The 115,343-nt window shown below is 65.8% G+C and carries 95 protein-coding genes, 1 other RNA gene and 2 pseudogenes; 48 read left to right on the top strand and 50 right to left on the bottom strand.

Annotation, left to right across the window (positions count from 1 at the left end; translation table 11 throughout):
- Positions 1 to 25 precede the first annotated feature (25 nt).
- The 4 genes from AB4Y40_RS25925 to aroG all read left to right on the top strand — a co-directional run bounded on the left by AB4Y40_RS25925 (position 26) and on the right by aroG (position 8,520).
- Positions 26 to 4,501, top strand: coding sequence for a YhdP family protein (locus AB4Y40_RS25925; RefSeq protein ID WP_368690237.1), 4,476 nt, complete (start codon positions 26 to 28; stop codon positions 4,499 to 4,501).
- Positions 4,502 to 4,570: 69 nt separating this feature from the next.
- Complete coding sequence (locus tag AB4Y40_RS25920; RefSeq protein WP_368690371.1) at positions 4,571 to 5,404, top strand: carbon-nitrogen hydrolase family protein; 834 nt, start codon at positions 4,571 to 4,573, stop codon at positions 5,402 to 5,404.
- Between the two features lie 149 nt (positions 5,405 to 5,553).
- Positions 5,554 to 7,020: a metalloprotease TldD gene (tldD, locus tag AB4Y40_RS25915; RefSeq protein ID WP_368690236.1), complete on the top strand. Its 1,467-nt coding sequence runs from the start codon at positions 5,554 to 5,556 to the stop codon at positions 7,018 to 7,020.
- A gap of 426 nt (positions 7,021 to 7,446) precedes the next feature.
- Positions 7,447 to 8,520, top strand: a complete 1,074-nt coding sequence (aroG, locus tag AB4Y40_RS25910) for a 3-deoxy-7-phosphoheptulonate synthase AroG (protein ID WP_368690235.1) — start codon at positions 7,447 to 7,449, stop codon at positions 8,518 to 8,520.
- 57 nt (positions 8,521 to 8,577) lie between these two features.
- On the opposite strand, the gene AB4Y40_RS25905 is transcribed toward aroG, so the two are convergent.
- Complete coding sequence (locus tag AB4Y40_RS25905) at positions 8,578 to 9,513, bottom strand: glycosyltransferase family 2 protein (protein ID WP_368690234.1); 936 nt, start codon at positions 9,511 to 9,513, stop codon at positions 8,578 to 8,580.
- Between the two features lie 456 nt (positions 9,514 to 9,969).
- Between AB4Y40_RS25905 and AB4Y40_RS25900 the strand changes: the two genes are divergently transcribed.
- Positions 9,970 to 11,136: a glycosyltransferase gene (locus tag AB4Y40_RS25900; protein ID WP_368690233.1), complete on the top strand. Its 1,167-nt coding sequence runs from the start codon at positions 9,970 to 9,972 to the stop codon at positions 11,134 to 11,136.
- A 54-nt stretch (positions 11,137 to 11,190) separates the two neighbouring features.
- Here AB4Y40_RS25900 and AB4Y40_RS25895 read toward each other — a convergent pair whose 3' ends face one another.
- A complete protein-coding gene (locus tag AB4Y40_RS25895; RefSeq protein WP_368690232.1) occupies positions 11,191 to 12,438 on the bottom strand; it encodes an oligosaccharide flippase family protein in 1,248 nt (415 codons plus the stop codon).
- Between the two features lie 350 nt (positions 12,439 to 12,788).
- On the opposite strand from AB4Y40_RS25895, the gene AB4Y40_RS25890 reads away from it, so the two are divergent.
- Positions 12,789 to 14,096 (top strand): glycosyltransferase, encoded by a 1,308-nt coding sequence (locus tag AB4Y40_RS25890; protein ID WP_368690231.1) that lies wholly within the window; start codon positions 12,789 to 12,791, stop codon positions 14,094 to 14,096.
- Between the two features lie 63 nt (positions 14,097 to 14,159).
- Here AB4Y40_RS25890 and AB4Y40_RS25885 read toward each other — a convergent pair whose 3' ends face one another.
- Entirely contained in the window at positions 14,160 to 15,323 is a 1,164-nt protein-coding gene (locus AB4Y40_RS25885) for an acyltransferase family protein (RefSeq protein WP_368690230.1), read from the bottom strand.
- Between the two features lie 313 nt (positions 15,324 to 15,636).
- Here AB4Y40_RS25885 and AB4Y40_RS25880 point away from each other — a divergent pair, with 313 nt between their 5' ends.
- From AB4Y40_RS25880 to AB4Y40_RS25870, 3 genes are all read left to right on the top strand, one after another.
- Positions 15,637 to 17,034: a hypothetical protein gene (locus tag AB4Y40_RS25880; protein WP_368690229.1), complete on the top strand. Its 1,398-nt coding sequence runs from the start codon at positions 15,637 to 15,639 to the stop codon at positions 17,032 to 17,034.
- On the top strand, positions 17,031 to 18,260 hold the full coding sequence (locus tag AB4Y40_RS25875) for a glycosyltransferase (protein ID WP_368690228.1): 1,230 nt from the start codon (positions 17,031 to 17,033) through the stop codon (positions 18,258 to 18,260). Before AB4Y40_RS25880 ends, AB4Y40_RS25875 begins: the two co-directional genes overlap by 4 nt.
- A gap of 295 nt (positions 18,261 to 18,555) precedes the next feature.
- Positions 18,556 to 19,686, top strand: coding sequence for a polysaccharide biosynthesis/export family protein (locus AB4Y40_RS25870; protein ID WP_368690227.1), 1,131 nt, complete (start codon positions 18,556 to 18,558; stop codon positions 19,684 to 19,686).
- A gap of 90 nt (positions 19,687 to 19,776) precedes the next feature.
- Here AB4Y40_RS25870 and AB4Y40_RS25865 read toward each other — a convergent pair whose 3' ends face one another.
- Positions 19,777 to 20,487, bottom strand: coding sequence for a putative colanic acid biosynthesis acetyltransferase (locus AB4Y40_RS25865; protein ID WP_368690226.1), 711 nt, complete (start codon positions 20,485 to 20,487; stop codon positions 19,777 to 19,779).
- Between the two features lie 226 nt (positions 20,488 to 20,713).
- Between AB4Y40_RS25865 and AB4Y40_RS25860 the strand changes: the two genes are divergently transcribed.
- Positions 20,714 to 21,382 carry a hypothetical protein gene (locus tag AB4Y40_RS25860; RefSeq protein WP_368690225.1) on the top strand — a complete coding sequence of 223 codons (669 nt, stop codon included), beginning with the start codon at positions 20,714 to 20,716 and terminating at the stop codon, positions 21,380 to 21,382.
- Positions 21,383 to 21,440: 58 nt separating this feature from the next.
- On the opposite strand, the gene AB4Y40_RS25855 is transcribed toward AB4Y40_RS25860, so the two are convergent.
- The 7 genes from AB4Y40_RS25855 to AB4Y40_RS25825 form a co-directional block, all read right to left on the bottom strand.
- On the bottom strand, positions 21,441 to 22,835 hold the full coding sequence (locus AB4Y40_RS25855; protein ID WP_368690224.1) for a glycosyltransferase WbuB: 1,395 nt from the start codon (positions 22,833 to 22,835) through the stop codon (positions 21,441 to 21,443).
- A gap of 179 nt (positions 22,836 to 23,014) precedes the next feature.
- The gene (locus AB4Y40_RS25850; protein WP_368690223.1) at positions 23,015 to 23,974 is read right to left on the bottom strand and encodes a GDP-L-fucose synthase family protein; all 960 of its coding nucleotides are present in this window, start codon (positions 23,972 to 23,974) and stop codon (positions 23,015 to 23,017) included.
- A gap of 6 nt (positions 23,975 to 23,980) precedes the next feature.
- Positions 23,981 to 25,099: a GDP-mannose 4,6-dehydratase gene (gene gmd / locus AB4Y40_RS25845; RefSeq protein ID WP_069267834.1), complete on the bottom strand. Its 1,119-nt coding sequence runs from the start codon at positions 25,097 to 25,099 to the stop codon at positions 23,981 to 23,983.
- A gap of 89 nt (positions 25,100 to 25,188) precedes the next feature.
- A complete protein-coding gene (locus AB4Y40_RS25840; RefSeq protein WP_368690222.1) occupies positions 25,189 to 27,420 on the bottom strand; it encodes a polysaccharide biosynthesis tyrosine autokinase in 2,232 nt (743 codons plus the stop codon).
- Between the two features lie 74 nt (positions 27,421 to 27,494).
- Positions 27,495 to 28,886: an undecaprenyl-phosphate glucose phosphotransferase gene (locus tag AB4Y40_RS25835; RefSeq protein ID WP_368690221.1), complete on the bottom strand. Its 1,392-nt coding sequence runs from the start codon at positions 28,884 to 28,886 to the stop codon at positions 27,495 to 27,497.
- 42 nt (positions 28,887 to 28,928) lie between these two features.
- On the bottom strand, positions 28,929 to 30,446 hold the full coding sequence (locus AB4Y40_RS25830; RefSeq protein WP_368690370.1) for a mannose-1-phosphate guanylyltransferase/mannose-6-phosphate isomerase: 1,518 nt from the start codon (positions 30,444 to 30,446) through the stop codon (positions 28,929 to 28,931).
- A 108-nt stretch (positions 30,447 to 30,554) separates the two neighbouring features.
- A complete protein-coding gene (locus AB4Y40_RS25825) occupies positions 30,555 to 31,559 on the bottom strand; it encodes a GlxA family transcriptional regulator (RefSeq protein WP_028202002.1) in 1,005 nt (334 codons plus the stop codon).
- A 754-nt stretch (positions 31,560 to 32,313) separates the two neighbouring features.
- On the opposite strand from AB4Y40_RS25825, the gene AB4Y40_RS25820 reads away from it, so the two are divergent.
- From AB4Y40_RS25820 to AB4Y40_RS25810, 3 genes are all read left to right on the top strand, one after another.
- Positions 32,314 to 34,146 (top strand): hypothetical protein, encoded by a 1,833-nt coding sequence (locus tag AB4Y40_RS25820; protein ID WP_368690369.1) that lies wholly within the window; start codon positions 32,314 to 32,316, stop codon positions 34,144 to 34,146.
- A 190-nt stretch (positions 34,147 to 34,336) separates the two neighbouring features.
- Positions 34,337 to 34,789 carry a GDP-mannose mannosyl hydrolase gene (locus AB4Y40_RS25815; RefSeq protein WP_042262452.1) on the top strand — a complete coding sequence of 151 codons (453 nt, stop codon included), beginning with the start codon at positions 34,337 to 34,339 and terminating at the stop codon, positions 34,787 to 34,789.
- Positions 34,790 to 35,109: 320 nt separating this feature from the next.
- Positions 35,110 to 36,114, top strand: a complete 1,005-nt coding sequence (locus AB4Y40_RS25810) for a helix-turn-helix domain-containing protein (RefSeq protein ID WP_342919324.1) — start codon at positions 35,110 to 35,112, stop codon at positions 36,112 to 36,114.
- A 118-nt stretch (positions 36,115 to 36,232) separates the two neighbouring features.
- Here AB4Y40_RS25810 and hmpA read toward each other — a convergent pair whose 3' ends face one another.
- Both hmpA and AB4Y40_RS25800 read right to left on the bottom strand, forming a co-directional pair.
- Complete coding sequence (gene hmpA / locus AB4Y40_RS25805; RefSeq protein WP_368690220.1) at positions 36,233 to 37,435, bottom strand: NO-inducible flavohemoprotein; 1,203 nt, start codon at positions 37,433 to 37,435, stop codon at positions 36,233 to 36,235.
- Positions 37,436 to 37,699: 264 nt separating this feature from the next.
- Positions 37,700 to 38,281: a cob(I)yrinic acid a,c-diamide adenosyltransferase gene (locus AB4Y40_RS25800; RefSeq protein ID WP_368690219.1), complete on the bottom strand. Its 582-nt coding sequence runs from the start codon at positions 38,279 to 38,281 to the stop codon at positions 37,700 to 37,702.
- 192 nt (positions 38,282 to 38,473) lie between these two features.
- Here AB4Y40_RS25800 and AB4Y40_RS25795 point away from each other — a divergent pair, with 192 nt between their 5' ends.
- The 6 genes from AB4Y40_RS25795 (at position 38,474) to proC (ending at position 45,637) form a co-directional block, all read left to right on the top strand.
- The gene (locus AB4Y40_RS25795; protein ID WP_368690218.1) at positions 38,474 to 39,889 is read left to right on the top strand and encodes an FAD-binding oxidoreductase; all 1,416 of its coding nucleotides are present in this window, start codon (positions 38,474 to 38,476) and stop codon (positions 39,887 to 39,889) included.
- Positions 39,890 to 39,937: 48 nt separating this feature from the next.
- Positions 39,938 to 41,443, top strand: a complete 1,506-nt coding sequence (locus tag AB4Y40_RS25790; protein WP_028201996.1) for an FAD-linked oxidase C-terminal domain-containing protein — start codon at positions 39,938 to 39,940, stop codon at positions 41,441 to 41,443.
- A gap of 141 nt (positions 41,444 to 41,584) precedes the next feature.
- Positions 41,585 to 42,673 carry a glycolate oxidase subunit GlcE gene (gene glcE, locus AB4Y40_RS25785; protein ID WP_368690217.1) on the top strand — a complete coding sequence of 363 codons (1,089 nt, stop codon included), beginning with the start codon at positions 41,585 to 41,587 and terminating at the stop codon, positions 42,671 to 42,673.
- Positions 42,674 to 42,691: 18 nt separating this feature from the next.
- Positions 42,692 to 43,921 (top strand): glycolate oxidase subunit GlcF, encoded by a 1,230-nt coding sequence (gene glcF, locus AB4Y40_RS25780; protein WP_368690216.1) that lies wholly within the window; start codon positions 42,692 to 42,694, stop codon positions 43,919 to 43,921.
- A gap of 179 nt (positions 43,922 to 44,100) precedes the next feature.
- A complete protein-coding gene (locus AB4Y40_RS25775; protein ID WP_368690215.1) occupies positions 44,101 to 44,799 on the top strand; it encodes a YggS family pyridoxal phosphate-dependent enzyme in 699 nt (232 codons plus the stop codon).
- 22 nt (positions 44,800 to 44,821) lie between these two features.
- Positions 44,822 to 45,637 (top strand): pyrroline-5-carboxylate reductase, encoded by an 816-nt coding sequence (proC, locus tag AB4Y40_RS25770; RefSeq protein ID WP_342919331.1) that lies wholly within the window; start codon positions 44,822 to 44,824, stop codon positions 45,635 to 45,637.
- 72 nt (positions 45,638 to 45,709) lie between these two features.
- On the opposite strand, the gene ubiA is transcribed toward proC, so the two are convergent.
- The 6 genes from ubiA to recG form a co-directional block, all read right to left on the bottom strand.
- Positions 45,710 to 46,573, bottom strand: coding sequence for a 4-hydroxybenzoate octaprenyltransferase (ubiA, locus tag AB4Y40_RS25765; protein ID WP_368690214.1), 864 nt, complete (start codon positions 46,571 to 46,573; stop codon positions 45,710 to 45,712).
- A 159-nt stretch (positions 46,574 to 46,732) separates the two neighbouring features.
- Positions 46,733 to 47,221 (bottom strand): Dps family protein, encoded by a 489-nt coding sequence (locus AB4Y40_RS25760; protein ID WP_368690213.1) that lies wholly within the window; start codon positions 47,219 to 47,221, stop codon positions 46,733 to 46,735.
- 170 nt (positions 47,222 to 47,391) lie between these two features.
- Entirely contained in the window at positions 47,392 to 47,568 is a 177-nt protein-coding gene (locus AB4Y40_RS25755; RefSeq protein WP_368606757.1) for a hypothetical protein, read from the bottom strand.
- A gap of 88 nt (positions 47,569 to 47,656) precedes the next feature.
- Positions 47,657 to 49,096 (bottom strand): catalase, encoded by a 1,440-nt coding sequence (locus AB4Y40_RS25750; RefSeq protein ID WP_368690212.1) that lies wholly within the window; start codon positions 49,094 to 49,096, stop codon positions 47,657 to 47,659.
- Between the two features lie 397 nt (positions 49,097 to 49,493).
- Positions 49,494 to 50,453 (bottom strand): hydrogen peroxide-inducible genes activator, encoded by a 960-nt coding sequence (locus AB4Y40_RS25745; protein ID WP_069268466.1) that lies wholly within the window; start codon positions 50,451 to 50,453, stop codon positions 49,494 to 49,496.
- Positions 50,454 to 50,615: 162 nt separating this feature from the next.
- Positions 50,616 to 52,907 (bottom strand): ATP-dependent DNA helicase RecG, encoded by a 2,292-nt coding sequence (recG, locus tag AB4Y40_RS25740; protein WP_368690211.1) that lies wholly within the window; start codon positions 52,905 to 52,907, stop codon positions 50,616 to 50,618.
- 237 nt (positions 52,908 to 53,144) lie between these two features.
- On the opposite strand from recG, the gene queA reads away from it, so the two are divergent.
- From queA to secF, 5 genes are all read left to right on the top strand, one after another.
- Complete coding sequence (gene queA / locus AB4Y40_RS25735; RefSeq protein WP_368690210.1) at positions 53,145 to 54,218, top strand: tRNA preQ1(34) S-adenosylmethionine ribosyltransferase-isomerase QueA; 1,074 nt, start codon at positions 53,145 to 53,147, stop codon at positions 54,216 to 54,218.
- 197 nt (positions 54,219 to 54,415) lie between these two features.
- On the top strand, positions 54,416 to 55,615 hold the full coding sequence (gene tgt / locus AB4Y40_RS25730) for a tRNA guanosine(34) transglycosylase Tgt (RefSeq protein WP_368690209.1): 1,200 nt from the start codon (positions 54,416 to 54,418) through the stop codon (positions 55,613 to 55,615).
- Between the two features lie 248 nt (positions 55,616 to 55,863).
- Positions 55,864 to 56,193 (top strand): preprotein translocase subunit YajC, encoded by a 330-nt coding sequence (yajC, locus tag AB4Y40_RS25725; protein WP_042262488.1) that lies wholly within the window; start codon positions 55,864 to 55,866, stop codon positions 56,191 to 56,193.
- Between the two features lie 167 nt (positions 56,194 to 56,360).
- Entirely contained in the window at positions 56,361 to 58,418 is a 2,058-nt protein-coding gene (gene secD, locus AB4Y40_RS25720) for a protein translocase subunit SecD (protein ID WP_368690208.1), read from the top strand.
- Between the two features lie 15 nt (positions 58,419 to 58,433).
- Positions 58,434 to 59,384, top strand: coding sequence for a protein translocase subunit SecF (secF, locus tag AB4Y40_RS25715; RefSeq protein WP_069268461.1), 951 nt, complete (start codon positions 58,434 to 58,436; stop codon positions 59,382 to 59,384).
- An 87-nt stretch (positions 59,385 to 59,471) separates the two neighbouring features.
- On the opposite strand, the gene AB4Y40_RS25710 is transcribed toward secF, so the two are convergent.
- A complete protein-coding gene (locus AB4Y40_RS25710) occupies positions 59,472 to 60,041 on the bottom strand; it encodes a YceI family protein (RefSeq protein ID WP_368690368.1) in 570 nt (189 codons plus the stop codon).
- Positions 60,042 to 60,083: 42 nt separating this feature from the next.
- Positions 60,084 to 60,683, bottom strand: coding sequence for a YceI family protein (locus AB4Y40_RS25705; RefSeq protein WP_368690207.1), 600 nt, complete (start codon positions 60,681 to 60,683; stop codon positions 60,084 to 60,086).
- A gap of 408 nt (positions 60,684 to 61,091) precedes the next feature.
- Between AB4Y40_RS25705 and AB4Y40_RS25700 the strand changes: the two genes are divergently transcribed.
- The 7 genes and pseudogenes from AB4Y40_RS25700 to AB4Y40_RS25670 form a co-directional block, all read left to right on the top strand.
- The gene (locus AB4Y40_RS25700; protein WP_368690206.1) at positions 61,092 to 61,907 is read left to right on the top strand and encodes a paraquat-inducible protein A; all 816 of its coding nucleotides are present in this window, start codon (positions 61,092 to 61,094) and stop codon (positions 61,905 to 61,907) included.
- Positions 61,904 to 62,566 (top strand): paraquat-inducible protein A, encoded by a 663-nt coding sequence (locus AB4Y40_RS25695; protein WP_342919343.1) that lies wholly within the window; start codon positions 61,904 to 61,906, stop codon positions 62,564 to 62,566. Before AB4Y40_RS25700 ends, AB4Y40_RS25695 begins: the two co-directional genes overlap by 4 nt.
- Positions 62,559 to 64,172, top strand: coding sequence for an intermembrane transport protein PqiB (locus AB4Y40_RS25690; protein ID WP_368690205.1), 1,614 nt, complete (start codon positions 62,559 to 62,561; stop codon positions 64,170 to 64,172). The genes AB4Y40_RS25695 and AB4Y40_RS25690 overlap by 8 nt, the downstream gene beginning before the upstream one ends.
- Entirely contained in the window at positions 64,169 to 64,873 is a 705-nt protein-coding gene (locus AB4Y40_RS25685) for a membrane integrity-associated transporter subunit PqiC (RefSeq protein ID WP_368690204.1), read from the top strand. The genes AB4Y40_RS25690 and AB4Y40_RS25685 overlap by 4 nt, the downstream gene beginning before the upstream one ends.
- Positions 64,874 to 65,110: 237 nt before the next feature.
- Positions 65,111 to 66,427, top strand: coding sequence for a class I SAM-dependent RNA methyltransferase (locus AB4Y40_RS25680; protein ID WP_368690203.1), 1,317 nt, complete (start codon positions 65,111 to 65,113; stop codon positions 66,425 to 66,427).
- 187 nt (positions 66,428 to 66,614) lie between these two features.
- Positions 66,615 to 67,004, top strand: a complete 390-nt coding sequence (locus AB4Y40_RS25675) for a VOC family protein (RefSeq protein ID WP_342919346.1) — start codon at positions 66,615 to 66,617, stop codon at positions 67,002 to 67,004.
- A gap of 77 nt (positions 67,005 to 67,081) precedes the next feature.
- Positions 67,082 to 67,774, top strand: a pseudogene (locus tag AB4Y40_RS25670) (helix-turn-helix transcriptional regulator); the annotation flags it as partial.
- Between the two features lie 75 nt (positions 67,775 to 67,849).
- Here the strand turns inward: AB4Y40_RS25670 and AB4Y40_RS25665 are convergent.
- Genes AB4Y40_RS25665 through AB4Y40_RS25655 form a run of 3 tightly spaced genes read right to left on the bottom strand, consistent with a single transcriptional unit; the run spans position 67,850 to position 70,803 of the window.
- Complete coding sequence (locus AB4Y40_RS25665; RefSeq protein WP_342919347.1) at positions 67,850 to 69,304, bottom strand: NAD(P)(+) transhydrogenase (Re/Si-specific) subunit beta; 1,455 nt, start codon at positions 69,302 to 69,304, stop codon at positions 67,850 to 67,852.
- Positions 69,305 to 69,634, bottom strand: a complete 330-nt coding sequence (locus AB4Y40_RS25660) for an NAD(P) transhydrogenase subunit alpha (protein WP_028201972.1) — start codon at positions 69,632 to 69,634, stop codon at positions 69,305 to 69,307.
- Between the two features lie 17 nt (positions 69,635 to 69,651).
- Positions 69,652 to 70,803, bottom strand: a complete 1,152-nt coding sequence (locus tag AB4Y40_RS25655; protein ID WP_368690202.1) for a Re/Si-specific NAD(P)(+) transhydrogenase subunit alpha — start codon at positions 70,801 to 70,803, stop codon at positions 69,652 to 69,654.
- Between the two features lie 295 nt (positions 70,804 to 71,098).
- Between AB4Y40_RS25655 and AB4Y40_RS25650 the strand changes: the two genes are divergently transcribed.
- The 3 genes from AB4Y40_RS25650 to AB4Y40_RS25640 all read left to right on the top strand — a co-directional run bounded on the left by AB4Y40_RS25650 (position 71,099) and on the right by AB4Y40_RS25640 (position 74,657).
- Entirely contained in the window at positions 71,099 to 71,593 is a 495-nt protein-coding gene (locus AB4Y40_RS25650; RefSeq protein ID WP_368690201.1) for an NUDIX hydrolase, read from the top strand.
- 12 nt (positions 71,594 to 71,605) lie between these two features.
- A complete protein-coding gene (gene mnmA, locus AB4Y40_RS25645) occupies positions 71,606 to 72,802 on the top strand; it encodes a tRNA 2-thiouridine(34) synthase MnmA (protein ID WP_368690200.1) in 1,197 nt (398 codons plus the stop codon).
- Positions 72,803 to 73,049: 247 nt separating this feature from the next.
- Positions 73,050 to 74,657, top strand: coding sequence for an FMN-binding glutamate synthase family protein (locus AB4Y40_RS25640; RefSeq protein WP_368690199.1), 1,608 nt, complete (start codon positions 73,050 to 73,052; stop codon positions 74,655 to 74,657).
- Positions 74,658 to 74,753: 96 nt separating this feature from the next.
- On the opposite strand, the gene AB4Y40_RS25635 is transcribed toward AB4Y40_RS25640, so the two are convergent.
- Positions 74,754 to 75,365, bottom strand: a complete 612-nt coding sequence (locus tag AB4Y40_RS25635; protein ID WP_368690198.1) for a glutathione S-transferase family protein — start codon at positions 75,363 to 75,365, stop codon at positions 74,754 to 74,756.
- 271 nt (positions 75,366 to 75,636) lie between these two features.
- Here AB4Y40_RS25635 and AB4Y40_RS25630 point away from each other — a divergent pair, with 271 nt between their 5' ends.
- The 9 genes from AB4Y40_RS25630 (at position 75,637) to AB4Y40_RS25590 (ending at position 85,114) form a co-directional block, all read left to right on the top strand.
- On the top strand, positions 75,637 to 77,061 hold the full coding sequence (locus AB4Y40_RS25630) for an aminopeptidase P N-terminal domain-containing protein (protein WP_368690367.1): 1,425 nt from the start codon (positions 75,637 to 75,639) through the stop codon (positions 77,059 to 77,061).
- A gap of 52 nt (positions 77,062 to 77,113) precedes the next feature.
- Positions 77,114 to 78,412, top strand: coding sequence for a UbiH/UbiF/VisC/COQ6 family ubiquinone biosynthesis hydroxylase (locus AB4Y40_RS25625; protein WP_368690197.1), 1,299 nt, complete (start codon positions 77,114 to 77,116; stop codon positions 78,410 to 78,412).
- 191 nt (positions 78,413 to 78,603) lie between these two features.
- Complete coding sequence (gene dusB / locus AB4Y40_RS25620; protein ID WP_368690196.1) at positions 78,604 to 79,671, top strand: tRNA dihydrouridine synthase DusB; 1,068 nt, start codon at positions 78,604 to 78,606, stop codon at positions 79,669 to 79,671.
- The gene (locus tag AB4Y40_RS25615) at positions 79,668 to 79,901 is read left to right on the top strand and encodes a Fis family transcriptional regulator (RefSeq protein ID WP_028216158.1); all 234 of its coding nucleotides are present in this window, start codon (positions 79,668 to 79,670) and stop codon (positions 79,899 to 79,901) included. Before dusB ends, AB4Y40_RS25615 begins: the two co-directional genes overlap by 4 nt.
- A 70-nt stretch (positions 79,902 to 79,971) precedes the next feature.
- A complete protein-coding gene (purH, locus tag AB4Y40_RS25610; RefSeq protein WP_368690195.1) occupies positions 79,972 to 81,537 on the top strand; it encodes a bifunctional phosphoribosylaminoimidazolecarboxamide formyltransferase/IMP cyclohydrolase in 1,566 nt (521 codons plus the stop codon).
- A 189-nt stretch (positions 81,538 to 81,726) separates the two neighbouring features.
- A complete protein-coding gene (ruvC, locus tag AB4Y40_RS25605) occupies positions 81,727 to 82,269 on the top strand; it encodes a crossover junction endodeoxyribonuclease RuvC (protein WP_028201962.1) in 543 nt (180 codons plus the stop codon).
- Positions 82,270 to 82,376: 107 nt separating this feature from the next.
- Positions 82,377 to 82,958 (top strand): Holliday junction branch migration protein RuvA, encoded by a 582-nt coding sequence (gene ruvA / locus AB4Y40_RS25600; RefSeq protein ID WP_324148928.1) that lies wholly within the window; start codon positions 82,377 to 82,379, stop codon positions 82,956 to 82,958.
- Between the two features lie 97 nt (positions 82,959 to 83,055).
- Positions 83,056 to 84,132, top strand: coding sequence for a Holliday junction branch migration DNA helicase RuvB (gene ruvB, locus AB4Y40_RS25595; RefSeq protein WP_042262539.1), 1,077 nt, complete (start codon positions 83,056 to 83,058; stop codon positions 84,130 to 84,132).
- 37 nt (positions 84,133 to 84,169) lie between these two features.
- The gene (locus AB4Y40_RS25590) at positions 84,170 to 85,114 is read left to right on the top strand and encodes an oxygenase MpaB family protein (protein ID WP_368690194.1); all 945 of its coding nucleotides are present in this window, start codon (positions 84,170 to 84,172) and stop codon (positions 85,112 to 85,114) included.
- Between the two features lie 89 nt (positions 85,115 to 85,203).
- On the opposite strand, the gene AB4Y40_RS25585 is transcribed toward AB4Y40_RS25590, so the two are convergent.
- The 6 genes and pseudogenes from AB4Y40_RS25585 to AB4Y40_RS25560 all read right to left on the bottom strand — a co-directional run.
- The gene (locus AB4Y40_RS25585) at positions 85,204 to 86,355 is read right to left on the bottom strand and encodes a branched-chain amino acid ABC transporter substrate-binding protein (protein ID WP_368690193.1); all 1,152 of its coding nucleotides are present in this window, start codon (positions 86,353 to 86,355) and stop codon (positions 85,204 to 85,206) included.
- Between the two features lie 313 nt (positions 86,356 to 86,668).
- Positions 86,669 to 87,352 (bottom strand): histidine phosphatase family protein, encoded by a 684-nt coding sequence (locus tag AB4Y40_RS25580; RefSeq protein WP_368690192.1) that lies wholly within the window; start codon positions 87,350 to 87,352, stop codon positions 86,669 to 86,671.
- Positions 87,353 to 87,383: 31 nt separating this feature from the next.
- Positions 87,384 to 87,854: a D-aminoacyl-tRNA deacylase gene (gene dtd / locus AB4Y40_RS25575; RefSeq protein ID WP_201694296.1), complete on the bottom strand. Its 471-nt coding sequence runs from the start codon at positions 87,852 to 87,854 to the stop codon at positions 87,384 to 87,386.
- Positions 87,851 to 89,116 (bottom strand): tyrosine--tRNA ligase, encoded by a 1,266-nt coding sequence (tyrS, locus tag AB4Y40_RS25570; RefSeq protein WP_368690191.1) that lies wholly within the window; start codon positions 89,114 to 89,116, stop codon positions 87,851 to 87,853. Before tyrS ends, dtd begins: the two co-directional genes overlap by 4 nt.
- A 125-nt stretch (positions 89,117 to 89,241) precedes the next feature.
- Positions 89,242 to 89,553, bottom strand: a complete 312-nt coding sequence (locus AB4Y40_RS25565; RefSeq protein WP_368690366.1) for a HigA family addiction module antitoxin — start codon at positions 89,551 to 89,553, stop codon at positions 89,242 to 89,244.
- A 15-nt stretch (positions 89,554 to 89,568) separates the two neighbouring features.
- A pseudogene (locus AB4Y40_RS25560) lies at positions 89,569 to 89,844 on the bottom strand (type II toxin-antitoxin system RelE/ParE family toxin); the annotation flags it as partial.
- Positions 89,845 to 90,133: 289 nt separating this feature from the next.
- Here AB4Y40_RS25560 and AB4Y40_RS25555 point away from each other — a divergent pair.
- Positions 90,134 to 91,288: an anhydro-N-acetylmuramic acid kinase gene (locus AB4Y40_RS25555; protein ID WP_368690190.1), complete on the top strand. Its 1,155-nt coding sequence runs from the start codon at positions 90,134 to 90,136 to the stop codon at positions 91,286 to 91,288.
- 61 nt (positions 91,289 to 91,349) lie between these two features.
- Here AB4Y40_RS25555 and erpA read toward each other — a convergent pair whose 3' ends face one another.
- The 3 genes from erpA to rplM form a co-directional block, all read right to left on the bottom strand.
- Entirely contained in the window at positions 91,350 to 91,715 is a 366-nt protein-coding gene (erpA, locus tag AB4Y40_RS25550) for an iron-sulfur cluster insertion protein ErpA (protein ID WP_042262553.1), read from the bottom strand.
- 236 nt (positions 91,716 to 91,951) lie between these two features.
- On the bottom strand, positions 91,952 to 92,344 hold the full coding sequence (gene rpsI / locus AB4Y40_RS25545; protein WP_028209425.1) for a 30S ribosomal protein S9: 393 nt from the start codon (positions 92,342 to 92,344) through the stop codon (positions 91,952 to 91,954).
- A gap of 11 nt (positions 92,345 to 92,355) precedes the next feature.
- On the bottom strand, positions 92,356 to 92,784 hold the full coding sequence (rplM, locus tag AB4Y40_RS25540) for a 50S ribosomal protein L13 (protein WP_027795838.1): 429 nt from the start codon (positions 92,782 to 92,784) through the stop codon (positions 92,356 to 92,358).
- 650 nt (positions 92,785 to 93,434) lie between these two features.
- Between rplM and AB4Y40_RS25535 the strand changes: the two genes are divergently transcribed.
- Positions 93,435 to 93,857 (top strand): OsmC family protein, encoded by a 423-nt coding sequence (locus AB4Y40_RS25535; RefSeq protein ID WP_027795839.1) that lies wholly within the window; start codon positions 93,435 to 93,437, stop codon positions 93,855 to 93,857.
- A gap of 83 nt (positions 93,858 to 93,940) precedes the next feature.
- Here AB4Y40_RS25535 and rnpB read toward each other — a convergent pair.
- The 3 genes from rnpB to pyrC form a co-directional block, all read right to left on the bottom strand.
- An RNA gene (rnpB, locus tag AB4Y40_RS25530) (RNase P RNA component class A) lies at positions 93,941 to 94,351 on the bottom strand.
- A gap of 70 nt (positions 94,352 to 94,421) precedes the next feature.
- On the bottom strand, positions 94,422 to 95,270 hold the full coding sequence (locus AB4Y40_RS25525) for a DUF3025 domain-containing protein (RefSeq protein WP_368690365.1): 849 nt from the start codon (positions 95,268 to 95,270) through the stop codon (positions 94,422 to 94,424).
- Between the two features lie 98 nt (positions 95,271 to 95,368).
- Positions 95,369 to 96,424 (bottom strand): dihydroorotase, encoded by a 1,056-nt coding sequence (pyrC, locus tag AB4Y40_RS25520; RefSeq protein WP_368690189.1) that lies wholly within the window; start codon positions 96,422 to 96,424, stop codon positions 95,369 to 95,371.
- 364 nt (positions 96,425 to 96,788) lie between these two features.
- On the opposite strand from pyrC, the gene AB4Y40_RS25515 reads away from it, so the two are divergent.
- On the top strand, positions 96,789 to 97,697 hold the full coding sequence (locus tag AB4Y40_RS25515) for a class II glutamine amidotransferase (RefSeq protein WP_368690188.1): 909 nt from the start codon (positions 96,789 to 96,791) through the stop codon (positions 97,695 to 97,697).
- Between the two features lie 68 nt (positions 97,698 to 97,765).
- Here the strand turns inward: AB4Y40_RS25515 and AB4Y40_RS25510 are convergent, their stop codons facing one another.
- The 8 genes from AB4Y40_RS25510 to AB4Y40_RS25475 form a co-directional block, all read right to left on the bottom strand.
- Positions 97,766 to 98,491 carry an amino acid ABC transporter ATP-binding protein gene (locus tag AB4Y40_RS25510; protein ID WP_342919370.1) on the bottom strand — a complete coding sequence of 242 codons (726 nt, stop codon included), beginning with the start codon at positions 98,489 to 98,491 and terminating at the stop codon, positions 97,766 to 97,768.
- Positions 98,488 to 99,165 (bottom strand): glutamate/aspartate ABC transporter permease GltK, encoded by a 678-nt coding sequence (gene gltK, locus AB4Y40_RS25505; RefSeq protein ID WP_368690187.1) that lies wholly within the window; start codon positions 99,163 to 99,165, stop codon positions 98,488 to 98,490. Before gltK ends, AB4Y40_RS25510 begins: the two co-directional genes overlap by 4 nt.
- A complete protein-coding gene (locus AB4Y40_RS25500) occupies positions 99,165 to 99,905 on the bottom strand; it encodes an amino acid ABC transporter permease (protein ID WP_133182381.1) in 741 nt (246 codons plus the stop codon). The genes gltK and AB4Y40_RS25500 overlap by 1 nt, the downstream gene beginning before the upstream one ends.
- Before the next feature lie 89 nt (positions 99,906 to 99,994).
- Positions 99,995 to 100,888: a glutamate/aspartate ABC transporter substrate-binding protein gene (locus AB4Y40_RS25495; RefSeq protein WP_342919373.1), complete on the bottom strand. Its 894-nt coding sequence runs from the start codon at positions 100,886 to 100,888 to the stop codon at positions 99,995 to 99,997.
- A 246-nt stretch (positions 100,889 to 101,134) separates the two neighbouring features.
- Positions 101,135 to 102,421 carry a Glu/Leu/Phe/Val dehydrogenase gene (locus AB4Y40_RS25490; RefSeq protein WP_069268469.1) on the bottom strand — a complete coding sequence of 429 codons (1,287 nt, stop codon included), beginning with the start codon at positions 102,419 to 102,421 and terminating at the stop codon, positions 101,135 to 101,137.
- 200 nt (positions 102,422 to 102,621) lie between these two features.
- A complete protein-coding gene (locus tag AB4Y40_RS25485; protein WP_368690186.1) occupies positions 102,622 to 103,578 on the bottom strand; it encodes a LysR family transcriptional regulator in 957 nt (318 codons plus the stop codon).
- A 100-nt stretch (positions 103,579 to 103,678) separates the two neighbouring features.
- Positions 103,679 to 105,106, bottom strand: a complete 1,428-nt coding sequence (locus tag AB4Y40_RS25480) for a tetratricopeptide repeat protein (RefSeq protein ID WP_368690185.1) — start codon at positions 105,104 to 105,106, stop codon at positions 103,679 to 103,681.
- Complete coding sequence (locus tag AB4Y40_RS25475; RefSeq protein WP_368690184.1) at positions 105,106 to 105,480, bottom strand: tetratricopeptide repeat protein; 375 nt, start codon at positions 105,478 to 105,480, stop codon at positions 105,106 to 105,108. Before AB4Y40_RS25475 ends, AB4Y40_RS25480 begins: the two co-directional genes overlap by 1 nt.
- Positions 105,481 to 105,734: 254 nt before the next feature.
- On the opposite strand from AB4Y40_RS25475, the gene purB reads away from it, so the two are divergent.
- Complete coding sequence (gene purB, locus AB4Y40_RS25470; protein WP_368690183.1) at positions 105,735 to 107,123, top strand: adenylosuccinate lyase; 1,389 nt, start codon at positions 105,735 to 105,737, stop codon at positions 107,121 to 107,123.
- 96 nt (positions 107,124 to 107,219) lie between these two features.
- Here purB and AB4Y40_RS25465 read toward each other — a convergent pair whose 3' ends face one another.
- From AB4Y40_RS25465 to edd, 4 genes are all read right to left on the bottom strand, one after another.
- Complete coding sequence (locus AB4Y40_RS25465; protein WP_368690182.1) at positions 107,220 to 107,729, bottom strand: gluconokinase; 510 nt, start codon at positions 107,727 to 107,729, stop codon at positions 107,220 to 107,222.
- Between the two features lie 68 nt (positions 107,730 to 107,797).
- A complete protein-coding gene (locus AB4Y40_RS25460; RefSeq protein ID WP_368690181.1) occupies positions 107,798 to 109,159 on the bottom strand; it encodes a GntP family permease in 1,362 nt (453 codons plus the stop codon).
- A 298-nt stretch (positions 109,160 to 109,457) separates the two neighbouring features.
- Positions 109,458 to 110,099, bottom strand: a complete 642-nt coding sequence (eda, locus tag AB4Y40_RS25455) for a bifunctional 4-hydroxy-2-oxoglutarate aldolase/2-dehydro-3-deoxy-phosphogluconate aldolase (protein WP_368690180.1) — start codon at positions 110,097 to 110,099, stop codon at positions 109,458 to 109,460.
- Between the two features lie 2 nt (positions 110,100 to 110,101).
- Positions 110,102 to 112,015 (bottom strand): phosphogluconate dehydratase, encoded by a 1,914-nt coding sequence (edd, locus tag AB4Y40_RS25450; protein ID WP_368690179.1) that lies wholly within the window; start codon positions 112,013 to 112,015, stop codon positions 110,102 to 110,104.
- Positions 112,016 to 112,304: 289 nt separating this feature from the next.
- Between edd and AB4Y40_RS25445 the strand changes: the two genes are divergently transcribed.
- On the top strand, positions 112,305 to 113,162 hold the full coding sequence (locus tag AB4Y40_RS25445; RefSeq protein WP_368690178.1) for a MurR/RpiR family transcriptional regulator: 858 nt from the start codon (positions 112,305 to 112,307) through the stop codon (positions 113,160 to 113,162).
- Positions 113,163 to 113,262: 100 nt separating this feature from the next.
- Here the strand turns inward: AB4Y40_RS25445 and AB4Y40_RS25440 are convergent.
- Positions 113,263 to 115,343: YadA family autotransporter adhesin (locus AB4Y40_RS25440; RefSeq protein ID WP_368690177.1), on the bottom strand; the 2,081-nt coding region annotated here is incomplete at its 5' end.

The raw sequence follows: 115,343 nt of genomic DNA, 5'->3' as shown, positions 1-115,343 counted from the left end.
GCTACCATACCCCACCCGCCGCAGCATGTCCGAGCGAAACGATCACGCCGGCCTACCCCAATCTGGACATGCCAGCCAGGCTACCGAGCCAGGGGGTCCGCACCATCATCACCCGGTTCTGCGCCACACACTGCGCGTGCTGGCGATCATCGCGCTCGTCCTGTATTTCATCGTCTCGGTCCTGCTGCTCGGGCTGCGCTACGTCGTGCTGCCGTACGTGGACAACTTGCGTCCGCGCATCGAGCAGCTCGTCTCCTCGAAGATTCACGCCGAGTTCCGTATCGGCAAGCTCGCGCCGCACTGGTCGGGCTTCCAGCCCGGCATCGACGTCACTGATCTGACGATTCGCGACCGCCACGGCAACATCGCGCTCGACGTGCCGCACGCCACGGCCTCGGTGTCGTGGCGCTCGGTCGTGCTGCTCGAACCGCTGCTCTCGAGCATCGTGGTCGAGCAGCCCGACGTGCACATCGCGCGCGAGGACGACGGCACGCTCACCGTGGCGGGCGTGCCGGTGCCCACCGCACACACGGGCAACGCCACCTTCACGACGTGGCTCATGCGCCAGCAGGCCGTCGTGCTGCGCGGCGGCACGCTGCGCTGGCACGACGCCACGCGCGACGTGCCCGACCTTGCGCTCTCGCACATCCGCCTCGCGATTCTCAACGACGGCTACGATCACCGCGTCGCGCTCCAGGCGCCGGCCGAGGGCACCGTGCTGCACGGCCCGCTCGACTTCCGCGCGCACTTCACGCACGCGCGCTACGCGCAGGCCGGCAAGCCGATCAGCTGGACGGGCGACACCTATCTCTCGACCGGCCCCGTCGATCTGCCCACGCTCGCGCGCTACATCAACTTTCCGATCGCCACCTACGCGGGGCGCATCGACAACGCGATCTGGGCGCACTTCTCGAACGGGCGCATCCTTGAGGCGAGCGGCGCGCTGGAAGGCGCAAACGTTTCGTTGCGCACGCGGCCCACGCAGCCGCTGCTCGACATGCCGGTCGCGAGCTTCCACTGGAGCCTCGGCATCCAGCCCGGCGACTACGCGCTCAAGCTGCGCGACTTCCATGCCGAACTGGGCCAGCCGCCGCTCGACGACGGCACGCCGCTCACGCGCTCGCTCGCGCTCACGACGCTCGACGCGCGCTTTCGCCAGCCAACGCTCCAGCACGGTCAGCTCATGAGCGTGCGCGGCGACCGCATCGATCTCGGCATCCTCGCCGAGTTCATGCGCGCGCTGCCGTTGCCCGGTCGCGTGCAGGGCGCGCTCGTGCGCTTCGATCCGCGCGGGCTGGTGGCGAACTACGATCTCTCGCTCGAGCGCGCGAAGCCCGAGTCGGGCGAAGCGGCTGCCGAGCAGCGCTCCACCAGCGTCGAGCCGGTCACCCACTATCGCTTCAAGGGCGACCTGCAGGGCATCAGCATGAATGCACAGGAGCCGGGGCCGGGCCTCACGCCGCGCGGCCACCCGCGCGCGGGCCTGCCGGGGGTCGAGAACCTCTGGGGGCACATCGACGCCGATGAGTCGCACGGCAACATCGACCTCGACACGGACAACGTGGCCATCACGCTGCCCGGCGTGTTCGATAATCCGCGCCTCACGTTCGACCGGCTCTACGGCGCGGCCAAATGGACCGTGGCCGCCGAGCGCGAGCCCGGCAACCGGCTGAAGGCGTTCACCGTCGATGTCGCGAACCTGGGCATCGAGAACGCCGACGCGCGCGCGAAGATGACCGCGCACTACACCAACCCCGGCAAGGGACGCGGCGCGCTCGACCTGGTCGCGCATTTCGACGAGGCCAAGGTCAAGGCGATCCCGCGCTACCTGCCCACCGCCATCAGCGAGAAGACGCGCATCTATCTCGGCCACGGCCTGCAGGCGGGCCTGTCGAAGGGCGCGACGATCGAGATCCACGGCGACCTCACCAAATTCCCCTACTCGCGCGACCCCGACGCGGGCCAGTTCCGCATCGTCGCGCCGTTCACGGGCGGGCGCTTCGACCCGTCGCCGTTCCCGCCGCGCAAGATGCGCAACGGCGCGCCGAACGTCTGGCCGGCGTTCGACGGCATCGACGGCATGTTCAAGCTGCACGAGAACAAGCTGCGCTTCGACGTCGATCGCGGCCACTATCGTAACTTCGTGCTGCGCAACGTCAGCGGGCGCATCGAGGAACTGGGCGTCAAGGGTTCCGACATCGTGATCGAGGGGAGCGGGCGCGGGCCGCTCGCGGACCTGCTCGACTACGCGGACAACAGCTCGATCGGCTACATCTCGAAGCACGCCACCGCGAAGGTGCGCGCACAAGGGCAGTCCACGCTCGCGCTCAAGCTCACGATCCCGCGCCATCCGATGCCGAAGGTGCAGCTCGCGGGCGCCATCGGCTTCGAGAACAACACGCTCACCGCGAAGAACGTGCCGCCCGTCTCGAACCTCACCGGACAGGTGCGCTTCACGAACCACAGCGCCAATGTCGACCGGCTCACGGCGCGCTTTCTCGGCGGCGATCTGCGCGCCAGCGGCGGCATGCGCGACGACGGGCACTACAAGGTGGACGTGGCCGGCGACGTCGCGGTCGATGCGGCGCGCGGGCTGAACCTGCATGGCATCGCGGCGGCGGCGCTCGGACGCCTGTCGGGCGCGGCGCCCTATTCGCTTTCGGTGGCCGGCCAGCGCGGGCGTCTGCCCGACGTGAAGGCCAACGCCGATCTCACCGGCCTCGCGCTCGACCTGCCCGCGCCGTTCGGCAAGGCGGCCGGCACGCCGATGCCGCTGAACTTCGAATTGCAGCCGGGCACCGGCACGCCCGCCGAATCCGCCCTCGGCGCCGATGCCAAAGCCGACGGCGCCGCCTTCGAACACGCAGAACTCACGCTCGGGCCGCTTGCTGCGCGCTACGTGATGCACCGCCATCCGGGTCACGTACCGGAAGTGGTGCGCGGCGCGATCGGCATGAACCGCCCGGCCGATCTGCCCTCGGAAGGCGTGGCCGCCGCCGTCGACCTGCCCACCTTCGACGCCGACGCCTGGCGCGCCGTGGTGCAGCAGCTGCGTGGCACCGCAGCGGCCGAGGCCCAGGGCCCGACGTCTGCGAGCGCGGCGAGCGGCGCCCGGGCGGCGGCTCCCCCGCCGCGCACCGCCGCAGAAAGAGCGGCCGAGCGGATAGCTCAAAATCAAAACGCGGCTGCGGGCGCAGCCTCCGAAGCGGCCGTGGCCAACGCCGCGCCTGCCGCGCCGCAAAGCCCGGCATCGGCAACCGCGGCCACCACGGCGGCCGCGCCGAGCGCCGCCTCGTCACCGCTCGCGCCCAACGGCGCGGTCGGCCAGTTCCTGCCGTCGCGCTTCGCGGTCCACGTCGGCATGCTCACGCTGCTCAAGCGTCACTGGGAGAACGTCGTGCTCGGCGCGTCGCGCACCGGCGAGCGCGGCAACGAATGGCAGGCCAACGTCGCCTCCAACCAGGTCTCGGGCCACGTCTCGTGGAAGCCGGGCGCCGTGCCGGGCGCGCCCGGCACGCTCGAGGCGCGGCTCGCGCGTCTCACCGTGCCCGCCGCCACCGAAAACGACCTGCTCGGCCAGGCGATGTCGCAGCCCGCGCAGAACATGCCGTCGATCGACCTCGTCGTGAACCAGCTCATCGTGCGCGACCGCGATCTCGGCCGCCTCCAGGTGAACGCGCACAACTTCGACGACAACGGCGTGCCGGTCTGGCAGCTCGACCAGCTCGACATCAGCAACCCGGACGCGCACCTCACCGCCACGGAAAACTGGCGCGCAGTGGGCGACACGGCAGCCGGCGACGACTCGGCCGCCGCCGGCATGCACACGCCGCGCCGCACGGCGCTCGACTTCCATCTCGACATCAAGGACGCCGGTGCGCTGCTCCAGCGCGCCGGCCGGCCGCATGTGCTCAAGAACGGCTCGGGCACGCTCGCGGGCAACCTGGAATGGCAAGGCGGCCCCACGCGCATCGACTTCCCGTCGCTCAACGGCAACCTCACGCTCGACCTGCGGCACGGCCAGATCCTCAAGGTCGATCCGGGCATGGCGAGGCTGCTCGGCGTGCTGAGCCTGCAAAGCCTCGCGCGCTTCCTGACGACGGACTTCCGCGACATCATCGGCGAAGGCCTGCCCTTCACGAGCGCGACGGCCACCGCGCAGATCCAGAACGGCATTGGCAGCACCAACGATTTCAAGCTCGTCACCGCCCCGGGGCGCGCGACGATGACGGGCAGCGTCGACCTCGCGCACGAAACCCAGGACCTGCGCGTGCACGTGGTGCCGACGGTCAGCGCGGGCGCGGGCGTGGTCGCAGCGGCCATCATCAATCCGCTCTTCGGCCTTGGCGCGCTGATCGGCGACGTCGTGCTCTCGCAAACGCTCGAGCACGCGTTCGCGATGGACTTCGCGATCACGGGCCCGTGGGCCAAACCGCACGTCGAGCGGCTGCATGGCGATCAGGGTAAGATGGACGCGCAGACGCCGGCCGCAGTGCACTAGATTGCGCACCGATGCGCTGCGCCATGGGCACGCGGTATGCGCGCCATGCACCCCGAACCCATTCAAGATCTGCCGATGAGCGCTCCCTCCCTCGACCCGTTTCGCGTCGCCGCGCTGCAGATGGTCAGCACGCCCGATCGCGAGCGCAATCTCGCCGAAGCGGACCAGTTGATCGCCGAGGCTGCCGCCGCGGGCGCGCGCCTCGTGTTGCTGCCCGAATATTTCTGCTTCATGGGTCACAAGGACAGCGACAAGCTGGCGATCCGCGAGCCCCACGGCGACGGCCCCATCCAGCGTTTTCTCGCCGATGCGGCGAGGCGCCATGACGTGTGGGTGATCGGCGGCACCTTGCCGCTGAATGCGCCCGAAGAAACGCGCGTGCTCAATACCACGCTCGTGTTCGATCCGAGCGGCGAGGAACGCGCGCGCTACGACAAGATCCACCTCTTCAATTTCGAAAAAGGCGCCGAATCATTCGACGAAGCGCGCACGATCCGGCCCGGCGCCGAGGTGCGCACGTTCGAGGCGCCGTTTGGCCGTGTCGGCCTGTCGGTCTGCTACGATCTGCGCTTTCCCGAGCTGTACCGGCGCATGGGAGACTGCGCACTGATGGTCGTGCCTTCAGCGTTCACTTACACCACTGGCCGCGCCCACTGGCAGATCCTGCTGCGCGCCCGCGCGATCGAGAACCAGTGCTACGTGCTCGCCGCGGCGCAAGGCGGCACGCATGAGAACGGCCGCCGCACATGGGGCCACAGCATGCTGATCGACCCATGGGGCGAGATCGTCGACGTGCGCGACGAAGGCGCGGGCGTGGTGGCCGGCGACATCGACCTCGAGCGCATCGCCAGCGTGCGCGCGAGCCTTCCGGCGTGGCGGCATCGCGTGCTCGACTGCGCATAGCGCACGTAACGCATGCAACGCACGCGACGACTGGCCCCGCGAATGAACCCCATCGAATTCCACGCGAGTTCTCCGTTTAAGGCGCTTGATTTCGCAGCACCGCGCCCGAATCTTCATTGACAGACTTTATCGTTGATCCCACAGAGCGCATGAACATCATCGAACCCGGCATCCGCAATCTGGCGACCGCGAAGGACCTGCTCCTCACGCCCTACGGCCTCGACGAGGCAGTGCTCACGCGCACGCTCGGCGAGATCTTCACGCATCGCATCGACTACGCCGACCTCTACTTCCAGACCACGCGCAGCGAGGCCTGGAGCCTCGAGGAAGGCATCGTCAAGTCGGGCAGCTTCAGCATCGACCAGGGCGTCGGCGTGCGCGCCGTGTCCGGCGAGCGCACCGCTTTCGCCTACTCCGACGACCTTTCGCCCGAAGCGATCCGCCAGGCCGCCATGGCCACGCGCTCGATCGCCAAGGCCGGCGGCGGCAAGCAGAAGATCCAGGTGGCGAAGTCGCTCACGGGCATTGCGGGCCGCGATCTGTACCTGCCGTCCGACCCGTTGAGCTCGCTCGACGCCACCGAAAAGGTGAAGCTGCTCGAGCGCATCGAGGAGATGGCGCGCGGGCGCGATCCGCGCATCACGCAAGTCATGGCCGCGCTCGCGGGCGAGTATGACGTGGTGCTCGTTGCCCGCAGCGACGGCGCGCTCGCCGCCGATATCCGCCCGCTCGTGCGCGTGTCGGTCACGGTGATCGCCGAGCAGAACGGGCGCCGCGAGATCGGCAACGGCGGCGGCGGCGGCCGCTACGACTATGGCTATTTCACCGACGACATCCTGTCGAAATACGTGGACGACGCCGTGCACGCCGCGCTGGTGAACCTCGAAGCGCGCCCGGCACCCGCCGGCGCGATGACCGTCGTGCTCGGCCCGGGCTGGCCCGGCGTGCTGCTGCACGAGGCGATCGGCCACGGCCTCGAAGGCGACTTCAACCGCAAGGGCTCGTCGGCGTTCGCCGGGCGCATCGGCGAGCGGGTGGCCGCGAAGGGCGTGACCGTGGTCGACGACGGCACGCTGCCCAACCGCCGCGGCTCGCTCAATATCGACGACGAAGGCAACCCCACGCAGTGCACGACGCTGATCGAAGACGGCATTCTCAAGGGCTACATTCAGGATTCGCTCAACGCGCGTCTCATGAAGATGCCCGTGACGGGCAATGCGCGCCGCGAGTCGTACGCCGCACTGCCCATGCCGCGCATGACCAACACGTACATGCTCAACGGCGACAAGGACCCACAGGAAATCATCGGCTCGGTGAAGAACGGTCTGTATGCCGTGAACTTCGGCGGCGGCCAGGTGGACATCACGAACGGCAAGTTCGTGTTCTCCGCCTCCGAAGCCTACATGATCGAAAACGGCAAGATCACCTACCCCGTGAAGGGCGCGACGCTCATCGGCAGCGGCCCGGAATCGCTCAAGTACGTGAGCATGATCGGCAACGACATGCGCCTCGACTCGGGCGTGGGCGTGTGCGGCAAGGAGGGCCAGAGCGTGCCGGTGGGCGTGGGTCAGCCGACGCTGCGCATCGACCGCATGACGGTGGGCGGCACGGTTTGAGCACCGTTTTCCGCGCGGACTCCATGCACGGCGATGCGGGAATTCCGCATCACCGTGCGGATTTTCTGCGCATGAAGCATTTTTTGCGCAGATAGTCCGCTTTTTTACCGCACCCCGCTTGCCAGCCACGAGAAGGCCGGGTTATAAAGGCAATCACCCTTTCGACGTAACGAACGTTCAGACAAGACCGCCATGTTCGCCACGAAGTTTTATTTTTACTTCTTTTGGTATCTCAGACCGCTGGCGGATCGAGAGGGTTGATAGTACGCGCAGGACCCCGAACACACGAGAAACCGCCAGCCAAGCCTGGCGGTTTTTTTTCGCCCCGCAGTTTCGACAACAGTTACGAGCCGCACCTTCATCTAACCGAATTTGAAGCACCGTCCGAACGACGCACGCTACGCACAGGATCAGGAGAAAACGACCATGCCCCCGCACAACACCGACGATGTCCGCATTCGCGAACTCAAGGAACTCACGCCGCCCGCTCACCTGATCCGCGAATTCCCCTGCTCGGAAGCCGCCTCCACGCTGATCTTCGAATCGCGCCGCGCCATGCACCGCATCCTGCACGGCATGGACGACCGCCTGATCGTCATCGTCGGGCCGTGCTCGATTCACGATACGAAGGCCGCGGTCGACTACGCGAAGAAGCTCGTCGAAGAGCGCAAGCGCTTCAAGAACGAGCTCGAGATCGTGATGCGCGTGTACTTCGAGAAGCCGCGCACGACGGTGGGCTGGAAGGGCCTCATCAACGACCCGTACCTCGACAACAGCTTCAAGATCAACGACGGGCTGCGCACCGCGCGCGAGCTGCTCGTCTCGATCAACGAGCTGGGCCTGCCCGCCGGCACCGAATACCTCGACATGATCAGCCCGCAGTACATCGCCGACCTGATCTCGTGGGGCGCGATCGGTGCGCGCACAACGGAATCGCAGGTGCACCGCGAGCTGGCGTCGGGATTGTCGTGCCCGGTCGGCTTCAAGAACGGCACGGACGGCAACGTGAAGATCGCCGTAGACGCGATCAAGGCCGCCTCGCAGCCGCACCATTTCCTTTCGGTGACGAAGGGCGGCCACTCGGCCATCGTCTCGACCGCGGGCAACGAGGACTGCCATGTGATTCTGCGCGGCGGCAAGACGCCGAACTACGACGCGGATAGCGTGAACGCCGCATGCAGCGATATCGGCAAGGCGGGTCTCGCCGCGCGACTCATGATCGACGCGAGCCACGCAAACAGCTCGAAGAAGCACGAGAACCAGATTCCGGTGTGCGCCGACATCGGCCGCCAGGTGGCGGGGGGCGACGAGCGCATCGTCGGCGTGATGGTGGAGTCGCACCTCGTGGCGGGCCGCCAGGACCTGAAGGAAGGCTGCGAGCTGACCTATGGCCAGAGCATCACCGATGCGTGCATCGGCTGGGACGAAAGCGTGGGCGTGCTCGAAGGGCTCGCGCAAGCGGTCAAGCAGCGTCGCATTGCGCGCGGTTCGGGCAACTGAGCGCAGTCGGTCTTGACGCGCGCGGCGCGGTCAGCTGAAGCCGCGCCGCGCCTGAATTCACAGCCGCTCGGCGCGCTCGGGCCGCACCGCGCCGATGCATAGATCGGCAATCCCGATCACGTTGCCGATGAGCCTGCCGCGCCGGTCGAGATGCGCCTCGGGGCGCACCGACTTCACGCAGTTCATGCTGAGCGCGCGCAGGATGTTGCTGGTCGCCTCCTTGCGCGACATCACGCCCTTGTTGCACAGGTACATCGCGTTGACCACCTGCGAATAACCGAAACGCCGGCCCGATACGCGCCCGCCTCGCAGTCCGAGGTGGACCCCCAGCAGGTAGTCGCAGTACACGACTCCGCCACGGCGCGCGAGGCGCCGCGAGAAGTCCTTGTCCTCCAGCCAGCCGTACAGCACGAGACGCTCGTCGAAGCGCAGGTCGGCGATGGCCTGCGCGCGGCACGCCATGTTGCAGCCATACAGCTCCACGCAGGGCCGCAGCGGCGGACGCCGCATCACTTCGGCTTGCGCACCGTCCACGAGCGCAATGGCTTCTTCCCATGCGATCGGCTGCGTATTCGCGCCGTCGCGCAGCGTGCGGCCGGAAAAGCCCACGAGATTCGCATCGCGCTCGAACAGCTCCACGCACAGCTCGATCCAGTGACACTCGGGCGCGAAGTCGTCGTCGAGGAAAATCACGACGTCGATGTCCGGCGCAAGCGCGTCGAGCGCGCGATTGCGCTGCACGCTCGAACCCGCCGTGCCGATGATTTCGTTCACGCGCAGACCGTTGGCATCGTAAGGTCCGATGTCGTCTGCGCTGCTGCCAGAAAGGATGATCTGATCCGGCCGCACCGTTTGCCGCGCGAGCAGACGCACGACCCATGCGGTGGCGGTTGGCCGCCCCTTGGTCGCGATCACCGCCGCGACGCGCATGCGCGCCTTCGCGCCGTTCGGGGCCATGGAAGACGCGAGATCATCGGTAGCGAGCGTTGTCATCGGTTTCTCCGCATTCCGGTGGTCGTTTCGACTCGAATCGAGGTTAGCACGAGGCCCTCGCACCGCCAGTCGGGCCGGATTCAAGTTGTCCGAAACGATCTATTCAACGACTGATTCCAACTGTTTGTGAACGAGCGCGCATTCGCGGCGCAGTGCGCGCACTGCGCGGTTTCTGTGCGGTGGCCGTATTGGCCGCGTCCCGGCGAACCTTTTACCGCTTCTTTTTTCCGTTAATTAAATCCGCATTTATTGCACTTTCTGTGCGCATTTATTGATTACGCATCACCCATAGCGCAGCACCCCCCGGTAAATTCGTCCAATAGCAATTTTCGGATTCCTCTTTTGATAAGACTCGCCTACAACTGCTAAAAGAGATTCGCGCAAATATGACCGACTAACTCACCCAACCGGAAAGATCCTCTCAACATGACTGCGTCGACACGTCGGAGCCAGCCAGTGGAACACGAGATGCTCTCTTCCGGAACAACGGTTTGCGAAAGCGAATCCGGCGCGCGGCTGAAACGCCCGGTGGTCTTCTACGTGCAGCCATTGATCGCGCGCTATCGCATCGAAGTCATCGAGTCGCTCAACCGTCTTTTCTCCGTCAAGGTGTTCGCGTGCTCCGAGGGCGTGGAGGCCAACGGCTTTTCGCGCGAGAAGCCCGCGTGCGACGAATTCGTCGAAACGCATATCGCCAGTTTCGCGGGCCTGCCCTCGCGGCGTATCCGCATGCAAAGCCGTGTGCTGAGCCGCATCGTTTTCGAACGTCCCGATGCAGTCCTGATCTTTGCAGACGTCCGCTATCTGTCGCTGTGGCTCGCGCTTCTCGCCGGTCGCGTGATGCGTGTGCCCGTGCTGATTCACGGCCAGGGGCTCTACCGGCACCAGAGCGCGGGGCTCGTGCGCACCGTCTGCTACCGGCTCGCAGTCGCGCTCGCCATACGCTACGTCTGCTATACCGAGGCTTCGCGGCGCTCGCTCGCCGCCATCGGTTGCCCGCTCGCGAAGCTCGTCGTCGCGAACAACGCCCTCACGGTCTCGTGCGGCGTGGAGCCCGCCACCAAGACGGGCGCCGAGAGCGGCGTCCTCTTCATCGGCAGGCTGCGCGAAGGGTCGGAGATCGAACCGCTCATCGACGTGGTCGGCCAGCTTCACGCAGAAGGCAACGACATCACGCTCCACGTGATCGGCGACGGCGAGCACGGCGAGCGCCTGAAGCGCAAGTACAGCGATCGCAGCTACGTGGTCTGGTATGGCGCGGTGTTCGACGACGACGCCATCGCGACCATCAGCCGGCGCTGCCGCGTGGGTTGCTATCCGGGCTCGGCGGGCTTGAGCGTCGTGCACATGTTCGCATTGAGCCTGCCGCCCATCGTGCACGACCGGCTGCCGCTGCACATGGGCCCGGAGCCGGGCTACGTCGAGGACGGCCGCAGCGGCTTTTTCTTCGCGCGCGACGGCGGCACAGAAGCGCTGGCCACCACGTTGCGCCGCATCTGGTCCATGCCGCCCGACGAAATGCGCGCGGCCGCGGCCGCCGCGCACGCGGTGTACTGCCAGCTCAACACGCCTACGCTCGGACATCAGCTCGCCGAGATCGTCGAAGCGGCGCTGCGCGCCTGAATGCCCGCTTGAGTCTTCGCTGCAATCCCCGCTTGAATCCCATCGCGCTCCGGTTTATTTCTGCCGCGACACGCGATACAACATCCATGCCGCGCACGAAGACAGCCCGAAGGTCATCGACCATGCCACGCCCGTCACACCCCACATGTGCAACGAAGGCGGCACGGCCAGGACAAGCGCCACGACCTGGAGCAGCGACGCCACCGTGACGGCGCGCGCGTCGCCAACCGCGCGCAGATACGAGGCGAGCACCGAGTTCAGTGCGCTGATCGCCATGTTGATGACGAAGATGCGAAAGAGCGGCACGGCCGACAGCCACGCGGCGCCGAGCACGAGTGAAAAGAGCGGCTCGGCGGCGAAGCGCAGTACGATCACCACGCATGCCAGCCCCGCCACGGCGACCATGAGATAGAGCCGGAACAGCCGCGCGGCCGATTGCGGCCCGCCACGATGATGCGCGGCGAAGGTCGGAAACAGGTACTGCGAGAGGGCGAGCGCGGCGTCGGCGAGCAGCATTTGCGCGAGCTTCGAGGACATCTGCCAGGCGCCCAGTTGCGTCGGCCCGAGCAGCTTGCCGACCACCACCTTGTCGAACTGGTTGGTGATCAGAATGATCACGCTGCTCGCCCAGATCCAGCGGCTGAAGCCCACGTAATGGCCGATGCCCGACCAGCGCAGCCGGATCGGCGGACGCGGCGACAGCGCGATCCACGTGACGACGCTCTTGAAGGCCTCGCCGATCATCATGCCGAGCAGGAGCGAATACGGACCCGCCCCCGCGAGTGCGAGCCCGATGCCGAAGGCGCAGTCGAGACACGCGGACGAGATTTCGATCGCCGCAATATGCTGGAAGTGGCGCTCGCGCTGCGTGATGAAATACGCGGGCGAGGCGAGCCCGCGCAGGAGCGGCAGCAGCGCGGCGAGTTGCACGAGGCCGATCGCACCGCCCAGGTGGAACTGCGCGTCCATGAGCGGCGCGCTCGCGACGAGCAGCAGACCGATCAGCAGGCCCCGCGTGGCGAGCGTGGTCCAAACGGCGCCGGCTTCTGCGCGCGTCGGCGGCGACTGGCCCTGTATGACGGCTTGCGCGAGCCCGGTATCGGAGAGCGCTTCGGCGATCGCGACTGCGAGCAGCGCGACGCTCGCGAGACCGATTGCGGACGGCCCGAGAATGCGCCCGATCACGAGGAACTTGACGGCCACGAGGCCGCGCACGACGACCTGCTGCAGCAACACCCAGGTCGCCGCGCCGGGACCGAAGCCGGCCTTGATCGGTATGGCTGGCAGCCGCATCACGCGCAAAATGCCTCTCCTGTTGTCGATCTCTGAGTCGGAGCTTTCGCCCCTTTTCACAGTTCCCTTCAAGCATGTTTGGGAACGCGTTTTCATCACCCGTTCTGGACCTTACCGCGCAGCGGCATCCATGGCGCGCCATCTACCAGGTGGAATCAGACGGGGACGCTGCGCGGGGCAATTGCCCGTATAGCGGGCTTACATAGGCCTTCCACGCGGCGCCGATTCGTGAATTTTCAAGCGATCGGCATATCCCCAGGCTTTTTCGGCCACCCTGCCCCGCAATCTGGCGCATGCCGCTTGCGCACCACTGCTATTTTGTTCGTAATAATGCTCATCGGGCCTCCCGCATGGAAAACGTGTCGATCGCCAGATATCGCAATGCCGCTCCTAACAGCCAGGACTCCGCCGCACTGTGCGACGTCGAGGCCGACACGCTCGTGATGTCCGAGCCTCCAGGTGCGCGCGCATCGGCCGGCGGCGACTGGATCGCCATCATCGAGCCGAACTTCACGGGCCACCGCTGGCGCTACGTCGAGTGGATCGCCCAGGCGTGCGTGGAAGCCGGGCACCGCTGCCTCGTCGTCACCGATACCGGGTACGCGGACCATCCGCTCGCGCAGCGCATCGTGCGCGAAGCGCGGCCCGATCTGCACCTCGTGCTGCTCGACCTGCACACCGTTCCGCCCGGCCCGCATTTCGTCGCGAGTGTGTACATGCGCTTTCGCAACTTCTATGCGCGCGCGTTGCGTCAGGTGAGCAAAACGATGCACGTGCGGCTCGTCATCGCGCCCTACGCCGACTACTTCTTCTACACGCTCGCGGGGTTCGACTCGCCATTCGGCGAGACGCCGTGGATCGCGATCGTCATGGGCATGACGTTTCATCAGGCGCGCATCGGCTTGCGCACGCCGCGACGGCGCTTCGTCGATCTGGCCAAGTCGGCGCTGTTTCGCCGCGCCATGCGCTCGCGCGGGCTGCGCGAACTCTTCACGATCGACCCGACGCTGCCCGAGTGGTTCGCGACCACGAAGCCCCGGCGCGCAGCACCGCTCAGCTATCTGGCCGACCCGTTTCCCGAAATCGAAGGCATGGACCCCGTGTTCGCGCGCGACCAACTGAAGCTCGACGCGCATACGCACTATCTGCTCGTGTACGGCGCGATCGGCGAACGCAAGGGCATTCGCGAACTGATGCTCGCGCTCGAGCACAAGCCCGACGCACCGTGCCTCGTGATCGCGGGCCAGCAGGACGACGAAACGCGCGCGTTCATCGATGCCCACGCGCCGAAACTCGCGAGCGCGCCGGTGATCTTCAACCAGTTCATCTCCGACGAGATGGAGCGCGAACTCTTTTCCGCCTGCGACGCCGTGTGGCTCGGCTACAAGCAGCACTATGGCATGAGCGGCGTACTGGTGCAGGCGTACCGCTTCCGCAAGCCCGTGGTGGCCAGCGCCGATGGCCTGATCGGCTGGTATTGCCGCGACGGCGCGCTCGGCCCCCTGCTCGACGACCTCGAGCCCGCCACGATCGCGCACGCGCTCGATGTGCTCGCCGAGCGTTGGCGCGCGGGCGCGACGAACGCCGTTCAGCCCACGGGCGAACACCTCCTTTCGTGCAACACGCTCGAACAGTTCAAGCGCACGCTGCAGGCCGCGATGGCATGAGCGCTCGCGAAAGCGTCGTCAAATATTGAGCAACCCGAAAGAGCTCGATCTCGTCACACAGGGTCACGCAACGCCTTCGACCTTGTTGTCGGCGGCACCCGTGTTGGGACGCTCGGCAGGAACGGCTCCGCGCATGTCGGGGAACATCGCGTCGCGCAGGCGCAGGAACGGGAACTCGACGGCGCGCGTAGTGAGATAGCCCAGCACCGAAGCGATGAAGAACTGCGCGACGATCACGACGGGCCAGGCGGCAAGCGGCGGCACACCGAGCGCGCTTGCCTTATGGATCAGATAGTCGCCGGGCGCGAGCGCGAGCGAATGCCAGAGGTAGATCCCGTACGAGTAGACGCCCAGCCACGCGAGCCCGCGATACACCCACGTCGTGCGCAATCTGCCCGAATGTTCGAGCACGAGCATGATGAGCGCGCAAAAGCCGAGGGCCTGGATCGTGTAGCCGACGCTCTCGTCGAGTGCGACGTCGGGCGTGGCGAAGATGAGCCAGGCGAGCAGCAGCCCCACCACGCCGAACAGCCAGCGCTTCTTCGCGACGAGCATGCTCCAGAGTCCGGGCTTCATCCAGTAGACGGTCGCGAGGATGACGCCGATGAGCAGGCTGTCCATGCGGTACTGCGTGTAGTTGAACGCCCCGACGAGGTCGCCGTGCGATACCGCGATGCAACGCGCGCTCAGGACGACCACGCAGAGGCTGGCCATCACGGCGATCAGCGCATTCGCGCGCAGCCGCAAGTGCGCGAGCAGGATCAGGAGCGCGGGCAGGAACAGATAGAAGTGCTCTTCGACAGCGAGGCTCCACGTTTGCGCGATGGAGGTGCCGAAGTAATTCTGCATGTGCGTGAGGTTCTGCCAGAGGAACGTATCGGGGCGATGGCGGCCGGCGAGCAGGTGAAAGAAAATCAGCGCGTAGTACGCGGGCCAGATCTTGAAGATCCGCCGCACGATGAAGCGGCGCGCGCCGATGCGGCCTGTTTGCGAATATTGGCGCAGCAGCAGCCCGCCCACCAGGAAGCCGCTTAGTGTGAAGAATAAATTCACGCCTTCATGGCCGAAGCTTTTCAGCGGGTACTCGAGCACGTTCACCCAGGGATGGCCCGTGCGCACCGTGTGGAAGTGATAGCCCATCACGACGAAGATCGCGATGCCACGCACGAAGTCGAGCTCGACGGAACGTTCTTTCATCGGCGGTCCCACTCCGTGTAGCAGCTTCATGACCTTTCCCTCGCTACGTCCATGCCGGATTCTTACGCAAGGCAGACGATGAAAAACTTACTCCTGCCGGTCCCATCATGGACACAGGCGCCGTGCCGCGTGCGCCAAGTTCCCGCCCTTCTCGGCCAGGTGTGTGGGCGAAACCACACGCCGAATCAGAATTTTTTTCCTGCCGCCACAACCCTGCCGCTTCCCGCCACGCGCATGCGCAAGCCGCTTGCGGCGTTTTATATTGAGTCGAGCCAACGCGTGCGGCGCGCATGTATTTTGCGCAACGTATGCGACCCTATGCACCGCACCGGGAGAAACGCCGATGCGAAACAAACATGCTGCACTCTGGCTCTGGGTGTGCCTCGTGCCTCTCGCTTTCGACTACAAGGCACCGGACTCCCAGTTCGGCCACAGCGCGCAATGGCTGGCCGTGATTCCGGCCCTGGCAGGCGCGCTCATTCTCGCGATGATCGGCCCGCGCTTCGCGCGGCCGACGCGGCTGCGCTCGTTCGTGACGGGCGCGATCGTGGCGAGCCTCGTCGGCAGTCTCATTGCGCAAATGCTGCAGCACAACCCGGTCGGCCAGTACCTGCGCGTGATCCTGCCGTTCCTGCTGTTCGCGCTCGGCTACTGGGCCATGTGCCGCCCGTGGCACATCATTCGCGTTTTGCAGATGCAGCGCGCGCTCTATTACGCGATGGTGCTGGGCCTCGTGTTCACGTTCTTCTTCGGCTTGCTGGCCGTCGGCGGGCCGCTCGCCGACATTCGTTTTCGCATCGTCTCGCCGACCATGCTCGCGCTGCAGGCCATGCTGTTGAACCAGTTCATCGTCGCCCGCCGCTTTAACATGACGATGGTACTCGTGTTCCTCGCCACGCTCGTCGTCGAATTGCTGAGCGTCACGCGTAGCCTGCTGATTGCGACCGTTCTGCTCGCCATGTTCGCGGCGTGGCTCGCCTCGCCGTCGCTCAGCCATCTGATCAAATCGTTTTTCCGCACGGGCATCGCGCTTTCGTTCGTGGTCGCGCTGGGCGTGGGAACGGCGTGGCTCTTCCCGTCGATCACCGAACACTGGACGCAGCGCGTGACGGCCGCGCAGAACGCGGAGTCAGACCGCGATCCGACCACGGTCACGCGTATTGCGGAGATGCGCGACCAGTACGACCAGGTCACCGAATCGGTGGAATCGGTGCTGTTCGGCAAGGGTTATGGCCACCTCTACCGCTACTCGCCCATTTACTTCCAGTATGTGAACCAGACCTTCAGCAAGGACGATTACTTCAACACCAGCGACTGGGTGGCGGGCCACAACTTCTGGGTCTACCAGCTCTACGCCGAAGGGATTGTGTTCGGAGGCTGCATGCCGGTTGCGGTGATCGTCGCGCTCATCGTCGCGGGCCGCGCATTCAGACGCTGGCGCCGCATCGCGCCGCGTCACCCGATGCTCATGCCGCTCAGCATGGCGCTGCTCGTGCTCGCCGCGCTGCCGGGCGCGTCGATCGGCGGCAATCCGCTCGGCACGCGTTTCTCGGGCCTCGTGTACGGCCTCGCGCTCGGGCTGATCGTCGCGCTGTATTCGCAGCTTCATTACCGCATCGACCTGCAACGCAAGCGCCAGCGCCTGCACCCGTCCTACGGGCGCGAGCCCGCCTTCCGACCCACGGCGCCCGCGGCGGCGCCGGTGCCGCTCAACACGTATGCGACTCCGGAGCCCCGATGAAAATCCTGCACCTCGTTTCCACGGTCGACCCCCGTTCGGGCGGCCCGATTGAGGGCGTTCGCCAGAGCGGTCTCGCGATGACGGCGCTCGATCACCAGATCGAAGTGGCGTCGCTCGACCCGATCGACGCGCCTTACGTGCGCGAATTTCCGCTCCCGCTGCACGCACTAGGCCCAGGCCGCGGGCACTACGGATACTGCCCCGGCTACGTGTCGTGGCTGCGCGCGAACGCGACGCGCTTCGACGCGGCGATCGTGCACGGGCTCTGGCAATACCACGGCTTCGGCGCGTGGCGCGCGCTGCGCCATGCCCAGCTGCCGTATTACGTTTACACGCACGGCATGCTCGATCCGTGGTTCAAGGCCACCTATCCGGTCAAGCATCTGAAGAAGTGGGCGTACTGGCCGTGGGCCGATTTCCGCGTGCTGCGCGACGCCTCCGCCGTGATCTTCACGACCGACGAAGAACGCCTGCTCGCACGCGAATCGTTCTGGCTGTACCGCGCCAATGAGCGCGTCGTGCCGTTCGGCACCAATGCGCCCAACGAGGACCCGGACACGTTGCGCGAAGCCTTCCTGCAGGAGTCGCCGCATTTGCGCAACAAGCGCATTGTGCTGTTTCTCGGGCGTCTGCACCCGAAAAAAGGTTGCGACGTGCTGGTTCACGCGTTCGCCGACCATGCGCGCGAAACGCCGGATGCGCATCTGCTGATTGCGGGGCCCGACAAGGGCAACTGGCAACCCGCGCTGCAGGCGATCGCGCAGTCGCACGGCATTACGCACCGCATCAGCTGGCCGGGCATGCTGCAGGGCAACCTGAAGTGGGGCGCGTTTTTTGCTAGCGACGTGTTCGTGCTGCCGTCGCACCAGGAGAACTTCGGCGTTTCCGTGGCGGAGGCGCTGGCGTGCGGGCTGCCTGCACTGGTCTCGGACAAGGTGGGCGTCTGGCGCGAGATCGACGAGGACGGCGCGGGGTTCGTTGCGCCCGACACGGTCGCCGGCACGCAGCGCAACTTCGCCTCATGGCGGGCACTCGACGAGCGCGCGCGCGACGCGATGCGCGCTCAGGCGCGGCGCACGTTCGACGCGCGGTTTGCGATGGACGGCATGGTGCGCTCGCTGCTCGGCTTGTTGCAGGAACATCCTTTGCACGCCGGCGCGCGATTTCGCCGAGGGCGCCCGCTGAACGCCATGGCGCAGGGCGAGCCCGCGGAGCAGGCTGAATAAGCGAAGAAAGGCGGCATCCGATATCACATAGCGGAAATGGTAGGGATTGGCAGGGGTGACGAAGCAACGCAGCTGAAGCGTCATAACGAGTCGAACGATGAGCCCGCGTTGCACTTTCGTGGCGATGTGCGAATCCTGTTAGTAAGGGGGCAACACTATGTTAAACAGCAAACCTGATTGTTCGGGCGGCGCAGCCGTCGACGCAACCGCGACGCAGCCTGTGACGCAGCCCGCGCGCAATTTGCGCAGATTATCGGTGGGCCGCGCACGGGCGGCCCTGGCGGCGATGGCGACCATGGTGACGGCAGCGGCCCTGCTTGCGGGCTGTGGGCTCTCGCCTGGGATGCAGGCGCCGTCGAGCGTCACGCAGGCAAAGGCCGCGACCGGCGCCGCGCGCACGGGCAACGGGGATCAACCGCCACCGGGCGCGCTCATCGAGATCAACAACGAGCTGGTCGCGAAGGAAGCTGCGTCGAAACCGACGACTGTTCCGGCGAACGTCGAGACGCTGTTCGGTACGCCGAAGCCGTACGCGCTCGGGCCCGGCGACGTGCTCAGCATCGTCGTGTGGGATCACCCCGAGATGAACCTGCCGACGAACGGCGGCGGCGGCGGTGGCAACGGGCAGCAGGACCAGAGCGCGAGCCAGGTACAGTCGGGCTATACCGTCGACTCGTCGGGTGCGATCCAGGTGGCGTACGTGGGTCCGATCCACGTGGCGGGGCTCACCGAGATGCAAGCCCGCGACCTCGTGGCGAAGAAGCTCGCCTACTACCTGAACAAACCACAGGTCACGCTGCGCATCGAGTCGTACCGCAGCCGGCGCGTGTACGTGGACGGCGAAGTGCGCACGCCCGGGCTCATGGTGCTCAACGACATGACGATGTCGCTGCCCGAGGCGATCAACCGCGCGGGCGGCTTCACGGCGAACGGCGACCGCTCGCGGGTTAGCGTGACGCGCGGCGACAAGACAACCTTGGTGAACATTCCCGACATGATCAAGAAGGGCGTGAACCCGGACAAGATCCTGCTGCAGAACGGCGACCTCGTGCGCGTGTATTCGGCGAACGAAAGCCGCGTGTTCGTGCTGGGCGAAGTCGGTCACCCGGGGCCCTTGCCGTTCGATAACGGCCATCTCTCGCTGAACGACGCGCTTGGCAACGCAGGCGGCGTCAGCCAGGGTTCGGGCGACGCCTCGCAGGTCTACGTGGTGCGTGGGCAGAAGGAGGGACACCGTCAGGTCTTCCACCTCGACGCGTCGTCGCCGGAAGCCATGGCCACGGCCGACGAGTTCGAGTTGCAGCCGAACGACGTCGTGTTCGTCGATGCGTCGGCGCTCGTGAAGTGGAGCCGCGTCATCAACCTGATCCTGCCGAGTACGCAGGCGGCCGCGGCGGGCCGGGCGGTGGGTTACGGCGGGTACTAGCCGGTGGGGTTCGTATGAGTATGAGCAGGCCTGCGGGCCTGCTCATGCGTTGAATGAATCTGCCTGAAACGAGCCAGCTTCGCACCGCCCTTATGCCTGGGGCTCCTTGGGCGGCTGGCCTTCCTCGAAACGCCAGCGGATAAAGCGGCACGGATTGCCGCCATACACGCCGCCGGCTTCCAGCGAGCGATGCACGACCGAGAGCGGCGTGACGACTGCCGAGCGCCCGATCGTCACGCCCATCTGCACCACGCATTTGGACGAGACCCACGCGCCGTCCTCGATCACGATCGGCGCGACGTGCAGGTCCATGTTCGTGCGCATGTCGTGCGAGCCGGCGCTGAGAAACGCCCCCTGCGAAAGGCAGACGTTCGAGCCGATGCGGATGGGCGCCTGGTTGTAGATCCAGACGTCCACGCCGATCCAGCAGTTGTCGCCCATTTCCAGATTCCACGGCGCCTTCACGCGCATGGGATGGACGAGGCGGCAGCCCTGCCCGACCTTCGCGCCGAACAGGCGCAGCAGGCCCACACGCAGCGCGGAGAGCGGCAGCAAACGATTGTCGAGCACGCAGGCCTCGACCAGATACCACGCGGCCTGCACGAGCTTGCCCCGGCGCGCGACGAAGTTGCCTTTTCCAGCACGACTCAAATCGATCACGCGGATTTCCGCAGCGCGTGCGTCGTTTGCGGCTTGTGGCGGCACGACGCCTGCGGGCGGCGCTTCGCCCGCTCCCTCCCTGCGCCCAGCCGCGCCGACGTTCCCTTTGCGGGTCCCTAAACCTTCGACCGCTTCCGTCATGAACGCTCCTTGCCCATCCGGGTCGGTTCCTGTTGGCTTCCTGCGGTTGCAAGCCTGTCGGCCCGCATAACGGGACGCATCAAGCCACGCTGTCATTATCGGGCGGCCACCGCAGCGCCTTGCACGCGTGGCCGACACGGCAGGGGTTTTGGCGCAGCGGCGCGACGCGCGGTAGGCAACATGAAGGCTTGACGCCGCATCGTTCGCGGCGCGCGGGATCAATGCCATGTCCAGTTTTTCTCATCATCGATTTGCGCCTTATGTACTCGCCGCCGCGCTGCAGGCCGCGTGCGCCGCGTGGCCGTGCGCGGTGTTTGCGCAGAGCGCCACGTACGGCGCCGCCACCGGTGGCTCCCCCGCTGCCGCGAGTGACCAGAGTCGCCAAAGCAGCGGCCAGGGCGACACCCCCGCCAACGCCGTGCAGCGCCAGCAACAAGATGAACAGCGTCTGCTCGGCGGTCCGGGCACCTCGGACAACCCGTACAGCGTGACCCCGTACAGCAGCAACGGCGCGTCGCCAGACGACGCGCGAGACGCGCTCACGAACGAAAAGCACATGCATGTCGTGACGCCGGGGGATTACGCCGCGAGCGCGGTGAGCGCCAACGGTGGCAGGGGTGACAGGAGCAGCGCTTCGAGCGCAGGCGGCAGGGGCGCCGCGAATCACAGCAGGATCGGCGCGAACGGCATGTCGCGCGCCGGCAATGCGGTGGCGAGGAGCACCGGTGGGGGCGGGGGCGGAGGCGGCGGTGCGAAGGGAAGCCGCTCGACGGCCGGCTATGATTACGGCGCCAGCCAAACCTCGCCAACTGCGCAGGTCTACGGCAATCCGTATGGCAGCCCGTACGGGTCGCCGGACCAGTCCAACTCCGAACTCTACAAGTCGCCCTGGTAAGCTGCGCTAGCGGTCCGGGACAGCCCAAGGCCACCGTCGCGGCCCTGGGCGCTGCCACTCATACATCGGACTGCTCGACCTCGGGCAACGTCGATCCGCCTTTACCCGCCTGACGCGCAGATTGATTCTGACCCGCGGATTGACCCACGCCTTGCTGCGCCGAAGCAGCGCCACCTGCCGCGGTTTGCGGCTCGACCTGCGTCTGGCCCGCCGGCCCGGCAACCGCACCCGCTAGCCCGGCAAGCCTCGCTTCGAGCACGTCGAAGATCGCCTGCGGTGACAGCATGCGCTTCGCGTAGCGCCGCGCGGCACGGCCAAGCGCGGCGCGGCGCGCGGGGTCGCCGGCCAGATCGACGATCGCCGCAGCGAGCGCTGCGTCATCCTCGGGCGGCACCACGATTCCGTGGTTCGAGACCACGTCGAAGAGACTCGTGCCGGGCCGCGCCATGGCGACCACCGCACGGCCGCTCGCGAGCATGCCGGTGAGCTTAGAGGGCATCACGAGGTCGGCAGCGTCGGCGCGCTGCGGCAGCACGTGGATATCGGCCACGTTCAGCAGTTCGTTGAGCATCGAAGACGGCTGCAGCGGCAGCACGTGACAGTTCGAGAGCGGCTCGCAACGCGCGATCAGCTCGCGCCTGGCCGCGCCGTCACCGCAGAACACGAAGCTGATATCGGGCCGCGCGGCGAGCGCCGTTGCGACATCCGCGAGAATCTCGATGCCCTGCTTCGCCCCCATGTTCCCCGAGTAGAGCACGACAGTGTTGTCCTGCGGGATGCCCAGGCGCCGCCGGAACGCGCTCGGATACGGCAGCGGGAAGATTGCCTCGGTGTCGACCCAGTTCGGCAGGCACACAGCGCGGGAGGCATCGACGCCCTTGTCGATGGCGCGCTCGACCATGCGCGCCGAAATCGACGAGACGACGTCGAAACGCCGCAGCAGCCAGCGTTCGCCGGCAAGGGCCGCGCGCCCGAGACGCGACTCCTGGCCGCCGCGCAGCAGCCCAAGGTCGAATGCCGCATCGATTTCGAAGTCCTGAATATGGAGCCAGCTGCGCGCGCCGACGGCCCGCGCGAGCAGGAGCGCGCCGGGCGCGCAGAACAGCGTCGGCACGATCTGCATGACGGCCTCAGGCCGCCACGCCGCGAGCCGCGCGAGAAGCGGCAGCGACGAGAGCGCGAAGCTCGCCAGATGCACGATGCGCTTGAGCCCGCCCTGCTGGGTCGGCACCCACAGCGGCGCACGCCAGACGCCTACGCCGCGCAACGTTTCGCGTTGGTAACGCCCCGCGCGATAGCCTTCATGCACGCGCCATTGCGGGTAATAAGGCGGCGCGCAGATCACGCGCACCTCGTGGCCGTGCGCCGCGAGCAGCTCCGCCATTTCGGCTGTGTATTTGCCGACGCCTGTGACTTCGGGCGCGTAATTCAGTCCGTAAATCAGGATTCTCATTGCGTCGCTTCCGTCCCTGAACTGCTGTGTGCCGCCTTTAATCGTCTCGCGCGCCGAGCGAAAAAAAGCGGGCGTCGTGCATCCGGTCCGCGCACGACGCCCACCACCAACCAGACGCCTCTTCCCTTTCGTCCTGTTGAGCCGATCGTTTCGAACGCCATCGGTCCCGTCAGGCCACGTCAAACCCGCATGCCCGCCTCGTACGCCGGCGCGGCCTGGGTTTGCAGAAAATCGTCGTAGGTGCGGGCGAGCCCCTCCTGGAGGCCGATGTGCGCGTGCCAGCCCAGATCGCCCAGGCGCGACACGTCGAGCAGCTTGCGCGGCGTGCCGTCGGGCTTGGTCGAATCGAATACCAGTTCGCCTTCGAAGCCCACCACGTCGCACACGCGCTGCGCGAGGTCGCGAATCGACAGGTCCTCGCCGACGCCGACGTTGTACACGCCGTCGCCGGTCTCGTGCTCGAGCACAAAGATCGTCGCATCGGCGAGATCGTCGACGTGCAGGAACTCGCGGCGCGGCCTGCCCGAACCCCAGACGGTCAGCGTGCGCTGGCCTTTGCTGCGCGCCTCGTGCGCCTTGCGGATCAGCGCGGGCAGCACATGGCTGCTGCCGAGGTCGTAGTTGTCGTTGGGGCCGTACAGGTTGGTCGGCATGAGCGAGACGAAATGCGTGCCGTACTGTCGGTTGTAGGCTTCGCAGAGCTTCAGGCCCGCGATCTTCGCGATCGCGTAGGCCTCGTTGGTCGGCTCGAGCGGCGAGGTGAGCAGATAGGTTTCGCGGATCGGCTGCGGGCATTCACGCGGATAAATGCACGACGAGCCGAAGAACACGAGGCGCTGCACGCCCGCGTTGTAGGAGGCCCGGATCACGTTGGTCTCGATCGCCAGGTTGTCCCAGGCGAACTGTGCGGGTTGCGTCGAATTCGCGAGGATGCCGCCCACGCGCGCGGCCGCGAGCAGCACCGCGTCGATGTGCTCGCCCTCGAAGAAGGCGTCGACCGCGGCCTGATCGGTGAGGTCGAGCTCCGCGTGGGGACGCGTGACGAGATTATGGTAGCCGTGCGCCTGCAACGCGCGCACGAGCGCTGAGCCCACCATGCCGCGGTGGCCGGCAACGAAGATTCGGGAGGTCTTGTCCATGGCATCTCACTCGTGATGTTCGAGAGCCTTGAAGCCGGCCAGCGTGACGAGCGCGTCGCGCCGGGCGGCCTGATAGTCGGCTCGCACCATTTCCTTGACGAGCGCCTGGAACGAGGTGGCCGGCTTCCAGCCCAGCTTCTCCTGCGCCTTGGAGGCGTCGCCAAGCAGCGTCTCGACCTCGGCCGGGCGGAAGTAGCGCGGGTCGACACGCAGGATCACCTGACCCGCTTCGAGCCGCATCTCGCGCGAGTCCACGTGGTCGACGATGCCGACCTCATCGACACCGCTGCCCTCGAAACGCACCGTGATGCCCAGTTCCGCTGCCGCCGCGCGCACGAAGTCGCGCACGCTGTACTGCACACCGGTTGCGATCACAAAGTCTTCGGGCTGCTCCTGCTGGAGCATGCGCCACTGCATGTCGACGTAATCGCGCGCATGGCCCCAGTCGCGCATGGCCGAGAGGTTGCCGAGATACAACTCCTTCTGCAACCCGACCGCGATGCGGGCAATCGCACGCGTGATCTTGCGCGTCACGAAGGTCTCGCCGCGCTGCGGCGACTCGTGGTTGAAGAGAATGCCGTTGCACGCGTAGATGCCGTAGGCCTCGCGGTAGTTCACCGTGGTCCAGTACGCGAACAGTTTCGCGACCGCATACGGGCTGCGCGGGTAGAACGGCGTGGTTTCGCGTTGCGGCACTTCCTGCACGAGCCCGTACAGCTCGGACGTCGAAGCCTGATAGAAGCGCGTTTTCTTCGCGAGGCCGAGAATGCGGATCGCTTCCAGAATGCGCAGCGTGCCGAGGCCGTCCGCGTTCGCGGTGTACTCGGGCTCGTCGAACGACACGGCCACGTGGCTCTGCGCGGCGAGGTTGTAGACTTCGTCGGGCGAAATCTCCTGGACCACGCGCAACAGCGCCGTGGTGTCGGTCATTTCGCCGTGATGCAGGTGGATGCCCGGCTCCGAGTCGTGTGCATCGCGATACAGGTGATCGATGCGGTCCGTGTTGAAGAGCGATGAACGGCGCTTGATGCCATGCACCTCATAGCCTTTGTTCAAAAGCAGTTCTGCCAGATACGAACCGTCCTGACCGGTGATGCCGGTAATCAAAGCAACTTTACGAGCCATTGCCATCGTTCTCTCCTCGCGTGCGCGAAATGGGATTCGGTGGTTTTCATCATCGACGGGCGGCCCGAAAACCGGCCGTCAACCTGTTGCTACCCTGCAATGCTTTCGTAACCGTAGTAACCGCCGCGATACCCGCCGCCGATGAACGCGCCGGTCTTCGGCACGTCGGTGAGCAGCACGCCACGCAGATTCACGCCGCCAATGCGCAGGCGCTTGACCGTTTCCTCGAGCTCCGAAATCGGGTGGCAGCCGTGGCGGATCGCGAGCAGCGTCGTGCCTGCGTAGCGTCCGATCACGGTGGAGTCGGTCACCGCGAGCACCGGCGGCGTATCGACGATCACGAGGTCGTACCGCGCCCCCAGTTCTTCGAGCAGCGACTCGAAGCGCGGGCTCATCAGCAGCTCGGACGGATGCGAATGCAGCGAGCCCTTGGCCAGCACGTCGAGTCCAGGCAGCACCTCGTGCTGGATCGCCTGGTCCAGATCGGCGCCGAGCAGCACGTCGGAGAGACCCGGCTGGTGCTTGATGCCGAAGTGCGAGTGCACATCGCCGCGCCGCATGTCGCCGTCGACGATCAGCACGCGCTTGTTCACCGAGGCGACCAGCGCGGAGAGATTGACCGACAGGAACGATTTGCCGATGTCGGGCCGCGAGCCCGTGAGCATCACGATGTTGTTGCGCGCGTCGTTGAGCGTGAGCTGCAGCGAGGTGCGCAGGCTGCGCACGCCTTCCACTGCGACGTCCTGCGGATTCTGCTGCGCGAGCACGTGCAGTCCGCGCCGGCGCGACGACACGTGATGCTGCAGACGCAGCTGCTGCGGGCTGCGCGGCACCACGGCGAAGACCGGCACGCCGAGCGCGGCTTCGAGCTCGTCCGGACGCTCCACACCGCCGTACAGCGACTTGCGCACGAACGCGACGAGCACGCCCAGCACGAGCCCCGCGCCGATCGCGAGCGCGATCACGAGCAGCTTCTTCGGACGCACGGGATCATCCGGCGCTTCGGCGAAATCGACCACGCGCACGTCGCCCACCTGGCCCGCACGCGCCACGCGCAGTTGCTGCGCGCTGTTCAGCAGGCTCGTGTACAGCTCCGTGCTCACATGCACGTCACGCAACAGGCGCACGGCCGACTGCTCCGTGTCCGGCAGTTGCGCCACGTTACGCGTGAGCTGCGACTGCGCCGCTTGCAGCGTGCCGATCTGTGCGTCGAGCGCCTGAACGGCCGGGTGATGCTCGGTGAAACGCTGCGCGAGTTCCGCGCGTTGCTGCCGCAGGTCTTCGAGACGGATCTTGTTGTCGCTCACCTGCTGGAGCAGCAGCCGGCTTTCTTCGCCGAGATCGACGGTGCCGTGTTCGTTACGGAACTTGTTGTACTTCTGCTCGGCCGCGTCGACCTGCGAGCGCAGTTGCGGCAGCTGGTCGTCGAGGAACGCGAGCATGTGTTCCGCTTCCGCCGAACGGCTTGCGATGTCCTGCTTGATGAACTCGTGCGCCACGTTGTTGAGGATTGCGGCCGTCGTCTTGCTGTTGTGGCCTTCGAGGCTCGCGCGGATCACGCCGGACTGCAGCCCGACTTCCTGGATCTGCAGCGAATTCTCCAGCCGGTCGACGGTGGTGAGCGTCGAGGCGCGCGTGAGCAGGAAAGGCGTTCCCGGCGGCCCGCTCAAACTGTCGACGTGCAGCGCGATCGGCCCGACCGACGTGTTGGCGCTCACGTCCTCGCCGACGCGGCCCTGCAGGAGCGGAATGCCGTCGGGGTCGCGCAGCGTGAAGGTGCCGGGCTCGTCGCCGGCGACGATCGTGAAGTCGCGCTCGTACATCGCTTCGGGCGTATCGAAGCGCGACACCTTGATGTCGCCGCCGCCCCAAGCGTAGCCGGACGGCCGCAGGAACCCGGGCAGGTGCTGCGCCCAGGGCGCGCTCAGGATGCCCGAGAGCATGCCGCCGATCACGGGCATTTCGCGCGGCCGCGCCGAAATGTCGAGGTGCAGCTTGCGCACCGTTTCCTCGGTCACGTTGCGCGACTTCAGCATTTCGATCACGCCGTTCGCGGTCGACTTCTCGTCGAACATGCCCGTGAGCGGCGGCAGGCTGCTGTCCTTCTTGCTGGCGTCGCCCTTGTCGACGAGGTGGAACAGCACGTCGGCCCGATAGGTCGGCGTCGCGAGGAACGCATAGGCCGCGCCCAGCAGCGTGACGGCAAGCGTCACGATCGCAATGGCGCGCCAGTTCGCCACCATCGTCTGCAGGTAGTCGCCAAGGTATCGCTCGTCGGCGCCTGCTGCGCCATAGTAAGCGCCGTCATAATTCATCGCCATCTTGCTTCTCCCGAAACCTGGTGTTGCTTGCTGGTGATGCTTGCTCGAATGCTTGCTCGAATGCGCCGCAGCGCTCAATACGCGTTGCGTCCAACCAGACCGTGAATGATCGTGGCCGCGATGATGCGCATGTCGAGCCAGAACGACCAATGGCCGAGGTAATACAGATCGTGCGCTACGCGCATTTCCATCTTTTCGAGGCGATCGGTCTCGCCGCGAAATCCGTTGACCTGCGCCCACCCGGTAATGCCGGGCTTGATGCGATAGCGGTGGATGTAGCCCTTCACCACGCTCTGATAAAGATCGTCGTGCTCGAGCGCATGCGGGCGGGGTCCGACCACCGACATGTCGCCGCGCAGCACGTTGTAGAACTGCGGCAATTCATCGAGGCTCGTGCGGCGCAGGAACGCGCCGAGACGCGTCACGCGCGGGTCGTGGCGCGTCGCCTGGCTCACCGTGCCGGGCGCCTCCTTGTGCTCGCGCATCGTGCGGAACTTGTAGATCGTGAACACGCGGCCGTCTGCGCCCTTGCGGCGCTGCCTGAACAGCACCGGCCCCGGCGAGGAAACCTTCACCGCAATCGCAATGCCGATGAGCAGCGGCATGAGGCTCACGAGCGCGAGCGTTGCGAACACGCGGTCGAACAGCGCCTTCTTGAGTTGCGCGCTCGCGGGCAGCGGCGAGGCGACCAGGTTGATCGCGGGTACGCCGAGCAGCTCGATCACCGTACTGGTGTCGAACAGGGCCAGCGAGCGCACGTCCGGGATGAAGCGGATGTTCACGAGGTCGTTGCGAAACTCGCTCACGAGCCGCACCACGGTGCGTTCCTCGGCAAGCGAAAGCGCGAGCCACAACTCGTGCACGTCGTGTTCGCGGATGTGCTGCGCGAACGACTCGATCGTGTCGCACACCGGCGCGTCTTTCTCGGACACGGGCCGTGCCGATTGCGGCATGGTGTTGTAGAGCGCGCTCGCGCGAAAACCGGAGCCTGGCTCCGCATCGATGCGCCGCACAATCTCGTCGCACTGCGAAGCGGAACCCGCGATGGCGACCTGATGGAGATTCATGCCCGCGCGCCGCATATGCGACAGTACGCCGTGCGCGAAGATGCGCCAGGTAATGAGCAAGCCGCCCGCAACGGCCGTCCAGTAGGCGAACCACAGGCGCGAGACGACATCGACGTGATGCATCGTCGAATACATCGAGATCAGCGCGCAACCCTGCACCACGAGCCAGGCAAGCGACACCTGGCCCGCAAGCAGCGCCTTGGAGCGACCGCGCCACGACTGGTAAAGCTCGAACGCCGGAAAGATCACGAGCGCGAAGGCCGCCGAGAGCAGCACGAAGGCTTCGTTCACGCCGCGCGGCACGATATCTTCGAAGCGGATCTCCGAAGCCACGCTGGCGCCGATCATTACGGCAGATACGTCGAGCACTCTCGCCATCAGATTTTGTAGCTCGCGCATGCTTTCTCCCTTTTTTTCTCCCTGCAAGCCGTGCCGCTGCCCTCAACCGCAGCGGCCGTACGTATCGTCGAGACGGACGATGTCGTCCTCTCCCAGATACGCTCCCGACTGCACCTCGATGATTTCGAGCGGCACCTTGCCCGGGTTTTCCAGCCGGTGGCGCACACCGAGCGGAATGTAAGTGGACTCGTTTTCCGTCATAAGAAAGGATTCCTCACCACGAGTGACGAGTGCAGTGCCGCGCACAACCGTCCAGTGCTCGGCGCGATGATGATGCAGTTGCAGCGAGAGCCGCGCGCCCGGCGTGACGACGATGCGCTTGACCTGGAAGCGCTCGCCCGAATCGATCGAATCGTAGAAGCCCCACGGACGCTGCACCTTGCGATGCGAATCCGCCTCGGGTGCGCGTTCCGCCTTGATGCGCGCAACGAGCCCCTTCACGTCCTGCACTTTCGAGCGGTCGGCGACGAGCACCGCATCGGCGGTTTCGACCACCACGAGGTTCGAGGTACCCACGCAAGCCACGAGCCTGCCGTCGGAATGCGCGTAGGTCGCCACCGCGCCTTCGAACACCACACGCCCGCGTCCGACGTTGCCGTCTTCGTCCTTTTCCATCGCGGCCCACACGGCGTCCCACGAGCCGAGGTCGGACCAGCCCGCGTCGAGCGCGACCACCACGCCCTCGGGCGTCCAGCCGTTGCTGCCCGATAGCCGCTCCATGACCGCGTAATCGATCGAGTCGGACGGGGCGCGCTTGAAGGCGTCCGCCGCCGGCCGGAACACGGGGCCGTCTTGCTGGCCATCGACGAACGCGGCAAGGCACGCTGCATGCATGTCGGGCTGCAATGCGCGCAGCGAATCGAGCCAGACGCTCGCACGCATCACGAAGATGCCGCTGTTCCACCAGTAGCCGCCCTGCGCGACGTACTGCGTCGCGAGTTCGGGCGCGGGCTTTTCGACGAAGCCGTCGATGCGGTGCGCGCCGTCGGCAATCGCTTCGCCAACGCGGATGTAACCAAACCCCGTTTCAGGCGAACGCGGCGGCACTCCCAGCGTGACGATCGCGCCGCGCTGCGCATGGCGCGCTGCGCATTCGAGCGCGCGTTGCAGGGCGTCCAGGTCGGTGATCGCATGGTCCGACGGCATCACGATGAGAATCGCGTCGTCGCCGTTCGCGCACGCAAGCGCCGCGCCGAGCGTGAGCGCCGGCGCCGTGTCGCGCCGCGCCGGCTCGACCACGAGCCGCGCGTCCATGCCGCACGCACGCAACTGATCGACGATCACGAAGCGGTGTTCTTCACCACATACGACGATTGGCGAACTCGCGACCTCCCACTCTGACGAAAAGCCGTCGAGGCGGTGCACGGTGGCCTGCAGCAGCGTATCGCTGCCCACCACACCAATTAGCTGCTTAGGGAATTGTTCGCGCGACATCGGCCACAAACGCGTACCGGAACCGCCAGCCAGCACCACAGGCACGATGCGCGTGCAAGGCGTAGCGCCTTCGCGCGCTGTACCTGGCTCGCTTTCCGCACGGGGCTGACTTTGTCCTTCATGAATCGATGACCTTTCATTCATCTTCGGACTCCTTCATATCGGGCAGGATCACCTCGGCTCGCCAATAGCGACCCCCGTTTGTAACGAAGTGCGACCGTTGTTACCGCGGCGTTACGAGACAGCTACGCCGGCCTCGCGGCGGCTTTGCTCGCGGTATTCGGTGGGCGAAATCATCATGCGCTTGCGAAAGATCTTGGCGAGGCGATCGCCATTGCCCATGCCGGTGCGGCGCGCGATCTTGTCGACCGGCAATTCCGAATCGGTGAGCAGGCTGCAGGTAATCGCGAGCCGCGCATGCAGTAAGTAATCAGATGGCGTGATACCCATCTCCAGCTTGAAGCGGCGCAGAAAGTTACGCTCGCTCATCGCGGCGACCTGTGCTGCGTCCGCTATCGAAATGGCCCGCTGACAGTTTTCCTGCAGCCAGCGCGCCGCTGCACGCACTTTGTCAGCCGGCGCACTGCCAAGCGCATCGCCGAGGAACGGCAGCAGGTTGCCGCCCGAATCGGGCATGAGCCGCTCGGTCACAGCGCGCGCAACATCCACGCCCAGGTCCCGCTTGACGAGCGTGAGCGCGCTCTTCATCGACTCGAGCCGGTCCCCGGCGTCGCCGCCCGCTTCCTCGCGTCCCGTTTGCATCGCATACGAGCCGAACTCGTGCTGCGTGCGCTGGCCGCACAGACTCGCTGCTTCGAGCAGTGAACGGCCTTCACCAATCGGACGAATGGTGCCGGTATTTGCGTGCACGCGGCGCAGCCACGCGACGAGACGCTCGTCGTTGGCGGCCGCGAAGGCGCCCTTTCCACCCGCCACGAACAGCGCGTCGAAACCGACGTAGTGGCGCGCATCGAGTCCATCTGTCCAGACCCGTACCGACGAGGAGCACGTCACGTTGCCGCCATCGGCCGAAAGGATGCTTACATCGTAAGGTGAACTGCGAGCGGTGTCCGTCGAGAGTTCGTTCGCTACATGAAACACTTCAGCCACAATACCGGCGCCGAGGAGCGAACAACCATCGAACAGCAGAATTGCGATATGACGCACCTCTCGACTGATGCCCGCGGTCACTAGATGCGGGCGGCTGAACGACGGCAAATCCAGACTTGCGTACGCCATGCTTTTCCCCTAAACAATCCCCCGTATCAAGCGAAAAGTCCCGGTAATAGCATTTCGATAGCATTCCATGTGCAGTGCATCATAGGCAGAGAAAAATTCCGCCAACGACGACTGACCGAAACTGGCGAGACATTGGCGCATTTAGTCCGGTCGAGGACCGATTAGAAGGTATGGCGCCAAGCTAAATGACAAAAAAGCAAACCGCGTGAAAGGCAATTGGTTCGATTACATCGAATCGGCAAAAGTGCCGGATAACCGTTACAGACAGGTATATTCGCCTTTGTTACTACCAAATCGTTTGACGCCTTCCGATCGATGCGTGCGCATGGGATGGAAGCGAAACGGCCAATTAGAAACGGCAAGTCGATTCGTCTGATTAAATGATGTTTAAGAAGCTTTGCGCTCCGATTTCGAGCATGCGAGGGGCATTTTAAACCCGTTAAATCCTGTTTGCGCCGCACAATAAAAAAATTCACAAAAAGCCGCTTTATATGATCGGGCTCCGCGAGCACTGCACAACTCGCGCGCGGCGCTTCCAGGAGAAATTGCGCGAAAAGCCTGGAGGCTGGCGTCAAATGACTGGCTCGAACAACTAGGCTTACCCTTTCATGCTGTGAGGAACCTGCCAATGACATTGCGCCCAGCCCTTGCATCTGTACTTGTAAACCCTCCTCCCGCGCGCGGCTCACGCGCTTTTTCATGGGTGCCGGCCGCAACGCTCGCGCTGGGCGTCCTCGGCGTGTTGCTCCCGGTGATGAGTTGCCGCGCCGCCGACGCGCCCGTTTGCAGGAGCGCCGCCGGGCGCGCGGCGACAGACGCAGGCGACGACGCCATCTCCGCCGATACGCCCGGCAGCGACGGGACACGCCTGTTTCCCCGCGGCAAGAGCGTGCGGATCGACGTGACCACGCGCGCGACGCGCGACGACAAGGTGCAATGGCAGATCACGGATACCTGGAGCCGTCCGCAGGCAAGCGGCAACTTCACGGTGGCAGCCGGCCCGCGCGTCACGTCGCTCACCTGCACGCTGCCGCAGGCGGGCTACTTCGCGTTTTCGGCGTCGCTGGCTTCGCAGCCGTCTACGGGTTTGCCCCAGCGCGGCACCCGGCCGGCCGGCATCACCACGTTCGGCGTGCTGCCCGATATGGGTACAGCACTTCCCGCACCCACCTTCGCGCGCCAGGACCTGCACCGCTTCGGTGGACAAGGCTCAGCATATATCGCGCCCGGGCAGCACTGCTGCGGCGGCGACGGCCTGCGTCCGCTTTACACCGACCTCGGTCTGGTGTGGGCCAACGACAAGCGGGGCTGGTACGTCATGGAGCCCAAAGGTCCGAATACGTTCGACGCTGCCGCCTCCCAGCTCGAGCTCCAGTTCAAGCCCGGCGACATCATGCGCTTGATCACGCTCGACGGCTTTCCCGGGTGGGCGAGTGCGAACGGCGAGGAGACCCACAGCTACGTGCCTTCGTCATTGGGCCAGTTGCGCGAATACATGTCGCGTGTAGGCGCGGAGTCCGCACGCATCCGTGCGCGCGTGTTCCCGCACCAGGCGCACAACTACTATCAGGTCACGTGGGAGCCAGACAAGGACGGCGGGCTGCCGTGGAAAGACACCGACGCGCATTTCGTCGATCTCTACAAGACCGTCTACGAGGGCATCCATGCCACCGACCCGTCGGCGATCGTGATGGGTCCGACCTATGCAGGCGTGCAGGGCAACACGGAGTGGCTCAAGAAGTTCGCACCGCTTGGCATTGCTAAGTATCTCGATGGCGTGACGATCCACGGCTACTACGATTTCGGTACCAGCCCTTCGCATCCGCCGGAGCGTCTGTACGGCGCACCCGAAAAAGGCACGCTTTCGCTGCCCGAAGCCATGCGCGAGCTGCGCACGACGATGCGCGACGTGCTCAAACCGGGCGCCCCGCTCTTCGTGACCGAAACAGGTATTAGTTACGACATCGGTACGAATTACGCAGCCAACTATCCCGACGCACAAACGCTCTACGCGCAGGGCGCGGTCGTCGCGCGCGCACATCTGATCCTGCTCGGCGAAGGCGCGGACACCACGTTCGTCTTCTATGGCGCGGACATGCCGGAGACGACGCCGGGCTACGGCGTGTTCTTCGAACTCGAGCATCCGAAGGGCATGTACGGCGCGTCGAACATCAGCCCGAAGCCGGCCGCGCTCGCGGTCGCGACCATGACGCGGCTGATCGACGGTACGTATACACTCGGGCCGCTGCGCGGCACGCCCGCGGGCGTCTACGCTTACGCGTTCGCGCGTCCGGGCGGCGGCAAGGTGATCACGGCGTTGTGGAGCCATGACAACGCGCGCTGGAGCGCGAAGACCGGGTTCGACGCGACGCGCGCGACGAACTACACGCTTCAGGTGGACGCGCGCGGGCGCTCGGGCAAGGTGAGCGTGTTCGACATGATGGGCAACCCGACCACCATGACTTACAACGACGGCATGCTCCCGCTGCGTCTGACCGAATCACCTGTGTATGTCGTGTCGGACAACGCCGAGGTCGCCAGATCGAACGCTGTCACGCCCGCGGGCTACGTCGCGCCGAAGCCTTGAGCGCAAGCGCCTGGGCTCGCATCTTGGCCCACGATAGCGAGACTTAGGCGGCTCTGGACAGTGCAACGCGATTTTGAGCCGCCTAGACTGCTGATGAACGCGACGCCTGATTGTCATGCGCCGCGCGCGCAACGGCTGCGCTTGAGACAATCATATCGACACGACCGCCACCCCACGGATCCGCTCGTCCATGCTGTCGCCTACCGAATTCCTCGAGGTTGTGCGGCTCGCACCGCTTGTCGGGATCGACCTCATCGTCGCCGATGCCGACGGCCGCGTGCTTGTGGGCGAGCGACGCAATCGCCCGGCGCGCGGCAAGTGGTTCGTGCCAGGCGGACGCATCCACAAGGACGAATGGCTCGACGCGGCGTTCACGCGCATCGTCGAAACCGAGCTCGGCATTGCGGGCATGCAGCGCTCGGCCGCGCGCTTCGTCGGCGTCTACGAGCATCACTATCCGGACAACTTCGCGGCGGAAAACGGCATCGGCACACATTACGTTGTGCTTGCGTATGCGTTCATGCTGGACAGCACCGTGCCTGTCGGGCGCTTCGATCAGCACAGCCAGTACGCGTGGCTGTGGCCTGAGGAGCTGCTCATGCGCGAGGACGTGCACAAGAATTCGAAACAATATTTCTGCTGAAAACGCCCCAGCGACAGACACACGCGCGTCGTGGATTGACCGCGCGACGTTCGTGAAGCACGCGTGGGGCGCGTGTGCGCGCCCGTAAGACGCGGGATCAACGCCCGATCAACGCCGAGCCGCCTTGCCCAGCATACCGAGCCATTCTGCCAACTTCTCGCCATTTTCAGACTGCGGCGTGCGCCAGCACCCCACCGGCCTATCATGAATCCCGAGAGCGTGATGTGACCGCATGTAACAGCCCCACACAGCCGGATCAGGGCACGCGGCGCAAAAACGCAACGTACTCCTGCGAATCCTTTCTGCGCGAGGAACCGGCCATGTACATCGATAGGGTGGTCTGCCGGCAAGCCGCTTTCCAGCCGCGCGGCGCTCATTTGAAGTTCGGACACGTGGCCAAACGCATAGGCATCCTGGTTTTCGAGGGCTTCCCGCTCGGGGATGTGACCTTGCTCGCCGATGTGTTCCGTCTCGCGAACGATGCCTGCGCCGACACGCTTCCTGCTTATTCCATCGTCATGCTTTCCGAGCCTGGCGGCAACGTGGCCAGCGGCTGCGGCCTGCGGATATGGTCCGAGAGCCTGCATGGCCCGCTGCGCAGCGGCTTCGACACACTATTCATCGCCGGCGGCCCCGGTGCGATGGAGGCGCGCGACAACGCGCGGCTCATCACGCGGCTGCAGATGCTCGCACCGAAAGTGCGCATCATTCGCGCACTCGGCGAGGGACGCGCCGTACTCGCCGCCGCCGATGTGCCCTTCCTGCGCACGGGCGGCAATACGGCAAACTCGGCGCAGCGGCTACGCCGGGCGCTGGAAGCGCGCAACGCCGGCGCTTCGGTCGTGACGCCTTCCGAGGCGCTCGTCGCCGCGCTCAAGGTGGTCAAGCGTAATCACGGCGTGGCCCTGGCGCAGCGCGTATCCGAGGACTCGATGCCGGGCTCGTGGGAGCGGCTCGGCCCCATGCTCGACGATGGCGAGTCGGACAGCGCGAACGGCAAGATCAGCTCGGCCGCGCACTGGCTGCGCGAGAACTACCATCAGCCGATCTCGGTTGCCGACGCTGCGCGCGTCGCGCAGATGAGCATGCGAAACTTCCTGCGCCACTTCAAGACGCAAACGGGCCTCACGCCTTCCGAATATCTGCTGCGCACCCGGCTCGATGCCAGTTGCCTTCTGCTCGCGCAAACCAATCTTCCCATCGACGAGATCGCGCAACGCTGCGGCGTGCCACGCGGCGAGCGTCTCGCGCGGATCTTCCGGCGCAGGCTCTCGATTTCGCCATCGGGGTATCGCGCCGTGAACCGGCGGGCTTCGGGCGAGTAATGCCGGTCGCAATTCGATACATGTTTTACCGTTGCATACGCAAACGCCGCGCTTTCGCGCGGCGGTTTTTTCATTCGGCATACTCAGCGTGTAATTTCAGCGTGCCGGGTGTGCAACGTTACAGCATGCCGGAGCCGAAGATCTCCGTGTGGATGCGCGAAGCATCGACGCCGCGGGCAATCAGCGCCTCGCGCTGTTCGCGCATGAACGCCACGGGGCCGCACAGGTAGTAGTCGGCGTCGGGCAGCAGCACATCCGCTTCGATGCGGCCGATATCGATGCGTCCTTCGAAGTCGTAGTCCACGCCCTGGCGGTCGTTTGTACCGACTTCTTCGTAGAACACCGCACGCTTGACGTTCGGGTACTCGGACACCGCGTGACGCAGAAAGTCGCGGAATGCGTGCACCTTCGCGTTACGGCATGCGTGCACGAAAGTCATCTTGCGCTCGCTGCGCTCGGCGATCAGCGTGGAGAGCATCGACTTCATCGGCGTGATGCCCACGCCGCCGCTCATCAGCACGACCGGCGAGGTCTTCTTGCGATCGAGCGTGAACTCGCCCATCGGCGCGCTCACGTGCACCACCGCGCCTTCTTCCACCCCGTCATGCATGATGTTCGACACGTGGCCCGGCTGCGCTTCGCCGCGGCCAGCCTCGCGCTTCACCGAAATGCGCAGCCACTTGCCGTGGGGCGCGTCCGAGAGGCTGTACTGACGCGGCTGGTCCACGCCGAGCTTGTCGACGAAGCGCGTCACGCTCACGTACTGGCCCGGCTCGAAGCCGCCCGCGGACGCACCGTCGGCCGGCGCGAGATAGAACGAGGTGATCTCATCGCTTTCGACTTGCTTGCGCATGACCTTGAACGGACGGAAGCCGCTCCACGAAGCGCTTTCGTACAGCTTCGCCTCGGTGCCGATCATGATGTTCGCGAGCTGCTCGTAAGCCACGGCCCAGGCGTCGAGCGTGGGCTGGTCCACGGCGTCGCCGAGCACGTCCACGACCGCGCCGAGTAGATGGCGGCCGACAATCGGATAGTGCTCCGGACGGATGTTCAGGCTCGCGTGCTTGTGCGCGATGTGCGTGACCGCGCCGCCGAGCGCGCCCAGATTGTCGATGTTCGCCGCGTAGGCGTACACCGCGCGGGCGAGCGTTTCGGGCTGGCTGCCGCTTTGCTGATGCGTCTGGTTGAAGATGTTCTTGAGCTCGGGGTGCGCGGCGAACATCCGCTTGTAGAAATGCTTGGTGATCGTGGCGCCGTGCTCGGCGAAAACGGGCGCAGTGGCCTTCACGCGGGCCATCTGGTCGGCAGTGAGCGCAGTCATTTACGGCTTCTCCGTGGTAAAGATGCACACAAGATACATCTTTAATGCGACAGCCCGACCCAGGCATTTTGTCGCACCCCAGCAATTTCCCGATTGCGCCGGCCGTGAACGCGCGGCGGATGGCCTTGGAGCGCGCTTCGGCGGGGCTTTTGCGGTGCGGGAAACAGTCTCTTTCGGACGATGACGGTGCGGTTGGACGCCAGACACCACCTTGGACCGCACATCGGCCGGACGGGGCGACACGCGCTCGCGCCTTTTTATGCCTTACGCGCCCTCGCCCTTGCCCGCGCCCCGATCGTGCCGCCAGAGCACGTCGCTACCGCCCGCCGCCCGGTTGAGCACGCGCGCGAGCACGAACAGCAGGTCGGAGAGCCGGTTGACGTAGCGGCGCGGCGTATCGGCGAGCGGCGGGCCCGAGTTCGCCGAGGCGCCCAGTGCGACGACCGCGCGCTCGGCGCGCCGACACACGGTGCGGCACACGTGCGCGAGCGCTGCCGCTCGCGAGCCGCCCGGGAGGATGAATTCCTTGAGCGGCGGCAGCGTGGCGTTGTAGTGCTCGAGCCAGCCATCGAGCCGCGCGAGATGTGCGTCGGTCACGAGCGTGTGGCCCGGCATGCACAGCTCGCCGCCGAGATCGAACAGGTCGTGCTGGATTGCGACGAGCGCCTCGCGCACGTCGTCGGGGAGCGATTCGCACAGCAACACGCCGATCTGCGAATTCAGTTCGTCGACGTCGCCGATCGCGGCGATGCGCGCGTCGTCCTTGCGCACGCGGCTGCCGTCGCCGAGTCCGGTCGAGCCGTCGTCGCCGGTGCGCGTTGCAATCTTGCTCAGGCGATTGCCCATGTCGTGCTCTCCGAAGCTGTAAATTCGCGCAGGTCGCGCATCACCCGCGCCCGGCGCCGTGTCCGGCGCCCATGCCTGCCGGCCCCATTATAGGTTTCGTGCACCGCAGCATAAGGAGCGCGACTTTGCGGCACGGACGTTCAGCGTAAAATGGTCCACCAGAAGTCATTCCCATACGAAGGAGACACCCGCGTGAATCACCCCGCGCCGCCGGCACTCGCACGCCGCCCGTTCCCCACCGAACTCCTCGATCAACTGCGCGGCGCGTTCGGCGAACGCGTCTCCACCTCCGAAGCCGTACGCGCCCATCACGGCCGCGACGAATCGCCCTTCGATCCGCAACTGCCCGACGCCGTGGTGTTCGCGCAGAGCACGGAGGATATCCAGACCATCGTCAAGCTGTGCGCCCGTCATGGCGTGCCGATCATTCCCTACGGCAACGGCTCGTCGCTCGAAGGTCACTTGCTGGCCGTGCAGGGCGGCGTGTCGATCGACCTCTCGCAGATGAACCGCGTGCTCTCGATCAATGCCGAAGATCTCACCGTGACCGTCGAGCCCGGCATCTCGCGCAAGCAGCTCAATGAAGCGCTGCGCGACACGGGCCTGTTCTTCCCGATCGACCCGGGCGCCGATGCGAGCATCGGCGGCATGGCGGCCACGCGCGCCTCGGGCACCAACGCCGTGCGCTACGGCACGATGCGCGAGAACGTGCTCGGCCTGACCGCCGTGCTCGCCGACGGCCGCGTAGTCAAGACCGGCACGCGCGCACGCAAGTCGTCGGCGGGCTACGACCTCACGCGCCTGTTCGTCGGCTCGGAGGGCACGCTCGGCGTGATCACCGAAATCACGGTGCGGCTCTATCCGCAGCCCGAGGCCGTCTCGGCGGCGGTGTGCGCGTTCCCTTCGATGGCGGAGGCCGTGCGCACGGTGATCGAGACGATCCAGATCGGTGTGCCGATCGCGCGCGTGGAATTCATCGACTCGCTCGCGGTGCGCGCGATCAACAAGCATTCGAACCTCTCGCTGCGCGAAAAGCACACGCTCTTCTTCGAGTTTCACGGCACCGAGGCGGGCGTCGCGGAACAGGCGCAGCTCGTGCAGGAGCTTGCCGCGCAGCATGGCGGCGAAGGCTTCGAGTGGGCCACGCGCCCCGAGGACCGCAGCCGCCTGTGGAACGCGCGCCACAACGCCTACTTCGCGATGCTGCAGCTCAAGCCCGGCTGCCGCGCCGTGACCACCGACGTGTGCGTGCCGATCTCGCGCCTCGCCGAATGCGTGATCGAGACGGAAACCGATCTCAAGGCCTCGCCACTGCCCTGCCCGATCGTCGGCCACGTGGGCGACGGCAACTTCCACGTGGCGATCCTGATCGACCCGGACAAGCCCGAGGAAATCGACGAGGCGGAGCGCCTGAATCACCGCATCGTGCAGCGTGCGATCGCGATGGACGGCACCTGCACGGGCGAACACGGTGTGGGCTTGCACAAGATGGATTTCCTCGTCGAAGAGCACGGCGCGGACACCATCGACACGATGCGCGCGATCAAACACGCACTCGATCCGCACAACCTGATGAATCCGGGCAAGATCTTCAGCTGGGCGGTGTAACCGACAAGCGCTGAGAAGCGCACTCAAGCGCAACAGACGGGAGGAGACATGAACGCACCCGAGGCGAACTTGCCCGAGCTGAGCCCGGAAGCGCTCGCGCAACGCCAGCGCGAGGTAGTCCAGGCGTTGATGGCCGTGCTGCCGGCGCATTGCCTGCTGCATCGCGAGGAGGACACCGTCGCCTACGAGTGCGACGGCCTTGCCGCCTACCGGCGGCTGCCGCTCGCCGTGGCGCTGCCGGAAACCGAGTCGCAGGTGCAACGCATCGTGCAGATCTGCCGACGCCTCGACGTGCCGGTCGTGCCGCGCGGCGCGGGCACCGGTCTCTCGGGCGGCGCCATGCCGATCCGGCACGGCATCGTGCTTTCGCTCGCGCGCTTCAAGCGCATTCTCGAAGTCGATCCGTACGCGCGCACGGCCACCGTGCAGCCGGGCGTGCGCAATCTGGCCGTTTCCGAAGCGGCGGCGCCCTTCGGCCTTTACTACGCGCCCGACCCTTCGTCGCAGATCGCCTGCACGATAGGCGGCAACGTTTCGGAGAACTCGGGCGGCGTCCATTGCCTCAAGTACGGCCTCACGGTGCACAACGTGCTGCGCGTGCGCGCCGTGACGATGGACGGCGAGATTGTCGAGTTTGGCTCGCTCGCGCCCGATGCACCGGGCCTCGACCTGCTCGCGGTGATGATCGGCAGCGAAGGCATGTTCGCGATCGTGACCGAAGTGACCGTCAAGCTGATTCCGCGCCCGCAAACCGCGCAGGTCATCATGGCGAGCTTCGACGACGTCGTGAAAGGCGGCGACGCCGTGGCGGGCATCATCGCCTCGGGCATCATTCCGGCGGGCCTCGAAATGATGGACAAGCCGGCCACGCGCGCCGTGGAAGAGTTCGTGAACGCGGGCTACGACCTCGACGCCGCCGCCATCCTGCTGTGCGAAGCCGACGGCACGCCCGAAGAAGTCGCCGACGAGATCGCGCGCACGACCACGGTGCTGCGCGAGCATGGCGCCACGCGCATCCAGATCTCGCGCACCGAGGAAGAACGCCTGCGCTTCTGGTCGGGCCGCAAGAATGCGTTTCCGGCCGCGGGCCGCATCTCGCCCGACTACTACTGCATGGACGGCACCGTGCCGCGCCGCGCGATCGGGCCGCTGCTCGCGCGCATCCACGAGATGGAAAAGCAGTATGGATTGCGCTGCATCAACGTCTTCCATGCCGGCGACGGCAACATGCACCCGCTCATTCTCTTCAACGGCAACGACCTCGACGAATGGCACCGCGCCGAGGCTTTCGGCTCTGACATTCTCGAGACATGCGTCGAACTGGGTGGCACCGTGACGGGCGAGCACGGTGTGGGCATCGAGAAGATCAATTCGATGTGCGTGCAATTCTCGCCGCAGGAGCGCGACGCGTTTCATGCGGTAAAACACGCGTTCGACCCGGCCAGGCTGCTCAACCCCGACAAGGGCATTCCCACGCGGGCGCGCTGCGCCGAGTACGGGCGCATGCACGTGCGCGGGAATCTGCTGCCGCACCCCGAGTTGCCACGCTTCTGACAGGCGCGCGAACGCGCACCCGGCACCGCGCCGTCTATGCATATCGCGTGACCCGAATGAGGGTCCGCTCCGGGTTGTCAGGCGAGGTTCGCTCAGTACAATCGAACGAACCATATAACGAACGAGCGCGACCATCACGACATGGAAGAGGACGACATCGTCTCGGACTGGTCCGAACGCATCCGGGCGGCGAGCGCCGATGGGCGGGCGCTGCGCATTCGCGGCGGGGGCACCAAGGACTGGTACGGCCAGTCGCTCGAAGGCGAGATTCTCGACACGCGCGCGCACCGCGGCATCATCGCGTACGACCCGGCCGAACTGGTGATCACGGCGCGTGCCGGCACACCGCTTGCGGAAATCGAAACGGCGCTCGCGGCCCACGGCCAGATGCTCGCATTCGAGCCGCCGCACTTCGGCGCCCAGGCCACCCTGGGCGGCTGCATTGCCGCAGGCATTGCCGGGCCGCGGCGGGCGAGCGCGGGCGCACCTCGCGACTTCGTGCTGGGCGCGGTGCTCATGAACGGCCACGGCGAAGTGCTGCATTTCGGCGGCCAGGTCGTGAAGAACGTGGCGGGCTACGACGTTTCGCGGCTCATGGCGGGCTCGCTCGGCACGCTCGGCCTGCTGCTGGAGCTTTCGGTGAAGGTGCTGCCGGCGCCGCAAGCGGAAACCACGCTCAAATTCGACATGAACGGCACCGACGCCGTGCGCAAGCTCAACGAATGGGGCGGCCGCCCGCTGCCGATGACGGCGAGCGCCTGGCGCAACGGCACGCTCGCGGTACGCCTTGCGGGCGCGGAAGCCGCGGTGAAGACAGCTCGCGCGAGCCTGGGCGGCGAAGTGGTGGACGCCGTGGAGGCCGAACGCTTCTGGGCGGGCCTGCGCGAGCAGACCGATCCGTTCTTTGCGTCGATCGCGCCCAACGCTGCACTGTGGCGTCTCGCGCTGCCCTCGATCGCGGAGCCCCTGCAACTGCCGGGCGCGCAACTCATGGAATGGGGCGGCGCGCAGCGCTGGTGGATCACGGAAACCGATGCGCAAACGGTGCGGATCAGCGCGAAGCAAGCCGGCGGTCACGCCACGATGTTCCGCACCGGGCGCGACTACGACCGCAGCGCAGGCGTCTTCACGCCTTTGCCCGCGCCGCTCATGAGGATCCATCGCGGCCTGAAGGCCGCCTTCGACCCGGCCCGCATCTTCAATCGCGGCCGGCTGTATTCCGACTTCTGACGACACCCACACGCGGCGATGCAGACGAACCTCGCGGACTTCATACGCAACACCCCCGACGGCGACGAAGCCGACGCGATCCTGCGCAAGTGCGTGCATTGCGGCTTCTGCACCGCGACCTGCCCGACCTATCAGTTGCTCGGCGACGAGCTGGACGGCCCGCGCGGGCGCATCTATCTCATGAAGCAGATGGTGGAAGGCGCGCCGGTCACGAAGAGCACGCTCACGCACCTCGACCGCTGCCTCACGTGCCGCAGTTGCGAGACCACCTGCCCCTCCGGCGTGCAGTATGGGCGCCTCGTGGAAGTGGGCCGCAAGCATGCCGAACAGATGGTGAAGCGGCCGCTGCGCCAGCGCATCATGCGCCGCCTGCTCGCGGGCCTGCTGCCGCGCCGCGCCCTCTTCACGCCGGCCATGCGCCTCGGCCAGCAGGTGCGGCCGCTTTTGCCCAAGCGCCTGCGCGACAAGGTGCCCGTACGCCAGCGCTCGCTCGCGTGGCCCACGGCGAAGCACGCGCGCAAGATGCTGATGCTGCAAGGCTGTGTGCAGCCCTCGATGATGCCCAACATCAACATCGCGACCGCGCGCGTGCTGGACGCGCTGGGCATCGAAGCGATCGTCGCGCCGCAATCGGGCTGCTGCGGCGCGATCCGCCTGCATATGGGCTACGCCGACGATGCGCTCGACGACGTGCGCGCGAACATCGACGCCTGGTGGCCCTACATCGAGCAGGGCGCGGAAGCGATCGTGATGAACGCCTCGGGCTGCGGCGCGACGGTGAAGGAATACGCGCACCTGCTGCGCGACGATCCGGCCTATGTGGAGAAAGCGCGCCGCGTGGTCGAGCTCACCCGCGATCTCTCGGAGCTGCTGCCCGCCTTCGAGGAACAGCTCGTGGCCGCGACGAGGCGGCGCAGCATCAAGACGGTAGCCTGGCATCCGCCCTGCACACTTCAGCATGGCCAGCAGTTGCGCGGCGGCGTGGAGAGGCTGCTCACGGCGCTCGGACTCGACGTGCGACTTCCCGCCGACAGCCATCTCTGCTGCGGCTCCGCGGGCACGTATTCGATCATGCAGCCGCGCCTTTCCTACACGCTACGCAACCAGAAAGTGGACCGGCTGCAGGCGCTGGAGCCGCAATTGATCGTCTCGGCCAACATAGGTTGCATCACGCACCTGCAAAGCGGCACGGCGATTCCGGTCACGCACTGGATTGAGCTGGTCGAACATATGCTGGTGACGAATTGAACCGATCGGGAACGGAACCAGCGTAACGAGACGCACGGCGCGCCAACAGTCGGCCATTCGGTATAGCCTTGCTGGCCAGTGTTTCGCGCCGTGCGCAGTCCGTATAATGGCCGTCGTTCTGTTCGTTTTGGATCCAAAAAGGCGGCGTGCGCCCTTTCATGCGCCGGCCCTCAAGCCCGATGACCGATCTCTCCCACAATCTCGAAGCTGTCCGCGAGCGCATCGCCGCCGCCGCCCGCAACGCCGGCCGCGACCCGCAAAGCGTGGAGCTGCTCGCGGTTTCGAAGACCTTTCCTGCGCAGGACGTGCGCGCCGCTCACGCTGCGGGCCAGCGCGCGTTCGGCGAGAACTACGTGCAGGAATCGGTGGACAAGATCGAAGCGCTCGCCGACTTGCGCGCGAGCATCGAATGGCATTTCATCGGGCCGCTCCAATCGAACAAGACACGCCCCGTAGCCGAGCGTTTCGACTGGGTCCATTCGGTCGATCGTCTGAAGATTGCCGAGCGCCTTTCGGCGCAGCGTCCCGCCGGCATTGCGCCGCTCAACGTCTGCCTGCAGGTCAACGTAAGCGGCGAGGCCAGCAAGAGCGGCGTCACCCCGCAAGAAGCGCAGCAGGTCGCGCGCCAGATCGCCGCCCTGCCCAACCTGCGCCTGCGCGGGCTCATGTCGATTCCCGAGCCGGAAACCTCGCTCGAGGCGCAACGCGCGCCGCACCGCCAGCTGCGCGAGTTGTTCGAAGCGCTACGCGCAGATGGCCTCGCGCTCGACACGCTCTCCATGGGCATGTCGGCGGACCTCGAAGCGGCGGTGCTCGAAGGCGCGACGATCGTGCGCGTCGGCACCGCGATTTTCGGCGCGCGCGACTACTCTCACTGATTCACTGAACGATTCCATCACCATGAAAATTGCCTTCATCGGCGGCGGCAACATGGCCGCCGCACTCATCGGCGGCCTGATCCGCAAGGGCGTTCCCGCCGACAACCTCTACGCGATCGATCCGAACGAGGACGCCCGCAAGCGCAGCGCCGAGCAGTTCGGCGTGCGCACCGGCGCCGCCGCGGACGGCGCGCTCGCGTCGTACGACGCGGTCCTGATCGCCGTGAAGCCGCAAATCGCCAAGGCCGTGGCCGAGGGCATCGCCCCGCACCTGGGCGCCCATCAGGTCGTCATCAGCATCATGGCCGGTATCCGCATCGACGATCTCTCGCGCTGGCTGAACGGCCACGCGCGCGTCGTGCGCACGATGCCGAACACGCCCGCGCTGATCGGCATGGGCGCAACCGGCCTCGTCGCGAGCAGCGGCGTGGACGCCGCGGGCCGCCAGCTCGCCTCGGATGTGCTCGGCGCAGTCGGCCAGACGGTCTGGTTCGACGACGAAGCGAAGATCGACGCGGTCACGGGCATCTCGGGCAGCGGCCCGGCCTACGTGTTCTACTTCATCGAAGCGCTCGAAGAAGCGGCGCGCCAGCTCGGCATGGACGAGCAGCAAGGCCGCGCGCTCGCCATCGCCACGTTCACGGGTGCGGCGCAGCTTGCACTTCAATCGGACGAGCCGCCCGCCGTGCTGCGCGAGCGCGTGACCTCCAAGGGCGGCACGACCGCCGCCGCGCTGGCGTCGTTCGACGCTTCGGGCGTGAAGGCCGCCATCGTCAAGGGCGCGCTCGCGGCCGATGCGCGCGCGAAGGAAATGGGCGAGGAATTCGGCAAGCAGTAAGCGCACCGCCGTAAAGATAGAAAAAGCGCCGGGCGTGTCGTGCACCCGGCGCTTTTTTTCGTCGATCTGGCCTCAGAGTCCCGCGATGGCGTAATGAGCCGCGATCCCGACGAACAGCGCGCCGCCCAGCCAGTTGTTGTGGCGGAACGCGGCGAAGCACGGCATGCGTTCGCGGTTCTTGATGAGCGTGTAGTGGTAAATGGCGCAGCCCACGGCGGCCGCCCAGCCGAGCCAGTAGAGCCAGCCGAAGCCCAGCGTCACGCCCACCCACACGTAAATGCCGAGCGTGGCCGCATAGCAGAGCATGATCGCGAGCACGTCGAAGCGGCCGAACGTGAGCGCCGAGGTGCGAATGCCGATCTTGATGTCGTCGTCGCGATCGACCATCGCGTATTCGGTGTCGTAGGCCACCGACCAGAACACGTTCGCGGCCAGCATGATCCACGCGAGCGCCGGCACGTGATCCTGCACGGCAGCGAATGCCATGGGGATGCCGAAGCCGAACGCGATGCCCAGGTACGCCTGCGGAATCGCGAAAAAGCGCTTGGTGAACGGATACGACGCCGCCACGAACAGCGCCACGACCGAAAGCTGCTTCGTCAGCGCATTGAGCGGCAGGATCAACAGGAACGACACGAGTGCGAGGCCCGCGGCAATCGCCACCGCTTCCCAGGCGCGGATGCGGCCCGACGTGATGGGGCGCTCCGCCGTGCGCTTCACGTGGCGGTCGAAATCGCGGTCGGCGTAGTCGTTGATCGCGCAGCCCGCCGAGCGCATCAGCACGGTGCCGACCGTGAAAATGATCAGCAGCGAGAGGGGCGGATGGCCGTCCGAGGCGATCCACAGCGCGTTGAGCGTCGGCCACAGCAGCAGCAGGCTGCCGATCGGCTTGTCCATGCGGACGAGCCGCAAATAAAGCGGGAGTCGGGCGAACATGATCGGGGCGGGAAAAGCGATGCCGCTATTGTAGGCCAGGGCGGCGCGCCGTCGCCGCGAGCCGCACCCGCGCAAAAACAAAGGCCCGCCGGACATCCGGCGGGCCTTTCATCGTGCTGATCGTGCTTCAGGTGCAGCGCCCCGGGCGCCGCATCGGCATCAGGCCAGCAGCGAGCGCAGCATCCACGCGGTCTTTTCGTGCGTCTGCATGCGTTGCGTGAGCAGGTCGGCGGTCGGTTCGTCGTTGGCCGCTTCCGTCGCCGGGAAGATCGCGCGCGCGGTGCGCACCACGGCTTCCTGGCCTTCCACCAGCTGGCGGATCATGTCTTCAGCGGCCGGCACCCCGTCCGCTTCGGGAATCGACGAGAGCTTCGCGAATTCCTTGTAGCTGCCCGGCGCATGCACGCCCAGCGCACGAATACGCTCGGCGATGGCGTCGACAGCCAGCGCGAGTTCGTTGTACTGCCCTTCGAACATCAGGTGGAGCGTGTTGAACATCGGCCCCGTGACGTTCCAGTGAAAGTTGTGCGTCTTCAGATACAGCGTGTAGGTGTCCGCGAGCAGGCGCGAGAGACCGTCCGCGATCTTCTTGCGATCCTTGTCGCTGATGCCGATATTCACGTGCTGTACGGTTGCTTTTTTGGCCATGACGACTCCTTGTGTAGCAATGAGACTACGCGTGCTTGACGATCCGGTTGTGCCCGCCTGCGCCTTAAAAAAAGCTGGCGCGCGAGCGCTCGATCGGTCGTCAGTGTAGCCTGGAAAGTTCAGAAACCCGGCTCATCCGACCCTACTGTGCAGCAACGCGCCCGGCTCGTTCAGTGCCCTGCCAGGTGCGCGAAGGCTTGCGTGGCGATCGCCACGAAGCCGCTCGCCACGATCGCAAAGCCCACCATCCGGCGCACGATCTGCGTGCCTTGCGCACGCGTGCGCGCCATCGCGGCCGCATTTCCCGGTCCCATGGTCTTGAGGGTCATCGTCATCGTTCGGGTCATGGTCGTGCTCCTGTGGTAATTCCTGGAAGTCCTGCTTCAGGCGCGGCTCGCTGTCTGAACGTTGTGACAACAAACCGCGCCCGCGTCCTTACTTCGCCAGCTTCGCGATCGCGTCGATCACACCTTGCGCATACGCCGGGTCGGCGCGGCGGAAATGCTCGATCTGACGCTCCACGATCTCCGCCGGCACGCCGTCGATGTGTCGCGCGATGTTCGCGAAGAGCCGCTCGCGCTGGCCCGCATCGAACAACCGGAACAGCGCGCCCGGCTGGCTGTAGTAGTCGTCGTCTTCGCGGTGATCGTAGTGATCGACCGCACCGGCCGCGAGCGGCGGCTCACCCGCCTGCGGACGCTGCGCGAAGTCGCCGAAACGGCTCGGTTCGTAGTTCACGTTGCCGCCCAGGTTGCCGTCGGTGCGCATTGCGCCGTCGCGATGGAACGAGTGGAACGGGCAGCGCGGCGCGTTCACCGGAATCTGGTGATGGTTCACACCGAGGCGATAGCGTTGCGTGTCGCCATACGAGAACAACCGCCCCTGCAACAAGCGATCCGGCGAGAAGCCGATGCCCGGCACCACGTTCGCCGGCGTGAAGGCGGCCTGCTCGACATCGGCGAAATAATTCTCCGGATTGCGGTTCAGCTCGATCGTGCCGACGTCGATCAGCGGATAGTCCTTGTGCGGCCAGATCTTCGTGATGTCGAACGGGTTGTACGGCACCTTCGCGGCATCGGCCTCGGGCATCACCTGAATGCGGAAATTCCACTTCGGGAAATTGCCCTTCTCGATCTCATTGAAGAGATCGCGCTGCGCCGATTCGCGGTCCTGAGCAATCACCTGCGCGGCTTCGGCATCGCTGTAGTTCTCCACGCCCTGCGCCGACTTGAAGTGGAACTTCACGTAGAAACGCTCGTTGTTCGCGTTGATGAACGAGAACGTGTGCGAGCCGAAACCGTGCTGCTGACGATAGTTCTTCGGAATGCCGCGATCGCTCATGAGGATCGTCACCTGATGCAGCGACTCCGGATGACGCGACCAGAAGTCCCACGCGGCCACGTTGCTGCGCATGTTGGTGCGCGGATCGCGCTTTTGCGTGTGGATGAAGTCCGGGAACTTGAGCGGATCGCGAATGAAGAACACCGGCGTGTTGTTGCCGACGATGTCCCAGTTGCCCTCTTCCGTGTAGAACTTGATCGAGAAGCCGCGCACGTCGCGCTCGGCATCGGCCGCACCGCGCTCGCCCGCCACGGTCGAAAAGCGGATGAAGAGCGGTGTTTCCTTGCCGACTTCGCCGAACACCTTTGCCTTCGTGTAGCGCGAGATGTCGTGCGTGACCTTGAGCGTGCCGAACGCGCCCGAGCCCTTCGCGTGCACGCGGCGCTCGGGGATCACTTCGCGGTCGAAGTGTGCGAGCTTTTCGAGGAGCCACACGTCCTGCAGCATCACGGGGCCGCGCGGACCGGCGGTGAGCGAGTTCTGATTGTCGACGACGGGTGCGCCGGCTGCCGAGGTGAGAGTACGGTCGGTCATGCTGGATTCCTTCCTTGCTTGCGTGTGTGTTCTGGAATTCGGTGAAATCTGCCGTGCGATGGTGAGATGGCGCGAGGCCGTCAGGCGGACAGCGCGCGGTCGACGAGCAGCGAGAACCACACGGTGCGAAGGCCAGAATGGGCGCGTGCCGAGGTGCTGGGGGTGTTCGGGGTCGTGGTTTGCATCGCTTCCTCCAGGGGTTTTCCGGTTGGGATCGGGTAGAGGAAACTTTAGCAACGACTATCGAAATATGTAATTTGATTTATTCAATCTATCGAATAGACGCTGATTATTGGGGTCGCAAGAAACGTAAGGCTGGAGAATGGCGGCGCGGGCGAATGACGCGCCGGAGGGGAAAACGCGCCGCGCAGCCCGAAAGCGCACGGCGCGATAGACGTCAGGCAGCCTCGGCAGGCGCCTCGATCTTCTTCACGCCGGGCAGCTCGCAGGCGTGAATGGCGTCGACGATCGCCTCGATCGCCGGCATGCGCGTGAAGCTCTTGCGCCACGCGAGCACCACGCGGCGGTCCGGCACGGGTTCGTCAAACGGCACATAGGAAAGCAGCCCGGAATCCACGCCGCCCGCGTGCGGCTTCACCTCGGTTACCGACATACGCGGCAGCACGGTAATGCCCACGCCGCTCGCGACCATATGACGAATGGTCTCCAGCGACGAGCCTTCGAACGTCTTCTGGATGCCGTCGGCGTTCTGCGAGAAGCGCATCAGTTCGGGGCACACGCCCAGCACGTGGTCGCGGAAGCAATGACCGCTGCCGAGCAGCAGCATGGTTTCCTGCTTGAGGTCGTCCGGGTCGATCTTCGGGCGCTGCTCCCACGCATGGCCCGAAGGCAGCGCCACGACGAACGGTTCGTCGTACAGCGGCCGCAGCGTGAGGCCGGTTTCGGGGAACGGCAGCGCCATGATCGCCACGTCGATCTCGCCCTGCTTGAGCAGCTCGATGAGCTTGAGCGTGTAGTTCTCCTGCAGCATGAGCGGCATTTGCGGCACGCGCTTGATCATCTGCTTGACGAGCGTGGGCAGCAGGTAGGGCCCGATGGTATAGATCACGCCGAGGCGCAGCGGCCCGACGAGCGGGTCCTTGCCCTGCTTGGCGATTTCCTTGATCGCGAGCGTCTGTTCGAGCACGCGCTGCGCTTGCGTGACGATCTGCTCGCCGATGGGCGTCACGCTCACCTCGCTGGTGCCGCGCTCGAAGATCTGCACGTTCAGTTCGTCTTCGAGCTTCTTGATGGCGACCGAAAGGGTCGGCTGGCTCACGAAGCAGGCTTCCGCAGCCCGTCCGAAGTGGCGCTCTCGAGCTACCGCGACAATGTATTTCAATTCAGTGAGCGTCATTCGGGGACCAATCAAAAAAGGTGAATCAATAGCTTGTAGTTATACACCTATGGCGGTGATTCGCCAATAATCAACACCCCTATGCGGGGCGTGATCAGCGCAAAAGGGTCAGACGGCGTAGGCGCGCGCAGGTTCCGCGTAATGGACTCGCAGTTGGACTATTTAGGCTTTCAGGTACTGCTCGCGGGCGCCGAGCCAGCGGTTCAAATGCTGCGTGACGACGAGCGGAAACTCGTGCAGCAGACGCTCGGCCGCGCCGCGCGCAGGCTCGATGAGCCATGCGTCGGTCTCGAGGTTCGCGAAGCGCAGCATCGCCGCGCCAGATTGACGCGCGCCCAGGAATTCGCCAGGGCCGCGGATTTCGAGGTCCTTGCGCGCGATCTCGAAGCCGTCGGTGGTCTCGCGCATGGTTTGCAGGCGCGCGCGGCCCGTGAGCGACAACGGCCCGGTATAGAGCAGCACGCACACCGAAGCGGCGCTGCCCCGCCCCACGCGCCCGCGCAACTGGTGCAATTGCGCGAGGCCGAAGCGCTCGGCGTGCTCGATCACCATCAGCGAGGCGTTGGGCACGTCCACGCCCACTTCGATGACCGTCGTCGCCACGAGCAGCTGCACTTCGTTGCGTGAGAACGCATCCATGACGGCGGCCTTGTCCGAGGAAGCGAGGCGGCCGTGCACGAGGCCGACGGTGAGTTCCGGCAGCGCGGCCACGAGCGTTTCGTAAGTCTCGACGGCCGTTTGCAGCTGCAACGTCTCGCTTTCCTCGATCAGCGGACATACCCAGTACACCTGACGACCCGTGAGCGCCGCCGCTCGCACGCGCGCAATCACTTCCTCGCGGCGCGCGTCGGCAACGAGCTTCGTGAGGATCGGCGTGCGGCCGGGCGGCAGCTCGTCGATGGTGGAGACGTCGAGATCCGCGTAGTAGGTCATGGCGAGCGTGCGCGGGATCGGCGTGGCCGACATCATCAGCTGATGCGGCTGGAACTCGCGCTTCGTTTCATCGGGAGACTTCGCATTCTGCGCCTTGGCGCGCAGCGCGAGCCGCTGCTCGACGCCGAAGCGATGCTGCTCATCGACGATCACGAGGCCGAGCCGCGCGAATTCGACGGCCTCCTGAATGATCGCGTGCGTGCCGATCACGAGCTGCGCCGTGCCGAGCGCCGCGGCTTCGAGCGCCGCGCGCTTTTCCTTCGCCTTGAGGCTGCCCGCGAGCCACGCCACCTGCATGCCGAGCGGCTCGAGCCAGCCGCGCAGCTTGCGCGCGTGCTGTTCCGCGAGGATTTCGGTGGGCGCCATGAGCGCGGCCTGGTAGCCGGCGTCGATGGCCTGCGCCGCCGCGAGCGCCGCGACCACGGTCTTGCCGCTGCCCACGTCGCCTTGCAGCAGACGCTGCATGGGATGCGGCTGTTCGAGATCGTGCGCGATTTCCGCCACCACGCGCTCCTGCGCGCCGGTGAGCGTGAACGGCAGCGCGCCGCGCAGACGCGCGAGCAGCGTCCCGTCGCTCTTGCGCCCCGCGACATGGCGCGCCATCGCGGGCGCGGCGCGCGTGCGGCGCTCTTCGTGCGCGCGCTTGAGCGACAGTTGCTGCGCGAGCAGTTCCTCGAACTTGATGCGCGTCCACGCGGGATGCGTGCCGTCGATCAGCTCGTGTTCGTCGGCGTTCACGGGCGGGTGGTGGAGCGTCTTCACGGCGTCCATCAAGGGCGGCAGATTCAGCGGCTCCATGAACTCGTGCGCGACCGTATCGGGCAGCAATTCGGGCAGATGCGCACGCGAAAGCGCGTTGTCGATCGCCTTGCGCAGATACGCCTGGCTCACGCCCGCCGTGGACGGATACACGGGCGTGAGCGCCTGCGGCAGCGGCGCGTCGCCCTCCACGACCTTCACCGCCGGATGCACCATCTCCATGCCGAAGAAGCCGCCGCGCACGTCGCCGCGCACGCGCAGGCACTTGCCGATCGCCATCTGCGCGACCTGCGAGCCGTAGAAGTTCAGGAAGCGTAGATGAAGCTGGTCGCCGTTGTGATCCTCCAGCTTCACGACGAGCTGGCGGCGCGGGCGGTAGGCGATCTCGTTGTCGAACACCACGCCTTCGGTTTGCGCGATGCCGCCCGGCAGCAGTTCGCCGATGGGCGTGAGCGTGGTTTCGTCCTCGTAGCGCATCGGCAGATGCAACACGAGATCGATGTCGCTGCGCAGACCGAGTTTGGCGAGGCGGTCGGCAGTCTTGGTGAGCTTGGGCTTGTCTTTGGCCGCGGCTTTTTCCACGGCTTTTTCTGCGGCCGGGTCCGCGGACTTCTTCGCGGCGCGTTTGCGCGCGGGCGGTGCGGCCCCTTGCGTCGCGTCCGCTTGCCGCTTGCGCTCGCCGTCCTCGGGCGTGCGTGCGTCGTCGGACGCCTCGCTCGCGGACTCGGCTTCGGACATCAATCGGCTAACGGATGGGGGCATGGGCAGCTTCGCAAGTACAATATCGGCTTTCCGGCAAGGCGCGGCGCGAGCAGCGCGACGGCCTCGGCCATCGGGCACGGCGCGCGCATCGCTATCGCGCACGTCCCGCAATCATAGCCTTTCGTCACGCACGATCGGCCATTGCAGCCGCTTTTTGGGGCGCAACCGCTTGACGGTTCGGCTCCGCAAAGCCGCCGCGCGCCGGGCCTCCGGCGCATTTCCGTTACTTCAGGCCGCATGTTCAAGCTTTCCGATTTCGATTTCGACCTCCCCGAGGAACTGATCGCGCAGACCGCCCTGCCCGAGCGCAGCGCGAGCCGTCTGCTGGAGGTCGATAACACGACGCAGTTGCCAGGCCAACCCGCGCGTCTGACCGACCGCCGCTTTTCCGACCTGCCCGCGTGCATCGCGCCGGGCGACTTGCTCGTCTTCAACGATACCAAGGTGCTGAAGGCGCGTTTCTTCGGCCAGAAGGCCAGCGGCGGCAAGATCGAGGTGCTCGTGGAGCGCCTGACCGGCGCGCGCACGGCGCTCGCGCAGATCCGCGCGAGCAAGAGCCCGGGCCCCGGCACGGTGCTGCGCCTCGCCGATGCGTTCGACGTGACGGTGGGCGAGCGCGTCGATCAGTTCTACACGCTGCACTTTCCCGACGACTGCCTCACGCTGATCGAGCAGCACGGCCGTCTGCCGCTGCCGCCCTACATCACGCACGACGCCGACGCGAGCGACGAAACGCGCTATCAAACGGTATTCGCGCAGAATCCGGGCGCGGTGGCCGCGCCCACGGCGGGCCTGCACTTCGACGACGCCCTGCTCGCGCAACTCGACGCGCAAGGCGTCGAGCGCGCCACGCTCACGCTGCACGTGGGCGCGGGCACATTCCAGCCGGTGCGCGTGGAGAACATCGCCGAGCACAAGATGCATAGCGAGTGGTACGACCTGCCGCAATCGCTCGTCGACAAGATCGCGGCTGCGCGTGCGCGCGGCGGCCGTGTGATCGCGGTGGGCACGACCTCGATGCGCGCGCTCGAAGCCGCTGCGCGCGACGCCGACCGCGCAGGCCGCGCGCTCGCGGCAACGCAGGCGGAAACCGATATCTTCATCACGCCTGGCTACCAGTTCCGTGTGGTGGACCGACTCGTGACGAACTTCCACCTGCCGAAGTCCACGCTGCTGATGCTCGTCTCGGCGTTCGCAGGCATCGAAACGATACGCGCGGCGTACCGTCACGCGATTGCCGAACGCTATCGCTTCTTCAGTTACGGCGACGCAATGCTGCTGACTCGAACCGACGACGCGCTCAGCAAGTAACACGCACATTTCCCAAGCCGTCGCGCGACATGAAAAACGCGCGGCGGCGTTTCATCATCTGCGCCGGACTTGCGATCCGGAGTTGGCGCTTTAGCGCTTACTCCGGTCCCATGCAAAGCACGCGATCCGGAGTTGGCGCTTTAGCGCATACTCCGGTCCCATGCAAAGCACTTTCCGGTAGCACAGGAGTCAACCGCATGACCGACGGTCATCAAAGCAACGCACGCGCCGAACACGGCACGTATCTGGGCGAACGCCCGCAAAACGGCCTCAAATTCGAACTGCTCGGCACCGACGGCCTCGCCCGCCGCGGGCGCGTCACGCTCAATCATGGCGCGGTCGAAACGCCGATCTTCATGCCCGTGGGCACCTACGGCACCGTGAAGGCCACGCAGCCGCGCGAGCTCGAAGAGATGAAGGCGCAGATCATCCTCGGCAACACCTTTCACCTCTGGCTGCGTCCGGGCCTGGAGACGATCGAGGCGCACGGCGGCCTGCATCGCTTCATGGGCTGGAACCGGCCGATCCTCACGGATTCGGGCGGCTTCCAGGTGTTCTCGCTCGGCGACCTGCGCAAGATCTCGGAAGACGGCGTGCGCTTCGCCTCACCCGTGAACGGCGACAAGCTGTTCCTCTCGCCCGAAGTGTCGATGCAGATCCAGAAGGTGCTGAATTCCGACATCGTCATGCAGTTCGACGAGTGCACGCCCTACGCGACCAACGGCGTGCCCACCACGCACAAGGAAGCCGCGGATTCGATGCGCATGTCGATGCGCTGGGCGCAGCGCTCGATCGACGAGTTCAACCGTCTCGGCAACCCGAATGCACTCTTCGGCATCGTGCAGGGCGGCATGTTCGAGGACCTGCGCGACGAATCGCTCGCCGGCCTCTCGCAGATGCCGTTCCACGGCTACGCGATCGGCGGCCTTTCGGTGGGCGAACCGAAGGAAGACATGATGCGCGTGCTCGAACACATCGCGCCGAAGCTGCCCGCCGACAAACCGCATTACCTGATGGGCGTCGGCACGCCGGAAGACCTGGTGGCGGGCGTGGCCTCGGGCGTCGACATGTTCGACTGCGTGATGCCCACGCGCAATGCGCGCAACGGCTGGATCTTCACGCGCTTCGGCGACATCAAGATCCGCAACGCCGTGCACCGCAACTCGCTGCGCCCGCTCGACGAACAATGCGGCTGCTATACCTGCCGCCACTTCACGCGCGGCTACCTGCACCACCTGCACCGCGTGGGCGAGATCCTCGGCGCGCAGCTCAACACGATCCACAATCTGCACTACTACCTGGAGCTGATGAGTGAGATGCGCGCGGCGATCGAGACGAAGACGTTCGCGGCGTTCCGCCAGCGCTTCGCCGAACAGCGCGCACGCGGCGTGGATTGAGAGGGCGTCTCACGACGGCGCGTCACGTGCCGGCCGCGAAACATTACAATTAACTTTCGAGACAATGACGCGGGCAAGGCATGCGGTCCGCCCGAGCCGCCCCGGTTTTCACGCGTACACATGTCGCGTCGGGGCGGGATCCGGGATAAGCACTTGATCGCAAAGCCAATTTTGCGTCATCGTCGCGATGAATGCCGGTGGTAGAATAACCGGCTCGCTTTTTGATCGTAAAAAACGGAGAGACCAACGTGTCGTTCATTTCCAATGCCTTCGCGCAAGGCAGTGCAGCAGGTGGTGCCGAATCGAGCCTCATGAGCTTCCTGCCGCTCATTCTGATGTTCGCCGTGCTGTACTTCATCATGATCCGTCCGCAGATGAAGCGTCAGAAGGAACATCGCAACATGCTCGCGGCCATGGCCAAGGGCGACGAAGTGATCACGAGCGGCGGCATCGTCGGCAAGGTGACCAAGGTCAGCGAAGCCTACGTCGGCGTCGAAATCGCGGATGGCACGGAAATCACCGTGCAGAAGTCGTCGGTCTCGACCATCCTGCCGAAGGGCACGATCAAGTCGCTGTAAAGCTTCACGGTTTCCCCGAGGCCGTTGCCTCCGAAAGAACGGCCTCGCGCATCCGGCCCGCCCTCGCAGCCACTGACCAGCAAACGTCAATGCAGGTACGCCCCGAAGGCAACGCCGGACGCGCACGCAGCGCTTAAGGCCATTCCCCTCCCCCGTTGGGTCAACCAATGAACCGTTATCCCCTCTGGAAATATGTCGTGATGCTGGTGGCGCTCGTCATCGGCTTCGTGTACACATTGCCCAATTTCTTCGGCGAAGCGCCCGCGGTCCAGGTGTCGAGCGGTAAAGCCACCGTCAAGCTCGACTCGGGCACGCTCGCCCAGGTCGAAGCCGCGGTCGCCGCGAACAATATCCGCGCGACCGACGTGACGTTCGACAACTCGACGCTGAACGCGAACATCCGCGTGCGCGTCGCCGACACGGACACGCAGCTGCGCCTGAAAGACGCGCTGAACAAGGCGCTGAACGCCGACCTGAACGACCCGCAGTACATCGTCGCCCTGAACCTGCAGAGCGCCTCGCCGCGCTGGCTCACGTCGCTGCACGCGCTGCCGATGTACCTCGGCCTCGACCTGCGCGGCGGCGTGCACTTCCTGCTCCAGGTCGACATGAACGGCGCGCTCAACAAGAAGCTCGACTCCGACGCTTCGGACGTGCGCACGCTCCTGCGCGACAAGAACATCCGCGACGGCGGCGTGAACCGCGTCAACCAGTCGGTGGTCGTCAATTTCGCCGACGCCGATACGGCCGAGCAGGCGCGCAAGGTCCTCGCGGGCTCGGGCGGCATCACCGAACTGCAGTGGTCCTCGCAGAACAACCCCGAAGGCGGCGTGCAGCTCGTCGGCACGTTCACGCCGGCCGTGAAGACGGCGGTTCAGCAAGCCGCGCTCAAGCAGAACATCCAGACGCTGCACAACCGCGTGAACGAACTCGGCGTGGCCGAGCCCGTGATCCAGCAGCAAGGCGACGACCGTATCGTGGTCGAACTGCCGGGCGTGCAGGACACCGCCAAGGCGAAGGACATCATCGGCCGCACGGCGACGCTCGAAGCACGCCTCGCCGACCCGATGGGCCTGCATCCGGACGTGAACGCGCCGGTGCCGCCGGGCGACGAGCTCTTCACGCAAGGCAACGCCGCGCCGGTGCTGCTGCGCAAGCAGGTGATCTTCACCGGCGACCGCATCATCGACGCCTCGGCGGGCTTCGACGAGCATCAGCGTCCGTCGGTCAACATCCGCCTCGACTCGGCGGGCGGCCGCGCGGTGCGCGCCGTCTCGCGCGACAACATCGGCAAGCCGATGGCGATGGTGCTGTTCGAAAAGGGCAAGGGCGAAGTGCTGACGGTGGCGACCATCCAGTCGGAACTGGGCGACCGCTTCCAGATCACGGGCCAGCCCACGCCGCAGGCCGCCGCCGACCTCGCGCTGCTGCTGCGCGCAGGCTCGCTCGCCGCGCCGATGGACATCATCGAGGAACGCACGGTTGGCCCGAGCCTTGGCGCGGACAACATCCGCAAGGGCTTCGACTCGGTGATCTACGGCTTCGCCGCCATCGCCGTATTCATGATCGCCTACTACATGCTGTTCGGCGCGATCTCGATGATCGGCCTGTCGGTGAACCTGCTGCTGCTCGTGGCCGTGCTCTCCATGCTGCAGGCCACGCTCACGCTGCCGGGTATCGCGGCTATTGCGCTGGCGCTCGGTATGGCGATCGACGCGAACGTGCTGATCAACGAGCGCGTGCGCGAAGAACTGCGCAACGGCGCGCCGCCGCAGCTGGCCATCCAGAACGGCTACGCACACGCCTGGGCGACGATTCTCGACTCGAACGTGACCACGCTCATCGCCGGTCTCGCGCTGCTCGCGTTCGGTTCGGGCCCGGTGCGCGGCTTCGCGATCGTGCACTGTATCGGCATTCTCACGTCGATGTTCTCGGCCGTGTTCTTCTCGCGCGGTCTCGTGAACCTCTGGTACGGCGGCAAAAAGAAGCTCAAGTCGCTCGCGGTGGGTCAGGTGTGGCGTCCGGAGCCGGATGAAGGCACGCCCGCGCTCGCCGGCGCCGATGCCGGCACCGACACGGGCCGCGCCGTCGCCGCGACGGCCACGAAGCGTGAGCCGGCCAGGGCCGGCGCCAAAGGCGCCGCGCGCGCCAAGCCGGTCGTGCGCCGCCGCGATGCCCAGGGCGGCACCGGCGGCTCCGGCAACAACACCGGCTCGTCCCGCTGATACGGAGTCAAGACCATGGAATTTTTCCGCATCCGCAAAGACATCCCGTTCATGAAGCACGCGTTGATCTTCAACGCGATCTCGCTCCTGACCTTCATCGCGGCGGTGTTCTTCCTCTTCCACCGCGGCCTGCACCTGTCGATCGAATTCACGGGCGGCACGGTCATCGAAGTGCAGTATCCGCAGGCGGTGCCGCTCGAGCCGTTGCGCGACTCGCTCACCAAGATCGGCTACGGCGACGCCCAGGTGCAGAACTTCGGCACCTCGCGCGACGTGCTGATCCGCCTGCCGCTCAAGCAGGGCCTGAGCTCCGCGCAGCAGAGCGACCAGGTGATGTCCACGCTCAAGGCCGCTGAACCGCAGGTGCAGCTGCAGCGCGTGGAGTTCGTCGGCCCGCAGGTGGGCAAGGAGCTCGCCACCGATGGCCTGCTCGCGCTCGCCTGCGTGGTGGCGGGCATCGTCATCTACCTGTCGTTCCGCTTCGAATGGAAGTACGCCGTGGCCGGCGTGATCGCGAACCTGCACGACGTCGTGATCATCCTGGGCTTCTTCGCGTTCTTCCAGTGGGAGTTCTCGCTCTCCGTGCTCGCGGCGGTGCTCGCCGTGCTCGGCTACTCGGTGAACGAATCGGTCGTTATCTTCGACCGGATTCGCGAGACCTTCCGGCGCGAGCGCAAGATGAGCGTGACCGAAGTCATCAACCACGCCATCACCAGCACGATGTCGCGAACCATCATCACCCACGGCTGTACGCAGATGATGGTGCTCTCGATGTTCTTTTTCGGCGGCCCGACGCTGCACTACTTCGCCCTGGCGCTGACGGTGGGTATTCTCTTCGGCATCTACTCGTCGGTGTTCGTCGCGGCGGCGCTCGCGATGTGGCTCGGCGTGAAGCGCGAAGACCTCATCAAGGACAAGAAGGAAAAGTTCGATCCGAACGATCCGAACGCGGGCGCGCAGGTCTAAGCGGCGCACCAGCAAAAAAGCCGGTTCTTGCGAACCGGCTTTTTTTTCGTGCCTGCGCAACGGCCTTCGCCGCGCTGCCGCGCTTCCCTATTGCTTGATCCCTTCGGCCTGGATATGCAGCGTGGTCTTCATCTTGAAGCCATACTTCTTGCCCGAGTCCATGCCGAAGTCGTCGCGATTGAATGCGGCCTCGGCCTCCACGCCGCACACCTCGCGTTTGAGCACCGGGTGCTGCATGCACTTGAACGACTCGATCTCGAGCTTGAGCGGCCGCGTCACGCCGTGCAGCGTGAAGTCGCCGATCACTTCCTTGGGCGTGTCGCCATTGAAGACGATGCGCGTGCCCTTGTAGGTGGCCGTGGGGTACTTCGCGACATCGAGAAAGTCGTCGCCCACCAGGTGCTGGTCGAGCTGCGGATTGCCGGTCTGGATCGACGCCGGATCGATCGTCACGTCCACGGTGCCCGTTTTGGCCGCGCGGTCCAGCGTGACCATGCCCGTGGTCTTCGTGAACTTGCCGCGCCACGTGGACAGACCGCCGAAGTGGTCGGACTCGAAGCTCGGAAACGTGTGGTTCGGATCGAGCTGGTAAGTATCGGCGGCGTGCGCGGCGTGCGTCACCAGGGCGGCGAGCGACACGGCGCCCCCTGCGGCCATCAGTGCGAGCTTGTTCAATAGCACCTCCTCGGAGTCGTCGATCTACTTGTGCGCGACGACGATATGAAATTTGATGAGCACTTCGTCGGCGACGATCGAGGTGTCCTTCCACTCGCCGGTGCCGATTTCGAAGGCGAGCCGGTGGATCGGCAACGTGCCGTCGAAGGTCTGCGTGCCGCCCTGCTGCGTGAGCACGACGGGGACAGCCACGTTCTGCATGTGCCCCTTGATCGTCAGTTTGCCGCTCACGCTGTACTGGTTCGTTCCGGTCGGCGCGATGGCGGTCGAGACGAACGTTGCCTGCGGGAACGTCTTCGCGTCGAACCATTCGGGCCCGTGCACCGAATCGTTGTAGGTCGGGTCTCCCAGATCATAGCTCGCCGTGTCGACCGTGATCTTCGCGCTGCCGCCCGCAGGTTTGGCCGGATCGAAGGCGATCTGCGCGTCGAACTTCGTGAAGCTGCCCTGGACCGATACGTTCATCTGGCGCGAGACGGCGACGATCGTGCTCTTCGCCGCGTCGAGCTGCGCATGGGCGGCCCCGCCCGCGAGCAGCACCGCGGCGGCGCCGGTCCACACTGCCGCGGCCCCGACCGCCGGGCGCCACCGATAAGAACGAATCCACCTCGACAAGGCTTCCATGATCGTCTCGCTTTGATTGCGTAGTCATTGACTTCGTGGATGGGCAGCGGCCACCTTGCGCAGCCATGCATGCTCCATGCCCGAAAGATAATCCAAATTGGGTGACTGCAAACATCCGGAGATAAGGGCCGGGTCCGGGCCGGGCTCGCACACGCGCACGGCGCAAACGTGGCACACTTCGCAGCCCGTTCGCCGGCCACGCGAGCGCCGCTTGAGCGGCTGACCCGCGGCTTGCCCCGCGGCAGCCCCGCGGCAGCCCCGGCGGCCGCCCCGTCGGGGGTCGGCGGCTCGTTCCGGCACGCCGCCGGGCGCGTTTGGTAACATGGCGCGAAGCGCTGTCGGCACCTTCCTGATTGTGTGCCGCCGCAGCGCGTCCCTCGTTCACGTCGTTTTGCGTCACCTGCCCGCATGGCCCAGGACAAACTGATCGCGTGTCACGACTGCGACGCGCTCTACCGCAAACCGCGGCTGCTCGGCCGCCAGTCAGCGCGCTGCTCGCGCTGCGGCGCCACGCTCTACAGCAGCGCCGCGTCCCAACTCGACCGCATCTGCGCCATCACGGTCGCGGCGCTCGTCACCTTCATCATCGCCCAGTCGTTCCCGATCATCGAGCTCGATGCGAACGGTATCACTACGGAGTCGAGCCTGTTCGGCGCCCTCGTGGTGCTGTGGCACGAGGACATGGAGATCATCGCGGTGATCGTCTTCTGCGCAACCATCCTCTTTCCGCTCACGGAGATGGTAGCGCTGCTTTACGTCCTGCTGCCGGTGCGGCGCGGCTTCATTCCACCGGGCTTCGACCACGTGCTGCGCGCCATCCAGTTCGTGCGGCCCTGGGGCATGCTCGAAGTCTTCATGCTGGGCGTGCTCATCACGATCGTGAAAATGGTGAGCCTCGCGCGCGTGATTCCCGAAACCGCGCTCTTCGCCTTCGGCGCGCTCACGCTGATGTTCACCGTGGTCGTCACCTTCGATGCGCGCACGCTCTGGGACATCGCCGACGGCCTGCGCGACGCCGCACGCGCGGCGCGCGAGGGCGGCGCGGGTCCGGACGGCCTCGCGGGCGACGCCGGCTCGGGCGCACCGCACGCGCCGCCTTCGCCCGCCGCGCCGTCACCGGCTGCGGCCCATCCGCTCTCCGAGCCCGAGATCCGCGAGCCCGGCGAGCGCGCGCAAGACCCGGCGGCGCCGCGCGGCGGCCCGCTCCCCAAGGGGCGCCGATGAAATACCAGACCGCCAGCGACGCCGGCTACGTCTCCTGCCACGCCTGCGGGCACGTGCAGCCGCACGTGCGCGCGCCGAAGCACGCGCGCTGCGCACGCTGCGGCTCGCCCGTGCACGAGCGCAATCCGGACAGCATCATGCGCACGTGGGCGCTCCTGATTGCCGCGGCGCTGCTCTACATCCCCGCGAACCTGCTGCCTGTGATGCATACGGCCTCGCTCGTCGGCGACGAGGACGACACCATCATGAGCGGCGTGGTCTACTTCTGGACCTCGGGCGACTGGCCGCTCGCCGTGATCGTCTTCATCGCCAGCATTCTCGTGCCGATGCTCAAGCTGTCGGTGCTCGCGCTGCTCGCGATCACCTCCCAGCGCGGCTCGACATGGCGGCCCGTGGAACGCACGAAGCTCTACCGGCTCGTCGAATTCATCGGGCGCTGGTCGATGCTCGACGTGTTCGTTGTCACGCTAACCGTGGCGCTGGTACGCTTCCAGTCGCTTGCGGTCATCACGGCGGGCCCCGGCGCGATCGCGTTCGGCTCGGTCGTGATCCTGACGATGATCGCCTCGATGCAGTTCGATCCGCGCTTGATCTGGGATCCGGTGGACGAAGACAAACACAAACCTGCGCAACACACACAGGATCAACCCCATGAATAGTCCGAAAGGACCGACCCCGCCCAATCTGCCGGAGCCGGAGATCGTCAAGCCGCGGCGCTGGCTGCCTTCGCTCGTCTGGATCGTGCCGATCGTCGCGGCGCTGATCGGCGTGGCGCTCGTCGTGAAGTCGGTCGCCACGCGCGGCCCGACCATCACGATCAGCTTCGTGAGCGCCGAAGGACTCGAGCCCGGCAAGACCAAGGTCAAGTACAAGGACGTGGACATCGGCTCGGTGCGTGCGATCAAGCTCTCGCCCAACCTTTCGCATGTGATCGTCACGGTCGAGCTCACCAAGGACGCCGAACGCTTCGCCGTGAAGGACAGCCGCTTCTGGGTCGTGCGCCCGCGCGTGGGCGCAAGCGGCGTCTCGGGCCTCACCACGCTGCTCTCGGGCTCGTATATCGGCGCCGACGCCGGCCGCTCGCAGGAATCGCAAAGCGACTTCGTCGGGCTGGAAGCGCCGCCTGCCGTGACCATCGACGAGAAGGGGCATCGCTATACCTTGCACAGTGCGACGCTCGGCTCGCTCGACATCGGCACGCCGATCTTCTTCCGGCGCATCCAGGTAGGCCAGGTGACAGGCTATTCGCTCGACAAGGACGGCACCGGCGTGACGGTACAGGTGTTCGTGAGCGCGCCCTTCGACCAGTACGTGGGTACCAACACGCGCTGGTGGCACGCGAGCGGCGTGAACGTGCAGCTCGATTCGAACGGCATCAAGGTCAACACGCAGTCGCTCGCCACCATCGTGGTAGGCGGCCTCGCGTTCCAGGCGCCGCCCGGCCAGTCCATGGGCCCCCAGGCGCCCGACAGCGCCACCTTCGCGCTCGCCTCCGACGAGGCTGAGGCAATGCGCGAGCCGGACGGCGCGCCGCAACGCGTGGTCATGTACTTCAACCAGTCGTTGCGCGGCCTTTCAGTGGGCGCGACGGTCGATTTCCGCGGCATCGCGCTCGGTCAGGTAACCGACATCGGCATCGAGTACGACCCGAAACAGCACAACTTCACGATGCCCGTGACGATCGACCTCTACCCGCTGCGCCTGTCGCGCCGCATCCGCGGCGAAACGCCCGCGCCGCATACGCCGCAAAGCCAGGAGCTGATCAAGCGGCTCGTCGCGCGCGGCCTGCGCGGCCAGTTGCGCACCGGCAATTTGATCACGGGTCAGCTTTACATCGCGCTCGACATCTTCCCGAAGGCGGGCCCGGCGACGGTCGACTTCAACCACGATCCGCTCGAGCTGCCCACGGTGCCGAACTCGCTCGAAGAACTGCAGCTGCAGGTCGCGGACATCGCGAAGAAGCTCGATCAGATTCCGTTCGACAAGATCGGCAACAACCTGAACGAGTCGCTCAAGAACGCCAACCAGCTGTTCGGCAAGGTGAACGACCAGATCCTGCCGCAGCTGCAAGGCACGCTCGACCAGGCGCAGAAGACCTTCAACGCCGCGCAGTCCACGCTGCAGCAGGATTCGCCGCTGCAGTCCGACGTGCACCAGGCGATGCAGGAACTCACGCGTACGCTGCAATCGCTCAACGCGCTCTCCGACTATCTGGAGCGCCATCCCGAATCGCTGCTGCGCGGCAAATCTGGAGACAAGCCATGACGTTCCGACGCGTCCCCGCCCTTGCCGCGCTCGGCGCGCTGGTCATCGCCGCCGCACTGGCGGGCTGCAGTTCGCCCGCCAGCCGGTTCTACACGCTCAGCCCGAGCGACGACACGGCTCGCACCGCGGCCGCGCAGGGCGCAGGCAACGCCCAGTGGCTGATCGAACTGGCGCCTGTGGATGTTCCGCCGCAGGTCGCAAAGACCCAGTTCGTCGTGCAAACCGACGCCAACCAGGTGCGTGTACTCGAGCAGGAGCGCTGGTCCTCGATGCCCGGCGACGAGATCCGCCGGGCGCTCTCGGGCGACCTCACGCAGCAGCTCGGCACCATCGACGTGTACGGCTCGCCGCATCCCGAGGGCGTGCCCGTGTATCGCGTGAGCGTGAACGTGCAGCGCTTCGAATCGTGGCCGGGCTCGCATGCGCTCATCGACGCCGTGTGGAGCGTACGCGCGCTCGACACGCAAACGGTCCTGACCTGCCGCAGCGTGCTCAACCAGAAGGTGGGCGACGGCTACGACGCGCTCGTCATCGGCCACCGGCAGGCGGTCGAGGCGCTCTCGCAGTCGATCGCGAGCGGCGTGCGCGCGCTCGCGGCCGCGCCGCGCGTGAGCGTGGCGGCGAATGGCGCGAAGACGGGCGCGCGCGCGAAGGCGGCGCCGAGCATTGCCTGCCCGCAGATGGCGGCTGCCGGCGGCTGAGGGGGCGGATTTGCGCTGGCGCGGCCCCGCGGCGTAGCTGATCCCCACGCCCCGCAGGCGATCCGGATCCAATAAAGGCCCGCACCAGGCATTCTCGGAGGAGGCGTCAGGGACGCGGCAGATGGCGGCCAAGGGCGGGCATTGAGCGGTCTTCAGCGGCGCGGGCGGCATACACGTCTGGCCGCTCCCGCAACCCGCGTACAATAGCGCCTTCCCCGCAGCGTCCCATCCTCCTTCATGTCTTTCGATTTCTTTGCCCCCTGCCCGCGCGGCCTCGAAGCCGCGCTCGCCGCCGAACTGGCCGAAACCGCGCAACGGCGCCTGCCGCCCGGCGCACTCCAGGTCGGCGCCGAGGTGCCCGGCGGCGTGCATTTCCGCGGCAACTGGGCCGGCGGCATCGCCGCCAACCTCCATTCGCGCATCGCGAGCCGCGTGCTCCTGAAGATCGCCCAGCGGCCGTACCGCAGCGAACAGGACATCTATGCGCTCGCGCGCGAGCAGCAATGGGAGAAGTGGTTCTCGGCGAACGAGACGATCCGCATCGACATCACCGCGATCAAGTCGCCGCTGCGCAGCCTCGAATTCGCCACGCTGCGCGTGAAGGACGCGATCTGCGACCGCATGCGCGACAAGGCCGGCGCGCGTCCGAGCGTCGATACCGCCTATCCCGATGTGCGTGTGTTCGCCTTCCTCACGGCGAACGAATGCACGCTCTATCTCGACACCTCGGGCGAGCCGCTTTTCAAACGCGGCTGGCGTCTGGACAAGGGCGCCGCCCCGCTGCGCGAGAACCTCGCCGCGGGCATCCTGCGCCTCACGGGCTGGACGCCCGGCACGCCGCTCTATGACCCGATGTGCGGCAGCGGCACCTTCCTCGCGGAAGCCGCGCAAGTCGCGCTCGACATCGCACCGGGGCTCGATCGCCGCTTCGGCTTCGAGTCGCTCAAGCAGGCCGACTTGGCCGCGTGGAGGCACCTCAAGAGCGAGGCGAACACGGCACGCAACCTCGCACAAAGCAAGACCAGCGACCTGCTGATTTACGGCAGTGACATCTCCGACGTCATGCTGGAAAAGGCGCGTGCGAACTTCAAGCGCGCGGGCTTCGGCAGCGTGACGCTCAAGCAGCTCGACGCGCGCAACATGACGCCGCCCTCGGCTGCGCCCGGCATTCTCGTGGCGAATCCGCCGTATGGCGAGCGTATCGAAGTGCGCGGCCGCAACGCGCGCGGCGAGGCGCGCCCGACGGCGCGCGAGCTGCGCGGCGACGATGACGAAGGCTTCCGCCGCGCCAAGGACGAGGCGCCCGACGCCGAGTTCTTCCAGGCACTCGGCGACGCGCTCAAGCAGCGCTTCACGGGCTGGCGCGCGTTCGTCCTCACCTCGGACCGCAAGCTGCCGGGCCAGCTGCGCCTGCGCGAAGCCGCCAAGACGCCGCTCTACAACGGCGCGCTCGAATGCCGCCTGTTCCGCTTCGACCTGATCGCGGGCAGCGTGCGCCAGCGTCCGGCCAGCGGCGGCGCGAACCCCGCCGCCGGCAACGACGACGCCAGCTGACATTGGCAAACGCGCACGGCGGGTGACGCTCCCACCCGCCGCCGAAGCGCCCGGCACGGCGCGTCAAACCTACTGACAACACGCTGTCAGCAGCCCCCTGGCACACTGCTTCTACGCCATCCGGCGAGGCTGCCGCCGCCCGGCTGCCGCCATTCAACGTCCGCCGTTGTCTTCGAGGAGCTGCACCGTGTCTACCGATCTGTCCCGTGTGATCTCGTGGTTCGAAATTCCCGCGCACGACCTGGAGCGTGCCGCCCGCTTTTACGAAACCGCCTTCGACACCGCGCTGCAGCGCGAAGTAGTCGGCGGCGTGCCGATGGCGCTGTTCGCTCACACCGATACGGAAACCGGCGGCTGCATCGTGTTCAATCCGCATGACGCCAAGCCCGACCCGAAGGGCGTGCTCGTGTATCTGAACGCGCAGCCATCGGTCACGGCCGTGCTCGACCGTGTGGCAAAGGCCGGCGGCAAGCAGCAAGGGCCAGCGGTGGAGCTGCCGAACAACTACGGTTATATCGGCTTCTTCATCGATACCGAAGGCAACCGCGTCGGTCTGCACGCGCCGAAGCTCGGTTAAGCCACGGCCGGGCGCCGCGCGCGCCCGGCGCTATCATCTGTGCTTCTCCCAGTCACCGCGCCCGCCTTCGCGACCGCCCTGCCATGACCCGCCGTGCCGACCGCCTTTTTCGCATCGCCGAACTGCTGCGCGGCCGCCGTCTCACCACCGCGCAGCAACTGTCAGAATGGCTCGAAGTCTCGCCGCGCACGGTCTATCGCGACGTGCGCGACCTGCAGCTTTCGGGCGTGCCGATCGAGGGCGAGGCGGGCATCGGCTACCGGCTCGCGCGCACGGCGAGTCTGCCGCCGCTCACCTTCACCGCGGACGAACTCACCGCGCTCGCGGTGGGGGCGCGCATGGCCGAATCGTGGGGCGGCGCGGCGCTCGCGAGCGGCGCACGGGGCGCGCTGGCGAAAGTCGCCGCCGCGATGCCCGCGGAAAAGCGCGCCGTGCTGGAACGGCTCGCCGTGTTCGCGCCGGCGTATCACATGGATCACGCGTTCTCGGACAAGCTCGACGCGCTGCACCGCGCCGTCGACACGCGGCTCGTCGTGCGCTTCGCGTACTGCGACCGCATCGGCGCGCATACGGAGCGGCGCATCTGGCCGCTTGGGCTCGTGTACTGGGGCGCGCAATGGACCGTGGGCGCCTGGTGCGAAATGCGCGAGGACTTCCGCAACTTCAACATCGCGCGCATGGAGAACGTGGAAGTGCTCGAGCAGTTTCCCGATGTGAGCGGGCGGCGGCTGGCCGACTATCTGCGCCGCGTGAATGCGCCGTCGTTGTGAGCGCTCAGCACGGCCGCAATTGAAAAAAGCGCGCATCGCTGCGCGCCTTTCGCGTGGGTTTGATGCGAGCAGCACTTACTCCACCGCCTTCACCATCTCCTCGATCACCTTCTTCGCGTCGCCGAACACCATCATGGTCTTGTCCATGTAGAAGAGCTCGTTGTCGAGGCCCGCGTAGCCCGCCGCCATCGAACGCTTGTTCACGATGATCGTGCGCGCCTTGTACGCCTCGATGATCGGCATGCCCGCGATCGGCGACTTCGGGTCATTCTTCGCCGCCGGATTCACCACGTCGTTCGCCCCGAGCACCAGCACCACGTCGGTCTGGCCGAACTCGTTGTTGATGTCCTCCATCTCGAACACCATGTCGTAGGGCACTTCGGCTTCCGCGAGCAGCACGTTCATGTGGCCCGGCATGCGGCCCGCCACCGGGTGGATCGCGTAGCGCACATCCACGCCCTTCTCCACGAGCTTGTCGGTGAGTTCCTTCAGCGCATGCTGTGCGCGCGCCACCGCGAGACCGTAGCCCGGCACGATCACGACGCTTTCCGCATTGCCGAGCATGAACGCGGCGTCGTCAGCCGAGCCCGACTTCACCGGACGCTGTTCCTGCGAGCCGCCTGCTGCCGCCGCACCCGCCTCGCCGCCGAAGCCGCCCAGCAGCACGTTGAAGAACGAGCGGTTCATCGCGTGGCACATGATGTACGACAGGATCGCGCCGGAAGAGCCCACCAGCGAGCCCGCGATGATCAGCATGGCGTTGTTCAGCGAGAAGCCGATGCCCGCCGCCGCCCAGCCCGAGTACGAGTTCAGCATCGAGACGACCACGGGCATGTCCGCGCCGCCGATCGGGATGATGATGAGCACGCCCAGCGCGAACGCGATCGCCGTCATGATGATGAACGGCAGCCACGACTGCGTGAGGAAGAACAGGATGCCGAAGCCGATCATGCCGAGCGCGAGCATCAGGTTGATCAGATGCTGGCCGGGATAAACAACCGGCGCGCCCTGGAACAGCCTGAACTTGTACTTGCCGGAGAGCTTGCCGAAGGCGATCACGGAACCTGAGAACGTGATCGCACCGACGAACGTGCCGATGAACAGCTCGATACGGTTGCCATACGGCAGGAAGCCCGGATACGGCGCGTCTTCAGCAACCAGTCCGAACGCGGCCGGCTCAGAGACCACCGCATACGCGATGCACACCGCCGCCAGACCGATCAGCGAGTGCATGGCCGCGACGAGTTCGGGCATCTTCGTCATCTCGACGCGCGCGGCGACGTAGGCGCCCAGGCCGCCACCCACCACGAGCGCACCAAAGAGCAAGCCAAGGCCGAGCCCGAGATTCGAGCCGAACTGTGCGGACTCCTTCACGATCAGCGCAAGGGTCGTGAGAATGGCGATGGCCATACCGACCATGCCGAACACGTTGCCGGCGCGCGCGCTCTTCGGATTCGACAGTCCCTTGAGCGCCTGGATAAAGCAGACCGACGCCACCAGATAAAGCAGCGTAACGACGTTCATGCTCATTTACGCGCCCTCCTTGCTGCCGGGGGCGGAGAGCTTTTTCGGCTCCTTCTTGCGGAACATCTCCAGCATTCGCCGCGTGACGAGGAACCCGCCGAACACGTTCACGGCCGCGAGCAGCACGGCGAAGGTGCCGAAGAACTTGCCCGGTCCGCCCACGGTCAGGCCCGTGGCGAGCATCGCGCCGACGATCACGATCGCGGAAATCGCATTGGTCACGGCCATGAGCGGCGTATGCAGCGCGGGCGTGACGTTCCAGACCACGTGATAGCCCACGTACACGGCCAGCACGAAGATGATCAGGTTGATGACGGTATGGTTGATGACTTCCATTGTTGGTCTCCTCCTCGTCATGCCTTGCGCGTGACCTGGCCGTCGCGGGCCAGCAGCGTGGCCGCGACGATGTCGTCCGCGAGATCGATGTTGAGCGTGCCTTCCTTCGTGATAATCAGCTTCAGGAAGTCGAGCAGGTTGCGCGCGTAGAGCGCGGAGGCGTCGGCGGCGACCATCGAGGCGAGGTTCGTGTAGCCGCAGATCTGCACGCCGTGGTGCGTCACCACCCTGTCGGCCTCGGTGAGCGGGCAGTTGCCGCCGCGTCGGCCGCTGGCCTCGTCCGCAACGGGACCGCGTCCTGCCGCGAGGTCGATGACCACCGAGCCCGGCTTCATCGCCTGCACGGTTTCCGAAGGCAGCAGCGTCGGCGCGTCGCGGCCCGGAATCAGTGCGGTCGAGATGATGATGTCCGCCTGCTTCGCGCGCTCGTGCACCAGCGCCGACTGGCGCGTGAGCCACGACGGCGGCATGGGCCGGGCATAGCCGCCCACGCCGACGGCCGCTTCGCGCTCCTCATCGGTTTCGTAAGGCACGTCGAGGAATTTGCCGCCGAGCGACTCGATCTGCTCCTTCACGGCCGGGCGCACGTCCGAAGCCTCGATCACCGCGCCCAGGCGCCGCGCCGTGGCAATGGCCTGCAGGCCCGCCACGCCCGCGCCGAGAATCAGCACGCGCGCGGCTTTCACGGTGCCGGCGGCGGTCATGAGCATCGGCATGAAGCGCGGATAGAGGTTCGAGGCCACGAGCACCGCCTTGTACCCGGCGATGTTGGCCTGCGACGACAGCACGTCGAGGCTCTGTGCGCGCGTGGTGCGCGGCGCGGCTTCGAGCGCGAACGCCGTCACGCCAGCCTCGGCGAGTTTCGCGGCGTTCTCCGCATTAAAGGGATCGAGCATGCCGACCAGCACTGCGCCGCGCTTCATGAACGGCAATTCGCTGACCGTGGGCGACTGGACCTTGAGCACGAGGTCCGCGCCGAAGGCCGTGGCCGCATCGGCGACCTGCGCGCCCACGGCCGTGTAGGCCTCGTCGGGATAGCTCGCGCCGACGCCCGCACCCGCCTGGATCGTGACCGTGTGGCCCTGGGCGACGTACTTCCTGACTGTCTCCGGCGTCGCGGCCACGCGGGTTTCGTTCGCCCGCGTCTCTGCAGGCACTCCGATATGCATCGTTGTTTCCTCCTCGACCTTCTTGTTCTAGCTGTTCTGGCTCGAATCGAGCGAAGGGAGGCCGACAAACGGCGTTCAAGCGCCGGCATCCATTGCAATGGCAAACGACGGCACCACTTTAACCGAAAGCAGCGACGCCTTTGTAGCGGGAATTGCCCGTTTTTGTGCGATGCACACAACACGCTGTGTCGTCCGACCGGACGGTCGGCAGTGCCAGGCGAGCCGGGCTGGCGCCCCTGTGGGGCCAGGTCCGGCCCCGGGCAGCGTTCGCGCCGTCCCGGTAAAATACCGGCCCATGAATGAGGAAACCTGGGCACCCCACGTCACCGTGGCCGCGATCGTCGAGCGCGACGGGCGTTTTCTGCTCGTCGAGGAACACACGCCAGCTGGACTGCGCCTGAACCAGCCCGCCGGCCATCTGGAAGCGGGCGAGACGCTGCACGAGGCCGTGGTGCGCGAAACGCTCGAGGAAACCGCGCATGCGTTCACGCCCGAAGCGCTGGTCGGCGTATATATGACGCACTTCGGCAAGCCCGGCGAGAGCGGTGCGACGTACGTGCGCTTCACATACTGCGGCAGTGTCGCAGCCGAGGCGGAAGACCGCGCGCTCGATCCGGACATCGTCCGCACGGTGTGGATGAGTGTGGACGAGTTGCGTGCCACGAGCGAGCGCCATCGCACGCCGCTCGTGATGCGCTGTGTCGACGATTACCTCGCTGGCAAGCGCGTGCCGCTGGACTTCATCCAGACGCACGCGACGGCGCCCAAGGCAGCACCCAGGATGAACTAAGGCAGCAACGAAATGAGCAAACGTAAGGTCGTGGTAGGCATGTCGGGCGGCGTCGATTCGTCGGTTACCGCATGGCTGCTCAAGGAGCAGGGATTCGACGTCGTCGGTCTCTTCATGAAGAACTGGGAAGATGACGACGACGGCGAGTACTGCTCGACGCGCCAGGACTGGATCGACGTGGTGTCGGTCGCGGACCTGATCGGCATCGACGTCGAGGCCGTGAACTTCGCCGCCGAATACAAGGACCGCGTGTTCGCGGAGTTCCTGCGCGAGTATTCCGCGGGACGCACGCCGAATCCGGACGTGCTCTGCAACGCTGAGATCAAGTTCAAGGCATTCCTGGACCACGCCATGTCGCTCGGCGCGGAAACGATCGCCACGGGCCACTACGCGCGCGTGCGCCAGAACGAGAGCAACGGACGCTTCGAACTGCTGAAGGCGCTCGACCACACGAAGGATCAGTCGTACTTCCTGCATCGCCTGAACCAGGCGCAGCTTTCGAAGACGATGTTCCCGGTCGGCGAAATCCCGAAGACGAAGGTGCGCGAAATCGCCGAAAAGATCGGCCTGCCGAACGCGAAAAAGAAGGATTCCACAGGAATCTGCTTCATTGGCGAGCGGCCGTTCCGCGACTTCCTCAACCGCTATCTGCCGACCAAACCCGGCCCGATGATGGCGCCCGACGGCAAGGTCGTAGGCGAGCATATCGGCCTCGCGTTCTACACGTTCGGGCAGCGCAAGGGCATCGGCCTTGGCGGCAGCAAGGACGGCAGCGGCGATCCGTGGTTCGTGGCCGGCAAGGACATGGCCTCGAACACACTCTACGTCGTGCAGGGCCACGATCATCCGTGGCTGCTCGCGCACGAACTGCGCGCCGGCAACGTGAGCTGGGTGGCGGGCGAGCCGCCGGCCCAGGACCACACATGCGGGGCGAAAACGCGCTATCGCCAGGCCGATGCGCCCTGCTCGTTCCATACCGCAGACGAATTCGGCGCAGGCCAGTTCACGCTGCGCTTTCCCGACGCGCAATGGGCCGTGACGCCCGGCCAGTCGGCGGTGCTCTATGACGGCGACGTGTGCCTGGGCGGCGGCATCATCGAAGCGGTGACGACGCTCGCGCCGCACGTGCCCGCCGTGCTGCCGCCCGAAGCGCCGAAGAAAAAGAAGCGCGTAGCGCGCAAGAAGCCCGCTGCGGCGACGACCGCGTGATGCGAGCAGCGTCAGGCAAAACGTAAGAAAACACCGCGCGGCGCCCCAGGGCGCCGCGTTTTTTTTATCAGACTTTCGACGCCTGCCGAACGCCGAAAAAAAGCTTTGCCCGCTTCCCGGCCAGATTCACGAACTTGCGGCATCATTCCCGCAAGCCGCGCCCGGCAACCGCGCGGCTGACGCGCACCGCCCCTTCACAAGAGGAGAGCAGGCGCGCGCATTACATCAAGTTCGAGGAGTTCCCCCAATGTTTTCCCGACGTTATCTCGCCATGTGGGGCGCGGTGCTGCTGCTCGCAGCCTGTGCTGCCGCTGCTGCGTTCCATCACCTGTCGTGGTACTGCGTAATCGTGCCCGCGCTGCTCGTCGCGCTCGGCTTCTACGACATGTTCCAGGAGCGCCACGCGATCCTGCGCAACTACCCGATCTGGGGTCATCTGCGGTTCCTGTTCGAGTTCGTGCGGCCCGAGATCCGCCAGTACTTCGTCGAGGACGACACCGACGAAAAGCCGTTCTCGCTCGCCCAGCGCAGCCTCGTCTACCAGCGCGCGAAGAACGCGGTGGACAGCCGCCCGTACGGCACCGAGCTCGACGTGAAGGCCGTGGGCCATGAGTGGATCAGCCATTCGCTCGCGCCGACGAAGCTCGCAGGCAGCGACTTCCGCGTGCTCGTGGGCCCCAACCGCGCACAACCGTACTCGATGTCGATCTTCAACATCTCGGCGATGAGCTTCGGCGCGCTCTCCGCGAACGCCATCCGCGCGCTCAACATGGGCGCGAAGAAAGGCGGCTTCGCGCACGACACCGGCGAAGGCTCGATGTCGAAGTATCACCGCGAGAATGGCGGCGACATCATCTGGGAGATCGCCTCGGGCTACTTCGGCTGCCGCAACGACGACGGCACCTTCAGCGCCGAAAAATTCCAGCGCCTCGCGAACGAGCCGCAGGTGAAGATGATCGAGGTGAAGCTCTCGCAAGGTGCGAAGCCCGGTCACGGCGGCATGCTGCTCGCGGCCAAGGTCACGCCCGAGATCGCCGAAACGCGCGGCATTCCCATCGGCAAGGATTGCGTCTCGCCTGCGCGCCACTCGGAGTTTTCCACGCCGCGTGGCCTGCTCGAATTCGTCGAGCGCCTGCGCAAGCTCTCGGGCGGCAAACCCACGGGCTTCAAGCTGTGCATCGGTCATCCGTGGGAGTTTTTCGGCATCGCCAAGGCGATGCTGGAAACCGGCATCCTGCCCGACTTCATCGTCGTGGACGGCGCGGAAGGCGGCACGGGCGCCGCGCCGCTCGAGTTCACCGATCATATCGGCACGCCGCTGCAGGAAGGGCTGCTTCTCGTGCACAACACGCTCGTGGGCATCGGCCTGCGCGACAAGATCAAGATCGGCGCGAGCGGCAAGATCATCACCGCGTTCGATATCGCGCGTACGCTCGCGATCGGCGCGGACTGGGTGAACTCGGCACGCGGCTTCATGTTCGCCGTGGGCTGCATCCAGGCGCAGAAGTGCCACTCGGACCGCTGCCCCACCGGCGTCGCCACGCAAGACCCCGTGCGCCAGCGCGCGCTGAACGTGCCGGACAAGGGCGAACGCGTATTCAACTTCCACCACAACACGCTGCACGCGCTGCAGGAGCTGATTCAGGCCGCAGGTCTTGCGAGCCCTTCGGATCTGCGCGCACATCACATCGTGCGGCGCGTGTCGTCGTATGAAGTGAAGCTGATGTCGGAGCTGCTCAAGTACCTGAAGCCCGGCGATCTGCTCGAGGGCCGCTATCGCTATCAGCTGTACGAAAAGTGGTGGCCGGTTGCGCGCAGCGACTCGTTCGCGCCGGCTGAGGAAAAGATCGTCTGAGGAAGGCGATCCGCGACTCACACGAAAAACGCCCGACGGCACACCATGCCGTCGGGCGTTTTGTCTAAGTCACATCAGTTGCCGATCGACTGGACGTCAGCCTTGCGGCACCGTGTCGACGAACGACTGACGCTGCGAGAGCTTCTCGAAGTGGCGCGCGAGATTCGGATGCGCCTCGCGCCAGTCCAGCTCCGGCATGCGGAAGTCGAGATAGCCGAGCGCGCAGCCCACGGCGATATCCGCGATCGTGTAGCGGTTGCCCGCGCACCACGGGTTGCCGTCGAGCCCCTTGGCCATCGCGGTCAGGCTTTCGTGGATCTTGCGCTCCTGGCGCTTCACCCACGCCTCGTTGCGCTGCTCCGGCGTGCGCTGCGTGCCTTCGAGGCGGATCAGCACGGTCGCGTCGAGCATGCCGTCGGCAAGCGCCTCCCAGCAACGCACTTCGATACGCTCGCGTCCTGCGGGCGGAATGAGCTTGGCCACGGGCGAGAGCATGTCGACGTACTCGCAGATCACGCGCGAGTCGAACACGGCCTCGCCGTCGTCCATCACGAGACACGGAACCTTGCCGAGCGGGTTGAAATCGTGAATCGCCGTTTCCTCGCCCCACACGTTTTCGAGCACCAGCTTGTAGTCGATTTTCTTTTCGGCGAGCGTGATCCGCGCCTTGCGGACATACGGGCTGCCGAGCGAACCGATGAGTTTCATACCACCTGCCTTTTCTGGAATCCGGCCGAAGTATACGTTGGATTGGCCATTTTCTGACGCGCCGTCTGTTGCAGTGCAGGATTTTTCCTACAAATAATGTCAGCAAGAGACAACACCCGGCCACGGCGGCGCGCGGGTTGGGACACCGCGAGCCAGCGCGTCCGTTTGTAGCCAGCGCTACAATCTCAGGATGGACTCGACCCTCAAGCAAAGCGCCCCGGCCGCCTCGAGCGAAGCCCACCCTGCGGCCAGCGTGGCCGACGCCGCCGACATGCAGCGCGGCCCCGACGGCGGCGCGGCGCTCTTCCGCGCGCGCCGCGAACGTGTGCTTGCGGCGCTGCGTGCGCAAGGCGGCGGTGTCGCGCTCGTGCCGACCGCGCCCGAAGCGCTGCGCAATCGCGACGCGGACTATCCCTATCGGCACGACAGCTACTTCTACTACCTCACCGGCTTCACGGAGCCCGAGGCGCTGCTCGTGCTCGACGCGAACGCGGGCGAGAATCAGCCCGCCGCCATCCTGTTCTGCCGCGCGAAGAACGTCGAGCGCGAAACGTGGGAGGGCTTTCGCTTCGGTCCCGACGCCGCGCGCGAAGCGTTCGGCTTCGACGCCGCGTTTCCTGCCGACGAACTCGATGCGCGCATTCCGCAGTTCATCGCCAACCGGCCGGCGCTGCACTACGCGCTCGCGGCCTCCGACCGCTTCGACGCGCAGGTGAAGCGCTGGATCGACGCGGTGCGCGCGCAGGGGCGCAGCGGCGTCACGGCGCCGGCCGCCGCGTATGACCTGCTGCCGCTGCTCGACGACATGCGCGTGTTCAAGGATGCGCACGAACTCGACACCATGCGCCGCGCCGCGAAGATCTCGGCGCTTGCGCACGTTCGCGCGATGCAGACATGCCGGCCCGGCATGCGCGAATACGAGATCGAGGCGGAGTTGCTCTACACGTTCCGCAAGCACGGCGCGCAGGCGCCCGCCTACGGCTCGATCGTCGCGGCAGGCGCGAACGCGTGCGTGCTGCACTACCCTGCGGGCAACGCGGTGGCACGCGAAGGCGACCTCGTGCTGATCGACGCCGCGTGCGAGTTGAACGGCTACGCCTCGGACATCACCCGCACGTTCCCCGCGAGCGGCCGCTTCACGAGCGCGCAACGCGAGCTGTACGACATCGTGCTCGCCGCGCAGCAGGCCGCCATCGACGCCACGCGCCCCGGCGTAAACTTCGAGGCGCCGCACGACGCCGCGGTGCGCGTGCTCGCGCAGGGTCTGCTCGATACCGGCATCATCGACCCGCAGCGCTTTGCGAGCGTCGACGACGTGATCGCCGAGCGCGCCTATGCGCGCTTCTATATGCATCGCACCGGGCACTGGCTCGGCATGGACGTGCACGACGCGGGCGACTATCGCGAACGCGGCGAACGCGGCGAACGCGGCGAACGCGACGTTGCCGCAAGCGCCGACAAGCCCGCCGCCCCGCCGCCGTGGCGCACGCTGCGCGCCGGCATGACGCTCACGATCGAGCCGGGTCTCTACATCCGCGCGGCCGAGGACGTGCCCGAGCGCTACTGGGACATCGGCATCCGTATCGAGGACGACGCCATCGTCACTGAAACGGGCTGCGAGTTGATCACGCGCGGCGTGCCGGTTGCCGCCGATGAAATCGAAGCGCTCATGCAGGACGCACAATGCGGCGCCTGACGCAGACGGCAGACGCAGACGCGAAGACTCCACACGAAGCGAAACAAACGACATGAACGCAGTTTCCGGCAGCGCGAACGACATTCCCACCGGCGCGAATGCGCCCGCCCATTTCGACCACGACGTGACGATCGTCGGCGCGGGGCCGGTGGGTCTCGCGCTCGCGGGTTGGCTCGCGCGGCGCAGCGCCACGCAAGGGCTCTCGATTGCGCTGATCGACGCGCGCGAACCCGAGGATAGCGCCGGCGACCCGCGCGCCATCGCCGTTTCGCAAGGCAGCCGCACGCTGCTCGAAGCGCTCGCGTGGCCGCACGACGCCACGCCCATCGAGCGTATTCATGTTTCGCAGCGCGGCCATTTCGGGCGCACGCTGATCGACCGCCACGACTACGACCTGCCCGCGCTCGGCTACGTGGCGCGCTACGGCGCGATCGTGCAGGCGCTCGCGCAGGCCGTGCGCGGCACGCCGGTGCACTGGCTGCATCACACACAGGCGCACGATCCCGTCGTCGAGAATGACGGCGTGACGCTGCCGGTCGCGAGCGCGGGCGTCGAGCGACATCTGCGCACGCGCATCCTCGTGAACGCCGAAGGCGGGCTGTATCGCACGCCGCCGCCACGCGACGCGCAAGACGATGCCGACGATGTCGACGAAGCCGACGAGGCCAACGCGAAGGCCGCTCCGCCGGCCGCCGAAACCAAACGCACGCGCGACTACGGGCAAACGGCGCTGGTCGGCGTGGTGACGCTCGCCTCCCCGCAGCCGCACATCGCGTGGGAGCGCTTCACGAGCGAAGGCCCGATCGCGCTCCTGCCGATGGGCGGCGTGCGCGGCGCGGATTACGCGCTGGTGTGGTGCTGCTCCCCGGCCCAGGCCGAGCGCCGCGCGCAGCTTTCAGACGCCGGTTTCCTCGCCGAACTCGGCGTGGCGTTCGGCGCGCGCATGGGCCGCTTCACGCAGATTCACGGCCGCGCGTCGTTTCCGCTCGGCCTGAACGCGCTCGACGCCCTCGTTTCCGGCCACGGCCGCATCGCGGCGGTCGGCAACGCGGCGCAGACACTGCATCCGGTGGCGGGCCAGGGCCTCAATCTCGGTCTGCGAGACGCCCACGCCCTCGCCGATTCGCTCGCGCAGCACGGCGCCACGCCGCGCGCACTCGCCGAGTTCGCGGGCCGCCGCGCGTTCGACCGGCGCATGACGATCGGGGCGACGGATACGCTCGCCCGCCTGTTCACCGTCGATTTCGGCCCGCTCGCCACGCTGCGCGGGCTCGCGCTCACGGCGCTCGAATTCGTGCCGCCCGTGAAGACGGCGCTCGCGCGGCAGATGATGTTCGGGCAGCGGAGTTGAGGCGAACTAAGGGTCGCATCGCTTTTCTTTGAGCGCTGAAACGCCGCTCCGCAACAAGACCAAGGTCCGCGCAGCGCGACCTCGCATCCCGCTTACGCTAAAATAAGCGTTTCCCCTTTTTCAAATTCACGCCGTTTGCCGCGCCGGCCGGAATGCCATCCGGGTCGCGGCACCGGCCTCGCCCGCGCGTCATGTTCACTATCGGCCGTCACACCTTGCGTAATAACCTGTTCGTCGCCCCCATGGCGGGTGTCACGGACCGGCCGTTCCGCCAGCTGTGCAAGCGCCTCGGCGCGGGCTATGCGGTCTCCGAAATGGTCGCGTCCAATGCGCAGCTCTGGAAGAGCGAGAAGACCATGCGCCGCGCCAATCACGCGGGCGAAGTGGAACCCATCTCCGTGCAGATCGCCGGGGCCGATCCGGAAATGATGGCCGAAGCCGCGCGCTACAACGTCGCGAACGGCGCGCAGATCATCGACATCAACATGGGCTGCCCGGCCAAGAAGGTCTGCAACGTCGCTGCCGGCTCGGCGCTCTTGCAGAACGAACCGCTCGTCGCGCGCATCGTCAGGGCCGTGGTCGACGCCGTGGGCGTGGGCCCCGACGCCGTGCCCGTCACGCTCAAGATCCGCACGGGCTGGGACCGCGACAACCGCAACGCGCTCACCATCGCGCGCATTGCCGAGGAAAGCGGCATTGCCATGCTCACCGTGCACGGCCGCACGCGCGCCGATCTCTATCACGGTGAAGCGGAGTACGAAACGATTGCCGCGGTGAAGGCCGCCGCGGGCATTCCGGTGGTCGCGAACGGCGACATTACGTCGCCGCAAAAGGCGCGCGAGGTCCTCGCGCTCACGGGCGCCGACGCCATCATGATCGGCCGCGCGGCGCAGGGGCGCCCGTGGCTGTTCCGCGAAATCGAGCATTTCCTGGCGACGGGCGAGCTGCTGCCGCCGCCGCGCGTGGACGAAATCCAGTCGATCATGAACGAGCATCTGGAGGACCACTACGCTTTTTACGGTGAATTTACGGGCGTGCGTACTGCGCGCAAGCATATCGGCTGGTACACTCGCGGCCTTTGTGGAGCCAATACGTTCCGGCACCGCATGAATACGCTGGACACCACGCGCGAGCAGCTCGTCGCCGTCAACCAGTTCTTCGACGAACAGAAGGCGCGCTCCGAGCGCCTCGTCTACGTCGACGACGAGAACAACGACAGCGACGGCAGCGACGAATCAACCGATCGACTGGCAGCATGAGCAAGCACAACATCGAACAATCCGTCCGCGAGAGCCTTGGCATCTACTTCCAGGACCTCGACGGCAGCAATCCGCACGACGTCTACGAAATGGTGATGGCGTGCGTCGAAAAACCGATGCTCGAGGTGGTGCTCGAGCAGGCAGGCGGCAATCAGTCGCTCGCCGCCGAGTATCTCGGCATCAACCGCAACACGCTGCGCAAGAAGCTCCAGCAGCACGGCCTGCTGTAACGCCGCTGCGTTTTACTGGATCTTCGGCGCGGCCCCCTCGATCTTTCGGCAATCTACCTCGTTACCCATCATGATCAGGCAAGCGCTCATCTCCGTTTCCGATAAGGCCGGCATCGTCGACTTCGCGAAGTCGCTGTCGGACCTCGGCGTCAAGATCCTCTCGACCGGCGGCACCGCGAAACTGCTCGCGGACGCGGGCCTTTCCGTCACCGAAGTGGCCGACTACACGGGCTTTCCGGAAATGCTCGATGGGCGCGTGAAAACGCTGCACCCGAAGGTGCACGGCGGCATCCTCGCGCGCCGCGACCTGCCCGAGCACATGGCCGCGCTCGAAAAGCACAACATCCCGACGATCGACCTGCTGGTCGTGAATCTCTACCCGTTCGTCCAGACGATCTCGAAGGAAGAGTGCTCGCTGGAAGACGCGATCGAGAACATCGATATCGGCGGCCCGACCATGCTGCGCTCGGCGGCGAAGAACCATCGCGACGTGACCGTGGTGGTCGATCCGGCCGACTACGCGAAGGTGCTGGAAGAAATGCGCGCGAACGGCAATACCGTGAGCTACGCCACGAATTTCCGCCTCGCGACCAAGGTGTTCTCGCACACGGCGCAGTACGACGGCGCGATCACGAACTACCTCACGAGCCTCACCGAAGCGCTCGAGCACAAGTCGCGCAACACCTACCCGGCCGTGCTGAACCTCGCGTTCGACAAGGTTCAGGACCTGCGCTACGGCGAAAACCCGCACCAGAGCGCCGCGTTCTACCGCGACCTCACGACGCCCGCCGGCGCGCTCGCGAACTACACGCAGCTGCAGGGCAAGGAACTCTCGTACAACAACATCGCCGACTCGGACGCGGCATGGGAATGCGTGAAGACGTTCGACGCCCCGGCCTGCGTGATCATCAAGCACGCGAATCCGTGCGGCGTGGCAATCGGCGCGAACGCGCTCGAAGCCTACTCGAAGGCGTTCCAGACCGACCCGACCTCGGCGTTCGGCGGCATCATCGCGTTCAACCGCGAAGTGGACGAAGCCGCGGCGCAGGCCGTGGCCAAGCAGTTCGTCGAAGTGCTGATCGCGCCGTCGTTCTCGGAAGCCGCGAAGGCCGTGTTCGCCGCGAAGCAGAACGTGCGTCTGCTCGAAATCGCGCTGGGCGATGGCCATAACGCATTCGATCTGAAGCGCGTGGGCGGCGGCCTGCTCGTGCAATCGCTCGATGCGAAGAACGTGCAGCCGCACGAACTGCGCGCGGTGACGAAGCGCCACCCCACGCCGAAGGAAATGGACGACCTGCTGTTCGCATGGCGCGTCGCGAAGTTCGTGAAGTCGAACGCCATCGTGTTCTGCGCGAACGGCATGACGATGGGCGTGGGCGCGGGCCAGATGAGCCGCGTGGACTCGGCGCGCATCGCCAGCATCAAGGCCGAGAACGCTGGCCTCAAGCTCGCGGGCACGGCAGTGGCGTCGGACGCGTTCTTCCCGTTCCGCGACGGCCTCGACGTGGTGGTGAACGCGGGCGCGACCTGCGTGATCCAGCCGGGCGGCTCGATGCGCGACGACGAAGTGATCGCCGCCGCCGACGAGCACAACATCGCCATGGTGATGACGGGCATCCGCCACTTCCGTCACTGATCTTCGCCGCCCTGGTTGCGTGCGGCGCGTGACCTGCACGTGACACGCCGCTTGTGCAAAGCCCGCCGGACTCGCGTCTCGCGGGCTTTTTCTTTGCGTGGCGCGCCTCGTTCGCCCGCGCCTTCAAGGCTCGCGGCATCTGTGCCGTTCGTTGTACCATCGCAGGCACATCCGTCTTTCCCGCATTTCATGAGAATTCTCGGCATCGACCCCGGCTTGCGCGTCACCGGCTTCGGCGTGATCGAACGTCACGGCCATCAGCTCACGTACGTCGCTAGCGGCGTCATCCGCACCGCCGATGCCGATCTGCCCACGCGCCTCGGCACCATCTTCGAAGGCGTGTCCACGCTGATCCGCCAGCACGCGCCCGACCAGGCCGCGATCGAAAAGGTCTTCGTCAACGTCAATCCGCAGTCGACCCTCCTGCTCGGCCAGGCGCGCGGCGCAGCGATTTGCGGGCTGGTTTCGGGCGGCGTCCCGGTGGCCGAATACACCGCGCTGCAGCTCAAGCAGGCCGTGGTGGGCTACGGACGCGCGACCAAGGAACAAATGCAGCAGATGGTCGTGCGCCTGCTCGCCCTCACGGGCACGCCCGGCACCGATGCCGCCGACGCGCTCGGCATGGCGATCTGCCACGCGCACGGCGGCGATGCTCTTGCCACGCTCGGCGGGCTTGCGCCTGCGCTCGCGAAAAAGGGCATGCGGGTACGCCGCGGACGGTTGATAGGCTGAATGCATGGCCGATGCGCCTGGCCGGACGGCCAACGTTCTGGCCGCGCGCTCCGGACGGCCCTGCCCTCCGCTACACTCTTGAGCTTTCCCTCATCACAGAACCCGCCATGATCGGTCGCATTGCCGGCGTATTGCTGGAAAAGAACCCGCCGCACCTGCTCATCGACTGCAACGGCGTCGGCTACGAAGTCGACGTGCCGATGAGCACGTTCTACAACCTGCCCGGCAACGGCGAAAAAATCGTGTTGCTCACGCAGATGATCGTGCGCGAAGACGCGCATCTGCTGTTCGGCTTCGGCACGCAGGAGGAACGCTCGACGTTTCGCGAGCTGCTCAAGATCAGCGGCATCGGCGCACGCATGGCGCTCGCCGTGCTCTCGGGCATGAGCGTGAATGATCTCGCGCAAGCCGTCACGCAGCAGGATGCGGCGCGCCTCACGCGCGTGCCCGGCATCGGCAAGAAAACGGCCGAGCGCCTGCTGCTCGAACTCAAGGGCAAGCTCGGCGCGGACCTCGGCGCGATGGCCGCCGCCGCTTCGCCTTCCGACCACGCGAACGACATCCTCAACGCGTTGCTCGCGCTCGGCTATTCGGAGAAGGAAGGGCTCGCCGCGATCAAGAACGTGCCCGCCGGCACCGGCGTTTCGGAAGGCATCAAGCTCGCGCTCAAGGCGCTTTCCAAGGCCTGATCACCCTCGCGCACGCTGAGGCGGGCTGTTAGTTGCGGCGCCATCGTGGTGCCTGGACGGCCCCGCCGTCGCATAGTCTGCGCGGTACAATCGCTGCATGATCGAAACCGACAAACTCGCCGCCAACCACGCCGGCGCCGACCGCGTGATCGCCGCCACGCCCGCCTCGACTCATGAGGAAGCGTTCGAACGCGCGTTGCGCCCGCGCCAGCTCGACGAATATGTCGGCCAGGAAAAGGTGCGCGGCCAGCTCGAGATCTTCATCGAGGCCGCGAAGCGCCGTTCCGAACCGCTCGACCACGTGCTGCTGTTCGGCCCGCCGGGCCTCGGCAAGACCACGCTCGCGCATATCATCGCGCGCGAAATGGGGGTCAATCTGCGGCAGACGTCGGGCCCCGTGCTGGAGCGTGCGGGCGATCTCGCGGCGCTGCTCACCAATCTCGAAGCGAACGACGTGCTGTTCATCGACGAAATTCACCGGCTCTCGCCGGTCGTCGAGGAAATCCTGTATCCGGCGCTCGAGGACTACCAGATCGACATCATGATCGGCGAAGGGCCGGCCGCGCGCAGCGTGAAGCTCGACTTGCAGCCGTTCACGCTGGTGGGTGCGACCACGCGCGCGGGCATGCTCACGAACCCGCTGCGCGACCGCTTCGGCATCGTCTCGCGCCTCGAGTTCTATAACGCGGGCGAGCTCTCGCGCATCGTGCAGCGCTCGGCCTCGCTGCTCGGCGCGCAAATCCACCCCGATGGCGCGCTCGAAATCGCGCGCCGCTCGCGCGGCACGCCGCGTATCGCCAACCGCCTGCTGCGCCGCGTGCGCGACTACGCGGAGGTGAAGGCAGACGGCGCGATCACCGCGAAGGTCGCCGACGCCGCGCTGCGCATGCTCGACGTCGATCCCGTCGGCTTCGACCTGATGGACCGCAAGCTGCTCGAAGCCATACTGCACAAGTTCGACGGCGGTCCGGTGGGCGTGGACAACCTTGCCGCCGCCATCGGCGAGGAACGCGACACGATCGAGGACGTGCTCGAACCGTATCTGATCCAGCAGGGCTATCTGCAGCGCACGCCCCGCGGCCGTGTGGCCACGCAACTCAGCTACCGCCACTTCGGCCTCACGGTGCCGGACGACGCATCGACGGGCGGCGACTGGGAACCGGACGCGTCGTAAGGCGCACCAGCCTCAACGCAGCGCGAGCGAGAGCACGATGTCCGATCACGCCGGCCTCCCTCCCAACGCGCCTGAACCGACCAGCCTCGCCGGTCAGCTCGCGCGCCGCCTGCGCATGACGCTCGCCGAAAACATCACGCATCTCACCACGGGCAGCGGCCCGAAACTCGATTACTCGAATCCGCCGGGCGACCCCGGCCTCTTCGGCCCCGACGCCGTTTGCTGGAAGGTCCATGCCGATTTCGCCGCAATGATGGCGGGCGGCGTCAGCGCGCTGCTGCTGCAGGCGCTGCATCCGCTCGCGCTCGCTGGTGTGTGGGACCATTCGACGTTTCGCATCGACATCCTCGGGCGGCTCCGACGCACCGCGACCTTCATCGCCGGCACGACATACGGCAGCCGCGCCGACGCGCTCGCGCTGATCGAACGCGTCAAGCGGATCCACCTCGCCGTGACGGGCACTGGGCCCGATGGCCGCCCCTATCGTGCAAGCGATCCTGCGTTGCTGACCTGGGTGCACGTGGCCGAAGTCTCGAGCTTTCTCGGCGCGTATTTGCGCTTCGTGAATCCCGCGCTGCCCGGTGAGACGCAGGATCAGTACTACGCCGAAGTCGCGCGCATTGCCGAACTGCTGGGCGCGACGAACGTGCCGCGCTCGCGCGCCGAAATCGCCGCGTATCTGCAGTCGATGCAACCCGAACTCGTCGCGAGCGATCGCACGTTCGAAGTGGTGCGCGTGCTCATGGAAGCGCCCGCGCCGCGCCCGGGGATGCGCCCCGCCGGCGCGCTGATCAGGAACGCGGGCATCGACCTGTTGCCGCCCTTCGCCCAGCAGATGCTCGGCTTCGACACATTCGCCTTCGCGCGCCGCGCCATGGTGCGGCCCGGCATGCTCGCCGTCGCGCCGGTATTACGCTGGGCGCTCGTCAACGGCGTCTCCAAACGCGCGCGGCGGCGAGCGGCGGCAACGGCCGCGAAGTAAGCGCTGCGCAATAAAAAACGGCCGACCCGCTCGCACAGGTTGGCCGGTTCATCTGCGGCGCGCCGATGCGACTGCGCGCGCCCGCGTGCTTACATCTTCACCACGTCGAGCAGCGTCTTCTTGCCTGCCTTGTAGTTGTAGAGCGAGATCACGCCGTGCTTGAGGTCGCCCTTCGAATCGAAGGTCGTCTCGCCAATCACGCCCTTGTAGTCCGTGCCCGGGATCTGCGCGAGGACCTTCGCGTGGTCGGTGGAATTCGCGCGCTTCATCGCGTCGACGACGATGTACACCGCGTCATACGTGAACGGCGCATCGAATTCGATCGGGTGACCGAAGCGCTTTTGGTACTTCGCCGCGAACGCCGCGCCGCCGTTCATACGCTCGACCGCCATGCCGGCCTGCGAGCAGACGATATTGTCCGTCGCCGCGCCCGCGAGGTCCGCGAGGCTTTCCGTGCACACGCCGTCGCCCGACAGCACCTTCGCGCGCAGACCGAGTTGCCGCGCCTGCTTCGCGAACGGGCCGCCCGTGGCGTCCATGCCGCCGTACATGATGGCGTCCGGGTTCTCACCCTTGATCTTCGTGAGGATCGCGCGGAAATCGACGGCCTTGTCATTGGTCGCGTCGTGCGAGAGCACCTTCATGCCGAGCGACTTTGCCGTCTTCTCGAACTCGTTCGCGAGGCCCTGGCCATAGGCGGTCGAGTCGTCGACCACGGCCACGGTCTTCACGTTCAGGCTCTTGGCCGCGTAATCGGCGAGCGCGGGGCCTTGCTGGGCGTCGGTCGCGACGACGCGGTAGGTGGTCTTGAAGCCCTGCAGCGTGTACGAAGGATTGGTCGACGACGGCGAGATCTGCACGATCCCGGCGTCGCTGTAGATCTTCGATGCCGGGATCGACGCGCCCGAGTTCAGGTGGCCGATCACGGCCACGACCTTGTCGTCTACCAGCTTCTGCGCGACCTGGGTGGCCTGGCGCGGGTCGGCGGCGTCGTCCTGGGCGTCGAGCGCGAGCGTGATCTTCTGGCCGTCGATCGTCAGGCCCTTGGCGTTGATTTCCTCGATGGCGAGGCGCGCGCCGTTTTCGTTGTCCTTGCCGAGGTGGGCCGAACCGCCCGTGAGAGGACCGACGTGGCCGATCTTGACGACCTGGTCGGCCGACGCCGTATTGCTGGCCGACAGCGCTGCGAGCGCCATGACCGCTGCGCTCACCGGCAGCAGCTTGTGAAGCTTGAACGTCATTGAACTTTCTCCTGCGTGTTTTCTTGGAATACCCGTTCGAACCTTGGGCACGCGCCCTCGCGCTTGTCATGCGCGCGCGTCCCTCTTCAACGCCGGGCCGGGCATGGAGCCCGGTGGCCAGCGCGCCCAAAGGTCGGACAAATATTAGCAGGACGCTTAACTTCGTGGTTGGGCTTTGAAAAGAACCCGCAAGCGAGCGGAAAGGAAATCGATGGGGCCGCAGCGTTGCCGAGACACGGGAGCGGCGCAGGGAGGGGAATGGCGGGAAGAACAGGACAGCGCGGCCAGGCACCGCGCTGCCTGAAAAGACACGTTAGCGCCCGGCTTCGGGCGCGCGCTTGAAGCCGTCGTCGGCGCTGACGCCGCCCAGATGGGCCACATCGCCCCAGGCGACGACGCGCGCCTGCGTCACGTACTCGCCGCGTTCGAAATCGACGACGTTCACGCTCGTGTTGAGGAGCGGCCACGCTCGCGGTGCGTCGAGCGCGAGGCCGTTCGCGAAACGGTACACGCAGTCGAGCACGCCGCCGTGCGCGACACACGCGATACGGCCGCCCGGATGCAAGGCCAGGATCGGCTCGAGCGCGTGCAGCACCCGGTGGTAGAACTCGCGCTGCGACTCGCCTTCGGGCGGCGCGAAGCCAGAATCGCGCGTTTGCCAGTGCGCGTACTCGTCCGGAAAGCGCCCGGAGATTTCGTCGCTGTCGTGGCCCTGAAACGCGCCATAGTTGCGCTCGCGCAGGCCTTCGGTGAGCTGCACCGGCAGCCCCAGGGCTTCGGCGATGGGCTGCGCAGTTTGTTGCGCGCGCAGCAAATCGCTCGACCAGATGGCGTCGAGCCGCGCGCCCGACTGCACTTCGTTCGCGAGCCGCGCGCCGAGTTGCCGCGCCTGCGCCACGCCGCTTTGCGCGAGCGGAATGTCGATATGGCCCTGGATGCGCTTGATACGGTTCCAGTCCGTTTCGCCGTGGCGGATAAAGAGAATCTGCGTGTTCATGGTCAGAAGCGCATGGTCAAAAACACAGGGTTCAGTTGCGCACTTGCAGCCAGAACGTGACGGGGCCGTCGTTGACGAGCGACACCTGCATGTCGGCGCCGAACTCGCCGGTCTCGACAGTCGTATGCTTCTCGCGCGCGGCGGCGACGAAATAATCGAATAGACGCCGCCCCTCTTCGGGCGGCGCGGCCGGCGTGAAGCTCGGGCGCAGACCGCTGTTCGTGTCGGCCGCGAGCGTGAACTGCGAGACGAGCAGCAGGCCGCCGGGAGCGCCGTTGCCGTCGATGTTCTGCACGCTCAGGTTCATCTTGCCCGCCGCGTCGCTGAACACGCGATAGCCGAGCAGCTTCGCGAGCAGCTTGTCGGCGTTGGCCTCGGTGTCGCCGCGCTCGGCGCAAACCAGCGCGAGCAGCCCCTGGCCGATCGCGCCGGTCACGCGCTCGCTGCCGCCTTGCGCCACGCGCACTTCGGCGCGGCGCACGCGCTGGATCAGCGCAATCATGCCGTGAGCGTCACGCGCGCAAAGCGGCGCTTGCCCACCTGCACGACGAACTCACCCGCTTCGACCTTGAGGCCCTTGTCGGAGACGGTGGCGCCGTCGATCTTCACGCCGCCCTGCTCGATGTTGCGCAGCGCTTCGCTCGTGGACGGTACGAGCCCCGCCTGCTTGAGCAACTGGCCAATGGCGAGGGGCGCGCCCGCGAGCGTGATCGACGGAATGTCGTCCGGCACGCCGCCCTTGGCGCGATGGTTGAAGTCTTCGAGCGCGCGCTCGGCGTCGGCCTGCGAGTGAAAGCGCGCGACGATTTCCTGCGCGAGCAGCACCTTGAAGTCACGCGGGTTGCGGCCCGCTTCGATTTCGCGCTTGAACCCTTCGATTTCGTCCAGCGGACGGAACGAGAGCAGCGTGAAGTAACGCCACATCAGCACGTCGGAAATGCTCATGAGCTTGCCGAACATGTCGTTGGGCTTCTCGCTGATGCCAATGTAGTTGTTCTTCGACTTCGACATCTTCTCGACGCCGTCGACGCCTTCGAGCAGCGGCATCGTGAGTATGCACTGCTGCTCCTGGCCGTACTGCTTTTGCAGTTCGCGGCCAACGAGCAGGTTGAACTTCTGGTCCGTGCCGCCGAGCTCGAGGTCCGCGTTGAGCGCGACCGAGTCGTAACCCTGCATGAGCGGATAGAGGAATTCGTGGATCGAAATGGGCACGCCGCTCTGGAAGCGCTTGGTGAAGTCCTCGCGCTCGAGAATACGCGCCACCGTGTAGCGCGACGCGAGCTTGATCATGCCGTCGGCGCCGAGCGGCATCGACCATTCGCTGTTGTAGCGAATTTCGGTCTTTTCGCGGTCTAGCACGAGCGCGGCCTGCTCGAAGTACGTTTTCGCGTTCGATTCGATCTGCTCGCGCGTGAGCGGCGGGCGCGTGGCGTTGCGGCCCGACGGGTCGCCGATGAGCGAGGTGAAGTCGCCGATCAGGAAGATCACGTTGTGGCCGAGATCCTGCAGCTGGCGCATCTTGTTGAGCACGACCGTATGGCCGATGTGGATGTCGGGCGCGGTCGGGTCGAGGCCGAGCTTGATGCGCAGCGGCTTGCCGGTGGCCGCGCTGCGGGCGAGCTTCTGCTCGAATTCTTCTTCGATCAGCAGTTCGTCCACGCCGCGCTTCGTGACGGCAAGCGCGTGACGGACTTCGTCGGTGACCGGAAAGGCGTCTTTTGCGCCGGTGCTGGCGCCGTTGCTGGAGGTGGACTCGTTGCTCATGCTTCGATCGGTTCTGTCGTTAAGTCTGGGTCTAGGCCGCAATTTTACGTGATTCGACTCGCCGGGCCGAGATTTGCGGGTCGCGCGCGCGGCGGTAGCCCGCGACGCGCCGCGAACCCCAGCGCTCAGGAACGGGCGGGGGCGCGCTCTACGCGCGGCACGCCCTTCGCGCGCGCCTGCCAAAGGTCGTAAGCAACCTGCATGGCGAGCCACAGATCGGCGCGGCCGCCGTTCTCTTCGCCGAGCCATGCCTCGAGGCGCAGCGCCATTTCCGGGGAGATGCCGGCGCGGCCATTGAGCACGCGCGAGAGCGCCGCGCGAGTGACGCCGAGTTGCGCCGCGGCCTCCGTTACGGTGAGCCCCAGCTCCGGGAGGATGTCGTCGCGCAGCGTTTCGCCGGGGTGCGGCGGGTTGTGCATGCGTATCGTGTCGTTCATCTTGCTCGTGCCCCAGTGATAGTCGTGATAGTCGACCAGGACCGCGTGGCGGCCTTCGAACGCAAAAGTCAGGCGCCAGTTGCCGCTGACGAGAATCGCGTGATGGCCGTCGAGACGGCCTTCCAGCGCATGGCAGCGCCAGCCCGGCACGTTCATGTCCCGGGGCGACTCGGCCTCGTCGAGCCGCGCCAGCTGACGCCGCAGGCGCGGTACATGATCGGGCCGGATGCCCGCCTTGTTGCCAGTGAAAAAGAACGCCTTGAGCCCTTTGTGGTTCCACGACTTGATCATGACTCCCCAGACTAAGCAGATCCAACATGGGTGGATCTGGAGCCAGGATCCGGCTTGGGGTCGGTGCGCGCTCTCCGTATAGCGTATAGGCTCACTATACGCACCGCGCGTAGCGCAGTCAACGGGTTGACTTCGCGCAAGGCTCCAGCGCCGCCCGCAATCGAGCAGCGCGATGAGCGTCCCACGACGCACAGATGGCCAACAGTCAGCCGTTCGGCTTACGCTCGAGAGGCATTGCGCCGATAATTCCCTCGCAGGGCACTGAATGGCATTGATAAAGGAGCACAACGTGGCGCCACGCGACGCACGAAACGAGAGCGCACACGCCGCCGACGGCGTGTATTTCGGCCTGATGTCGGGCACCAGCATGGATGGCGTGGACGGCATTGCCGTGCGCTTCGAGGCAGGCCAGCGGCCAGTGGTGCTGGCCGAGGCGTTCGTCGGCTTTGCGCAGGGGCTGCGCGAGGCGCTCTTTTCGTTGCAGCAGCCAGGCGAGAACGAGATCGAACGCGAAGCGCTCGCCGGCAACGCGCTGGCTGCCCGCTATGCGGTGTGCTGCCACGAGTTGCTGCGCGGGAGCAACGTGCCCCCCGCCGAGGTGCGCGCGATCGGCGCGCACGGCCAGACCGTGCGACATCGGCCGGAGAAAGGCTACACCGTGCAGATCCAGAACCCGGCGCTGCTTGCGGAACTCACGCATATCGACGTGATCGCCGACTTCCGCAGCCGCGACGTCGCCTCGGGCGGCCAGGGTGCGCCGCTCGTGCCCGCGTTTCATGCGACGCTGTTCGGCTCGCAGGAGGACACGCGCGTGGTCTGCAACCTTGGCGGCATCAGCAACATCACGGTGCTCTCGTCGACGGGCGCCGTGCGCGGCTTCGACTGCGGCCCGGCCAACGCCCTGCTCGACCTGTGGGCCGAGCGGCATCTAGGCAAGCCCTACGACGAGAACGGCAAGTTCGCCGCGAGCGGCAATCTGCACCAGCCGCTTCTGAATGCCCTGCTCGACGAACCGTTCTTCGAGCAGCAGCCGCCCAAGAGCACAGGCCGCGATCTTTTCAATGCCCAGTGGCTCGACGACAAACTCAAGGGCTTCGAGTCGCTCACGCCCGCCGACGTGCAGGCCACGCTGGTCGCCCTGACCGCCGTGAGCGTGGCACGCGAGATCGAGCGTCACGCGAGCGATTGCCGTGCCGTGTATGTCTGCGGCGGCGGCGCGCGCAATGCGGCATTGATGGCGGCACTGCAGAAGGCGCTCGAAACGGGCGGTGTGGCGGGCGTACCGGTCACGACCACCGAGGCCCTCGGCGTCCCGCCGCATCAGGTGGAGCCGCTTGCCTTCGCGTGGCTCGCCATGCGCTGCGTGGCACGCGAACCGGGCAATCTCGCGGCCGTAACCGGGGCTGCCGGCGAGCGCGTGCTGGGAGCGATTTACCCGCGCTGAACAAGCGCACACCAATAAAAAAACGGGGCCGAAGCCCCGTTACATTTATTGCAGCAATCGATCAGACCGAGAACGACGAGCCGCAACCGCACGTGGTGGTCGCGTTCGGGTTCTTGATGACGAATTGCGCGCCGTTCAGATCGTCTTTGTAGTCGATCTCGGCGCCGACGAGGTACTGATAGCTCATCGAGTCGATCAGAAGCTGGACGCCGTTGCGGTTCATCACGGTGTCGTCTTCGTTGACCGTTTCGTCAAACGTGAATCCGTACTGGAAGCCCGAGCAGCCGCCGCCCTGCACGAATACGCGCAGCTTCAGCTCCGGGTTGCCTTCCTCGTCGATCAGTTGCTTGACCTTGTCAGCCGCTGCTTCGGTGAAAACGAAGGGACCGGGCATTTCGGTCGCGGTAGTTTCGGTGACAGCGCTCATTCGAACTCTCCAAAAAAGCTTCTAGCCGCTATTGTAGGGCTCTTCCCGATATCGTGCTTAAGCCCACGAAATCAAGGGGTTTCTCCAGATTGTCGCAGCTTGCGCGCCACACGTGCGGCGCGCCGACGAAAACGAAAAAACAAACGAAAAAAGCCGCCCGGCGCACGAAGCGCGGACGGCTTTTGCAGTTGCGCTGCAACCCGCGAGGGGCGCAGGCGCCAAGCGCCAATGTGAAATTAACGCTTCGAGAACTGCTTGCGGCGACGTGCCTTGTGGAAACCGACCTTCTTACGTTCCACTTCACGTGCGTCACGGGTGACGAAGCCAGCTTGCGACAGTGCCGGCTTGAGCGTTGCGTCGTAGTCCATCAGCGCGCGCGTGATGCCGTGGCGAACTGCGCCGGCCTGGCCGGTTTCGCCGCCGCCCGTCACGTTCACCTTGATGTCGAACGTCGTGCCGTGGTTCGTGAGTTCCAGCGGTTGACGCACGATCATGAGCGACGTTTCGCGCGAGAAGTAGTCGGCGATGGGCTTGCCGTTGACGACGATCTCGCCCTTGCCCGACTTGATGAAGACACGAGCGACGGCGCTCTTGCGGCGGCCCGTACCGTAATTCCAGTTACCGATCATGTGGGCTCCCCTTAGATCTCGAGCGCCTTCGGCTGTTGCGCCGAGTGCGGGTGCGTTGCGTCTGCGTAGACCTTCAGCTTCTTGATCATCGCGTAGCCGAGCGGGCCCTTCGGCAGCATGCCCTTCACGGCCTTCTCGAGCGCGCGGCCCGGGAAGCGTTCCTGCATCTTGCCGAACGTCGTTTCGTAGATACCGCCCGGGTAACCCGAGTGACGGTAGTACTTCTTGTCGGTGGTCTTGTTGCCCGTGACCTTCAGCTTGCCGGCGTTGATGATGATGATGAAATCACCAGTGTCGACGTGCGGGGTGAACTCAGGCTTGTGCTTGCCGCGAAGACGGCGTGCCACTTCGCTGGCGACACGGCCGAGAACCTTATCCGTCGCGTCAATCACGTACCATTCGCGCTGCACTTCATGTGCCTTGGCGGAAAAAGTCTTCATGATCGATCCAAAAAAAATGCTGTGCCCTGTTTTGGTCCTGCTTGTGTGGTGACGCTCGTTGACGTCGGCGCAGGCTCTCCCTGGTTCGAGTTTCCCCGTCTCCGCGCGGACATGGATGCGGAGAACCTACGATTATAAAGGGAAATTTGGCGGCGAGTCAAAAAATTGCTTGCTGTAGGCGCAGAGGCGGGCAAAACGGGGGCCGCGGAACGGGGGCCGCGGACGAAAAAAAGCCCGAACGCGTTTGTTCGGGCTTAATCCACTCTTTGGAGGAGGGTGGAGGAGACATGCTGAGGTGTCGTGAAGCACGACAACCAATGAGACGAATTATACGGATGGGCCTTGTGCGGCGCAAGACCATTTGCATTGCGAAATCCAAAACCACAATGTGAAATTCGCTTAAGTCAGCACGTCGGCAGAAAAATTCTTAAAAATCAGTGCATTGGAAACTCGCCTTGCGAAAAGCATGCGAGACAACTAGAGCGAAACCCCTAATTGCACAAGGGAAATCCGTCTTGTCCATAGGATGCCGCGACGCAACATTCAAGCACGAGGCCTAAGCCGCGCGCCGCCGTGTCCCCCCGGACATACCAGCAAGGTGCGGGCTACAATGCCGTCTGAATCAAGAAACCGCGCAGGGGCACACGCATATGGAATGCAAAGTTAGCTGGATGGGTCAGGACGGCATGGCGTTCGCGGCCGAAACGGGCAGCGGCCATCTCGTCAACATGGACGGCGCACCGGAAGGCGGCGGCCACAACCTCGCGCCGCGGCCGATGGAAATGGTGCTGCTCGGCACCGGCGGCTGCACGGCCTACGACGTGGTGCTGATCCTCAAGAAGAGCCGCCAGGAAGTGAGCGGCTGCAGCGTGACGCTCAAGGCCGAGCGCGCAAGCGAAGACCCCAAGGTCTTCACGAAGATCCACTTCCACTTCACCGTGACCGGCAAGAACCTGAACCCGGCCACCGTGGAGCGCGCGATCAACCTCTCGCACGACAAGTACTGCTCGGCGTCGATCATGATCGGCAAGACTGCCGAGATCACGCATACGTTCGAGATCGTCGCGGCTTAATATCTGCGGCAAAAATCGGCGGCAAAAGAAAAAAGCCGGCGCGGTTCTGCAAAGAACCGCGCCGGCTTTTTGCATGAATGAGGCTGCAAAGCAGGCCGATAAGCCGGATTCTGTGCACACGCCGCGTCCGAAGACGCGCCGCGCGTGGCAGCCATTCCTCTAGGCGCGCCATTGCTGACGCGCTCAAGCTTCCTACCCGCAGACGGAATGGGGGCCCCATCCTGCATCCCGAAGATGCGCGCCTGCCTACTTGGAATTGCTCCGGGTGGAGGTTACCGTGCCGTCTACGTCACCGCAGACGCGGTGCGCTCTTACCGCACCGTTTCACCCTTACCTGATCCCGACCGAAATCGGGCCATCGGCGGTCTGTTCTCTGTTGCCCTGTTCCGCGTGTCGCCACGGATGGCCGTTAGCCATCACCCTGCCCTGTGGAGTCCGGACTTTCCTCGCCTCTTTGGCCGAAACCTCGGAGCCGCGACTGCCTAGCCTGCTTTGCGAGGCGCGATATTAGCACGGGCGGGCGCGCCGCGCCGGGGGCCGGATCGATTGCCGCCCGCCTGGCTTTTAGCGCGTCCGGCGGCCGGCGCGAAAGACGGTGGCGTCGTCGTAGAACGACGGATCCTCGTTTTGCGCCCACCAGCCCGGAATGCCGAGCACCGGCAGCGGCGCGAAGCTGCGCCCATTGAGCGCGTCAGGCGCCGCGTCGGCGGCGAGCGTCACGCTCACTGTTTCGTCCAGATGCGCGTCGCGTTGCGCGCGCGGCCACGTGAAGTACGCTTGCGGCACCTCGACCACCCAGGCGTGCGCCGTGCACGCCGCATAAGGCGAAATCATCTTTTCGAGCAGCGCGTGGCCGAATACGCGGACTTCGCAACGCGCCGCGCCGATCGTCTCCCCGAAAGCCGCTTCCCAGCCTGCGCGCTGCGCCACGAACAGCGTGCGCCAGTCGAAGCCGCGCAACGCCGCGACCAGCGTCGCATCGGATGAGGCAAAGAGCACCGCGTTCTCGTCGAACAGCGTGAGCGCGTCGCGCACGCCGCCGCGCGTGGGGCCCACGCCCAGCACGTCGATCGCCGCGGCCTGGCGCGCGTTCAGCGTCGCCTTGATGCGCGGGAACGCGAACCAGGCGAGCGCGTTGAAGAAGTCGTGGAGGTTGTGGCGCGTCGGCACGCAGCCCGTCGCCGCGATGTGCGCCTCGTAGGCCGAGCCCTCGGGCAGGTCGTCCTGGGCGATGAAGCGCAGCGGCTGGCCGCGGCCCGTGCTTTGGGCGGCAGCCCGCGCATCGCCGTTCAGTTCAGCCAGGTACGCCGCGTAGCCCGCCAGCGCGGCCTGCTGCCAGCGCCGGCCGCGCGCTTCGTGTTGCGCGAACCACGGGCGGGTCCAGTCGATGTCGGTGAAACTGCCCAGCGGCATCGTTCGGCGCGGGGCGCGCGCGGGTATCGGTGCGTGCGCATCGACTGCCCCGATCGGCGCGACCGTTGCGCCCGCAGCCACGCCCTGCCCCGCCTCGTTCAAGCGAGTTTCCAGCCGATCGTCTCGCCGCCGCGCAGCGGCACGACGGGCGTACCGCCTGCCTCGACTTCGGCGGGCAGCGTCCAGCTCTCGCGACGCAGCGTGACCGTTTCGGTCGCGCGCGGCAGGCCGTAGAAGTCTGCGCCGTAGAAGCTCGCGAAGCCCTCGAGCTTGTCGAGCGCGCCCGCGTTGTCGAACGCTTCGGCGTAGAGCTCGAGCGCGTGCAGCGCCGTGTAGCAGCCCGCGCAACCGCACGCGTGCTCCTTCAGACCCTTCGGGTGCGGCGCGCTGTCGGTACCGAGGAAGAAGCGATGATCGCCCGACGTCGCCGCGTCCACGAGCGCCACGCGATGCGTCTCGCGCTTGAGCACGGGCAGACAGTAGTAATGCGGACGAATGCCGCCCTGGAAGATCGCGTTGCGGTTGTAGAGCAGATGATGCGCGGTGATCGTCGCGCCGAGCAGGCCGGGCGCGCCATGATCGGCGCGGATGTAGTCGACGGCGTCCTTCGTCGTGATGTGCTCGAACACCACCTTGAGGCCCGGAAAATCGCGGCGCGTCGGAATCATCACGCGGTCGATGAAGACCTTTTCGCGGTCGAACAGATCGATGTCGGCGCTCGTCACTTCACCGTGCACGAGCAGCGGCATACCCACTTCCTGCATGGCTTCGAGCGTCTTCGCACACTTGCGGATGTCGGTCACGCCGGCGTCCGAATTCGTCGTCGCGCCCGCCGGATACAGCTTCACACCATGCACGAAGCCGCTCGCCTTCGCGCGGCGAATTTCTTCGGGCGGCGTGTTGTCGGTGAGATAGAGCGTCATCAGCGGCTCGAACGTCGAGCCCGCCGGCAGCGCCGCGAGAATCCGCTCGCGGTAGGCGGCGGCCTGCTCGGTCGTCGTGACCGGCGGCTTGAGGTTCGGCATGATGATCGCGCGGCCGAACTGGCGCGCCGTATGCGGCAGCACGGCCGCGAGCATCGCGCCGTCGCGCACGTGCAGGTGCCAGTCGTCGGGGCGGGCGAGCGTGAGAGTCGTGGGGGAAGAGGCGTTCATGGCAAGAGTCAGGCGCGGTAGTGAACCAACAGCGGTATGAATGAACGGCGGCAAGTTCGCTTGAAACGCGCTCAGGCTGCCGGAAATTCCGGGCATATCACGGGGAAAAACGCGGCGACGATCGATGCTGATACGACCCACGCGTTGCCCGCACCGTCGCGTGCACACGACAATCCGCGTTGCATCGCCCCCGGCACGCGCCCTTCTACGCAGGCCTGCAATGCATCCGAAAATTTCGTATTGGCGACCCGCAGGCCGGTGATATGCTTGGAAAATCATCATTGTAACGGGTCGACGGCGGGTCCCGCCTACCACTGCAGCCGCCGCCTCAGCCGTCCCAGTCGCATTACGCACCATCAGTACCATGTGCCAACTTCTCGGAATGAATTGCGCCGCGCCGACGGACGTCACGTTCTCCTTCACAGGATTCGCGGCGCGCGGCGGCGCCACCGATCACCACGCCGACGGCTGGGGTATCGCGTTCTTCGAGGACAAGGCCTGCCGCCTCTTCATCGACAACGAGGCCTCGGCACGTTCGCCGATTGCCGAGATGGTCAAGCACTACCCCATCAAGTCGCGCAACACCATTGCCCACATCCGCAAGGCCACGCAAGGCAACTGCGCGCTCGAGAACAGTCATCCGTTCCAGCGCGAGCTGTGGGGCCGGCACTGGATCTTCGCGCACAACGGCGACCTTCAGGACTTCAATCCGGTGATGTCGGGCGTCTACCAGCCGGTTGGCACGACCGATAGCGAGCGCGCGTTCTGCCTGCTGCTACAAGGCTTGCGCAAGGCGTTCCCCGGTGCGCAGCCGCCACTCGCCGAGCTGTTCGCCGCGCTGGAGTCGCTCACGCGCGAGGTCACGCAGTTCGGCGTCTTCAACTTCCTGATGTCGAACGGCCAGGCGCTGTTCGCGCATTGCTCGACGCATCTCTACTATCTCGTGCGACGCTGGCCGTTTTCGACGGCCCATCTCGTCGACGCCGATGTCTCCATCGACTTCGCCAAGTACACGACGCCCGAGGACCGCGTGGCCGTGATCGCCACCGCGCCGCTCACCGACAACGAGGTCTGGACGCGCTTCGCCCCCGGCGACCTGCTGATGTTCCAGCACGGCGACGTGATCGCCCAGGCGAGCGTGCCGGTGCCGCAGAAGGTGCTCGACAAGCTCGCCAACCCGTCGCTCGACGCTTCGGCCAGCGCACCGTGCGCCGGGCAGCCGAGCGAGATCGACCCGGAAGCCGTGGACGCACTGCAGACCTGGGGCGAGTAATCCGGGCGACGCCAGAAACGAAAAAGCCGCGCATCGAGCGCGGCTTTGTTTTCGAAGCGTGCGAAGCCTCAGTGCAGGATCTTCGCCAGAAAATCCTTCGCGCGATCCGACTTCGGGCTCGCAAAGAAGGCTTCCTTCTGGTCGTCTTCCACAATGGCGCCCTTGTCCATGAAGATCACGCGGTGCGCGACCTTCTTTGCAAAGCCCATTTCGTGCGTCACGCACATCATGGTCATGCCTTCCTGGGCAAGCTCCACCATCACGTCGAGCACCTCGTTGATCATCTCGGGATCGAGCGCCGAGGTCGGCTCGTCGAACAGCATGGCGATGGGGTCCATCGACAGCGCGCGCGCAATCGCCACACGCTGCTGCTGGCCGCCCGAGAGCTGGCCCGGGAACTTGTCGGCGTGCGCGCGCAGGCCCACGCGGTCGAGCAGTTTCAGGCCCTTTTGGGTGGCCTCGTCCTTGCCGCGGCCGAGCACCTTGATCTGCGCGAGCGTGAGATTCTCGGTAATCGACAGATGCGGGAACAGTTCGAAGTGCTGAAACACCATGCCCACCTTCGAGCGCAGCTTCGAGAGATTGGTGCGCTTGTCGCCCACCGACTCGCCGTTCACGAGAATCTCGCCCTGCTGGAACGGTTCGAGCCCGTTGACGGTCTTGATGAGCGTGGACTTGCCCGAGCCCGAAGGCCCGCACACCACCACCACCTCGCCCTTCTTCACTTCCGTCGTGCAGTCGGTCAGCACCTGGAAATGGCCGTACCACTTCGAAACGTTCTTAATTGAAATCATCTTGCGACCTTTTTCTGAAGACCTTTGACAAGGCTCGACGCGATCACGCAAATCACGAAATAACACGCGCCCGCGAACAGTACCATTTCGACCATCGTCCCGTCACGGTCGCCGATATTGGTGGACGTGCGGAAGAAGTCGGCGAGGCTGATCACGTACACGAGCGAGGTGTCCTGAAACAGCACGATGGCCTGCGTCAGCAACAGCGGCACCATCGCGCGGAACGCCTGCGGCAGCACCACGAATTGCATGGCCTGGCCGTAGCGCATGCCGAGCGCGAACGCAGCGTTCACCTGCCCGCGCGGCACCGCCTGAATGCCCGCACGAATGATCTCCGAATAATACGCGGCCTCGAACAGCGAGAACGCGATCATCGCGGACGCGAGGCGAATGTCGATGTCGGGCGACAGACCCAGCACGTTTTGCAGCACCTGCGGCACGATCAGGAAGAACCACAGCAGGACCATCACGAGCGGGATCGAGCGGAAGATCGTGACGTAGCCCTTGGCGAACCATTCGAGCGGCTTCACGCTGGAAAGCCGCATGAGCGCGAGCAGCGTGCCCCAGAGAATGCCGACCACGATCGCGCACAGCGTGATCTTGAACGTGATGATCGCGCCCGTCCACAGGGTGGGCAGCGCGCCGGGAATGCCGCTCCAGTCGAAGTGATGCATCACTTGCCTCCGATGTAGCCGGGCAGACGCGACTTCGCCTCGACCCAGCGCATGAGCGTCATGACGACGAGGTTGATGATCACGTAAGCGAGCGTGACGGCGATGAACGACTCATAGGTTTGCGCCGTGTAGTCGACGAGCTGACGCGCCTGGGCCGACAAATCGAGCAGGCCGATCGTCGAGGCGACCGCCGAGTTCTTGAAGATGTTGAGGAACTCGGAGGTGAGCGGCGGCACGATGATGCGATACGCCACCGGCAGCAGCACATAGCGGTACGTCTGCCACTGCGTGAAGCCCATGGCGAGGCCGGCTGCGCGCTGGCCGCGCGGCAGCGCGTTGATGCCCGAGCGCACCTGTTCGCACACGCGCGCCGCGGTAAAGAGCCCGAGACACACGACCGACGCCGAAAAGAACTGCACGCCCGGCGGCGATTGCTTGAACGCATTGCCGAGCGCTTGCGGCACGATTTCCGGCAGCACGAAGTACCAGATGAAGAACTGCGCGATAAGCGGGATATTGCGGAAGATCGCCACATAAACTGTGCCGACTCCCGCGAGAAATTTGTTCGGCACCGTGCGCAGCACACCGAAGAACGACCCGACGATGAGCGCGATCACCCACGCGCACAGCGACACCGAGACCGTCACCCAGAGGCCGGAAAGAATCCAGCCGAGGTACGTGGTGGGTTCGCCCGTCGAGACCGGGCTGAGCAGAATGCCCCAGTTCCAGTGATAGGACATCAAGAGACTCCAAGAAAAAGAACGGAAGAAGCGGCGCTTCTTCCGTTCCGTGCTAAACGCAAAATGCGGGTCGACCGGCCGGGGCCGTGTTAATCGATCGCCTTGTCGTTCGGATTCTTGAACAGCGCTTTCATGTCTTCGCTCATCGGGAAGTTCAGGTTGAGACCCTTCGGCGGGATCGGCGACTCGAACCACTTCTTGTAGATCGTTTCGCCTTCGCCCGAGGTCTGGACCTTGGCGATGGCGTCGTCGGCGACCTTCTTGAACTCGGGGTCGTTCTTGCGCATCATGCAGCCGTACGCTTCACGCGACTGCGGCTGGCCGACGATCACGAAGTCGCCCGGATTGTTCGACTTGGCGCGCTCGCCCGCGAGCAGCGCGTCGTCCATCATGAACGCCACTGCACGGCCCGTCGAGAGCGTCATGAACGACTCGCCGTGGTCCTTCGCGCTGATGATGTTCATGCCCATGCTCTTGTCCTGGTTCATCTTGCGCAGGAGGCGCTCGGACGTCGTGCCCGCCGTCGTCACGACGGTCTTGCCCTTGAGGTCGGCGAAGTCCTTGACGCCCGAATCCTTCTTCGTCATGAGGCGCGTGCCGATTACGAAAATCGTGTTCGAGAAGGCGGCCTGCTGCTGACGTTCGGCATTGTTCGTGGTCGAGCCGCATTCGATGTCCACCGTGCCGTTCTGCACGAGCGGAATGCGGTTCTGCGAGGTGATGGGCACCAGCTTGACCTTCAGGTTAGGCATGTTCAGCTTCTGCTTGACTGCCTCGACGATCTTCATCGCGTAGTCTTGCGAGTAGCCGATCACATTCTGCTTGTCGTCGTAGTACGAAAAAGGAATGGACGACTCGCGGTGCCCCAGCGAGATGACGCCCGTGTCCTTGATCTTCTTGAGCGTGCCCGCGTCCTGCGCGAAAGCGCTGGTGGCGACGCAACCAAGGAGTGCGAGCAGTGCGGCGGTCTTTTTGATTTGCATTGTTTTCTCCGGTACAAGAACCGCCGCCAGTTTATCAAAGTAATTTTTTTGAAAGAATCAAGAGTGACCCTGGCGCAACGGCTGAATGTGCGAAGGCGGACGCCCCCTTGTGGAGGACGTCCGCCTTCTATGCGCCTTGATGTGCAGCGCAAAAACCTGTCACGGCGCAGTCACGGTTTCGTCACTTCGCTGCGCGCCTTGCCTGGCGCCGCATGCAGCGTCGCGACGCCTGCCAACCGGGTGCGATCAGGGATACAGACCGCGCATTTCGCGCGCCATCAGGATGCGCTTACATGCCACGATGAACGCCGCGGTACGCATCGAGACCTTCTGCTCGCTCGACACTTGCCACACGGCAGTGAAGGCTTCGCGCATCACGCGTTCGAGACGTTCGTTAATTTCGTGCTCGGTCCAGAAGAAGCTCGAGAAGTCCTGCACCCACTCGAAGTACGAAACGGTCACGCCGCCCGCGTTCGCCACCACGTCGGGGATCACGAGCACGCCCTTGTCGTGCAGGATGTCGTCGGCGGCCGTCGTGGTCGGGCCGTTGGCGCCTTCCACGATGATCTTCGTGCGGATCTTGCCCGCGTTCTTCTCGGTGATCTGGTTTTCCAGCGCGGCCGGAATGAGGATGTCGGTTTCGACGGTCCAGAATTCGTCGTTCGCCATCACTTCGGCGCCCGCAAAGCCCGCCACGCCGCCCGTCTTCGCGACGTGCTCGAGCAGCGCTTCCGCGCTCATACCGCTCGAGTTGTAGAGCGAGCCGGTATGGTCCTGCACGGCGACGATCTTCGAACCGGCTTCCTGGAACAGGCGCGCGGCAATGCCGCCCACGTTGCCGAAGCCCTGCACGGCAATACGTGCGCCGTCGATCGAAAGACCCGTGCGGCGCGCGGCCTCGCAGCCGACCACGAACACGCCGCGGCCCGTGGCTTCGCGGCGGCCGAGCGAGCCGCCGAGCGAGATGGGCTTGCCCGTCACGACGCCCGTGGCCGTCTGGCCCTGGTTCATCGAGTAGGTGTCCATCATCCACGCCATGATCTGCTCGTTCGTGTTGACGTCCGGCGCAGGAATGTCGGTGTTCGGTCCGATGATGATGCCGATTTCGCTGGTGTAGCGACGCGTCACGCGCTCGAGCTCACCACGCGACAGCGTGCGCGGATCGACGCGGATACCGCCCTTCGCACCGCCGTACGGCACGTTCACTGCAGCGTTCTTCACCGACATCCACGCGGACAGCGCCATTACTTCGGAGAGCGTAACGTCCTGGTGATAACGCACGCCGCCCTTGCCGGGACCACGCGATACGTTGTGCTGGACACGATAGCCTTCGAAGTGCGCGACGGTGCCGTTATCGAGTTCGATGGGGCAGTCGACGATCAGGATACGCTTCGGACGCTTGAGCGTTTCGAGCCAGCGCGAGAGCGAGCCGAGATACGGCGCCACGCGGTCGACCTGACGAAGATAGTTGCCCCAGGGGCCGAGATCATCGGCGTGGAGATAGGAAGGAACCGACTGCAGTTGGGATGACATGAACGCTCCGATCGAACAAGTGGTGCCATTGTCAGAAAACGCCCACGTGAAATCCAATGCCGTTTGATCATCCCGTTATGCTTTTCGTGCATAACGTCCCCGAAGTCGAAAAAACGTGTCGCGGGCTCCGTGTTCAGGCCTTACAGGCTGAAATAGCCTGACTGTTTGCGTCGCCGTTGTGAGTTCAGCTTGCCGTTTCGTCAGCGCCTGCCCTGCGCAAGTTCCTCGCTGACCGCCTCCCACAGCTCGCGCACGAGCGCCTGGCGCGCGTCGTCGCCCTGCGTCGCGAGCTTGTCGCGATAGAGGCGGATCTCCATGTCGAGCGTGAACTGGCCCTCCGGCACGCCACGCGTGCCACGGTCGAGGCGAATCAGGTCGCCCTGGGCCACGGCGTCTTCCACCGCGCTATGCGGCAGGAAGGCGATGCCGTGACCGGCCAGCGTCATCGCCTTGAGCCCTTCCGCCATGTCCGTTTCGTAGACGCGGTCCAGATAGAGCCGCGCCGGTGCGTTGGCAACGATCACCTCGGTCATGCGGCCGAGATACGCGTTCGGCGTATAGGAGAGATACGGTGCGGGCGCATCGGGCGTGCCGGGCAGCGTGTAACGCGCACGCCCCGCGCGCTGCGGCGCCGAGTACGGGCTGATCGACTCGATGCCGAGCGTCAGCGTGTCGTAACGCGCGGGGTCGAGCGTCACGGGGTGGCTCGGGTGGTGATAGCCCATCACGAGGTCGCAGCCGCCCTCCACCAGTGACAGCACGGCGTCGTGCACGTTCAGTGCGCGCAGCCGCGTGTGGATGCGGCCGAGCTTCGCCTCGATGCGCTGCAGCCAGCGCGGAAAGTACGTGAGCGAAAGCGTGTGCGGCACCGCGAACTCGATCGTCGCCGCGGGTGTGGCCGTGTGGCCGCGCAACAGTGTGCGCGCCTCGTGAAACTGCGAAAGCATCGCGAGCGCCTGCTCGTAGAAGACCTGACCCGCCGCCGTGAGGCGGGTCGGATAAACCGAGCGATCGATCAGTTCGGTGCCGAGCCACGCTTCGAGCGCCTGAATGCGGCGCGAGAAAGCCGGCTGCGTTACGTGGCGCAGCTCGGCTGAGCGACTGAAACTATGCGTCTCCGCAAGCGAGACGAAGTCTTCGAGCCATTTGAGTTCCATGCGAGGCGAGCGAGCGGATGAGAAGTCCGCATTCTAGGCCCGCGGGCACACGCCTGGGCGGCGGTGCGGCGAATATCGCGCGGCGCGCCGGACGGATGCCTTAGCGGAACGCCTCGGAAAGCGCGGCTTCCAGTTCGGCGACCACGCCGCGCCAGTCGCCGAGCGTGGACTGGCGGAATACGCGCGCCGACGGATACCAGACCGAATCGGCGCGATCCTTGCCCCAGCGCCAGTCGGGCTGCGCGGCGAGCAGTACCCATACGGGCTTGCCGAGCGCGCCGGCGAGGTGCGCGACCGACGTATCGACCGTGATGACGAGGTCGAGCGCCTCGATGAGCGCCGCCGTGGCCGCGAAGTCGTGCAGATCGTCGCCGGGCGCGTCCATCGGCCAGCGGCCCGCGACCGCCGCAAGCTGCGCGGCCGCCGGGCCTTTCTGGAGCGCGAACCAGGCGTTGCCGGGAAGCGCGGAGAGCGGCAGAAGCGACTTGAGCGGCACGGAGCGGAAAGCGTCGAAAAGATGGCGCGGGTTGCCCGCCCAGACTAGCCCGATACGGCGCTGCGCGGCGCCGGCCAGTGCGTTCACGCGGGCGCGCCAGGCGGCGGCCTGCACGGCATCGGCGCGCATATACGGCGTGTCGGCGTAGATCGGCCAGCCGGGAAACTTCAGCGGCAGGCTCATCACGTCGCACCCGTAGTCGTAGTGCGAGGCGATTGCATCGTCGCCCGGCGCGGCGTCGAGCACGCGTGCGACACCCGGCACCGTCGCCGCGAGCGACGCCAGCTCCGGCGCGACCCACGCGTGAACCTGCGCGCCCATCTGCGCCAGCAGGCCCGCATAGCGCACGAACTGGATCTGATCGCCCACGCCCTGCTCGCGGCAGATCAGGAAGCGTTTGCCTTGCAGCGGCTCGCCCTGCCACTCGGGGCACGGCAGCTTGCGGTAGTTGGCTCTGGCGGTCGAGGTGAGCTTGCGGTCCTCGAAGAGCGGCCAGCCGCCGGCATAGTCTTCGCGCCGCAGCATCAGCATGCCGAGCTGAAAGCGCGATTCGGGCAAGTCGGGGTTCAGCGCCAGTGCGCGGCGATATTCGATCTCCGCTTCGTCGTAGCGCGCCAGCGCGGTCAGCGCGAAGGCCAGATTGTTGATGATGCCCGCCCCGTCGGGCTTGAGTTCCGCGGCGCGCCGGTAGAGCGGGATCGCGTTTTCGTAGCGGTGCATCGCGTCATAGGCATAGCCGAGTTCGAAGAGCGCGAACACGTTGTCGGGCTCGCGTGCGATCACGGCCTCGAAGCAGGCGGCCGCTTCGGCGTACTGCTTCATCGCGCGCAGCAGGCGACCCATGTGGATCGACGTCCTCAGATCGCTGGGATCGAGCGCCGCGGCGGTACGGAACTGAGCAAGTGCGGCGACTTTTTCGCCGGTGGCTTCCAGTGCGCGTCCGAGATTGAACGCGAAGTGTGCGGATTGCGGCTCCAGCGAACGCGCACGCCGATAGTGTTGCGCCGCGCCGGCGAGATCGCCGAGTTCCATCAGCGCATTGCCGAGATTGTTGTGCGCGTTCGCGAAGCCGGGGGCGAGCGCCAGTGCCCTGCGCTGCCAGGCCGCGGCGCCCGCAGGGTCGCCAGGCGGTTCGCGACCACGCCGCGGTTGGCCAGATATTCGGCGCCGTCAGGCGTCTGCGCGAGCGCGCGGTCCATCAGATCGGCAGCTTCCTGCAGTTGGCCGCGGCCGAGCGCAATCACGCCCAGATAGTGCAGTGCGCCGGGATTTTCGGGGTGCGCCGCGAGCGCGGACTGATAGTAAGCGTGGGCGTCAGCGACCCGGCCCGCGCGGTGGCAAGCCAGGCCGGCTTCGATCAGGGCAGCGGCCTCTTTGGCAGCGAGGATGGGAGCATCGAGAGTCATGGCAGCAAGTATTTGATTAAGCGCAAACTTTTGACGTGATCGCACTCTATATCCGTCTCAAAACGCCCCATCGCGTCAACAGGCCGGTTCGACTAAACGCCTTGAGGTGCGTCACGGGCCTGCGCTCAGCCGTGGCTGACAGCGCCGCCCTCGGCCCCTGGCGGCAAGGTGATAAAATCTCGGGTTCCCGCCGTCTCGAATCTGACTGCAACCGACTGCCAACTGAGCGTAACGCGCCACGTTACGTCCCCATCATGTCCGACACTCGTCCCGATACCCTCTTCGCGCTCAACGCGCTCTCCCCGCTCGACGGCCGCTACGCCTCGAAAACCGAAGCGCTGCGTGACTGGCTCTCGGAAGCCGCGTTCATGCGCAACCGCGTGACCGTGGAAATCCACTGGCTGATCGCGCTCTCGCAGGCCGGTTTCGCGGAAGTGCCGCGCTTCTCGGCAGCCTCGGAGCAATTCCTGCTCAAGCTCGCCGAGAACTTCACGGCGCACGACGCCGCGCGCATCAAGGACATCGAGCGCGTAACGAACCACGACGTGAAGGCCGTGGAGTACTGGCTCAAAGAGTCGGTGAAGGGTCAGCCGGAACTGGAGCGCGCAAGCGAGTTCATCCACTTCGCCTGCACCTCGGAAGACATCAACAACACGTCGCACGGCCTGATGCTCGCAGGCGCACGCGAGCACGTGATCCTGCCGGCGCTGCGCTCGGTGCATCAACGCCTCGTCGCGCTCGCGCACACGCACGCCGAGCAGCCGATGCTCTCGCGCACGCACGGCCAGCCGGCCAGCCCCACGACGCTCGGCAAGGAAATCGCCAACGTCGCGGCGCGTCTCGCGCGTGCGATCCAGCGCGTCGAGAAGGTCGAACTGCTCGGCAAGATGAATGGCGCAGTCGGTAACTTCAATGCGCATCTCTCGGCGTATCCGGAATTCGACTGGGAAGCCTTCTCGAAGGAAGTCGTCGAGCAGCGTCTGAAGCTCACGTTCAACCCGTACACGATCCAGATCGAGCCGCACGACTACATGGCGGAACTGTTCGACGCCGTCGCGCGCGCGAACACGATCCTGCTCGACCTCGACCGCGACGTCTGGGGCTATATCTCGCTCGGCTACTTCAAGCAGAAGACGAAGGCCGGCGAAATCGGCTCGTCGACCATGCCGCACAAGGTCAACCCGATCGACTTCGAAAATTCGGAAGGCAACCTCGGCCTCGCGAACGCGACGCTGCGTCACCTCGCCGACAAGCTGCCCGTCTCGCGCTGGCAGCGCGACCTCACCGACTCGACTGTGCTGCGCAACATCGGTGTCGCATTCGGCTACTCGCTGCTCGCGTACGACGCGCTGATCCGCGGTCTGGACAAGCTCGAAGTGAACCCGCAGCGCCTGAACGACGACCTCGACGCCACGTGGGAAGTGCTGGCCGAGCCGGTGCAGACGGTCATGCGCCGCTACGGCATCGAGAACCCGTACGAGCAGCTCAAGGAACTCACGCGCGGCAAGGGCATTACGCGCGAAGCGCTGCAGACGTTCGTGAGCGGTCTGGCAATTCCTGATGACGCGAAGAAGCGTCTGCTGGAGATGACGCCTGCGTCGTACGTGGGCAAGGCCGTGGAGCTGGCAAAGCGGATTTCGTAATCGCCACACCGCAAGGTCATAAAAAAAGCGCTCGATCGAATCGAGCGCTTTTTCGTTTACCGCCGCACGATCGCGTGGCCGTGCGTGGCCGCGAGATCAGGACGCCTGATTGCGGCGCGTTTCCATCTGCTTCATGACCTCGTCGACGATCTGCTCGGGCGTGAGCTCGATGCTCACCTCGATCGCCTCGTCCGCGCCCGGCGCTTCGAGCGTATCGAGCTGGCTTTGCAGCAGCGACGGGTCGAAGAAGTGGCCGGTGCGCGATGCGAGCCGCTCGTGCAGCACTTCGAACGAGCCCTTCAGGTAGACGAAGCACACGTCGCGGTCGTTGCCGCGCAGGATGTCGCGATACGAGCGCTTGAGCGACGAGCAGGTGAACACGGCCGTTTCGCGGGCGCGCTGCTTCTCCTCGATCGCCGCGCGAATCGTACGCAGCCACGGCCAGCGGTCGTCGTCGGTGAGGGGAATGCCGTCGTGCATCTTCTTCTTGTTGGCTTCGCTGTGGAAGGCGTCGCCGTCGGTGAAGCTGCACTTGAGGCGCTCGGCGAGCATTTCGCCGATGCGTGTCTTGCCTGCGCCCGACACGCCCATCGCTATCAGAATCATTTACTGCTCCTGTCGAACGGAGTTCGCGCTTTAGCGCTGACTCCGGTCCCATGCAACAAAGTTGCGCGTTACACCACCGCTGCGAGGGCGAAGGTAAGCCCGAGGCCCAGCAGCGAAATAATGGTCTCCAGCAACGACCACGTCTTGAACGTCTGCACGACACTCATGCCGAAATACTCCTTGATCAGCCAGAACCCGCCGTCGTTGACGTGCGAGAAGATCAGCGAGCCCGAGCCCGTGGCGAGCACGAGCAGTTCCGGCTTCACGGTCATGGCGCTGGCCGATGCGATTGGCGCGACGATGCCGCAAGCCGTGGTCATGGCGACCGTGGCCGAGCCCGTGGCGAGACGGATCAGCGCGGCGACGAGCCAGCCGAGCAAGAGCGGCGACAGATGCTCGTTCTGCGCCAGCTCGACGATCTGCTTCGACACGCCGCTGTCCATCAGCACGCGGCCAAAGCCGCCGCCCGCGCCCACGATCAGCGTGATGCCCGCGATCGGCGCGAGACAGTCGCCGCAGAACTTCTGGATCTGCTCGCGCGTGAAGCCACGTTGCGCGCCGAAGGTCCAGAAGCTTACCAGCACGGCGATCAGCAGCGCGACGTCCGAGGTACCGACAAAGTGCAACAAATTGCTCGGCAGGCTCTTGGGCTCGAACACGAGATCGGCCCAGCTGCCGATCAGCATCAGGATCACCGGCAGCAGGATAGTGAAGAGCGTGACGCCGAAGCCCGGAAGCTCACTATCGGGCTTGGGGTCGGCCTTGCTCACGAACTGCTCGGAAAGCGGATTGCTCTCCGGCAGCTTGATGTAGCGGTGAATGAAGAGCGCGAAAAGCGGCCCGGCGATAATCGCCGTGGGCACGCCCACCATCAGGCCGTAAGCGATGGTCTTGCCGATGTCGGCGTGATACGCCTGCACGGCGAGCAGCGCGGCCGGGTGCGGCGGAATCAGCCCGTGCACGACCGAAAGGCCCGCCACCATCGGCAGGCCGATCAGCAGCAGCGACTTGCCGGTGCGCTTGGCGACGTTGAACGCGATCGGAATGAGCAGCACGAAGCCGACTTCGAAGAACACCGGCAAGCCGACGATGATCGCGACGACCATCATGGCCCAGTGAATATTCTTCTCGCCGAACCAGCGAATGAGTGTCGTGGCAATGCGCTCGGCACCGCCCGACTCCGCCATCATCTTGCCGAGCATCGTGCCGAGGCCCACCACGATGGCGATGTGGCCGAGCGTGTTGCCGTTGCCGGTCTCGAACGACTTGACGATCTGATCCATCGGCATGCCGACGGCGAGGCCGAGCAGCAGCGAAACGATGATCAGGACGAGAAACGGATAAACCTTGAAGCGCGTGATCAGCAGGATCAGCGCGGCGATCGCGACGAGCGCGTAAATCAGCAGCATGCTGCCGTGGGCCACTCCCATGAGGCTCCTCTCCAGGTAGTTGTTCGAAGTCCTTTTGCCCTGTGCGGCGACGGATGCGCGCAGCAGCGCCCATGCGGGACAAAAGTGCCGGCCGTCGCCGGGCCGGGGATTGTAGAGCTTATAACGACTTTTGGTGCAGCGTACTTAAAAGACACGCGAGCCGCGCAAGCGCGCGCCCGAAAGGCGCCGTTTGCGCGGCTCGCTGCACGCCCCCCGTACACGCGGGGCGCGGCATTCCGGTCTTCGTTGCGCCGCAACATGCAGCGCGCGCCTCAGCGCATCGAGCAGACGCGCTCGATTAGCGCACCGGGCGCGACAGCTCGCTCGCGGCGTGCGCAAGGCGCGTGACTTCGTCCCAGTTCTGCGCTGCGATGGCCGCCTTCGGCGTGAGCCACGAACCGCCCACACACACCACGTTGGGCAGCGCGAGGAAGGTCGGAGCGGATTCGGCGCTGATCCCGCCCGTCGGGCAGAACTTGAGCGTCGGGAACGGGCCGTGGAAGGCCTGCAGCATGTTCAGGCCGCCGGCCGGCACCGCCGGGAAGAACTTGACGATCTCGTAGCCCAGTTCCATCGCGACGATGATGTCGGTCGGCGTCATCACGCCCGGCAGCAGCGGCAGGCCCGCGTCGAGCGAAGCCTGATGGATCTCGCGCGTGAGGCCCGGCGAGACGCCGAACCGTGCGCCGGCCTTCTTCGCGAGCGCGCAGTGCTCGGGCTTCGTGATCGTGCCCACGCCCACGACGATGTCCGGGGCGATCTTCGCGGCGCGCTCGATCGCTTCGAGGCCAGCCTTCGTGCGCAGCGTGATTTCGAGCACCTTCACGCCGCCCGCGTGGAGCGCGCGGGAAACGTGCTCGCCCTGCTCCGGCGTGTCGAATGCGAGCACCGGGATGACGGGACCGAGGCGAACGATGTCGGCGACTGTGCTATTTGTCATGTTCAGGCTCCTTGATGATGAATTGAGTTCGCGGCGTGGGCCGGTGCATGGGTCGTCGCAGCGGCCGGTGCGGGCGCGGCCTGCTCGCCCACGAGCGGACCGAACACCGTGGCGCCCAGCTCCGCCGGCGCGGCGGTGGCGCGGAACACGCCGAACAGCTCGCGGCCAAAGCCCACTTCATTGAGCTCCTGATGCGCGGGCTGCGCGACCGGGCGCGCGTCCCACTCGGCGGCCTCGACTTCGACGTCGAGCACGCCTTCCACTGCGTCGATCACGATCGTATCGCCGTCGCGCACCTTGCCGATCGGGCCGTGCAGCAGCGTTTCAGGCGAAACGTGGATGACCGCGGGCACCTTGCCAGACGCGCCCGACATGCGCCCGTCGGTCACGAGCGCCACGTGAAAGCCCTTGTCCTGCAGCACGCCGAGCAACGGCGTGAGGCGGTGCAGCTCCGGCATGCCATTCGCGCGCGCGCCCTGGAAGCGCACGACAGCCACGAAATCGCGCTCGAGTTCGCCGCGGTCGAATGCTTCCTGCACGGCTTCCTGCGAATCGAACACGATGGCGGGCGCACGCACCTTGCGGCGCTCCGGCGCAACCGCGGAAACCTTGATGACACCGCGGCCCAGACGGCCCTGCATCAGGCGCAGGCCGCCGTCCGGCTGGAACGGCGTCGGCAGCGGACGCAGCACGGTCTCGTCGGCGCTCTTCTCGACCGCCGGCACCCAGGTGAGCTTGCCGTCGATGAGCTTCGGCTCCTCGGTGTAATGGCGCAGCCCACGGCCCGCAACGGTATTCACGTCTTCGTGCAGCAACCCGCCATCGAGCAGCTCGCGCACGAGGAAGGCGATGCCGCCCGCCGCGTGGAAATGGTTCACGTCGGCCTTGCCGTTCGGATAGACGCGTGCGAGCAGCGGCACGGCGTCCGAGAGCACGTCGAAGTCGTTCCAGTCGATGATGATGCCCGCCGCCCGTGCCATCGCCACGAGGTGCAACGTGTGGTTGGTCGAGCCACCCGTCGCCATCAGCGCGACGATGCCGTTGATCACGGCCTTCTCGTCGACCACATGGCCGATCGGCGTGTAATTGCCGCGCTCGACGGTGAGTTCGAGCACGCGGCGCGCCGCAGCGGCGGTGAGTTCGTCGCGCAACGGCGTATGCGGATGGATGAAGGCCGAACCCGGCAGATGGAGGCCCATGATCTCCATGAGCATCTGGTTGCTGTTGGCCGTGCCGTAGAACGTGCAGGTGCCGTGGCCGTGATACGCGGCGGCCTCCGATTCGAGCAGCGCCGCGCGATCGCACTGACCGGTGGCGAACTGCTGGCGCACCTTGGCCTTGTCGTCGTTCGTGATGCCGCTCGTCATCGGGCCGGCGGGCACGAAAATGGTCGGCAGGTGGCCGAATTGCAGCGCGCCGATCACCAGGCCCGGCACGATCTTGTCGCACACGCCGAGGCAGAGCGCCGCATCGAACATGTTGTGCGTGAGCGCGACGGCCGTGCTCATCGCGATCACTTCACGCGAAAAGAGCGACAGCTCCATGCCGGCGTTGCCTTGCGTCACGCCATCGCACATCGCCGGCACGCCGCCCGCGAACTGCGCGACGCCGCCGCCTTCGCGGGCCGCCTTCTTGATGATGTCGGGGAAATCCTTGTAGGGCGCGTGCGCCGAGAGCATCTCGTTGTATGCCGAAACGATGCCGATATTGGGCTCGCGAATCGACTTGATCGAGATCTTGTCGCGACCCTCGAGGCCGGCGAAGCCGTGGGCGAGATTCGCGCACGAGAGCGCGCCGCGCGCCGGGAACCGGTCCTGAGCCGCCGCGATGCGCGCCAGATAGGCCTCGCGCGTGGGCTTGCTGCGCTCGATCACGCGCTGCGTGACCTTCATCAACTGAGAATGCGGGGAAACCATCGAATCTCCTTCCTTCTTGTCACGGCGGGGACGCTCGGGGCCAGTTCAGGTGCGCTTTGGGCGCACCAGACAGCGATGGCGCGATGTTAGTAGAAAAACTACAAGACGACAATCCCGGTAAGACCCTGGGAGCGCGACGGTAAGCGAACGCCTAGTCTCATTATTTACAGGCCTTGCGCGTTGACGCGCGGCTGGACTGAAAAGAAGCAAACGGCGCTCCTGTAGTTTTTGTACATAACGTCCGATCCGTTATAGTCCACGGATCTTTCAGCATAGTGCGAGTTTCCTGATGCTGCTGTCCCAGGTGAAAGCCATGCGCGAGCAATTGCGCCCTTCGGAGCGCAAGCTCGCCGATTACGTGATTCAGGCGCCGCGCGAGGTGCTCGATCTGTCGATGACCGAGGTCGCCGAGCGCGCGGGCGTGAGCCAGCCGACCATCGCGCGGTTTTGCCATGCGCTGGGATTCTCGGGATTCCGGGAGTTCAAGATTCGTCTCGCGCAGGCCGTTGCCGCGGATCTGCCCTCGGAACACCCGGCCGTCTACCGCGACGTGAGCCCGGACGAGCCGGTGCCGGGCGTTGCGGCCAAGGTGCTCGACCGCACCATCGGCGCGCTCCTGCAGGTACGCAACAACCTCTCCACGGACTCGCTCGCCGCGGCGATCGGCCTGCTCGCGCACGCGGCGCGCATCGAGTTCTATGGTGCGGGTGGCTCGGGCATCGCCGCGCAGGACATGCAGCACAAATTCTTCCGGCTCGGCATGCCGAGCGTCGCGTATTCGGATCCACAGACGTTCCTGATGTCGGCGGCGCTGCTCGGCCCCGGCGATGTCGTGGTGGCGATCTCGAACACGGGGCGCACGCGCGACATCGTGGATGCCGCGCGCACGGCGCTCGATCGCGGCGCCAAGGTGATCGCCATCACGCACGGCACGTCGCCGCTCGCGCGCCTGGCGAGCGTCGGCCTGCACGCGAACGTCGACGAGGACACCGACGTCTTCTCGCCGATGACTTCGCGGACTTCGCATCTCGCGATCGGCGACATACTCGCGGTGGGTGTGGCGCTGCAGCGCGGTCCGGAGCTCGCAGAGAAACTCGCCGATGCGAAGGAGATCATCGCGCGAAGAAGGCTGGACGCGAACGGCTGACGGCGGACCAGAAGGCGCACCAAAAAAAGCGGACTCCCGAGGGAGTCCGCTTTGCGTTCAGGCCCGAACTACGCGGCCGATCGCCTGGGGAAAGCCGGGCTTACCACTGGTACGACATACCGCCGCCGATCGTGGCACCGCCACCCGATGCATACCCGCCGCCCACCTTCACCTTGAGGTTCTGCGTAATGCGCGCCGATGCGCCGAGCGCCACTGCCTGATAGCCCTGGAAGTTGGCCGTACCGATACCCACCGCGACGGTCTTGCCCTGATCGACTTCCGGAATCATCGTCAGCGCGGTTGCCGCCGCGATACCGCCGTAGGCGTTGCGCGCCACCGAGTTGACGTTGCTCTGGAGCGCATTCAGGCCGCCCTGCAACTGCCCCATGTTCACCGCATCGGTGGCGTGGACGCCATTCGCGACATTGGTGATCCGACGCTCATTGCCTTGCGAGCCCACGGACACGGTGTTGTCCTCGTCCGCGACCGAGTTCGCACCGAGCGCGACCGAGTTGTTGCCCATGGCTTTTGCCGAGTCGCCAATCGCCGTTGCGTTCGCACCCGAAGCGATCGCACCGCCGCCTGCCGCGATCGAGCTGGCGCCCGTGGCCGAAGCCGCGCCGCTCGTCGTGTTGGTCGACAGATACTCAGTGCCGTTGACGCTGATGTTCTGGATCTGCTGATTCAGGTTCGAGACCTCGACGTTCGTGGCGTACAACTGCGAGCCCGTCACGGCGTCCGTGCTCGACGCCGAGAGCTCGGCGTCCTGCAGGTTGGTCAGCTTGACCGCCGTCGTCGAATCCGGGCCGCCCAGCGTGACCTTGTCGTGTGCCGACGAGTCGTACTGAACCGCGTTTGCCACCTGACCAGAGATGTTGGTCACCGTTTGCTCGATGTTCGTTACACGGCCATCGATGTTCGAGATCGCGCTGCCGACGTTGTTGTAAGTGTCGCCGCCCACGACGTACGTCGGCGCCGAGACCGAGCCATCGGGGTTGACCGTCGAACCGCCGCCCAGCGCGCTGGCCGTGCTCGATGCGACACCGTAGAGCTGGCCGCCGTTCACGGCGTCGGTGCTGCTTGCCGCAACGACACCATTCGCGACGTTGTGCAGCGTCACCGGCGCGTGATCCAGCGACCCGCCGAGCGTGACCGAGTTCAGCGAGGTGTCGTCGTAGGCGACGAACGCGTTCGAGATGTTGCCCGACGGATCGACCTTCGCACCCATGGCTTCGAGCTGCGCGACGTTGACCGCGTCGTTCGCATCCACGCCGTTCGCCACGTTATGCAGCACGACCGGCGCATGCCCCGAGCCGCCGAACGTGACCGTATTGAGCGACGTGTCGTCATAGGCGACGAACGCGTTGCTGATGTTGCCCGATGCATCGGTCTTCGCGCCCAGCGCGTAGAGTTGCGAGCCATTCACCGCGTCGAGGCTCGAGGCGTTCAGCGCAGCATTCGCCACGTTCGTCAGCACGACCGGCGCGTGCGAGGTGCCTGCGCCGCCCAACGTCACCGTGTTCAGCGTCGTGTCGTCATAGGCGACAAACGCGTTGGTGATGTTGCCCGACCCATCGGTCTTCGCGCCCAGTGCGTACAGCTGCGAACCGTTCACCGCGTCGAAGCTCGTGGCGTTCAGCACGCCGTTCGCCACGTTCGTCAGCGCGACCGGAGCGTGGTCCGTGCCTCCGAGCGTCACCAGGTTCATCGACGGGTCGTCGTAGTGCACGGCGTTCGGGTCCGTCCCACTGCCACCGCCTGCGTTCAGCGCGGCAATCGCATCGCCCACGTTGTTGTAGGTCTTGTGATCGACAGTATAGGCCGGATTCACGATCGAACCGTCTGCGCTGTACGTTGAACCGCCGCCCAGCGCGCCAGCCGTGGAGCTGGCAAGGTTGTACAACTGCGCACCGTTCACGGCGTCGACGCTCGACGCATTCAGACGGCCAGCCGCGACGTTCGTCAGCACGACGGGAGCGTGGTCCGTGCTGCCCAGCGTCACCGAATCGTGCGTCGACGTGTCGTACATCACCGCGTCTGCGAGCTGGCCGTTGATGTTCGTGACGTCGCCTTGCAGGTTCGTGATGTCGGTCGTGTTCTGTGTCACGCGTCCGTCGAGGTTCGTGATCGCGCCACCCACGTTGTTGTAGGTGTCTCCACCTACGTTATACGTCGGGTTCG

This window comes from Paraburkholderia sp. EG287B, from assembly GCF_040965595.1.
Lineage (GTDB): Bacteria > Pseudomonadota > Gammaproteobacteria > Burkholderiales > Burkholderiaceae > Paraburkholderia.
The sequence above is the reverse complement of the archived record's forward strand: the minus strand, read 5'-3'. Positions and strand labels throughout refer to the sequence as shown.

Bases quoted from the DNA above. Each gene is read 5' to 3' on its own strand.
- AB4Y40_RS25815 (WP_042262452.1), top strand. From the start codon at position 34,337: ATGCTGTCGCCTACCGAATTCCTCGAGGTTGTGCGGCTCGCACCGCTT.
- gmd (WP_069267834.1), bottom strand. From the start codon at position 25,099: ATGGCTCGTAAAGTTGCTTTGATTACCGGCATCACCGGTCAGGACGGT.
- rpsI (WP_028209425.1), bottom strand. From the start codon at position 92,344: ATGATCGGTAACTGGAATTACGGTACGGGCCGCCGCAAGAGCGCCGTC.
- AB4Y40_RS25460 (WP_368690181.1), bottom strand. From the start codon at position 109,159: ATGGGAGTGGCCCACGGCAGCATGCTGCTGATTTACGCGCTCGTCGCG.
- AB4Y40_RS25865 (WP_368690226.1), bottom strand. From the start codon at position 20,487: ATGACGGAAGCGGTCGAAGGTTTAGGGACCCGCAAAGGGAACGTCGGC.
- AB4Y40_RS25515 (WP_368690188.1), top strand. From the start codon at position 96,789: ATGTGCCAACTTCTCGGAATGAATTGCGCCGCGCCGACGGACGTCACG.
- recG (WP_368690211.1), bottom strand. From the start codon at position 52,907: ATGCCCCCATCCGTTAGCCGATTGATGTCCGAAGCCGAGTCCGCGAGC.
- AB4Y40_RS25655 (WP_368690202.1), bottom strand. From the start codon at position 70,803: ATGCATATCGGAGTGCCTGCAGAGACGCGGGCGAACGAAACCCGCGTG.
- AB4Y40_RS25685 (WP_368690204.1), top strand. From the start codon at position 64,169: ATGACGTTCCGACGCGTCCCCGCCCTTGCCGCGCTCGGCGCGCTGGTC.
- AB4Y40_RS25635 (WP_368690198.1), bottom strand. From the start codon at position 75,365: ATGAAACTCATCGGTTCGCTCGGCAGCCCGTATGTCCGCAAGGCGCGG.
- pyrC (WP_368690189.1), bottom strand. From the start codon at position 96,424: ATGAACGCCTCTTCCCCCACGACTCTCACGCTCGCCCGCCCCGACGAC.
- dusB (WP_368690196.1), top strand. From the start codon at position 78,604: ATGTTCACTATCGGCCGTCACACCTTGCGTAATAACCTGTTCGTCGCC.
- AB4Y40_RS25660 (WP_028201972.1), bottom strand. From the start codon at position 69,634: ATGGAAGTCATCAACCATACCGTCATCAACCTGATCATCTTCGTGCTG.
- AB4Y40_RS25510 (WP_342919370.1), bottom strand. From the start codon at position 98,491: ATGATTTCAATTAAGAACGTTTCGAAGTGGTACGGCCATTTCCAGGTG.
- AB4Y40_RS25535 (WP_027795839.1), top strand. From the start codon at position 93,435: ATGGAATGCAAAGTTAGCTGGATGGGTCAGGACGGCATGGCGTTCGCG.
- AB4Y40_RS25745 (WP_069268466.1), bottom strand. From the start codon at position 50,453: ATGACGCTCACTGAATTGAAATACATTGTCGCGGTAGCTCGAGAGCGC.
- queA (WP_368690210.1), top strand. From the start codon at position 53,145: ATGTTCAAGCTTTCCGATTTCGATTTCGACCTCCCCGAGGAACTGATC.
- AB4Y40_RS25485 (WP_368690186.1), bottom strand. From the start codon at position 103,578: ATGGAACTCAAATGGCTCGAAGACTTCGTCTCGCTTGCGGAGACGCAT.
- AB4Y40_RS25665 (WP_342919347.1), bottom strand. From the start codon at position 69,304: ATGAGCATGAACGTCGTTACGCTGCTTTATCTGGTGGCGTCGGTCTGC.
- AB4Y40_RS25690 (WP_368690205.1), top strand. From the start codon at position 62,559: ATGAATAGTCCGAAAGGACCGACCCCGCCCAATCTGCCGGAGCCGGAG.
- AB4Y40_RS25905 (WP_368690234.1), bottom strand. From the start codon at position 9,513: ATGACAACGCTCGCTACCGATGATCTCGCGTCTTCCATGGCCCCGAAC.
- AB4Y40_RS25875 (WP_368690228.1), top strand. From the start codon at position 17,031: ATGAAAATCCTGCACCTCGTTTCCACGGTCGACCCCCGTTCGGGCGGC.
- AB4Y40_RS25640 (WP_368690199.1), top strand. From the start codon at position 73,050: ATGTTTTCCCGACGTTATCTCGCCATGTGGGGCGCGGTGCTGCTGCTC.
- AB4Y40_RS25775 (WP_368690215.1), top strand. From the start codon at position 44,101: ATGACCGATCTCTCCCACAATCTCGAAGCTGTCCGCGAGCGCATCGCC.
- AB4Y40_RS25825 (WP_028202002.1), bottom strand. From the start codon at position 31,559: ATGGCGTACGCAAGTCTGGATTTGCCGTCGTTCAGCCGCCCGCATCTA.
- purH (WP_368690195.1), top strand. From the start codon at position 79,972: ATGATCAGGCAAGCGCTCATCTCCGTTTCCGATAAGGCCGGCATCGTC.
- AB4Y40_RS25810 (WP_342919324.1), top strand. From the start codon at position 35,110: ATGTACATCGATAGGGTGGTCTGCCGGCAAGCCGCTTTCCAGCCGCGC.
- edd (WP_368690179.1), bottom strand. From the start codon at position 112,015: ATGGTTTCCCCGCATTCTCAGTTGATGAAGGTCACGCAGCGCGTGATC.
- rplM (WP_027795838.1), bottom strand. From the start codon at position 92,784: ATGAAGACTTTTTCCGCCAAGGCACATGAAGTGCAGCGCGAATGGTAC.
- eda (WP_368690180.1), bottom strand. From the start codon at position 110,099: ATGACAAATAGCACAGTCGCCGACATCGTTCGCCTCGGTCCCGTCATC.
- AB4Y40_RS25695 (WP_342919343.1), top strand. From the start codon at position 61,904: ATGAAATACCAGACCGCCAGCGACGCCGGCTACGTCTCCTGCCACGCC.
- AB4Y40_RS25525 (WP_368690365.1), bottom strand. From the start codon at position 95,270: ATGCCGCTGGGCAGTTTCACCGACATCGACTGGACCCGCCCGTGGTTC.
- AB4Y40_RS25880 (WP_368690229.1), top strand. From the start codon at position 15,637: ATGCGAAACAAACATGCTGCACTCTGGCTCTGGGTGTGCCTCGTGCCT.
- proC (WP_342919331.1), top strand. From the start codon at position 44,822: ATGAAAATTGCCTTCATCGGCGGCGGCAACATGGCCGCCGCACTCATC.
- AB4Y40_RS25855 (WP_368690224.1), bottom strand. From the start codon at position 22,835: ATGAGAATCCTGATTTACGGACTGAATTACGCGCCCGAAGTCACAGGC.
- ubiA (WP_368690214.1), bottom strand. From the start codon at position 46,573: ATGTTCGCCCGACTCCCGCTTTATTTGCGGCTCGTCCGCATGGACAAG.
- AB4Y40_RS25500 (WP_133182381.1), bottom strand. From the start codon at position 99,905: ATGTCCTATCACTGGAACTGGGGCATTCTGCTCAGCCCGGTCTCGACG.
- AB4Y40_RS25490 (WP_069268469.1), bottom strand. From the start codon at position 102,421: ATGTCATCCCAACTGCAGTCGGTTCCTTCCTATCTCCACGCCGATGAT.
- ruvA (WP_324148928.1), top strand. From the start codon at position 82,377: ATGATCGGTCGCATTGCCGGCGTATTGCTGGAAAAGAACCCGCCGCAC.
- AB4Y40_RS25790 (WP_028201996.1), top strand. From the start codon at position 39,938: ATGAACGCACCCGAGGCGAACTTGCCCGAGCTGAGCCCGGAAGCGCTC.
- AB4Y40_RS25565 (WP_368690366.1), bottom strand. From the start codon at position 89,553: ATGAACGACACGATACGCATGCACAACCCGCCGCACCCCGGCGAAACG.
- ruvC (WP_028201962.1), top strand. From the start codon at position 81,727: ATGAGAATTCTCGGCATCGACCCCGGCTTGCGCGTCACCGGCTTCGGC.
- erpA (WP_042262553.1), bottom strand. From the start codon at position 91,715: ATGAGCGCTGTCACCGAAACTACCGCGACCGAAATGCCCGGTCCCTTC.
- glcF (WP_368690216.1), top strand. From the start codon at position 42,692: ATGCAGACGAACCTCGCGGACTTCATACGCAACACCCCCGACGGCGAC.
- AB4Y40_RS25860 (WP_368690225.1), top strand. From the start codon at position 20,714: ATGTCCAGTTTTTCTCATCATCGATTTGCGCCTTATGTACTCGCCGCC.
- AB4Y40_RS25475 (WP_368690184.1), bottom strand. From the start codon at position 105,480: ATGACTCTCGATGCTCCCATCCTCGCTGCCAAAGAGGCCGCTGCCCTG.
- AB4Y40_RS25625 (WP_368690197.1), top strand. From the start codon at position 77,114: ATGAACGCAGTTTCCGGCAGCGCGAACGACATTCCCACCGGCGCGAAT.
- AB4Y40_RS25750 (WP_368690212.1), bottom strand. From the start codon at position 49,096: ATGACCGACCGTACTCTCACCTCGGCAGCCGGCGCACCCGTCGTCGAC.
- AB4Y40_RS25705 (WP_368690207.1), bottom strand. From the start codon at position 60,683: ATGGAAGCCTTGTCGAGGTGGATTCGTTCTTATCGGTGGCGCCCGGCG.
- purB (WP_368690183.1), top strand. From the start codon at position 105,735: ATGTCCGACACTCGTCCCGATACCCTCTTCGCGCTCAACGCGCTCTCC.
- mnmA (WP_368690200.1), top strand. From the start codon at position 71,606: ATGAGCAAACGTAAGGTCGTGGTAGGCATGTCGGGCGGCGTCGATTCG.
- AB4Y40_RS25580 (WP_368690192.1), bottom strand. From the start codon at position 87,352: ATGAACACGCAGATTCTCTTTATCCGCCACGGCGAAACGGACTGGAAC.
- tgt (WP_368690209.1), top strand. From the start codon at position 54,416: ATGACCGACGGTCATCAAAGCAACGCACGCGCCGAACACGGCACGTAT.
- AB4Y40_RS25480 (WP_368690185.1), bottom strand. From the start codon at position 105,106: ATGGAACTCGGCGATCTCGCCGGCGCGGCGCAACACTATCGGCGTGCG.
- AB4Y40_RS25615 (WP_028216158.1), top strand. From the start codon at position 79,668: ATGAGCAAGCACAACATCGAACAATCCGTCCGCGAGAGCCTTGGCATC.
- AB4Y40_RS25710 (WP_368690368.1), bottom strand. From the start codon at position 60,041: ATGGCCGCAGGGGGCGCCGTGTCGCTCGCCGCCCTGGTGACGCACGCC.
- secD (WP_368690208.1), top strand. From the start codon at position 56,361: ATGAACCGTTATCCCCTCTGGAAATATGTCGTGATGCTGGTGGCGCTC.
- AB4Y40_RS25650 (WP_368690201.1), top strand. From the start codon at position 71,099: ATGAATGAGGAAACCTGGGCACCCCACGTCACCGTGGCCGCGATCGTC.
- dtd (WP_201694296.1), bottom strand. From the start codon at position 87,854: ATGATTGCGCTGATCCAGCGCGTGCGCCGCGCCGAAGTGCGCGTGGCG.
- AB4Y40_RS25870 (WP_368690227.1), top strand. From the start codon at position 18,556: ATGGTGACGGCAGCGGCCCTGCTTGCGGGCTGTGGGCTCTCGCCTGGG.
- hmpA (WP_368690220.1), bottom strand. From the start codon at position 37,435: ATGACTGCGCTCACTGCCGACCAGATGGCCCGCGTGAAGGCCACTGCG.
- AB4Y40_RS25840 (WP_368690222.1), bottom strand. From the start codon at position 27,420: ATGGCGATGAATTATGACGGCGCTTACTATGGCGCAGCAGGCGCCGAC.
- AB4Y40_RS25755 (WP_368606757.1), bottom strand. From the start codon at position 47,568: ATGACCCGAACGATGACGATGACCCTCAAGACCATGGGACCGGGAAAT.
- AB4Y40_RS25445 (WP_368690178.1), top strand. From the start codon at position 112,305: ATGCTGCTGTCCCAGGTGAAAGCCATGCGCGAGCAATTGCGCCCTTCG.
- AB4Y40_RS25800 (WP_368690219.1), bottom strand. From the start codon at position 38,281: ATGGGCAATCGCCTGAGCAAGATTGCAACGCGCACCGGCGACGACGGC.
- AB4Y40_RS25465 (WP_368690182.1), bottom strand. From the start codon at position 107,729: ATGATTCTGATAGCGATGGGCGTGTCGGGCGCAGGCAAGACACGCATC.
- AB4Y40_RS25885 (WP_368690230.1), bottom strand. From the start codon at position 15,323: ATGAAGCTGCTACACGGAGTGGGACCGCCGATGAAAGAACGTTCCGTC.
- AB4Y40_RS25680 (WP_368690203.1), top strand. From the start codon at position 65,111: ATGTCTTTCGATTTCTTTGCCCCCTGCCCGCGCGGCCTCGAAGCCGCG.
- aroG (WP_368690235.1), top strand. From the start codon at position 7,447: ATGCCCCCGCACAACACCGACGATGTCCGCATTCGCGAACTCAAGGAA.
- secF (WP_069268461.1), top strand. From the start codon at position 58,434: ATGGAATTTTTCCGCATCCGCAAAGACATCCCGTTCATGAAGCACGCG.
- ruvB (WP_042262539.1), top strand. From the start codon at position 83,056: ATGATCGAAACCGACAAACTCGCCGCCAACCACGCCGGCGCCGACCGC.
- AB4Y40_RS25925 (WP_368690237.1), top strand. From the start codon at position 26: ATGTCCGAGCGAAACGATCACGCCGGCCTACCCCAATCTGGACATGCC.
- AB4Y40_RS25700 (WP_368690206.1), top strand. From the start codon at position 61,092: ATGGCCCAGGACAAACTGATCGCGTGTCACGACTGCGACGCGCTCTAC.
- AB4Y40_RS25585 (WP_368690193.1), bottom strand. From the start codon at position 86,355: ATGACGTTCAAGCTTCACAAGCTGCTGCCGGTGAGCGCAGCGGTCATG.
- AB4Y40_RS25630 (WP_368690367.1), top strand. From the start codon at position 75,637: ATGCAGCGCGGCCCCGACGGCGGCGCGGCGCTCTTCCGCGCGCGCCGC.
- AB4Y40_RS25590 (WP_368690194.1), top strand. From the start codon at position 84,170: ATGTCCGATCACGCCGGCCTCCCTCCCAACGCGCCTGAACCGACCAGC.
- AB4Y40_RS25820 (WP_368690369.1), top strand. From the start codon at position 32,314: ATGAGTTGCCGCGCCGCCGACGCGCCCGTTTGCAGGAGCGCCGCCGGG.
- gltK (WP_368690187.1), bottom strand. From the start codon at position 99,165: ATGCATCACTTCGACTGGAGCGGCATTCCCGGCGCGCTGCCCACCCTG.
- tyrS (WP_368690191.1), bottom strand. From the start codon at position 89,116: ATGAGCAACGAGTCCACCTCCAGCAACGGCGCCAGCACCGGCGCAAAA.
- AB4Y40_RS25835 (WP_368690221.1), bottom strand. From the start codon at position 28,886: ATGCGCGAGCTACAAAATCTGATGGCGAGAGTGCTCGACGTATCTGCC.
- AB4Y40_RS25760 (WP_368690213.1), bottom strand. From the start codon at position 47,221: ATGGCCAAAAAAGCAACCGTACAGCACGTGAATATCGGCATCAGCGAC.
- AB4Y40_RS25850 (WP_368690223.1), bottom strand. From the start codon at position 23,974: ATGGACAAGACCTCCCGAATCTTCGTTGCCGGCCACCGCGGCATGGTG.
- glcE (WP_368690217.1), top strand. From the start codon at position 41,585: ATGGAAGAGGACGACATCGTCTCGGACTGGTCCGAACGCATCCGGGCG.
- AB4Y40_RS25495 (WP_342919373.1), bottom strand. From the start codon at position 100,888: ATGCAAATCAAAAAGACCGCCGCACTGCTCGCACTCCTTGGTTGCGTC.
- tldD (WP_368690236.1), top strand. From the start codon at position 5,554: ATGAACATCATCGAACCCGGCATCCGCAATCTGGCGACCGCGAAGGAC.